The sequence below is a fragment of the Parendozoicomonas callyspongiae genome, from assembly GCF_023502345.1.
In the GTDB taxonomy this organism is placed as follows: Bacteria; Pseudomonadota; Gammaproteobacteria; order Pseudomonadales; family Endozoicomonadaceae; genus Sansalvadorimonas; species Sansalvadorimonas callyspongiae.
Genome location: NZ_JAMFLX010000006.1, coordinates 1 through 115,343, shown reverse-complemented (window position 1 = coordinate 115,343; position 115,343 = coordinate 1). Strand labels below are relative to the sequence as shown.

Sequence of the window (115,343 nt, the reverse complement as noted above, 5' to 3'; positions counted from 1 at the left end):
TCACAGTTTCAGCATTGTCTGCCAGCAGCATGCTGATAGCTCTGGGGGAGTTTTTCACCGGGCTAATGTTCGGCATGGTTTTAACCCTCTGGTTCAGTCTGTTCTCCATGGCTGGTCATACCATTGGCCTGCAGATGGGGTTGGGCATGGCACAGATGAATGACCCTGCAGGAGGAATCAGCGTGACGGTTGTCAGCCAGATTTACCAGCTGGCAGCCATGCTGATGTTTTTTCTTGTTGATGGCCATACCACGGTTATTGCCATTGTTCTGGAGAGTTTCAAAACCATAGAACCTGGGTCATTTTTCCAGGTACTGCAATCGGCTGAACAATTACTTCATTTTACTGGCTGGATATTCTCTGCCGCTCTTTTATTGGCCATGCCTGCCTTGATCGCTCTACTGATCATTAATATTTCTTTTGGATTTATGTCCCGCGCCGCTCCGCAGCTAAACCTTCTCAGCCTTGGCTTTCCGCTTTCTCTTTTATCAGGGCTGTTGATTATCTGTCTCAGCTTTGAACAGTTCTCAGCCCCATTCCGTCGCTTTACCCGTGAAGCTATTTTGCTTCTCAGACAGCTGGCACAAACCTGATGTCCAGAGAACACGACTCGGCCCAGGAGCCAACGGAACCACCCGGCGAACGAAAAATCCGCCAGTCCCGTGCCGAAGGACAGGTGCCCCGTTCCAAAGAACTGGTAATGGCCTGCCAGTTATTACTGTTCTGCCTGATTCTCTTGTTGATCACACCGGCAATTCCCTCCTCTCTGGTTGAACTGTGTCAGCTGACTCTCAGTTTTGATAACACCGAATCAACCGATCCTGGTTACTTGTTCAGCAGGTTGCTGGCATCAGGACTGGCGGTTTCCGGTTTTGCTATCCCGCTTCTGTTCATCGTGACGGTGGCTGCTATTGCTGGCTCCCTGATGACCGGTGGGTTGATTATGAGCTTTAAGGCCGCGCAGCCTAAATGGAACAGACTCAATCCCATTGCCGGAATCAAGCGGCTGTTCTCCATTCAAACACTGGCAGAGCTGGTGAAAGCCATTCTTAAAACCATCGTGTTCGCCAGCATCCTTTACCTGTTTCTGAGCTGGGAACTTCCCGAAATAATGGCAACGGGTCAGCAGGGGCTCAGGCCTGCAACTGAAGTGCTGCAAACACTGGTTGCCAGAGCCATGGTTCTTTTTTCGGTGGGCTTTCTAGTTATTGGGCTGTTGGATGCTCCCTGGCAGATTTACCGGCATAACAAACAGCTGATGATGACCAAGCAGGAGGCGCGTGAAGGGCAGAAAGAAGAGGAAGGCTCACCCGAAACCAAAGAGCGGATCAGAAAAGTTCGGAAAGAACTCAGCAACCGCCGTATGCTTCAGGACGTTCCCAAAGCCGATGTTATTATCACCAATCCGGATCATTTCGCCGTGGCTCTTCGTTATGACTCGTCAGGAGACAGCAGGCACAGTGCTCCTGTGGTAGTTGCCAAGGGAACGGATCTTCTGGCTGAGAAAATTATTGAAATCGCCCGCAAAGCCGGCCGGCCTGTTGTCTGCCAGCCTCCTCTTGCCCGTGCAGTTTATTACCATGTTGAAATTGACAGGCCCATTCCTTCCGAACTCTATACTGCTGTTGCCCGCGTTATGGCCTATGTTTACCTGCTGAATCGTTACCGTGCCGGTCAGCAGAGTGAACCGCCGGAAATGCAGGATATTCCCATCCCCACTCAGTACCAGCATTAATGGCAGATCAAGCAACACAGACACTGCGAACAGCGCTATCAAACTATCTGGCACCACCTTTGCTGCTTTTAGTGGCACTGGCCATGATTATTCTCAGGATTCCACCGTTTTTTCTGGATGTTCTGTTCACCTTTAATATCGCTCTGTCCCTGGTGCTATTACTGCAGGCCATCTATATAAAAAAGCCTTTGGAATTCACAGTTTTTCCAACCCTTCTTCTGATCTCAACACTTCTGCGGCTGGCACTGAATATTGCTTCAACCCGTATTGTTCTGCTGCAGGGTCATAACGGAGGTGCGGCTGCAGGCAAGGTCATCGAATCCTTTGGTGAAGTGGTGATTGCCGGTGATTATATCGTCGGTCTGGTGGTGTTTATCATCCTGATCATTGTGAACTTCGTGGTGATTACCAAAGGCTGTACAAGAATATCTGAAGTTACCGCCCGCTTTACCCTGGATGCCATGCCAGGAAAACAGATGGCTATTGATGCCGACCTCAATGCCGGTCTTGTTAACCAGGATGAAGCCAGGGAGCGACGCAGAGAGGTTGGTCAGGAGGCTGACTTTTACGGGGCAATGGATGGCGCCAGCAAGTTTGTCCGCGGTGATGCTGTTGCCGGCCTGTTAATACTGACAATCAACCTTCTTGGCGGCCTGGGTGTTGGCATTCTGCAGCATGATATGCCCGCTTCTGCAGCGTTCCATACTTATTCTCTGCTAACTATTGGTGATGGACTGGTTGCCCAGATTCCTGCCTTATTACTATCAACAACGGCAGCCATTATCGTGACCCGGGTTTCCGGGATGCATGATATGCAGCACCAGATCCGGGCAGAACTTCTGGCCTACCCCAAAACAATTCTGGTGACAGCAGGCTTGTTGATTGCTATCGGGCTGGTTCCGGGCATGCCGCATCTGGCCTTTGCGGGCATTGGCACCCTGATATTAGGTATGGCTCTTTTCTCAATGTCCCAGGCTAAACAGAAACAGCTGGAACAACCCGCAGAACAGGAACCAGTTCAACCTACGACACTCGCCTGGCATGACCTGCCTGCCGTTGACCCTATTGGACTGGAAATCGGCTATCGCCTTATTCCCCTTGTTGATGAAAGTTCAGGAGGCGAGCTCACACGCCGGATTCGGGAAACCAGAAAAGAACTGTCACAGGAACTGGGATTCCTTCTGCCAGCCGTTCATATTCGGGACAATATGAACCTTGATCCTGAAGCCTATATGGTGACCCTGCAGAGTGTTGACCGGGAAGGTTTCCAGATCCAGATGGGAAAGTCTCTGGCCATCAAAACAGATAACAACCTTCGTGAGATCTCCGGCACAGAAACACTGGAACCAGCATATAGACTGAAAGCCTACTGGATAGACGACAACGAACGAGATCATGCCACACGTCTCGGCTACACAGTGGTTGATCCTGTCACCATCATTACCACGCACCTGGGTCGGATCATGAAGGATCAGGCCAGCGAACTCTTTGGTTACGATGAAACCCGCCAATGGCTCGAACAACTGAGGCCGGAGTCAGCCCGCCTGTGTGATGAACTGGTTCCCGATAAGCTGTCACTGGGGCAGTTGATGAAAGTCTGTCAGCAGTTACTTAAGGACCAGGTTCCTCTTTCTGACAGAAAAACGATTGTCACCCGTCTGCTGGATTTTCAGCCCCAGACCCAGCCTTCATCTATCCAGATGGCAGAGCATGTTCGAATCGCCCTGCGCTATCAGATACTGGCCCCTTTAACGTCCAGGCAAAAACCGGATGATCCTTTCCTGCTCAAGGTTTTTACCCTGTCATCGGAACTGGAGAAAATCCTTCTTCAATCTTCTGAGCAGGCCCGGCAGACCGGCAGCTACAGCGAAGATGCTTTTCCTGTTGAGCCCAACCTTACAGTCAAACTGCAGCAGAATCTTCCGGTCGTGTTAGATCGTTCCAACAACCTCAATATTCCCGCAATACTTCTGGTTACTCCGCAGCTTCGCCCAATGCTGTCTCGCTTCGCTCGACTGTCTGCAGTCCGGGAATTAACAGTTCTGGGGCTGACTGAAATCCCTGATGAATACCGGATCGAAATTATCGGACAGCTGGGATAACTAAAAATTGCTAACAGTTTAAGTCAGTTCAATCAATATCTTGATCAATCACTTCTTGTTAACGAGGAGTTTCAGGTCGATAACCAGCCTTTGGTTGTTCCCGTTTTGGGCTGGAGAGATCGTAATGAAACAAGTGATTAGTCCTATGGTGACGGATCAATATGTTCCCGAAGGTACTGATGTGCCTGAATATAAAGCCGGGAATACCTGGGGAGGACGCTGGATATCCCAGGACAGACAACATAAACCCGCGTCGCAGTTACAACGCGGGTTTATAGTCTTTGTCAGTCTTGAAGAGATTCCGCCGGAGGTACTGGAGAAGGTACCGACGCTTCAGCAGACATAGAAGCTTCAAGGTGCTTAGGAAAGTGATCACAGAGCTTCAGCCAGGGCACTTTTGATGCCAGATAAATATGCTGCTGTTTTCGGGGATCAATGTCAGCATCAAGAAGAGCCAGAGAGAAGGTTGCCCACTCTTTACTCCAGCGGTTGTTATCAATCCACTGAATTTGTGAGCCGCAGTGTTTGCAGAAGGTTCTCTTCACACCCGGAGAGGACTCATAACACGCGAGGTTTTCTTCACCGGTCAGTTTAAAGTTCTCTTTAGGAGTAGCTGCATAGGTTGCATAAGCTGAGGCATGGGATTTCTGACACATTTTACAGTGGCAGTGTGTGACAGATTTGATATCCCCATCAATACCAAACTGCACGGCTTTACACAGACAACTACCATGGTACATCTGCACTTCCTCAGGCAGGCAAAACAATAAGTGGGTTATTGTACTCCTGCTGCAAAGAATTGTGGAACCTAAGTGCCTGTACTTAGAAAAAACCAAGTCAATTATCGGCCAGCTCCACTTGATGGCCTTTTTAATATTACGATCTTAGGCCTTCCACCCTGGAGTCAAACTAAGGATTCTTTGCCCAACAGCATCTATTGTTTCCCGATTGCCACTGCGAATATTAAATACATTATATCCTGCTGCTCGTAGGAGCATGCGCCGGGCAGTAGTTTTGCCATTATCTCTGGCTGGCTCAATTTTCCGTTGCCTTCCAGAACCTGATGATGAACCACTACTATAGCCAGATGTCTCTTCTTCAGATGAAGATCCACCTTCACGGTCACTGGATTCAGAAGACCCAGGTATGTTCAGATGACGACATTGATGGTATTGGGCGCCATCGACTTCAAGTACATAATTCGGTTCAACAAAAAAATCGACGACCAGCCCACTCTTTTCTAACTGGTGTTCTTCATGCAGTTTCAGGTTATACGGTAACTGCGTGAGAGCCGTTCCAACTTTTCGCTGAAAGTCGCTTGTCGTGGGTGGACTATCAGTGGCTTTGCCAAGCTCTCGCCCTTCGACGGAGTCATGGAGAACATGGAGGCGGTACTGGCTGATTCGGTAAAGCATATCTAGCTTGATATCATCTAAAGGGTATGTTCTCCACCCTTGTTTATTACGCACTTTGTCCATAAGAATACCGAGAGATCTGGCAACCTGGTCCGCTCTGTCGGTCTCCCCTCTCTCCCGATAGACGGCATGAAGCATACAGGCAGCCCGGGCTACGTAGAGCATTTGTGAAAATGAAACCTGGTCAACCTTTGGCTCTATGGTGCACAAGTACTTGCTCAGTAACAGGGCCATGTTTCTGCTATGAACACTGAGATCTACCAGACGGGTAAACAGGAATGACAGCTCATTGGGATTAATATTCTCACACCTACGATCACTCTCAAGAATTCTCCTGGCTTTATTGAGAATCCTTTCAATAAACTTATCGTTATAAACCTGATATCGGTGCATGGGCTGCAAAATACTTTCCAGACTGTTCAGAGTCTCAAATGAACCATTTCTTAAGCGCTGTTCAACCTCCTGATAAAAGAGTTGAATATTGGCCAGGGAATACTGGCGATCACATACACGCCCCATAACAGCCAACTGTTCATCACTCAAAACCCGCAAAGAGGTGGATAGTTTTTCTGGACAAGGTACAAGCCACAGGCTTTGAATCTGCTCCGTGGTCAAAGAAGCGGCCAAAGTCTTTTGGGATGGCTGCAACGGCCTTAAGTCCTTTTTGGAAGGTAACGGTGGTAACTCCGCTTCCGAAGAAGAGGGGGATGTCTCTCTGCTATCTCTTTCGGCTGAACACTGGGGTTTCCTAACCCTGCGCTTGCGGGTGTGCCTGGGAGACGAATTGTCAATATCGGAATGATCCGGCGTAGATTCCTTTGAACGCCTGAACTTACCAATGATTGCTTGACGTACCCGATGCTGCAGTTCACTCTTTCTGTCTGCCTGTCGAATCACAGTCAACTGATAAAATGGTGACATTGGAATATCAAAGGGCCGATAGGTATTTCTTTCTCCCTCCTGCTCAAGCTCTTCTTTCTCTAGCTCAAAAATTTGCTTTTTAATTTTTCTTTGACTTTGTACTTCCTTATTCGTTCTTCCAAGTACCACCTGTTGATAAAGGCAAGTCTGATGCCACAGTTTTTTATCACTGTCAGAAAGTTGCTCTTTACACCCTTGTGTGGCCAAAGCCTCAACCCTGTCCATAAGGTTATTAAGAAGTGTACTGTCGATACTCTTGGAATCATGGGAATGACAGGCACAAAAATAATTAAGAAGGGGAATCAGGGCAGAGAGCTGGGCAGACTTAAGCGTTGTTCGAGAATTCAAAATACCATTGACAGCCATAGCCAAGGTGTTGACCTGTGAAAGCTGGATACCAACATATTTGGCTAATGCCGCAAATAGCCAAACCAAACTATCCAAGCCAATTTTTTTTGCTTCTCTCTCACAGGCCATCAGCATGTAGTCCAAAGCTTGAACAGCAAGCTGATCATTATGATAACCGTTGTCATACAGAGGTTTGAGCGCAGTCTCCAGCCACTTCAAGCTTGGCCCCTGTACACCAGAAATACGCAACATCGTAAGACGTTGTAACACCTCCGCGTAAAAAATTTCCGCAGCCTTATCAGAAGGAAAGGGCCAGCTTTTTCCTTTTATAAGTGAAGTGAGATCATTGTCTTCACATCCCTGCAGATAACAATCCAAATCGCTATCTGATAGCTCCCACGGATCTGCAACAGTCTGCGGGTCATCGTGTTGTTCAGCCTGACTTTCGGATTCTTGCCCGGACTCAGGAACTAATAACTTAGCGGGGCTTGGGTCAAGCTTTACCTCGGGAGAAGCTGTCACCACAACAGGCTCACGCTCTTCCAGTGCTTTATGCTCTACCGCACACTTATGCACCTGAGGAGCAACAAGTTGCTCTTTACTTGGCTCACATCTGAAAACCTGCCGCCAGCACCAAAGGCAGGCTTCCTTTACATATTGATGAAAGCAGGTCATCCCTTCCCGAATCCGGGCAATATAGCAGTCAAGAGTTTCCATTACGTGTAATCCATTACGAGTTATTCCTGGTAACAGACAGTGACAGATAGGCTGACACTTTTCCCTGACACGACTGTTAGCAGGACTAACATGCCCACAATCCTCCCTGATCAGCCTTGCTTTAACATCATGATTTTCAAATAAAAAAGCCCCCTGCCCGGTTTGTCGGACAAGGGGCCTGGGGGTTCTGCCTGTTAGATCAGGCTGCGACGAACAAAATCGCCATGGTTATTACCAGAACGGCAATCAGGAAGGGCATAACCCACTTCAGGAAGCGATCATAAGGAATACGGGCAAGGGCCAGACCTGCGACCAGATGGCCAGCAGTAGGAGCAAAGATATTGATCCAGCCGGAAGCGGACTGGTAGGCAGTAATAATCACATCACGGCTAACATGGGCAAAATCACCCAGTGGACCAAACAGTGGCATGGACACAGTGGCCAGACCGGAAGTTGACGGAATAAAGAAAGACAGAACAATATGTACCAGGTAAGTCACAACTGCGAAAATACCGCTGGACTCAACACCAGTCACCATACCTTCACCCCAGTTCAGGATGCTGTCGATAATCATGCCGTTATCCATAACCACATAAATACCACGGGCAACAGCCACTACCAGGGCAACACCAATCAGATCGCGGGCACCGTCCAGGAAGCTCTTGATAAACTCGCCTTCAGGCATACGGTTGATCAGGGCAATAATAATCGCAGCGGTCAGGAACAGGGTGGAAAGTTCATCAAACCACCACCACAAAGTGGGAACAGCTGTGATACCCATATCTTCCAGAGGCATCACACCAAAAATCATGATCACAAACGAAGCAAAGAAGACGCCCATGGTCAGCTTTCTGGCAACCGTGAACTCTTCAACTTTGGCTTCACGGCTGAATTCATCATTGAACTCAATATCAGCCAGTACAGAGCTGCCGGAATCAGCCTTAACCTTGGCCGCATAACGCATAACATAGAAAATGGCGGCACCTTCGAGAATCACAAACATCAGTGCGCGCAGGCCAATGCCATCGCCAATTTGCAAGCCGGCAAAACCGGAAGCGATACCTGTTGCAAACGGGTTAACAGTTGAGCTTAGAACACCAATACCGGAACCCAGCAGGATCACACCCGCAGTCACCATCCGGTCATAACCAGCAGCTGACATTACCGGAAGTATCAAGGCCCAGAAGGCAACAGTTTCTTCCGCCATACCATAGGTTGAACCGCCGATACCAAACAGCACCATCAGAATCGGGATCATTATCTGCTCCCGTCCCTTAAAGCGCTTAACAACGGAAGCCACACCAGCATCAAGGGCACCGGAGTGCATGACTACACCAAGGAAACCACCAATAACCAGCACAAACAGGGCAACATCTGTCGCATTATGGAAACCCTGGATAGGAGCCATAAGAACATCTGTTATCCCCTGGGGTGAGCTTTCCAGCTCAGTAAAGGTACCGGGAATAGGAAGGAGACGTTCACCACCATCATAATCAAGCGATTGAGCCGCAGTGATGACCTCTCCGGTATCTGCCGTGACATAGTCATATCGCCCGGCTGGCAGTATCCAGGTTAATAGGGCCACGAAAGCGATAATGGCGAACAGTATTGTGTATACCGTCGGCATTTTGAATGCCTTTCTCTTAGGCGCGGTGTGCACTGTGGTGGAATCCACAATAACCCCCTTTCAATCTCTTGATAATGTTTTGGTTTATTACTGTTGTTTCGGTGCAGATAGATTTAACAGCACTTGCCTGGAGAAAACTGAAAGGACATAACAATGCCTTCCCGTTCTCAAATACAGGCGATATCAGATTTTTCTTGAATGTAATCAGATTTCTTCGCACGAGATGGTATCAACATGAGTCGATACAAAGATGCTGCAAATCAAAACAGGGGGATTTTCACAAGAAGTTACAATATTTAAATAGCAACATGCCTTGCTAATAAGCACCAATGAGAGAGGATGGGAGGCTTTCTGAACCCATAATTATACCTTCTTGCCCTGACCATTGATTTCTTTCGGATTCAGTTAACTCCTTCCTGTTCAAACCTAATCAGCTGCTTGTTAGCTACCCCTTAGTGTTATACACAAAAAAGGAGAGCTTTCGCTCTCCCTCTTCAGAGAAACTCTGTTTAATCAGGCAGCTTGCTGCTGTACAGGAGCATGCTCACCATTCTTCTCAGCTGCGATACAGGCTGCAGCCGTGAAGAGTACATCAGTGGAGCTGTTCAGACCGGTTTCAGCGGAATCCTGAATAACACCGATGATGAAGCCAACACCAACAACCTGCATGGCGATATCGTTGGAGATACCGAACAGGGAACAGGCCAGAGGGATCAGCAGCAGGGAACCACCGGCAACACCAGATGCACCACAAGCGGAAACGGCAGCAACAACACTCAGCAATACGGCAGTAGCGATGTCAACCTGAATACCCAGAGTGTGAACCGCAGCCAGAGCCATAACGGTGATGGTGATTGCAGCACCAGCCATGTTGATGGTAGCGCCCAGAGGAATGGATACAGAGTAAGTATCTTCGTGCAGGTTCAGGTCTTCACACAGCTTCATGTTGACCGGAATGTTCGCAGCGGAACTACGGGTAAAGAAGGCAGTGATACCACTCTCACGCAGGCAGCGCAGAACCAGAGGGTAAGGGTTCATGCCAGTCTTCACGTACACGATGGTTGGGTTAACAATCAAAGCGATGATGATCATGGAGCCCAGCAGAACACCCAGCAGCTGTGCGTAACCGTACAGGGCACCGAAACCAGTGTTGGCAATAGTGCTGGAAACCAGACCAAAGATACCGAAAGGAGCCAGCTGGATAACAAAGCGTACGATAGAGGACACAGAGTGAGACATATCGTGCAGCATAACCTTGGTGGAATCAGCTGCATGACGCATTACGATACCCAGACCAATAGCCCAGGCCAGAATGCCGATGAAGTTACCAGAGAGAAGGGCTTCAACAGGGTTTTGAACGATCTTGAACAGCAGGGTATTCAGTACTTCACCAATACCACCTGGAGGAGTGGTGCTGGCAGTATTTGTTACCAGAGTCAGAGTCACAGGGAACATGAAGCTCATCAGTACAGCAACCAGAGCCGCACAGAAAGTACCAATCAGATACAGATTGATAATTGGGCGCATGTTGGTGTTGGAATCTTTCTTCTGGTTCGCAATTGCGGAAGTTACCAGAACAAATACCAGGATAGGTGCAACGGCTTTCAGCGCCTTAACGAAAAGACTGCCAAGCAGTCCCATCATTTTTGCAGTTTCAGGCGAAATAGCCGCCAGGGAGCCACCGGCAACGATACCGATGAAGATTTTCAATATCAGGCTACTGTTTACGTAGCGGCTGATCAAAGAGTTGCTCTGACTCATTTTGTCCCCTAGGGAGTAGTTAATTACTGCTCAAATTGCCAGCATCAGGACTGATCTGCAGACACAAGACAACCTGAAACAGGCCCCCCAGTCTATGAATCAGCAATTCCGACAACCTCCGATTACGCGCTTGTTCGAGGCGCAATCTCACTCCAAGCTCTTTACAAAGATCAGGTGGTGTTCCTGCTTACGCCTCCAATTACAGACCCTTGTAGTTTGTAAAATTGGGCAACGCTGTTTCTGGAGGCAGTGAAAATTATGCCTGTGGTGAAAAAATGAGCTTTGATCGAAATCAATAGGCCGACAGGATTTCGCGATCCCCAAAAAGGAAACTTTCAGAACGTCTATTCGATGCCCAGCTTATGAAAATCAATCTGGTTCATAGCGAACACCAACGCATTGTTTTCTGAAGCATGAGTATTGCGCCGAATCGCCTCAAACAACTGAGCCATTGTCGAATTTGGCGTTATCGCATCGCTTATAAATCGCTGCAACAGTATCTCAAGCTGTTGCTCAAGATAGCTGCAAAATGCTGCTGACTTTCCCTGCTCTACCAAAGCATAAACATTCTCAGCTCTACACTTCTGCGTTCTTGATTCTGGCTGCAAAATAGCGGGCAGGTCATTAAAAAATGCTGGGATAAAATCGCAGAGAAAACATTCTTCTTTAACACCCTCGGTAAAACAAAAAAGCATGCGTATAAGTTCGTCGATGATATAAGATTTGGTACTGTCGATATCAGGCAACGTCCGTACTTTGTCACCCTCACTCAAATTAAAGTCCAATACCTCCTCAGTCTGCTTCTGATTGTTCTGTTTGATAATTTGATCAATAATTACGGAGGCCTTCGCAAGTCCAACTGCTTTAACAATATTTTTATAGTATGAGTCAACCGAACCAAACCAATCTCTCCGGTTGTGCAGCAACGCAGTCACAGAGACCCAAAAGGAAAACGCCTGCTGATGTTCAGGGGGAATGCTATTTCTTGTTGGCATATTTTTTGTTATTTGAATGCCAACATAAGGTTTTCCAAAGGATTGAGCCAATTCAGCCGTATTGGCCCCCTCAAGAACTATTGGTATGTTAGATACCTTAACCATTTTTTCAAAAACTGGTTTTGGCAGCCCCCCATAAAACAGTACTGTAACCTTTTGCCTGAGGAGCTGTTGTAGTAATTCTTCACCCGACAATCCTGTTAATAAGGTTTCCTCTGACTCGATAATATTGACATCAAATGAGCTCAACAGTTTTTTAAAAAAAATGCCGGCCACATCGCTGGCAACATAAACTACCGTCGGTTTCTCCCACCCTGAACCAACAATGGCCTTGATATAAGACAGAAAAAAATATTGTTCAGAGTAGCGGTGCAACCCGTAAGCAATACTAAACAAAACAGTGCCCTGTTCAACCAGTAGTAAAAGGTTTTGCCACAACTGGGCTTCAGCGCCCAGAGCCTGATAGGTTTCAGCTATACAGCCAGAGCCGATCAGCTTTGTCTCATTAACTGGTAGATGGTTTTCCTCTGGCAAAATCAGCTTATTACTGGTGATATTTTCTCCATCAATGTAAACGATTTCATTTTTAAAGAGTTGCCAATGATAGGGAGTGAGAACCAAACCGCCCTGCGAGTTAAGTTCAGCTGCAATCTTTTGAGGTGAGTTCTTACCATATATAGACTCCTTGATGGCTAATTGAGCCTTGGGTAACACGCTTACATCTGATTCGTTAATCAAGGAGCATGACAAGCCCTCCAATTTAATTCCGCTCTTACCTTGTAAAGATAATCCCGCCAAAACCTCCAACTTACCCTTGACACGGGGCTTCTCTAGCGGAATTACGATTTCGACAGATTCAAGCGTTCCAGGGCTAAGCGTCTGCCAGACATGTAACAGATTAAGCTGATTGCTCATATCTCCCATATTCAAAGTTGCCGGCAAAAAAAGACGCAGGCTTTTGATTCTGGCAAGTTTGTTGACTGCATCTCGCAGCCTTGTTTCAACAGGGGCATCAACAAGTAAAACCGTGTACCGACAAAACGACTTTTGGCCATCATGATACTTATTCTCTGCTGATTTAGCTGAATAGTCTTGCTGAGCAGTGACCAAACTTGAACCGGTACCTAAACCTGAAGCCTCCATCCTTACCCCTACCTGGTATTTTTGCGCACATTCTCAACTTTCGACTGCATAGGGAGAATGACGTTCCCTTATCCTCACCAACTTTTCATAATGCTCCTAACACTCTGGTTACAAAAACCTGTCTTGAAAAGCGGCGGAATCATAGCTGTTTATGAAATGATGGAGTAATGAACCACTTCACAGGCCGTATGCATTAGTAGTGCACGTACGAATCTGTGCAGGGTGGGTGCCGGGTGACCGGCATTCCTACTGCGACCCGGTTAACAGACTTATAGGCATCCCTTGGGTTCTGTAAACCGTAATAATCCAGTATGGTGGTGACGTAGGCACCGGTGTCCTCCTTGCACAATCTTGAAATTTTGGCCAACAACTATTTGCCTGTTAAGACGGGCGTTATGTCTCGCCCATAATCATTTGTTACCGATACTGTCGGAACGGTTTTCCGAGAGAAATTCACTACCAAAAGGAGTGTCTGAAATTAGTGAGATTAGACAGTAGCCAGAAATATCTGAAATCATGGAATCAACCAGTCAAACAAGCTCGCTGAACAGCCAGCCCCCCGAAAGTCCGTCTTCATTACTTACAGGACTGCGCGAGCCATTATCACCAGGGAGAACAACTCCATTTAAATCAGAGCATCCAAATGTTGATTCTGATAAAAACATTCTTGAGAGAGAGATTGAAAGAAGTGACTCACCTGAAATTACTCTGTCGACATCTCAATCAAATCCAATGCTTGATAAGGATGTGGATAAGGCTCAGGACTATATTGACTCCTTAAGTGGGGGTATGAAGTACCAGTTTCGTCAAAGTGGCCTGGACGCCAACAGACTGGCACCGGTGTGCAAAGCTTTGAGGGGAAACTGTACCCGCGACCAGATCCGCCTTGCCCTTGACCAGATACTGAATGAAGTGGTCGCCTGCCCTGAAGCCAATGATCTAAAACACAATGGTGTTATAAAAAGCGCTCTGGGAGTGATTGCGCTTGTGGGGAATGGCGCTAACCGATGGTTTGGACTGGAAGGTCTCAGCAAGATACTTCCTGGCGCACCGTCTGCAAAACTTCCTCTGGCAAAGGCTATTACAACATTTGCTTATGTATCTGATGGTCTGCAGGGAGCTTATGGCTCTAACAGGGTAAAACTTGAAGGATTTGTGAATCACTGGACAGGTATCTGTTCCGGCGTTGCCGCCTTTGCATCGGCTGCAGTTATTTCAGGAATGGCTTACCGGGGTATCCTGGCTCTGGGAGCAGGTACGGCTGCAGCAGCCTCAATAGCTTTAACCAAACTGATTGGCAGTTTCCCTTTCTACAACATTCTTATGGAAAGATCCTCCCATAGCTGGCAAGGAGGTGACCATATCAAAGAAGCAAGAGTAGAACGTTCTGTATGGCTGCTTTCAGAAACCCTTCGCTGGCTTGGACCCAAAATATCACTGGGTAATAACGATGATATGGTGCGCCAACGGGCATTTGCCTATTCCAAAACCATGCGCCTGACTCCCCATGAAGCGCGATTGAAAAGACTGCTAAGCTGGTTCTGCCTCTATTCTCCGGGCAATAAAGCCAAAAATGTTATTAAAGAGCTGCAGTCATACAAAAATGAAAAGGCGCAAGATGAGAAAGATCTTTCTCTCCGGGTTATTGAAAGTGAAGCAGCCACAAGCCGTAGCAGCTGGGGCTGGCCATGTGTTGTGGCAGGTTTTGGCTTAACCGCGCTATTTACTGGCCTTTCCAGCTGGGGTGAAGCCACCAGCGCGATCAACCCACTGATTAATGCAAGCGTCACTGGTTCATGCCTGACTGGGCTTGGAGTCTATATTGGCTGGCAGCTGATACTCACAGCGCTGATGGCGGGAAGAAGTCTCGGGCAAGCGGCATTGGTCAAAGACAATATGCTTATGTTTAAAGACAAAATTGTGAAGCTGGCAACAAATTTCCGCAATTGCAGCCGCCGACAAATCAAATCTCTTTATGACAACTGTACAATCCGCAAGCTACTTGAAACATCAGGTAAAGCCGGATTTCTTGTTTTGGGGATCATCTCAAGTATCTGTTACACATTCAGCTTTGCCGGTGCCATCACCACCAATGTTCATGATGATTTCTGCCTGGGTAATGACCATGTTCTTCCCGTTGTTCTGGCTGTTCTGGGTTCACTGCCCATGCTGGTTGCAACAATAAAGCTTGGCTCCGAACTGGAGGAAGTCGCCAAAGCATGCATCCTGGCAATCAAAAGAGCAGGTTTATGGTGTGGCCGCTGTATTAAGACAAGATGCTGCAAACACCCAAAAGAGAAAACAATACCCTGGTATAAAGCGGTGCTGAAACTCCAACCAAAGGAAGGAAAAAAATCGTTAACCACTTCATTTTCAACAAGCCCTGTCCATACAGTGCAGGCTCATCAAACTTCTGTTTCAGAATCAGAAGATGAAGGGACAAGCCATGAAACTGAGGTACGCCCTTTACTTAAGGCCTCACCTCAGCAGAACAACCCGGCATTTGATCGAGTCAGTACCATAGCTACACAGTATCAAAAACTGCTGAATACTATGGTTCCGGCGGTTCCTTAGGACGCAAGGATTGCCACTGTTTCCCAGGGTCTTAACACAAGCTGCTGACCGTGGAGTTGATGTTCCTGATAGTTACTAATCAGAATCCTGATCATTGCGAGCACATTCCACCTGCTTACGGGCCAGCAGCTCAACATGGTTGCGAATGTTATCGGCGCAGACATTACTTTCCATCAGGACAACGTCGTAGTCATTCTGATAGATGCTCTCCAACATGCCCCCGAATAGCACGGTTTTCCGAGGGGGAATCAAGGCGGCTGGCAATAATTCCGATGGTTTTACTTTATTTCTAACATGTCAGCACAGGCAACAATTGGGGAACCACTTTTGCGCTGCTCTCTCTAACGGCCATTGTTAATGGTTTCTACAGGCGTAATAAAAATGTGGGGGAAATTCAGCAACCCGATTGCAAGTGGAACGGGCAGGCTTTGGAATAAAACTTTTGGGTCAGCAAACGAAACACCTCAACCAACAGCCTCAGGAACAACGCGGACAACTCCGGCACCTGGTCAAAGGTTTACTCCTTCTGCAACAGCGCCCTCCCCGGCAGCTGGAACACCACTGAGAAACACTACCCCCACAACACCTACAGCAACAGTGAATCCCCCCCGGCGGGGGCAGCGTCGACCGCACCCGGAACCTGGGCATGGTGTACCTGATGCACGAAGAAGAGCAGAGGAGGAGGCTGAACCCATACACCGCTTCTCGATTCCCTCATTTGCAGAAGAAGAAGCAAACTTCCAGCAGCTGGCTGTAGATCTTCGTCAGGAAATTCCAACTATACATATCGCAGACAGGTTCCACCCGGACCAGACCAGACAGATGTTTCTTGAAGATCTTCAAACAGTTATTGAACTTCGTGAGCAGGATCAAGGCACTTATAACCTTCAATATCTCCAAAACTTTCGCCGCTGTATGTACTATGCAGTCAGGTCGGTTCCTCCCGGCGAAACAAAGCCTTTTACTGTTGGTAGAACTGGAATACATAACCCTGGTATTAGTTGTTATTACATTGCAACTCTTCAGGTGGCCGTCCATGAATATGTATATGATTATTTTCTTATACGGCCACTTCGCCCCCCTCTTCCACAAGAGGAGATGATCGCTGACTATGAACAACAAATCAGACAGCTAAACCAGCAAATTGGTGCAGCCAATCAAGCTATTGAAGATCTGGCTCCGCAGATTCGGCAGCAGGAAGCGGAGCGTGCTGAAATTCGCAGACTGGAGAATGAAAGGGATTCTCATGATATATATAGCACCAGGTGGCATGATCTGAATGATCAGGTTCAACCCCTGGTTCAAATAAGACTGGTGACCGATAGTATTGATGCGCAGGTTGAAGAAAGAACAAATGCACGCGATCAGCTTACGGCAAGACTGAACGAACTCACTCAAAGAAGAGACACGGTCAACAGATACCGTGAACGCTGCCGAAATCGCGACAGATATCTTAGAGAGTACTTCCCAGCTCTCAGAGATAGATCAGGGGCACCTTTACATCTCACATTGGAGGAACTGCAACTTGGAGACTTTGTACCAGAACAGTTCCAGCTCAGGGATGACGATATCAGACTCGGCGAAGGTGATTGGTATAATCAGTTTCAGCATAGACTTGATAATGTACACTGGCGAGCCATAAGAAGGGGAGCGGGTTGGCACATCACAGCACTGGTAAGAAATCAGGATAACTCTGTGGACCTTCTTAATGATGCTGCTGTAACAAGAAGGTACACAGATATTGAAGGGCTGCGAACAGATTACAAAAATCGCCGACTCTGGGATCATCACAGTTTGTTCTGGATGCAATAGAAATACAATCAACCATGTGAATCATTCACAATATTTTTTCGGTTTGCGAAAAAGCAGACTAACTATACCTCGGTGTTCTTATATATCTTCTCGATGTATATATCTGTAAATTTTTGCCTTGTATCAATACTGCGAATGAGCAAGGGGACTATTCTTCCGCTCATTCAATTTCGTGATAGATCTTTTCCAGTGTGAGTTTCTTCATCTAACTCACTATCACTTCAGTTTGCATATTTATTACTGTCGAATTAACGCCTGTTAATCCGGCAGCCAATCTGCTGCTTTTGCGGGCGGCAATGTATGACAGGTAAGACCATGCTGTACAAAAAGGAAAACGGCTGGAAACAGCTGAACCAGGAACAACGCCAGGACGTTATTAACTTCTGTGAACCTTACAAGGCATTTCTTGATAAGGCGAAAACAGAACGTGAGTTTGTTCTTGAATCTTTGAAACTGGCTAAAGAACATGGTTTTGTTGATGCCATGTCCAAAGATGTTTTAAACCCAGGTGACAAGGTTTGGTTTAACCTGAGAGATAAAAATCTGGTTCTGGCCATCATTGGCAGTGAAAACATCTCCGAAGGCGCTGATTTTGTTGTTTCCCACGTTGACTCTCCTCGTCTGGATCTCAAGCAGAACCCTCTGTACGAAGATTCTGAGTACGCCCTGCTGAAAACTCACTACTACGGTGGTGTGAAAAAGTACCAGTGGGCTTCCCGTCCTCTGGCTCTGCACGGCGTTGTCTGCCTGAAGAACGGTACCAAGGCAAACGTCACCATCGGTGAAGACGACAGCGATCCTGTGTTCATGATTCCTGACCTGTTGCCTCACCTGGACGCCAAGGTTCAGCGTGAGCGTAAGGCCGGTGAAGTCCTGAAGGGCAGCGAAATGCATGTCCTGGTTGGCTCCATCCCTTGCGATATCAAGGATGACGAAATCAAGGATCTGGTTAAGTATCACGCTCTGCAGAAGCTGAACGAAAAGTACGATATGACCGAGCAGGACTTTGTCTCTGCCGAATTCGAACTGGTTCCAGCTGCCAAGGCCCGTGATATCGGTCTGGATCGCGGCCTGATCGGCTGCTACGGCCACGATGACCGTATCTGCGCCTGGACTTCCCTGCGCGCTATCCTGGATATGGATCACACTCCAGAGCGTACCGCTATCTGCTTCCTGGTTGATAAAGAAGAGGTCGGTTCTACAGGCTCCACTGGCCTGCAGTCCCGCTTTATTGAGCACTTCATGCAGGAACTGGCTGCACGCATTCCATCCAGCAAAGATGACCGTCATGCCGTTCGTCGCTGCTTCTGGAACTCCCGTGCACTGTCTTCCGACGTAAACGCCGGTCTGAACCCACTGTTCAAGCAGGTTCATGATGCCCAAAACGCTTCCAAGCTGGGTTATGGTCTGGTTCTGACCAAGTACACCGGTGCCCGCGGCAAAGGCGGCAGCAGCGATGCTGATGCCGAATTTGTCAGCGAACTGCGTACCCTGTTCGATGCCAACGACATCACCTGGCAGACCGGTATGCTGGGCGAAGTTGACGAAGGTGGCGGCGGTACTGTTGCCATGTTCCTGGCGCACTACGGTATCCGCACCATTGATGCCGGTGCAGCACTGCTGTCCATGCACTCCCCAATGGAAGTGGCTTCCAAGTTCGATATCCACGAAATCTATCGTGCCTACAGGGTATTCTTTGCCTGAGCGGACTTGAAAGAAATAAAGGCCGCAGGCTTAAGCCTGCCGGCCTTTTCTATAAAAATTACGCAGTGTGGCCTAAAAAGCTGTATGAAAAGTCTGACTGACTGCTAGCGCTTGAAGAACTCTATGCTCCTGTTCTCTCCAACGATCCTTTTTCTCTCGTTTCATTCTTTCTGGATCAATAATTCTTGCACGCCAGAAAAGCTCCTTCCATTCACTTTCTTCTCTTCCAAGCAGCCTTAAACAGTGTGCACGTTGGCTCAAGGCAGGAGCAAAAGAGGGATATCTACTACATACAGATTCCGCTACCTGCAGCGCTTCCATACAGAGATTAAGGCCCTTTTGGTTTTTTCCCTCATCATAGAAGCAGAGAGCTGCCTGAAAATATCGAATGGAAAGGGCCAGCTGGATGTTTTTACTATGAATCTGGGAATTTTTATCTTCGCTGCTAATGGAATCCATTTTGTCGTCGAATGCCTGCCATTTTTTTTGCTCCCCTAAGCAGATGAGATAGGTCTCGCTAAATTCAGGTCTAGCTGGATAAGTTGATATGCAAGATTTGGCGAGCGCGTCAAAAGTATCGTACTTCCCCCTCTTCTGGAGCAACCGAACCCGGGTCATATCAATAGAGTGGTTGCCGCAGGGGGTGGTCCAGTCATTGGGACCCAGGCCTTCCCTGTGGCCCATGGCCATGGCCTGCAGCAGCTGTCCGGCGTCCCCGAAATTCCCCATATCCTCTTGCAACCGAGCCCGGGCCATATCAATAGAGTGGTGGCCACAGGGGGTGATCCAGTCAGCGCGGCCCAGGCCTTCCCTGTGGCCCATGGCCATGGCCTGCAGCAGCTGTCCGGCGTCCCCGAAATTCCCCATCTCCTCTTGCAACCGAACCCGGGTGATATCAATAGAGTGGTTGCCACAGGGGGTGGTCCAGTCATCGGGACCCAGGCCTTTCCTGTGGCCCAGCCCTTCCCAGTAGCCCATGGCCATGGCCTGCAGCAGCTGCCTGGCGTCCCCGAAATTCCCCATCTCCTCTTGCAACCGAGCCCGGGCCATATCAATAGAGTGGTGGCCACAGGGTGTGATCCAGTCATCGAGACCCAGGCCTTTCCTGTGGCCCAGCCCTTCCCTGTGGCCCAGCCCTTTCCAGTAGCCCATGGCCATGGCCTGCAGCAGCTGTCCGGCGTCCCCGGAATCTCCCCTCTTCTGGAGCAACCGAACCCGGGTCATATCAATAGAGTGGTGGCCACAGGGTGTGATCCAGTCAGCGCAGTCCAGGCCTTCCCTGTGGCCCATGGCCATGGCCTGCAGCAGCTGCCTGGCGTCCCCGAAATTCCCCATCGCCTCTTGCAACCGAGCCCGGCTCATATCAATAGAGTGGTGGCCACAGGGTGTGATCCAGTCAGCGCAGTCCAGGCCTTCCCTGTGGCCCATGGCCATGGCCTGCAGCAGCTGCCTGGCGTCCTCGAAATTCCCCATCGCCTCTTGCAACCGAACCCGGGTCATATCAATAGTGTGGTGGCCACAGGGGGTGGTCCAGTCATCGCAGTCCAGGCCTTCCCGATGGGTTATAGCCTGCAGCAGCTGCCTGGCGTCCCCGAAATTCCCCATCTCCTCTTGCAGCCGAGCCCGGGTCATATCAATAGTGTGGTGGCCACAGGGGGTGGTCCAGTCATCGGGACCCAGGCCTTCCCTGTGGCCCAAGCCTTGCCTGTGACCCAAGCCTTGCCAGTGGCCCATGGCCATGGCCTGCAGCAGCTGCCTGGCGTCCCCGAAATTCCCCATATCCTCTTGCAACCGAGCCCGGGCAAGATCAATAGAGTGGTGGCCACAGGGGGTGGTCCAGTCATCGGAACCCAGTCCTTCCCAGTGATCCATGGCCATGACCTGCATCAGTTGCCTGGCGTCCCCGAAATTCCCCATCTTCTGGAGCAACCGAGCTCGGGCAAGATCAATAGAGTGGTGGCCACAGGGGGTGGTCCAGTCAGCGCGGCCCAGGCCTTCCCTGTGGCCCAGGCCTTGCCAGTGGTCCATGGCCATGGCCTGCAGCAGCTGCCTGGCGTCCCCGAAATTCCCCATCTCCTCTTGCAACCGAGCCCGGGTGATATCAATAGTGTGGTGGCCACAGGGGGTAGCGCGGCCCAGGCCTTGCCAGTGGCCCAGGCCTTGCCAGTGGTCCATGGCCATGGCCTGCAGCAGTTTTTGTGCTGACAACCAATGACCAGATTCTCCAAAAACTCTGACAAGGGTCATGTCTAGATCGTTAACGCTGGAAAGAGTTTGACCACCAACAGCTCGACTGATCCTACGACTCTTGAGGTCCATCAATATTTGTTCAGCTTCTTTGTAATGTTGGCTTCCACCTTGCTCAAACAGTGAGCGTGCAAGACCAACTACTGCGGCCTCCTCATGCGGGTTACCCCCGAGAATGCTGCGAAATTTTTGTTCTGCTGTCTTTGGGTTTTTTTTTAATACAGCAAAGGCTTTGTTTGTTTTATTTTCATGCCTAAAAAACCTAGCAGGTGCAGGAGGTGGTTCTGCACCTGCCCTGGGAAAAAAGGGTTGTGCGTCTGGGTTTAAAGAAACAGATACTTGCTTTGATATTGCCACCTTTTGTTGCTGTTCTTGTTGCTGTTCTTGTTGCTGTTTGCGCCAAAAAGAATGCGGAGTAAAGGCAGGTGCCAATGGATTCAGTCGACTCTTGTTCATTTTTATTCTTTCCCATTCTAAATGCATTAGGTCTCGAGGTATCTTTGTAGAGCAGCCCTTTATTCATCATGATGATAAATACCTATGTACAAAGGAGTGATATCTTATGCAATAGATAGATATGATACTTCCGGAAGTAATAAGACAGCGGAAAGAACCGGATATTTTCAAAATGTCAATTCCTCTGCCTTAATGGTTAAAATAGTGTCAAGGCGTGACGTGTTAATCGCTTGCGCCACACACAAAACAACCATTATGTAGAGGCTTTGTCAGCATTCCTCCTAAAACCTACGTACCTGCAGCTACCAAAACACTGGTTGATTTTACGCACACAAAAACATAAGACAGTAAAAACACCTAAAAAAACAAGAGATAAACCATTGAAAAGATAGAATTACCATCTTGAGTCACCCCAAAAATGGGAAGGTTCGCAAAACTCAACTTAAAAAACGAAATTCAACAACCATCTCTGAAAGGTGCACAGTTAAGGCATATTCATACTCATCTTATAACCCTGCATCCAAAAAATGTGTGAATATTTACATCGTTCTACAATGATAGATACATTCAAACGCAACAAAAGCATCGAAAATTTACAAAAGAGGTATTACCTGCAATCGAAAAAAAATAAGGAATTTTCCACCCACAAAAAGGCTTACAGCATTCAAAGCTTCTTATAAATCCAGAAAAAAACAAAAACCGCCTAAAAAACAGCCAATATACACTGAAAAACACGATAAACTGCGCAAAAAATGATTGCCCCAAGTCAATGTTTCAAAGTGTAAATCCAAAGATTATACCTCCCTGATAATCGTGATGAATCTGTAAACAATCCGATAGAACTGACTTAGGTTTGCGAACCAAAAGTACAGCATGCCTGTTTGTTGCTGTTTTCGTTTTGTTTATGCAGAGATTAAACCAAAAGTTTATTAACGACATCGGATTCAGCGCTTCGATTCACTTACCAGTGGATTGGATTTAGCAGGGGTCGGTGTGATCAATCTTTCAGACTAATTCAACATTGGTACTTTTATGTGGAATAGACTTAATAAGTCCATGATGTTCTGCCAAATGATGTTTGGCTTATCATTCTATGGCGTAATGATTACCCTGACTCGCTTCTTCCTGGAAGAACTGAACTATAACGAAGCCGACACCATGATGATCGTTGGCGCGTTTTCCTCCATCGGTCCTCTGTTCGCTATTGCCGGCGGTTTCATCTGCGATAAGTTCCTGGGTTCCAAGCGCTCCCTGACTCTGGCTTACATCTGCTTCGCTTCCGGCTACGCTCTGCTGGCCTTCGGTGCTTCCATCACCAGCGTACCCATCTCTCTGTGTGGTATCGCTCTGGCGAGCTACTCCCGTGGTTTGATGTCTCCTTCCTACCCAAGTCTGTACAAGCGTACCTTCAAGACTCAGGAAGATTTCGAGAACTGCTTCCCAATCAACTACTCCGTTAACAACGTTGGCGCACTGCTGGGTCAGTACCTGTACCCAATGTTCGTACTGGTTATCGGCTTCAAGGGTGGCTTCGCTCTGTCCGCAACCATGGCGGGTCTGGCTGCTGCAACCCTGATCATCTTCCACAAGCCTCTGGTTGAGATCTGCGAAGATATCGACAAAGAGCCAGTAAGCTCCAAGAACATGGGCATCTTCCTGGCCCTGTCCGCTGCGATGCTGGGCATGGTGTTCTTCATGTTCTCCAACATGGAAATCGGTAAGTACATCGTATACGCCATCGGCGCTGCTGCAGTTCTGTACTTCATGTCTCTGATGGCCAAGGCCAAGAAGTCTGATGCTCTGAAGATGGGTACCATCCTGATCATGATGGTTCTGACCACTGCATTCTTCGTTTACTACGGTCAGATGATGACTTCCATGACCATGGTAACCATCAACACCATGCGTGGTGACCTGCTGGGCTTCATCCCTCTGGCTCCTGAAGCGTCCATGGCTATGAACCCACTGTGGTGCATCGTGGCTGGTCCAATCATCACTGCAGTCTTCTCCTCCCTGGAAAAGCGTGGCACTCACTTCACCACCGCTACCAAGGTTGCTTTCTCCTTCATCCTGACTGCTGCTGCCTTCGGCGTACTGACCATGGCTGTTAAGGGTGTTGGCGAAGACGTTACCATCAGCCCAGACGTATTCCTGGTAATCCACGCCTTCCTGGCCTTCGGCGAAGTTATCGTAGGCTCCCTGGTTGTGGCATTCATCCTGTCTGTGACTCCTAAGCACATCGAAGGTTTCTCCGTATCCCTGTTCTCCGTTGCCATGGCTCTGTCCGGCATCGTTGGTGCGGTAATCTCCGGCGCAATCGCCATGGAGAAAGGTCAGGAAATCACTCAGCAGTTCGTACAGGACGTGTACGGCGGCTACTTCGGCACCCTGACCATCGCTGCTGTCGTTATGGTTGTTGTTGCCCTGGGCGCATCTAAGATGATCTCCGGCATGATCGCCAAGGCTGACGCTCTGGAAGGCAAGACCTCCGAAGGTATGGCTCCTGCTGCTGCTTAATCTCTTATGAGATAAAGCCTTCAGTCTGAAAAAAGCCCCGGGCAACTCACGTTTCCCGGGGCTTTTTCTTATATCCACTCATTGCCCTGAGCATCTATCTTTGTGCACGATTTGCTAAGCAGGTTCCAATCTCAACTTTCCCTACTGTGTAACCTTGCCTTGATCATTCCTACCAAAACAAGGTTTTTACTCTTTTCTTCCTTTACCCTCTCCAACATCATCTCCGACCGTCATTAAGCCATCTATATTAACGGCACCTTTCACCAGAGAAAGACTGCCATGAGCGCTTATCGTTTCTATATGCCGGCCCTGAACCATATGGGTGCAGGCTGTCTGGATGAAGCTATATCCGATATCCGAATCCTTGGTCTAAAACAAGCTTTGATTGTGACCGACAAAGTTCTGACTGAGGCAGGAGTCGTAAGCAGTGTAACCGGAAAACTGGGAGTCGCCGGTATTGCCTGCACTGTTTATGACAAAACCCAGCCAAACCCGACAGTAAGAAATGTCGAAGACGGCCTGAAGAAACTGACGACAGCAGGCTGTGACTGTGTTATCTCTCTTGGCGGAGGTTCACCCCATGACTGCGCCAAGGGTATCGCGCTTGTGGCCAGCAACGGTGGTTCAATCAAGGATTATGAGGGTGTGGATAAATCAACCAAACCACAATTAACCCTGATCTGCATAAACACTACTGCCGGAACAGCCAGCGAAATCACCCGATTCTGTATCATTACCGATGAACTGCGTCATATAAAAATGGCTATCGTGGATAAAAACACGACACCGACTATGTCAGTCAACGACCCTTCCCTGATGCAGGTTATGCTGAAATCCCTGACCGCAGCAACCGGTATGGATGCACTTGCCTATGCCGTCGAAGCCTATGTATCAACTGCCGCAACACCAGTAACTGACGCCTGTGCATTGCAGGCTATTGAGCTGGTTTCCAGCTGGTTAAGAACAGCTGTGTACGACGGTAACAATATAGAAGCCCGCAACCAGATGGCTTATGGCCAGCTTCTGGCCGGAATGGCCTTTAACAGCGCCAGCCTGGGTTATGTACATGCCATGGCACACCAGCTCGGTGGCTTTTATGACCTTCCCCACGGGGTCTGCAATGCTATTCTTCTCCCCCATGTGGAAAGCTTCAATGCCAAGTGCTGCCCTGAAAAACTGGCCCGTGTCGCCGCTGCTATGGGAGTAGATATATCGGGTATTTCCAAACGGGAAGGGGCGGATCGTGCACTGGAAGAAATCCAGACTCTTGCATGGGATATTGGAATACCGGAAGGACTTGAAACAATGGGAGTCAAGAAGGAAGACTTCGGCAACCTGGCAGACAATGCCCTGAAAGATGCCTGCAGCCTGACCAACCCGATTCAGGCCACCAGAGAAGAGTTGGTTGATATTTTTGAGAGTGCTTTTTAGCTCAATTTCTTACGTGGAAACCCTCATCCGAATATTCAGACAAAGGCTTTCTCTTATGGCTTTCTGGCTGTTCCTTCAGGAATGACTTGATCCGACGGGAAGCCTTAAGCCTTCTTCGTTGTTTCTATGCGTTGCTCATTTTCCTGTCGGTGCTGGGCGTTAACGTCATCACGGGTATTCTGCTCGCGGTGCTGTTTCATCAGACGACTGACAGCTTTCTCCAGTTTCTTCTTTTTATCCCGAATTGTGAGTTCTGCTCCACTCTTTGCTGGTATTGGAAGGCATCTTGCGGATGGACATCATTCCCCGGGAATAAGCGAACAGAACAACCTTCAAGAGCATGGTGGGAAAACATAAACCCTAAACAAACTTACAAAATAATCCCCTCCGGCATCCACAGCACCACACATTTTTCACTGCATTTCGCTAATCTGCGTTTACAAAACCTGACTATACTCGCTTACGTTTCGCTACGACCTTTTGCATCTGAGGGGCCGCCGGTTATGACCATAAAGAAAATAATATTGTCGCTTTGCTTGTACTCCATGACAGCATCTTCTGGTGCTGGAGATCCCAAATCTCAGATGTCGCAGCTTCCTTTTTACTTATTACAGAATCACCTTCCGACCACTTCAAACGAGTACGTTATCAGCGGAGACGCTTTGCCTATAGCCAACAGAACACAAGCTCTGTCTCTTTATACAAAAAGCTGTCCGGTAGAAAAACCAGAAAGCTCTTCTTCTGCACACAATCCATCAGATTCTGCCGATAATCTCCCTCCTGCCACGCCAAAGAAAACCAACGAGAGCAATCCAGCAGAAAAGGCCGCAAAGGGTACCCCCTCTGGAGCAGGAGGAGGGCCTCCGGATGATCAGCAAAAACCAGAAGAACAGACCGAGACTGAATATCAAACCGTATGGAAGGATCAGGATTTAGAGAACACCGTTGTGTTTTCAATCAAAACAGAAAAATTTCGAAGGTGGGATCATTCATTTGCATCTCATACCACACCAGCTGCCAAGGTACATATTGACGGAAAACCCGTAATTTTTTATATCAATTGGGGATACGAACTAGAGAAGCCTGCCCCATTTCTGGTTGCGAAAGGAACGGACTGGGCTGACACTATACCCGAATATGAGCGTAACGGTGTTGTGTTCCATGAGTATCCATCTGAAACTATTAAACTTGCCAATCACCCTACTCATCTTTTCCCGTCCATTAATATAACTTTGGAGCCTGATGCCTTCGGCGCTTCGCCCATTGTTAAAGGTAGCTGGAGCCAAAACACCATCTGGAGCATCAAGGTCACTGATGACAACAACACCGAGCACCTCGCCCTCGAAACGATCACATTCCAGGATCAAGCCTATACAGAATACCGGGATGGGCATGCTATGGATGGGTGGAGGAATACTGAACTCATGATGCATATAAAAAGTTTGCACGATTCAGATGTAAGTGGTTTAACCCTTAGTTTTGACGATCTTCCACTATTCAGAAAATGTGCCTTTTGCGAACGAATAAGAACAAGACGCACAGAATTGGAAAATTTCTGGCAATCTCTGATATCTTTACTTGATCAGCCGAACTGCCCCGAAAACCTGCTGTTTAAAGTCACTATCCAGAAAAACCCAACAGGCCCTGACAAACTGGATATTACGACCAAAACTGAAATCGACACTTTTCCTGTCTACCTGAAGCATGCTATCAGGATGACAAAATTCCTTATTCTTGATAATGATTTCAGCTCACCTGATCGAATAACTCAATCTTGGGAGATTAACGGCGATAAGCTTCTCGAAGGCCAATATCTTTTGGCCAACCGTACCTATACCTGCCTGCCCATGCTGAAAGAGCTCCAGAAAAGCGATTGGATCAAAAAGTTTGGTTATAAAATGGGAGTTGCTGTTATCAATAAGGTTGGTGAAAGTGCAGTCTTATATTTTGAATCAAGCGTTTTAGATCAAGTCCCTCAGTGGGCGGTCAGTTCATATCTTGTTTTCCAACATATTGTAACAGGCCAGCTTGTGCTTTTTGACCCAGCCGTCAATGCTACTTTGCTTACAACTCGGCCTTCGGTCATAACTTTTTCTGAAGCATGGGAGCAGATTTATTCAACACTCAAAACAGAACATGAAGAACACACTAAAATATACTCATATCCGGGGTGTTTTATGCCTAAAATATCCATGCTCTACATTAATAACTACATTTATCCACAAGATGAAGGAATCGAACACTCACTTGAAGAGGCAACCGACCATCTATTCAATGCCATGTATGGCAAAAATATGAATCCTAAGCAAACCGGGGAGGCATGCGAAAATTCTCCCCCTCCTACAAAATAATCCCCCCTCCGGCATCCACAGCACCACACATTTTTCACTGCATTTCGCTAATCAGCGTTTACAAAACCTGACTACACTCGCTTACGTTTCGCTACGATCTTTTGCATTTGAGGGGCCGCCGATTATGACCATAAAGAAAATAATATTGTCGCTTTGCTTGTACTCCATGACAGCATCTTCTGGTGCTGGAGATCCTAAATCTCAGATGTCGCAGCTTCCTTTTTACTTATTACAGAATCACCTTCCGACCACTTCAAACGAGTACGTTATCAGCGGAGACGCTTTGCCTATAGCCAACAGAACACAAGCTCTGTCTCTTTATACAAAAAGCTGTCCGGTAGAAAAACCAGAAAGCTCTTCTTCTGCACACAATCCATCAGATTCTGCCGATAATCTCCCTCCTGCCACGCCAAAGAAAACCAACGAGAGCAATCCAGCAGAAAAGGCCGCAAAGGGTACCCCCTCTGGAGCAGGAGGAGGGCCTCCGGATGATCAGCAAAAACCAGAAGAACAGACCGAGACTGAATATCAAACCGTATGGAAGGATCAGGATTTAGAGAACACCGTTGTGTTTTCAATCAAAACAGACAAATTCCGAAAGTGGGATAAATCACATATTTCCCATATCACACCAGCTGCCGAAGTATGCATAAACGGAAAACCCGTTATGTTTTACATCAGGTGGGGATTCGCACGAGATCAACCGGCCCCATTTCTGGTTGCCAAAGGAACAGATTGGGCTGCCCCCGATGGTCATAGATACATTGTGATCGGCATGGATTCACAACCTTACTTCAAAATTGTTGATTATCCTGTTTATTCTTTCCCAACCATAAATATGACCTTAATACCTGATGCCGCCAGTGCTTCACCTGTTGTTGCAGGCAGCTGGAGCCAAAACACCATGTGGAGCGTCAAAGTCACTGATGGTAACAACACCGGGCTCCTCGCACTCGACCATATCGCATTTCAGGATCAAGCCTATACATGGTTATGGGATGGGCATGCCATGGATGGATGGGCAGTGACCGAGCTTAGAGAGCATGTGAAAAGTAATCACAATCCAGAAACAAGTGGCTTTTTCCTTACGTTTGACCAACTTCCAGTATTCAAAGACTGTGCTGTTTGTGAACGCATAAGAGCAAGAAACAGTGCACTTGAAACTTTCTGGGCCTCTCTGAACACTTTACTTGATCAACCGGGCTGCCCCGAAGATCTGCTATTCAAAGTCACCATCCAGAAAAACCTTATGGACTCTGACCAACTGGGGATTATGACTGAAACTGTCATCAGCTCTCATGCTGCCATCCTGAACGATATGATCAGCAAGACAAACTTCTCTATTTGTTATAATGAACCCCACTCATATGGTCAAATAACTGCAACCATAGAGATTGAAGGCGATAAACTTCTCAAGGGCGAATATTCTTTGCAAGAGAACTGTATCACTACCTGCCTGCCCTTACTGGAAAAACTTCAGATAAACAGCACCTTAAAAGGGTTGGGCTATAAAGCTGGAATCTCTGTCATTGCTCAACCTGGTGAAGATGCAGTCATTTATTTTGAACCAAGCGATATAACTAAAATTCCTTCTTTGGTGGCTAATTCGTATCTTGTTTTTCAACATTTTGGAACAGGCCAACTTTTGCTTTTTGATCCAACTGTCAATGCTACTTTGCGTACAACTCAACCTTCGGTCATGCCTTTTTCCAAAGCATGGGAACAGATTTACTCAACACTCAAAACAGTACATGAAAAGCACAATGGTGCCTACTCATTCTCAGTTGGGTCTCAGCCTCAAATATCCGCGTTATACATTAATAACTACATTTTTCAAAAAAATGAAGAAACAAAATACACTCTGGAAAAGGCTGCCGACCATCTCTTCAATTCCATGTATGGCAGAAACATGAATCCCAGATAAAATGAGGGACACACGCTTAATTGCCCCTCCTTACAAAATAAAACCCCTCCTGCATTCACAGGAAGGGTCTCGGGTTTGGAGGAGATAGTTTCAAGATCAGGCGGTTTTATACACCTTTCCCTAAAAAACTGTCTGCTCAGAGATGTCAGTCGTCAGGGTCTCCAGGGACTTAACAACCATCTCACGACGCATCAGTTTCTCTTCTTCCTGGCTCATCTTGGGGTTACCCAGAGGATGAGGAATCGCAACAGCAGGAACGATACGGTTCGCGCCAACAGTTACGGAGATGGGCACTACAGTCACAATGTGAACTACAGGCATTACTTTTTCGATTTCTTTAACGAGCGTTGCACCGCAACGCGTGCAAGTGCCTCAGGTGGAGGTCAGAATAGCTGCGGATACACCGGCATCCAGCAGTTTCTGAGCAATCTCAGCACCGAACTTCTTGGAGTTAGATACGGAAGTACCGTTACCAACAGTGGTGTAGAACATGTTATGCAGAGAACCGATAACACCTTCTTTTTCCAGGTCACGCAGAACGTCAACTGGCAGAACCACGTCAGAGTTCTCGTTACACTTAACGGGGTCGTAACCACCGTGTGCAGTTTCGTGAGAAGCTTCAGTCAGGTCATCGATACCTTCGATAGAGTACTCACCGTACTTCTGAGCGGAGGAGGATTCGATGTGATCTGGGTTACCCTTAGGTACAACACCACCGGAGGTTACCAGAGCAATCTTGGCATCCTTCAGAGAAGCCAGAGCCTTGAAAGGAGCAACACGGTCGAATACAGGCATGGGGTATTCGGTAGTGAACTCTTCACCGCCCAGCTTAGCGATCAGCATGTCAACAGCACGTGCTGCGCCACGCTTCTCGGCAAACATGTTGATACGCAGGTTGCGTGGCATGTAGCCTTCTTCAGCAGGCATGCCCAGCTTGCCGTCCTTCTCGATGAAGGAAGCGATCAGCTTAGCCATGTTAGGAATGGCTTTACGCATGTCAGCAGCGCTGTTCTTGGTTTCAACCATGTAAGCAGTCTGCTTGTACAGATCGTAACCTGGGTTTTCTGGGTACATACCAGTGATGCAAGGCAGGCCCAGCTCAGCAGCCAACTTACCAACGCGACCACAGGCAACACCGTAACGACCAGCGTTGAAAGCAGGACCAGCAACGATCAGATCAGGCTTAACCTGGTCAATGATCTCTTTAATGCCCATTACTGCTACTTCTTCGTTTTCGTTGAAGTAGGAGTCACCACAGATGATGGTGTGGGAAATTTCAGCTTTGCCAGCCAGTGCAGCGTTCAGAGCGCCACCAGGACCAACAGGACCTTCCACCAGTTCAATCGGGTGGTTAGCCGCTTCTTCACCGCCCTTCTGACCGAAGAACTGGTTGATGTAATGCAGAATACGCATGTTCGTATCTCCTAACTCCTTGGGAACGGCTTAGCCTTGACGTGCAGTCAGGTTGTGGAAACCAAGCTCGTTGGTAGCACCAGTGATAGCCTGGATCTCGATGCTGATAGAACCGTCGGCACGCAGGGAGCCTTCAGTACCACCGGCGATCATGTCAACGTAGGTATCGTGACCGATCAGACGCTCCATTGCTGGCAGCTCAACGATCATGTTCGCGTTACCGTTGGAGACAACAGCATCACCCTTAGGAGTGGAGTCAGCCAGAGACTGGGACTCACCCTGGTTACCCGCGTATTCGTCGGTTACCAGAACAGTCTTGATGCCAGCGCCTTCCAGCTTGTTGCAGTTCATTACCAGGTCAGCGTCTGGGTTACCGAAGCCTTCTTCGGAAACGATCGCTGCATCCCAGCCCTGCTGAACAGCCAGCTTGGCTACCCAGTTGGAGGAACGTTCTTTGTCAGCCAGAGTTACGTTTTCGTTGGTTACGATAACGCCCATGAAGTTGTACTTAGTACCGTGGTGCTTGTACAGTTCATGGATGATTGGGCTGTTCTGGTGAACCAGAGATGGGTTCTTGTCACAGGCGGATACGCAGTTACCGGAGAAGATTGCGCCGTCCATGACTTCTGTTGGGTACAGCAGAGTAGGAACGATGGCCTTCACGTCAACACCATACAGGTAGGTGTCGTGCAGCAGGCCCTGGGACTGCAGCATGTAAACGTAACCAACCTTGGGCAGGTCAGGGTACTGAGCAGCTTGCTCCAGGATAGGCAGAGTTTCGTAGGTGTTAACCTCGTCAGCTTCTGCGTCCTTGGCCAGCTTACCAACTTCACGTGCAGTTTCCAGACCAACGGTACGCAGGATCTGCTCGTGGTCGTACTGGTTGCAAGTGTCGTCTACTTCACAGGTGATAACCAGGTTCAGGGTCTTGGAGAACGGAGTGTACTCCGCGCCAGTACCAGACATGTCGATGATGCCTTCCTGGAAGCCAACTACCTTACCGGTAGTCATAACAGTCATACCCTTCAGGACGTGAGTGCGGCCTTCACCTACGATGTCGTTTTCACCAGCGTTACGGCCTGGGAAGATGTGACCCTTACCAGAAACCTTAACACGAGGCTCAACAACGTCTTTAACCGGCATGATGCGGGTCTTTTCGCCTGGCAGGGCGATGTCCAGCTTCACTTCGGTGATACGATGATCGATTTCGCGGATAAAATTGATTAAGGTGCCCTTGTCGATTTCGACACGGTGTCCACTGAGAGTGCTTTCGTTGCCGAAGGCAAGCTCCTCGACGTGGATATTTCCAACTTCGAGTTTCACGGATTTTACTCCAGATCGTGTAATAAGCTGCGGACTCCTTTGCAACCCAACCAGAGCGAGAAATCCACAGCGAGTTATAAAAAAGCAGGACGCTTTTTTATGGCAAAGACTCTTTGCCAGCTCCTGAATTCACTGTAGGAGCCAGCAAAAGAGAAGAGACAATTAGATGAAGCCTGCTTCCTTAAGCGCTTCAGCTGCCTTGTCTTTGTCGGCAGCGGCAATCATTACGATCGGGCCGGTGCAACCCATGCCGGTCTTGGCGAAGATGCCAGCTTTCCAGCAGGCTTCTTTAGCGTCTTCGATATCCAGGATATCTACACCACCAATTTCAGCGTCGGTCACAGTTTCAGCTGGAGCTGTTACTGCTTCCTTGGGCTTACTGTCAGTCTTAGGTGCCAGACCAGCAAGAATTTCATCCAGACCAGCCTTCTTCGCAGCTGCCAGCTCTTCTTTAAAGCGGGCAATCACGTCACCGCGGGCACAGTCCGCGATCAGCTGCAGGGCACCAGCAACAACAGGTGCACCAGAGGCGCGGGAAATAATGCCAACCAGACGTTCCTGACCTTCACCCAGACCTGGGCCGTAGCCCTGACCGAGGGCTTCATAGCTGCCACCGGTGGTGTAGGAGGAGAAGACTTTCATCATCAGGTTACCGGTCAGAGAGTCGGTAACCAGAACATCGGGAACACCCTGCAGCAGGTCATTACCACGCATCAGTGCGCCACCATCTGCACGGGCAGATTCGGTGAAGCGAACCTTGTAGCCACCTTCGATCAGCTGGCGCAGAGAGCGCTCAACCTGGGCAGCATTGTCAACGTTCAGAACGCCAACAGTTGGTTCTTCGATGCCAGTGGCACGAGCCATGGCGATACCGGAGATAGCGTTCTTCACCATGGCAGCAGGACGCAGAGTGTCTGCAGTACCAGTGGTGGTCGCGATAATCATCTCGCGGCCCTTGGCAGGAGTAATCACCTTACCAACGGTGCTCACACCCAGAGGGAAGCCGTAGTGCATGGCAACACAGCCATCCAGCTCACCGGAGTCGAGCATCTGTTCCATCAGCAGATGGCCGTCGTGCATGTCCTTAACGGTATGCAGTTCGAAGGGTGCTTCTTCCTGATTTTCATAAGACATGTCGCCGATCAGTACAGGCTCCAGCTTACCGGAACGTGCTGCCAGCTGAGCTGCGTAGATCAGCTCGTCAGTGCCGTGCTCGCTACCGATCAGAGTCAGACCTATGCGGACGGGGCGCTTGAAGCTACCACCGAGCAAGCCATCGGACATATCGGTAAAGGCTTCCGCCAGTGCCTGATTTAAAGGCGAAGAGTTCAATTCAGACATCGTGTCTGCCCCCGTCTTATTCTTCAGATTCGGTCAGACGGGCTGCAACGTCTTGCATGGCCTTAGCCACCAGACGACGCGCTTCGTCTTTATCGAAGCCAGCACTCTCACCATGACCACCCTGAACACCTGGGTTCTTCTCAACAACAGTAGAGATACCGTCGAACAGGTTGGTCATACGACCCAGGAACAGGGAACCCTTACCAACAACCATGAAGCTGTTGATTTCGCCGTTCATGATCGCGTCACGACCATGACCCAGGTAAGGAACACCGGATGGGATGTGCCCCTGAGTCAGAGCGAAGCCCTGCATACCGTGCTTCTTAACGAAGTCCATCAGCTGAGCACGCTCCAGCTGGCCTTCTTTAACGGCCAGAGCAGCGATCATCTTGTAGTTCGCTTCAGGCACGTCACCGGCACCGGCAGGCTTGGTGATTTCCGGGTTCTGCATTTCTACGGAGTAGCGGCAGATCTCAGGGATAGTGCGACCAACAGCCTTCAGAGGCTCGGATACCAGAGCAGAGGTAACAGCCTGAGGAGAGGAACCAGCACCAACATTTAGACGACCGATGATGTCAGTGTTAACAATTGGGCTAACACCGTCGTTTTCGGAGATCAGGAATGCGAAACCAGCCAGGGAGTCTTCCAGGACAGGCATGTCCTTGGCCAGGTGCTCACGGGAGTTCATGCCCAGCTTGGCAACAGCGCCACCGGCCACAACCAGAACGTTCTTGAACGCGCCGCCTTTAACCAGGGCTGCAGCGTGAATCAGGGAGTGAGCAGGAGCTGCACAGAAACCACGCAGGTCGGAACCTGTCGCGGATACACAGCCGATCATCTCACCGATCGCCTTAGCGAAGTTACCACCACCACGCTGGTTGATGTCACCACAGGCTTCTTCGGAACATTCGATGATGTAGTCAACCTCAGACAGGTCAACACCCTGAGCTTCCAGGCACAGAGCAGCGTGAACGCCGGTGGCCTTTACAGTCAGGTTTTCGAGCATGATGTGCGCAGACAGGTTCTCATCTTCGTCGTGAGCCTGCTTAACGATACCAACCAGCTCGCCGTTCATGTTCAGAGGCTCAGCTTTGTGCTCTTCCAGCATGGCGTGCATGTTGGCTGCAGCCATACCCTTGGAAGCGTCCAGAGTGTAGCGCTTCAGCAGAGGGTGAGCAGCCAGAGCAGGGTTAGCCTGTTCAATGAACTCAGGAGTCAGTGCAACCAGATCGAAGGCATCAGCCGCTTTCAGCAGAGCGTAGAACTCAACCTGAGGCATGATGTCGCCGTAACGACCGGTACGCTCGGCAGCAGCAGCATCCTTGTACCAAGGCTGAGCGATTTCACCCAGTTGTTCAGGAGTGATGTTACCAATGTAGCACTGGTTGGGTGGGTAATTTACCAGCTCATCAAAAGAACGCAGACCTTTTTTAAGAGCATCGAAATACTCTTGGTCATTACGCGCCTTGGCGGTAGTTGGTGTAGAACCGAAAGGAATAAAATCGGGGGTATGTGCAAGTGTATAACTTGCTGCTTTCACTACTGCAAAACTCACGTCATCGACTCCGTGATTTAATGCTGTTCAAAGATTGTTTTGGGACAATACCCTGACTTGAAATCCCAAGAATTCTTGTTCCCAGGATACTGTCTAAAAACAACCAGCCTTGAAGAATCAACAATCAATATCAGTAATGATGGGATGGAGCCCGTCACCGAGCTCCAAAGAATCAGGCTGCGGTAATTGAGGTAAAAGCAGAATAGACCACTTTCAAATCAGCCGCCGCAGGACTGACTCCTAATCACATTCGATTAAGCTCGGAACTGAGCCATCTCTTCAGCGATTTCCTCAACAGGAAGTACCATTTCCATCATGCCTACTTGTTCTTCGTAGACAGCGGAATCAACTACTTCTTTAACTGCTTCTTCGGTGATGTGGTAGACGGAGAGTCCCAACTGGACTCCGGCTAACGGACCGGCAAAAGTCGGATCACCTGCAGTTACAGTTTCAGCAGCCAGGCCGGAAGCTTCGGCCTCAGCGCCACCGAGAACAACCACTACGTTCTCGTTACCGTGAGTTTCTGCAAGTTCTTTGATCCGCTTCTGGTTTTCCAGGTCCATTGCGCCTGCAGAAGTTCAAACGAAGCATTCTGTAACGGAGAAGACAACGTCAGCACCAGCGGTCTTAACACATTCTTCAATGGCAGGACCAGGTACGCCGTCGCGATCGCCCAGAATGACAACTTTCTTGTCTTTCAACATGGCTATGGCTCTTAGCGAGTCAATATCTGACAGCTAAATCAATAACTGCCCCCTAGAAATTTTCTGATTCTTCCGGAATCAATAATCACCGAATCCTTCCAGTGATAATCTGACCCACCCAAAAGTGGGTCAAAATTCATTACACTGCTTTTTAAAAGCGGAAGTTAATTAATTAACTTCTAAGACGTGCCTTAATTAATTCAAATACCGCAAATTAATTAATTTGATTAGCAGTAAGTCTTAACAGTGTTTTCGATTTCTTCGATGCTCAGCTCTTCACCGGACAGGTGTTCTTTCTTCTCACCCTTTTCGAAGAAAACGATGGAAGGCAGACCCATAACGCCCTGCCCCATGGCCAGACGACGGTTACCTTTGATGTTCAGTTTAGCGAACTTCATTTTGCCATCGTATTTTTCAGCCAGAGCAACAACGTCAGGCATCAGTTCCAGGCAGCGACCACAGGTCTCACCCCAGAAATCAATCATTACAACGCCATCGAAGTTTTTAACTTCTTCGTCGAAGTTGTCTTTAGTAATCTCGAGCATGACTCACTCCAAATGTGAGCTGGCGATTAAGCCAGCTGTTGCAATTCTTCAGCAGTCGGACGAACGACGCGCTTAACTTCCTGACCCTTGCTAAAACGAACAACAGTCGGGATGTCTTCAACATTGTAGCGGCCGGAGATATTCTGACTCTTATAAGTGTCAACAGTCACCAGAGGCAGTTCTTTCTCTTTGCAGAAAGCTTCCAGCTCAGGCATCAGAGCGATACCGTCCTTGTCCAGTGGGTTCCAGAACATAACGGCGACGTCGCCTTCTGCTTCCAGAACTCGCTCCTGCCAGTTCTCTTCTTCCTGCATGTAACGCTCGGCGGCAACGGCTGCGATAGCACCGTCAGCGGCGGCGGTAACAACCTGACGCAGGAATTTGTCGTTAACGTCACCAGCGCCGAATACGCCAGGAACGTTAGTAGCCATCTGGTCGTCTACCTTGATGTAGCCGCCCTTAGCCAGTTCTACAGTGCCTTCCAGGAAGTCTGTGTTAGGCACGGTACCTACGAACATGAACACGCCATCACATTCGATTTCGCTGATTTCACCAGTCTTCAGGTTCTTGACCTTAACACCGTTAACCAGCTCTTCGCCGCAGATTTCTTCAACTGTGGAGTTCCACACGAAGTCGATCTTGTCGTTGGCGAATGCCTGCTCTTGAGCAGTACGGTCTGCATCCAAAACGCCTTCGTCGTGCAGCACAATCATCTTGATGCTGTTAACGAACTTGGTCAGGAATACAGATTCTTCTACTGCAGTGTTACCGGAACCAACAACGACGATATCCAGCTCTTCAAAGAAGTCTGCATCGCAGGTTGCGCAGTAGGAAACACCCTTACTGGTGAATTCGCGCTCGCCCTTGATACCAAGAATACGAGGCTGAGCACCAGTTGCAACGATTACGGTGCGGGCTCGCAGGACTTCACCTTCTTTGGTGGTAACCTGCTTGATAAAACCGTTATCTTCTACCTTGATACCGCTTACAGTGCCGCGCTGGAACTCAACACCAAAACGCTCACAATGCTTGCGGAAGGCGCCCATGATGTCGGGGCCGGTAGCCTGGTCGATACCAGGATAGTTTTCCAGTTCGTTGGTTTTTGCAGCCTGGCCGCCAGTTTTTGCACTAGCTTCCAGAATCACGGTGCTCATTTTACCGCGTGCACAATAAACGCCCGCAGACATACCACCAGCGCCACCACCAACAATAACAACGTCAAGAATGTCTGACATGAATGCTCCGTCCATTCTGTTTCGTGCAGGCAATAACTTGATTACCAGAACACATTCATGAGAATCAAATTCATTCTCTCTGAAATTGCTGGTTGATTCTGTTGCTGCCTAAGTTGGTGCCAATCATGAACCTATCAGAGGTAACAAATATTGATTTGAAGCAAACTCTCTTTGCCTAACTTTAACGATTGTTGTTTTTACGTATAACAAGGATGTTAGTTACAGCGATTTTTTGTAGGCAGACGAAGTCAAAAGAAGACAAAACCTTAAAATATTTAAATATGAGGATAAATTATGTACCAGTGTCAAACTTCAAACAATCAAGGGAAACCCCACTCATCATCACTGATTTACAGCCAGGTATCGCATCCGATTCCTCTTCCCCCCCCTCCCTACCCCGGGACACCTGCAACCAACCCAGCATATATGAACCCACAGCCCATAGCACCTCGGCCTCCCCAGCCGTATCACCGTCCCCTATGGCAGACTCAGCCCCCCCCACCGCAACAGCTTTTTACTCCCATATATGACAGAGGTACTCAAACCTTCCACAGCACAAATGAACAGTTGCATCACCAGCTCCTTTATCATAATCACTGGAGCTTTTTAACAGGGCCAGTAATTGAAGCGTACAAGGCATTACAAGCTAGCCCGTCCTTACAATACCTCTCCAAGGCGGTGCCAGGAACTGATACCTCAGACAACACTTCAGTCACAGTTATGAAAGGTGGGCTCAGTTACTCTCAAGCTTTAATAGATCAGCAAAAAACGATAGAGCGGCTCAAGCAATGTCTGCGAAACATTTCCTCATCAATCCCTCAAGGAACCAATCTGGATGACACATTTTGGAAGCTGCAAACTCACTGTACGAATTACAGCCGACTAGTTAATCAGCTTCGGGTGGCAAAAAATCAATTAACAGCAGAACATAGAGACCATTTCACAACTCTTACAATACCCAGCCTATTAGACCCAAGCACTTCCGAGAAACAGGATATTACCATCTGGGACAAAGGTGCATATCAAAATATAGGTGATCTTATGAAGAGTCATAACAATACACGTCAAAGTCTCATTGACATATTTGGACTGAATAAGGATGCAAAGCTGGATGATATATGCAAAAAAGCTGAAGAATTAAGCAAGCAAAACGGTGAACATCATGCTTCAATCAAGGAACTTCGCCAGCAAAACGGTGAATATCATGCTTCAATCGAGGAACTCAGTAAGCAAAACAGTGGATATCATGCTTCAATCAAGGAACTCAGCCAGCAAAACGGTGAATGTCATGCTTCAATCGAGGAACTCCGCCAGCAAAACAGTGAATATCAAATATCAATTGAGGAGCTCAAGAACAAGCAAACATCGGCTGACCAATACATGCTCGAAAATCTGCAACTGCAAGCAAAGGTGAGCGAACTAGAGGAAAATTTGAAAGAAATGAAGGAGAAGCTACAGCAAAACGCACCCTCACCAGTGATGATTGAAACAAGCATGAGGCAAGAACAACCATCATCCCTTTCGGCGAGGTCGCCAGTAGCGACACTCTTCCCACCTACCTCTGCAATGAGCTGTGACCAACCACAAACAAAATCAAGTACAATGGTAAGCTGCCCAACCGGGCAAATAAACCCCAAGGGGCCACGAAAAAAACGAAGAAAACGAAGAAAACTCATTAAAGGCGGAATGGACATGGCCACACAAGCTAAAAATTTGCAGAAGAAACAGAGAAATATACAAAGGTTGAAGAGGCTTGAAAAAGTACAATCTTAATTCAGATCATTTGTTTTTTCGGCGCAATTAATGAGCCGATAGGGGTCCCAGATTCTCAGGGTCTTATCACCAGAAGAAGAGACCACCAGCCCGCCAGGATCGCTGACCAGGCAACCAATCTTTTGATTGTGCCCGGTCAGAGTGGCAACACACTCCCTACCTGGAGCATTGGTTAAGTCCCATAATTTCAGGGTATGATCAGAAGAAGCAGAGACCACTCGTCCATCGGAAGCGATGGCAACGCACTCAACCGATTCTTCATGGCCTGTCAGGGTGGCGGTACACTCGTTACCTGAAGCTTTCTTCATGTTCCAGACTTTCAGGGTCTTGTCATCAGAGCCTGAAATCACCAACCCATCGGGGCAGACAGCCACACAGTTAATCGAGCCTTCATGCCCTTTAAAGATCGCGATACACTCGTTACCCTGGGGCTTCTGCAAATCCCAGACTTTCAGGGTCTTGTCATCAGAGCCTGAAATCACTAATCCATTGAGGCAGACAGCCACGCAGTTAATCCTGTCTTCATGCCCTGTCAGGGTGGTGGTACACTCGTTACCCGGGGGCTTCTGCAGATTCCAGACCTTCAGGGTGCGATCAGTAGAGCCAGAAATGACATATCCTTCAGGGGTAGTCACCAGGCAAGTAATCGTTCCTGCGTGCCCTGTCAGAGTAGCGATACACCTTTCACTGAGAGATCTATTCATATCCCATACTTTCAGGTCCCTAACCCAGGAAGCAGTAATCACCAGTCCGTTGGCGGCAGATGCCATGCACTCGACCATGTCGAGGCTTTCCGTCAGGGAGACGACAGGCTGTTTACCCAGATTATCCTGATCCTGATTCAGGTCACAAATTTTCAGGATTGCTTCACAACGGTAAGCAATTACCTGCCTGTCAGAGGTGATTGCCATGCACCTGATAGTAATATCTTGTTCCAGGGTGGCAATATTTTCAGCCTTACCGGCCCGATTGCTCAAATGGCGGAGCAAGGCAGCCTGCCTTAATACCCCACCCATAACCCACGCCTGCTCCAGCTCATCAAAGTTCTTACTCAACCACAGTCTGAAAGGAGAATTGGGCTGGCACTGCCGGGAAAAACCTAACGGCATACTGTTAAGGTACAAGGACTGGATATTCGGATTAGTGTGATAATATTTTTCCAAAAAAAAATTGGTCAGGATCTGATGTCGACTGAGGCCCAGCGGATCCTGCGTAACATTATTCTGATAGAAAATACTGGAAACATGCGCAAGTGTCAGCATATCTCTGGCGGTAAGTTTTTTTTGCATCTCTTTCCAGCAGACATAATCGAGCTTCCTGTAAAACTCCTCACCGGTTATCAATCCGGCGTCCGCTTCTGGCTCCACCACTCTGACAACTTTTTGATCTGTATATAAGCAAGAGATGTCTTGAGATGCTTGCCCGCCAGGAGGTTTATTGATGGATTCCATAGCAACTGTTTCCCCGTTTTTTGTTGATATTCTTTCGACATAAGAAACAGCCTCACATTCCCTTTTCAGTAGCCTGTCTAACCATTTGGTTATGAGAAAAGTTTGTTATTGCGCCATTTTAGATCAACGCCACACCACTGTTTTCAGCGGCTACGCCTTCCCTTCTTTCTCTACCAGAACGTTCAGAGCAAAAATTTGGGAAACGGCATTATATGATGATTAAACAGAAAGATTTCAGAATAGGGGAGATAGATTGTGGTTGCCTCCGCCCCAGAGACAACCACGGAAAACAGATATTTTACGCCATTGTAGACGGCAGTGTACCAACACCCTGAATAGAGCTCAGGCCGGACAGCAGCAGCTGACCGTCGATAACCTGGAAGTCAGCCAGAATCTGGTCATTGTACTGGCGGGCATAAGTTCTGGCATTCACCATGATCGTGTAACGATCCAGTGCATTTTCAATGATTTCCAGCGACTGCATATCCAGTCCAGTATTATCGGTATCAACAACTACTGAGCGGTAGGGGCTTTCGCCCGGCTTAACACTGCCAGCCAGAGGATGAGTCACCAGCCTTGCACCGGCATGCACATGGTTACGTGCTGTTTTCAGCACATCCTCATAGCTTTCGCAGAAATCCTGCTTAAAGCGGGACAGTTTTTCAGCAACCTTGGGGTTGTTGGTAATAATCAGTAATTCACTCATGCGGCTTCCGCCTCCTGTCCGGGAACCTTCAGCACCACGCGGTCTGAATCGTTCCGTTTGACCCAACCATCCCGTTCCATTCGATTGAGGACAGGAATCATATATTTCCGGCTTAATCCGGTACGGTCTTTAGCCTCACCCAGAGCGACGACTTCACCGATAGACATACCCTTCAAGATGGCGCTGACCAGACGGTCATAAACCTCTTTGTAGTAGTAAATCTGGTCTTCCATGGGAACCACAAAACCGAGATGCACCAGGTTACGCAGCTCTTTCTGTCCACCGGGAACCTTGGTTTTGGATGCTTCCAGACCGCTCTCTGCTGCTTCGCGAATCATCTTCAGCAGCACGCGGCCCTTTTCACCCAGATCATCTTCCGATGAACCACCACCAAGAACCCAGGCACCGCCGGACATATGAATCAGGTTTTCACCCTTCAGGCCCTTGAGGATTTCATCCATTACTGCCTGTTCGATATTCAGCTTACTGGCGAGTTCCGGACCACTCAGCGCAGTACCCTCATTTTTCAGGGTTTCCTGCACACGCTCATTGGCTTCTTTATGGAAGGTATGACTCACCAGCCAGCCATTCATATCCACACAGCTGCTGGCATCCTCCATAAAAGAAAGGGCTTCGCAGCCATGCAGGGCATCACGGTGGATATAACCATGGAAATCCAGACTCAGCTGTAGACGGTCCTGTTCTTCCGGCTGCTCCGGCAGAGCTTCCAGAATTTCGTACAGATCTGCACGACGGCGTGCTTCTACTGCACCACTCCAGACCACTCGACCGCTGAACAGCAGATCACTACCACCATTTCGAATAATAACGAAAGGCTGGTTCCAGAATGCCGTGACTTTATTACTCAGCACCAGTCGCGCCAGACGGGTACCACGAATATGGTGCAGACGGGCCAGACTGTGGGCACTGCCCAGAGCCACTTCAACCTCACGGTTATTACGCCCTTCGGTAAAGCCTTCTGCCAGACGCACAATCATATGATCGGTCACCATAGCATCAGCCGGATTGGCAACCAGACAATGGCCACGCTCCAGCTCTTTCTTGGTAATACCTTTGAGACCAACTGCGACACGGGATACAGCATCGACATTGTCTGCATTTTTATGACCGGACTGCAGTGCCTTGACCTGAACCGGCTTACCGGCAGGCATAATAGTCATCTTGTCGCCAATGCTGATCGGCCCTTCGGTCAGACTGCCTGTCATAACCGTACCGATACCGTTCACGGTAAATACCCGGTCAAGGTAGACACGTGCACTCTGACTGCTGCTCTGAAGATCGCTTCCCTGGGCTTCCATCCGACGCAGATGGCGCAGAACCATCTCTTTCAGCTGGGGAATATTGTCGCCATTCAGGGCTGATACACAGATAGATTCTGGAATCTGGTCGGTGATTTCCAGGCACTTTTCCAGCACCTCCTCTTCCACCATTTCCAGCGTGTCAGCATCCACTGCATCGGACTTGTTGATAACAACCAGGATATCCTTGATGCCCATGGCATGAATCACCCGCAGGTGATCATTGGTCATCGGCATCCAGCCTTCATCAGCGGCAACTACCAGCAGCACCATATCCAGACTCCAGACGCCGGATACCATGTTGCGGATATATCGTTCGTGGCCGGGAACGTCGATCACACCAACGGTTTCACCTTCAGCTCCTTCAAAATGAGCAAAACCCAGGTCGAGGGTCATGCCCAGAGCCTGCTCTTTTGGACGGGCAGTCATAATACCCGTCAGAGCCTTGATCAGTGCCGTTTTGCCATGGTCAACGTGGCCGGCTGTTCCTATAACAGCTCTCATTTAACGTATTCCTGGGATTCTTTAGCAAAGAAGTAATTGCGTAACTGGCCGGCTACAACATCGCGATCTTCAGGCAAAATTGTGGCGAGATTAATACGAACCTTGTCGTTGCGGATCACCGCCACCACTGGTACCGGCATCTCACGCAGCTCATCAAGAATCTGGTTGGCAGCTTTATTGAGATTTATCTCCAGAGACCAGGAAGGGTAGTACTCATCAGGGAGCGTACCGCCACCAATAATCAACTGATCTTCAACCAGGGAAACATAATTACCCTGCTCAGGGCTGCCACCGAGTTCAGCAGCTTCTCGCTCTGCCCACTGACGGTTGGCTTCCAGGTTCAGCTGGGAGCGCTCTGCAATGCCACGACCACAGTCTTCACTATTCAACTTGCGAACCAGCAGTTCTTCCAGCAGGGAGTAAACAACCCGGCCCGGACGGAAAGCCCGCATCATCGGGTTCTTTTCCAGTTTCTTCACCAGATCTTTGCGGCCACAGATAATACCGGCCTGAGGGCCACCAATAATCTTGTCGCCCGAGAAGCAGACCAGATGAGCGCCCTGACGCAGGTAACGGTCAGCGGGAATTTCTTCTTTGGAGATAGTTTCAGTCACAAGGCCGGAACCCTGATCAACTGCCAGCAGAACATGCTCAGGCAGGCGACGGGCAACTTCTTTCATATCGGCCGTCTCGGTAAACCCGCGTACTGCAAAGTTAGACTTATGTACCATCAATACAAGTGCAGTGTCTTCTGTCACAGCATCTATATAGTCATCAGCCGTGGTGATATTGCTGGTGCCCACTTCAACCATTTTAGCACCGGCCATTCGCATGATATCGGGGATACGGAAACCACCACCAATCTGGATCTGCTCTCCGCGGGAAACAATAACTTCCTTGCCTGCCGCCAGCTCGTTCAGTAACAGCCAGACTGATGCAGCATTGTTATTCACAACCACCGCATCTTCGGAACCGGTCAGAGCATTAACCAGATGATTGACCAGGCCCTTGCGCTCACCACGCTTACCTTTGGCAAGACTGATTTCCAGGTTGCTGTAGCCGGTATTGACCTCAGACACAGCATCCCACAGTTCAGGACTGATAGGAGAGCGACCAAGGTTGGTGTGAATCACAGTCCCGGTGGCATTGATAACACGGGTCTGGCGGGTGCGGATCAGGGATCGACAGGAGGAGAGGATATCATTCTGCAGCTGCTGCATATCCTCATCACTGGTGATAAAGCGACGCTGCTTTCTATAGCCGTCGATCACCCGGCGGATAGCGTCGGTGACAATAGGACGACTTAGCCGACTGATAGCCTGCTCGAGAAAAGGGGATTCCAGTATTTGCCCGACCTGGGGCAGACGAGGGCGGCTTTGCTGCTTTACCTGGCTTGCTTGGCTTGCCTGACTTGCTGCCATAATTTCCTCTGAGAGGTCTGGGCCCCGACACAGGATAACGGCAAGTGCCGGTGCACATACAGCAAAGGCCGAGTCCTGTTATTTATTCAAACAACCGGAATCGGCCTGAGCATTAAATTTGGCGGAAGAGGCAGGAATCGAACCTACCAGAGCCTATGCGGCTCACATCGGTTTTGAAGACCGGGGGGACCACCAGATCCCATCTGCTTCCAAAGTGATGTGCCGTATGATACTGACTTATTTCTTACGAAACATTGGCAATTTCACAGATTGACCACAGGCACAGCGAAGTTTACTCTATTCTGTTTTTTGCCTCGTCAGTCAAATCTGTGGGTCATTTCTGGTTCAGGCAGCTTCCCAAACGCATGATATAAAACATAATCATTTGATAACTTCCAGGCCCTTTTCCATCCACTGGGAGCCTGTTGCATCGCATTTGCGTAATTAACTGCAACTCGTCTTTCCATCAGCTCTGCATCTCCATTTCTGAGAGCAAATCATTCTCGCAAGCCGTGAATTGACATCAGTGACAGAACTGTTTCTTATTCTGACCGATAGAACAAAACTAAGAGCTCTTATCTCTCTGCAATTGCCGCTGGCGTGTTTTCACAGCTCTTCTTTGAGCAATAGTCTCTGCAACCCCCTTTCCCATATGGTGTTCTCCCCTGCCCTTTGATAACTGTATCTGCTTTTCCCGCTGGGCAAAGCGGGCCTTTTGCTCTGGGGTTAAGCTGTCATAACAGTTTGGGCAACTGACACCCGGCTGGTATTTTTTACTTTCCTTGTCTTCTTCGGTTATGGGAAGCCGACAGGCATGGCACTGATCATAGCTGCCCTTTTCCAGCTTATGATTAACAGTCACCCGGTCATCGAAAACAAAACACTCCCCCTGCCATAAAGACTCGGATTCCGGTACCTGCTCCAGATATTTCAGAATGCCGCCTTTAAGGTGGTAAACCTGATCAAACCCCTGTTCCTTCAGAAACGCTGTTGACTTTTCGCAGCGAATCCCGCCGGTACAGAACATGGCGACTTTCTTGTGCGCTTTTCTGTTCAGCTCTTTTTTCACATAACCTGGAAACTGGCGAAAGCTTTCTGTGTGTGGGTTAATTGCCCCATTAAAGGTACCCACCTGAATCTCATATTCATTGCGGGTGTCTATGAACAGCACATCAGGATCACTTATTAATTGATTCCACTGGTCAGGCTCAACGTAAGTTCCCACTGACTTACGGGGATCAATTCCTTCAACCCCCATAGTCACAATTTCCTTTTTCAACTTGACCTTAGTGCGCTTGAAGGGAAGCTTGCTGACGTAGGACTCTTTCGTTTCAAGTGGGTTGAGACGTGAATCTTCCACAAGCCACTCGAGGAGAAGATCAATACTCTCCCTTGATCCTGCCACAGTGCCATTAACACCTTCACTGGCCAGCAAAAGGGTTCCATAGACCTGAAACCTGTTCATGGTATCAAGCAGCGGTTCGCGTAAATCCTGATAGTTCTCCAGGGCTACAAATTTGTAGAGGGCACAGACCACAATAGGAAAGTCAGTACTTCCTCTTGATTTTCTGGTAGTTAGCATTGTTATTTTCCCCTGCAGACCGGATCGTAAATCCGGAGCAGTTCAAAGCTCAATTATCAAAAGCAGGGCACGATAATAGCAAAAAATGGTAGTTGTCCTGATATTCACTATTTCCTGCACTTTGCCGAATGTTCACTGTATCAAGACTCGATAATCATAATTCTCTAGGAGTGTTGTGGTTTCATCATAGGGTTGAGCCTATGATGAAACCACAACAGAACCTAAGCCTGAAATAAACTCGAAGATTAACAATTGTGAATAACTCTCGTCCCTGGCTGCCAACTGCTGCCCTTTTATTGGCAATGGTTATTTGGGGTAGCTCTTTTGTCGTTCTCAAATACGCCCTGCAAAGTGCCACCCCGATGGTCATTGTTTTTGGCCGTCTGCTCACAGCATCCATTCTATTCCTGCTGATGTGGCCACTGATTAAACCGGCTGCCATTCATCGTCAGGACTGGAAAGCACTGTTATTAATGGCTTTGTTTGAACCCTGTATTTACTTTCTTTTTGAAGCCAAAGCCTTGCAGCTGACCACGGCTTCTCAGGCAGGCATGATTACCGCCATGCTTCCTGTCATGGTAGGAGTAGTTGCTTACTTCACTCTGGGGGAGAGAGTCTCAAAACAGAGTTGGGCTGGCTTTCTGATTGCCTTTCTGGGAGTTGTCTGGCTGAGCCTGCAGGCGGAGCAGGACAGCTCTGCTCCCAATCCCCTGTTAGGCAACTTTTATGAACTGATGGCCATGCTTTGTGCGGCGTTCTACACCATTGTGATCAAAAAGCTCTCGAATCGTTACAAGCCTCTTTTCCTAACAGCCGTACAGTCTTTTGTGGGAGCAGTGTTCTTTCTGCCACTGGCAGCATGGGAAGGATTTCCCGCAAGTCTGCCACTGGAGGCCGGGGCTTCAATTGTCTATCTGGGTGCCGTTGTAACTCTGGCTGCATACGGGCTGTTCAATTTTGGTATCAGCCAGGTTCCGGTATCTACGGCTTCAGCCTATGTCAACCTGATTCCTGTCTTTACCGTGCTGCTGGCAGTGGTTTGGCTTGGAGAAAGTCTGGCTGCAGGTCAAATTACGGCCATTGCATTGATTGCCTTTGGTGTCTTTTTTGAGAAACTGTTGCCTTCAAAATTAAAAGCCGGTTGCAACACCGCCAGAGTGTAAATCACTACTTATTTATCAAGCTGGCTGCAGGAGCACCCCAGGGACTTCAGGATGTTTACTCGATTCATTCCAAAAAAAAACTGGAGTACTGCTGGATTCAAGCACTTTTCAATGAAGAAAGAAAGGCTCGAATTTTCTCAACCTGGTTCACTGTAATATCCGGTATTGCCAGAAAACGCACTTCCACCAGTTTGTTCTGGCTATCTAGATAGCGCAGAGTATCGAGCACCCTTTGATTTGGCTTGCCAACCAGCCACTGGTGCAGATCATCATCCATAGCTTTCAGATCAATCATGGCACCATCCATATCCGGCAGGATTTTTTCCCAGACCGATACAGGCAGGTATCCATTGGAATCAATTAAACAGCTCAGGTGCTGAAGTTCTTTCCTGTTCCGGCTCACAACATATCTCCAGAGAAGTTATGGAGATATTGTGCGCTTTTTGAGGGTTTTGTTTGTGATTAAGAGCAATTTGCGTAAATTGTGCCGCCGTTATTTTAAGCAGTAACTATTCATATAACTCATGCTGGTAAACAGTGTGCGGCCCCATTATGGGCTCCTTCTTTTTCTTACGCTCTGTTCTTAATTGCTCAGCATGGGTTCTCTCATACTCCTCTTGAAGAAGCTGCTGTTCGCGCAGCCTCATCTCATACTCCTTTTGAAGAAGCTGCTGCTCACGTAATTTCTTTTCATGATCGTCTTGCAGATGTTGGCTGCTTTCTTCCTTTCCAGCCTGATACATGGTGACTTTAACTTTGAGTTGCAGATCATGCCATTCAAAAGAACGGGCTTTCACCTTGGCCTGCTGTAATTCATTGTTAAAGTTAAATTGCTGGTTATTTCCTTTCTCTGCCAACTTTTGCATCTGCTTTCCAATAGCCTGAATCTGATGATCAAAGTTTAGCGGTGTCTTGGCATATTCAGCTTTCTGCTTCTCTAATACAGTCTTCACAGTATTTTTAAATTTTTTCAGCTTCTCTGCAGAAACATCCTGATCAGGAGGGGCAATACAAACGAACCGACCATTCGTTCCTTCCGTGCAGATAGAAATCTGAACCCCCATCTTTCTGGCAAATTCAGCATTGTTCAGGCACTTGATGAACTTACCCATATCATTCGTGACCCACTGCAAATTCAGCACCCGCTCAAGCTGTGCCTCAAGTGCTTTCTGCTCACCAAGAAGTGAGCCGCTGTTTGGCTCAACAGGAGTGGCTGTACGGGGAATATCAGTTCTCCGACTTGGATAAGGGTTTGAAGGAGAATGACGACGGCCAGGCACCGTATGTACGGAAGGGCTTGATCTGGTCACGCTGGGTGCAGGTGTAGCACCTCCAGCACTTAATGAGGAACCGGGAGTCGGAGGTAGTGTCTGTGGTGCGTCCATAGTACTTAATCTCTTCAAATTTACGGATGTTATGATTCTTAGGCTCTCAAAAGCGATGAAAGTTCCGAAAAACTGCCCAGGGGCTATGCTTCCTCTCTTCATTTGGAGGCGGTAAAGTGAATAGATATAAAAAAACACTACTAACAATTCTGACAGGACTACTGATGCAGACCTCTGCCGGGGCATTTTCGAAGGATATCGAGGAAAAAAACGCACAGCCCGGGGAATATCTGGCGAATAGATTTACGGGGCGTCATCAGCTGAACCACACTCTGATTCTCCTTGATATTGACGATACTGTTCTCACCTCTCCAGCCGGGCAGTGGCTGGGAAGCTCTGTTATGTTCTTTGGTCTTATGGATGAGGCCCTGCAGAAGCATCCTGACTGGAGCAGGAGGCAGGCGGCTGATTATCTTGACCCTCTGTTGCTTCATATTTATACCAAGGTCCCCATGATTCTGGTTGACCCATCTCTTCCCAAAGCCATCAATGATCTGAAAAAACGGGGGGCTACAGTTATAGGTATGACGTCAAGAGGACTGATAACCAAGGATGTGACTCTCTGGCAGCTGGAACAGTGCGGAATTTCATTTTCAGACACTGGTTCCAGAAAAAATACCAAGCTTCCAGATGGACGTGTAAGTCTGATTGAAAATGGTGTTGTATTTGTCAGCCACGGCAACCGCAAGGGGGAAGTGCTTAACAGCCTGCTTAATGATAAAGCTGAACCTTTCAGGGATATTCAACATATCACCATGATTGATGATCAGAAGCGACACCTTATTGATATCGGGGAGACACTCACCGAACAGTTTTACATCCCGGTGTTGTGTACTTTCCCTGATTCTCAACCTAAATATAATCACACTCTGGCTGTTCAGCAGTTAAGAAACATTGTGAAGCAGGAGAAAGATAGTGACTCGATTATCAAAGAAATGATGAACTCAGACCCTTTCACCATGGCTTTGATGAAATCCGGGTAGGTTTGCTATCAGCGTCCTTTTCCCAATGAGAGGATGAAAAGAAAGGGGATGCATGAAGAAAACCTTCCACTTCATACACCCATCGTCGCTTAAACTATTTTGAAGAAATGAATCCGCTCAAAGTTCACTACTCATCATGACAGGGGCTTTCAATCACGGCCTTATAACGTGGACCAGCCACCTCCCAACAAAACTCCTCAACACCTGGAGCCTGCAGAGTTCCTCTCTGTTTGTCTTCTGAGCACCGTAGAATCATTGCCACAGCATCATCTTCGCAACTGTAGAGATAGTTTTGGTCAAACATAAATGGATATGACTGCTCATTAGGAAGAACCGGAACAGCGCCACAGGCAACACCTTCCAGCACTGATATCCCCTGGAACTCATGGCGCGAAGTCGACAGCAGAATATCTGACTGCAGCAGCCAGTCCAGATACTCCTGACGGGATTCTGCAAATCCGAACTTACGTAAGCGATGCCCAAACTCATTTTGAATTGTGGTGAATTCGGCAGGTGATTTCCTGAAAGACTGCCCAAGAATACAAAGCTGATAATCCAGCTCTGATGCTTCCAGTTTTTGCAAAATATTCAGCAGCCGATCAGGGCCTTTATCGTACTCCCAGCGTGCTGCCCAGCTGATCAGAAAAGGCGAATCATGCTCCCCATTCTGCTTCAATGGCTCAGAATTAGGAATATCCTCAGCAAGAGGAACGGGAATAACAGAACTTCTGGCAGAAAGTGTATCCACAATCCCGGCAGGGACATGGTCAGGCAGTTTTTTCAGAAGAGCAGAAGCTCCTTCGAAAAAGGTCTTGCGATTGTACTCCGTGTTGAAAACCAGACTGTCTCCACACAGAGCGGTATAGATGGTCTGTAACTGAGGTTCAACAGGGCTGAAAGTCTGGTGGCCTGAGCGGGGGTAGGCAAACTGGTTTTCGTGAAAATAAACGATGGTCGGCACGGCTCCCAAAGAAGGAACCATTCCCCGCAGGGAAGAAAGATCAACCATTGAGGTCGCAATAATCCTGTCCCAGGGCTGCTGCAGAATTTCACGATGTCCCATAGCCCAGGTCAGACTGTTACCACGCAAACGCCAGTTAAAGTATCTGTCTGGCAGGGTCAGTACTGTCCAGTCATGCTCTGGAAATTGTTCAGTCAGCCCTTTACGCCAGTAGCGGTGGGAAACGGCATCATAGGCCGAGAGGAGCAGGATCTTCATTCAGAGATTTGGGTAAAAAGGCAGGAATATAATGCATTTTCTATTTCAAAACGCAGGTCTGGCTCAAATGAACCAGACCTTCTTGAGAATACCCTCAATTAAACCATTTCAATTGAAGCCTGAAGTTTACCCTCAATTTTATTCTCAAAGGCTTTCAGGCGTTTATAGATAGACATCAGCTCAACAATCACTGCCCAGGAGTTAACCAGGAATTGGAAGGACTCTTCCACCTTGCCAAAGGCTCGAATCACCTGTTGCATAACACCCAGAGTAATTGCACCGGCAACAATGGTCGGCCCCATGGCGATATAAGGGATAATGACGCTGAACTGCAGGTAAGACCACTTGGCAATATCAAAGTAGAGGTAATGAAGGTAGAGCGTAAAGTAGTTCTTACGCACATGGCCAAAGAGTTCCTTAACAGTAGGAGGAGATGCTCTGTCATCATGATCTTCACCCAGCACCAGCTCTTTACGGTAGGCCGCTTCTACCCGTTGGTTATTAAACTCCAGACCGGGAAGTTTAATACCGACAATTGCCAGTAGAACCGTTCCACAGGCTGCCGAGATCAGGGCAATAAATACCAGGGCCTGATCAACCGGCCCAATCCAGGGCAATTCTTTTACATGATCACTCAGCCCCCAGAGAATCGGCAGGAAAGCGACAAGAGTCATAACCGATCGCATCAAAGCCACACCCAGGCTTTCCATAATCCGGGCAAAGCGCATGGTATCTTCCTGCACCCGCTGCGCAGCTCCTTCAATATGACGCAGCCTGCCCCAGTTGGACATGTAATAGTCGTTCATGGCCGTACGCCACCGGAAGACATAGTGCTTAACAAAGAATTCCAGCAGTACCGCCACAATAATGTAGATACCGGCAATCTCAACAAAAGTCAGGCACTGATCAAGAAAGGTATCGAAATCATGCAGGCCGGGGGAACCCAAAGCTTCCTGGATCGTATTGTAAAAGGTGCCAAACCATTCATTGATTTTTACGTCCAGCTGCACCTTGTACCAGGTAACCCCCAAAATAATGGCTGAACCAAACAATGACCAAAGAAACCATTTTTTATTCAGGAAGAACGATTTGAACATAAATTATTGTTTCCACTTTTCCCACAAGGGTTAATCTGGCAAGCATTGCCCGCAAAGTACGGGGCTTCAGTACATTAATAGATCACTCCCACGCCTTGAAGTTACCAGACTGAGTCAATTATCTGAATTTTTTCTTATCAGACAGAGTCGGAGTAGCTTTATCCAGCTTCATGAGATGAACATACCCGAAATAATGCTGCTAAAGCCTGTCAGATTTCTCGCTAAACCCTATTGACCATACAAAGTATCCATTGATAATTGTTTCATTGTGAATTCTCAGGGAGAAATATATGAACGCCGTCGTCAGGACGATCCTGAGGATTAATATGCAGATTCTGAAGCTGCGCTGGACTTTTCTGGCGATGCTGGTTTTCGTGCATTTTGCATTTTCCTGGTACCTGTTGCTAGAGGCTGGCGAAACGGAAATTATTACTCCGTTCAAGTTTTATTATTTTTACCTGGTGACAGCCTCGACTGTTGGTTATGGCGATTTTTCGCCTTCGTCACCTGCAGGACAGGCAGCTGTGAGCCTGTTTGTTATTCCCGGTGGCGTTATTCTGTTCGCCGCCCTGATTGGTAAAATGACCACGGTTATTGTCGATGGTTGGAGAAGAAATATGAAAGGACAGCTGAACTTCAACGGTCGCCTGGAAGATCATATTGTGATTATGGGCTGGCACAGGGAAAGCACTGCCCGCATGATTGATCTGATCTTTGGGGATACGCGCCGGGAAAACCGCGATATTGTGCTGGTCTCCAACCACAAAATGGAAAACCCTGACCCTGATCGACTGCACTTTGTTCAAGCAGAGAGCCTGGCTTCAGAAGATGTCTGGGAACGCGCCGCCATTGCCGATGCCAGCCGGATCATAATTGCCGGAATCAGCGATGAGAGCACTTTGACTACAGCTCTGAGTCTTTCTGCTGCCAGGCGCACCAACGCCCATATTGTCTGCCATTTTGAGCAGGCTGATAAAGCGGCTCTGCTGAAAGCCCACGCGCCTCAGGTTGAATGCCATATCAGCACAACAACAGAGATGCTGGTTCGTTCGGCTCAAGACCCTGGCTCATCCCGTGTACAGGCCCAGTTGCTGAATACTCTGACCGGCCCAACCCAGTTCAGCCTTCAGGTTCCCAGTCATTTTTCTGGCTGCACCTTTGGCCAACTGATAAGAACGCTGAAAGAGCATCACGATATTCTGGTACTGGGTCTGGCAGAAAGTATTCATGGTGATGATCTGGTGCTAAACCCTCCAGCCGAACATCCAGTGCATTCTGGCCATCTGATTTACTATATGGCGCATCAACGTCTGCGTGCTTCGGAAATTAACTGGAGCAAGCTGCTGGAATCCGCCTGATAAATTCCGCACAAGTTCCAACAAAAGCACGCATATATTCTTACCTGCTCTCACAGTACAATGTGCGAATCTGTCATATCAGATTCGCACATACAACCATGAGATAACGACAAACCCTCATGGAAACCAGAACACTGAGCGAGAACCGGGAATGCACGTCTTTTATATCACCCCTACCAGTTATGGGGCAGGCCTGACATCTGTTGCTCTTGGGCTGGTTCGTGCCCTGGAAAGGGTTGGTCTTAAGGTTCGTTTCTGCAAACCTATCGCTCAGCAGCACCATTCCCACACAGGGGAAGAAAGCTCCACCCTGTTTGCCAGTAAAACCCTGCACCAGAAACCTCCCCGCCCCATCAGCTTTGATCTTGTTGAAGATAAGCTGGGACAGAACCGCCGGGAAGAGATATTGGAAGAAGTGGTCAGCCTGTTTCACCAGGCGGCCGGGCGCGATGCCGATGCCATTGTTGTTGAAGGTCTAACACCTACAAGACACTCGCCGTGGATTACCCGATTCAACAGTGAAATGGCCCGCACACTCAGTGCCGATATAATTATTGTGACTGGTGCCGATGACAGCACGCCGCGGGAACTTGCTGATCATCTCCGAATCAGTGCAGATAATTACGGTAGCGTAAGAAACCCGCAGATTCTCGGTTATATCCTTAACAAAATGCCTGAGAATATTGCAGAGCGGTTTGGAACTAACCCTCTGGAGCTGAAAAGCCTGCCGCGTATGCCTGCCAAAAGCTTTCCTCCTCTTGGCCATATTCCCTGGAATAATGAGCTTTCTTCACCTCGTACCAAGGATATCTGCGACCATCTTTTTGCCAAGGTGTTGAACGAAGGAATGATGGAAACACGGCGGGTTATCAAACGTATTCTCTGTGCCAGAACTTCCGCAAATATAACCCAGCACCTCGTGGCTGGAGCATTGATTATCTGCCCCGGAGACCGGGAAGATATTGTGCTGGCTACCTGTATGGCTGCCAGTAACGGTATTCCTCTTGCCGGGCTGTTGCTGACCAATGGAGAAAAGCCACCCGAAGGGATTATGCGTCTGTGCCAGACGGCTATTGCCACTTCAGAACTCCCGGTCCTGTTAACCGATCTTAATTCATACGATACAGCGACAAGACTGGATCGTATGAATCCGGAAGTGCCTGCAGATGATGTCGAGCGCATGGAAAGCGTTATGAACACCGTGGCTGAACATATCAATATTGATAAGCTGCGTGAGCATTGCGGTCAGCCCCATCAGGAACACCTCACCCCACCAGCCTTCCGTTACAACCTGGTTGAACGATCCAGAGCGGCCAGCAAACGTATTGTGCTGCCAGAAGGTGACGAGCCACGGACTATTCAGGCTGCCGCTCTCTGCCATGAAAAAGGTATTGCTCAATGTGTACTGCTTGGAAAACCCGAGCTTATCCGGGAAGTTGCCCGTGGGCTCGATATTGAGCTGCCAGCTGATCTGACCATTCTTGATCCGGATGAAATCCGCAGGCAATACATCGCACCTATGGTTGAGCTGCGCAAACATAAAGGTCTCAATGAAGCCATGGCTGAAGCACAGCTTGAAGATACGGTTGTGCTGGGCACCATGATGCTGGCCAAGGGAGATGTTGACGGTCTGGTATCCGGCGCAGTTCATACTACCGCCAATACCATCCGTCCAGCCTTCCAGCTTGTGAAAACCAAACCTGATGCAGGCCTGGTTTCCTCTGTATTCTTTATGCTTCTTCCAGATCAGGTGGTGGTTTACGGTGACTGCGCCGTAAACCCTGACCCTGATGCCGATCAACTGGCTAGTATTGCCATCCAGAGTGCTCAGTCCGCCAAAGCATTTGGTATCGAGCCGAAGGTGGCAATGATCAGTTACAGTACGGGAAAGTCAGGTCATGGCACTGATGTTGAGAAAGTACGGGAAGCGACTCGTATTGCCAAAGAAAGAGCACCTGAACTGATTATTGATGGCCCTCTTCAGTATGATGCAGCGGCAATTGCCTCTGTTGCCAAAAGCAAGGCTCCCGACAGCCCGGTAGCCGGTCAGGCAACAGTGTTCGTCTTCCCTGATCTGAACACAGGCAATACCACTTATAAAGCGGTTCAGAGAAGCGCCAATGTTATCAGTATTGGCCCTATGCTTCAGGGCCTGAACAAACCTGTCAATGACCTGTCCCGGGGCGCACTGGTTGATGATATTGTCTATACAATTGCTTTAACTGCTATACAGGCCACTCAATAAATGGTACGACCTTCTTCAAAAAAAGTTGAGATAGGCATACACTGACTGATACATTCGGTTTTCCAGAAGCAGTTGAGGGACTGTTTCTGATTCTAACCGGGGCTTACCCATAACAATTTAGAGCTGTCTCAAGAGCCATTTTGTTAATGCAGCACGACTGTAGTCTTTTCAGACAGCTTCTTAGAAAAACAGGGTTGTTTATGCTGGCTTTTCTTCCTCCTGTCGTACGGGGCATTCTTGCTACACTGTTTTTGATTCTCAATACAGTTTTCTTCTGTATACCTCTCTTTTTGACAGCCTTAATCAAGGCATGTATTCCCATTGAGATTATTCGCCTTGCCTGTAATCAGGTTCTCAATCTTGTTGTGACCCTGTGGATATATATCAATACCGGCCTGATAACCCTGTTTACCCCAATGAAAGTTGTGGTCACTGGGGATACCGATTTGCGTAAAGACAGATCCTATCTTATTACCAGCAACCACCAGACCTGGGCCGATATTGTGATTGTCCAGCAGGTTCTTAATGGGAAAGCACCATCAATTAAGTTCTTTCTCAAGAAGGAGCTGATCTGGGTTCCCATTCTGGGACTGTGCTGGTGGGCCCTGGATTTTCCATTTATGAAACGCTATAGCCGGGAATTCCTTGAGAAGCACCCGGAAAAGAAAGGGGAAGACCTGGAAACAACCCGCAAAGCCTGTGAGAAGTTCCAGGGTTTGCCGGTCTCTGTCTACAACTACGTTGAGGGAACACGTTTCACAGAAGCCAAACACAAACACCAGCAGTCACCATTTAAACACCTTTTGAAGCCTAAAGCTGGCGGTATCGGCTTTGTGCTTGGCGCAATGGGTAATAACCTGCAGGACTTTTTGAATATTACCCTTAGCTACAAGGGCAAAACTCCAGACTTCTGGGATTTTCTTTGTGGACGCTGCCCTGAGGTGAAGGTTCATATTGAGAAAAGCAGCATCCCTGACAAGTATCTGGGCAGGGATTACCTGAGAGATGACGACTACCGCAAGGATATTCAGAGCTGGGTTAACAAACTCTGGGAAGAGAAAGATCGGCGGCTGGAAGAAATGGAGTCTTAAACCTATTACTACCCGTTCATGAATATTTGCTGCCGGAAAACCGGCAGCAAATATTATCAGATATCCAAACGCAAACCTGCTGTAAACCCTCGCACCGTTTCTTTGTTTTTCATATTCATATCCAGGTCATAAACTCTGTAGCCTGCCTGAATACTGAAGCCTGTCAGCACATCAAAACGCACACCTGCTTCCATATCCTGAAAACGGCTGTCACTGCTTCGACCCAAATCAACCCGAGCATAGCCGTACGTGGGAAGTGCTTTGAAGAACTCTGCCTCAGCATTGACCATCGGCACAGTATCGCTGAACGACTGCCCCTTAAGCTCACCGTTATTAAACCTTCTTAAACCAGCGCCAAGATCTACACTGACCATGTCATTATCGAGCAACTCGTAATACCCATAGGCATCATAAGACTTGAAGTTCAGTTTCTTATCATCGACTTTGCCAAAACGTACAGCAGCGTTAGGAAGAAGAGGAATAAAGTGCTCAAACTGGGCGTAACCAGTCTGGAAAGCACCAAAGTCTGAAGTAGCCCAGTAGTTATATCCTGCCGTAGCGCCCAGAACACCTGCCTGAGTCAATGAAGAGACAGCAGAAAGAATGGCAGCAGCAGTTAATATCTTTTTCATGGAAGCGGAGTGTCACCAGCAAAAAGGCAAAACTATAGTTTTGATCAGCAGGTAAGTATGTGCGTTTTTTAACAACATCCTTCCCCTAGAAATTGAGAGTTACAGTTAACGAACTCAGCCCCTGACAACTACATTGCCCCGAATTTCTTCACCAATTGTGGTGCTCGGTCCATGGCCAGCTACCACCACCGCCTCTTCATCCAGCGTGTACAGGCGGGTTCGAATGGACTTTTCAATAGTCGCATGGTCACCGCCCCATAAATCCGTACGCCCTACAGAACGGCGGAACAGAGTATCCCCGGCAATCAAAAGTTTCTGATCTTCAAACCAGAAACTCATGGAACCAGGGCTGTGGCCCGGCGTGTGCATGGCCACACCATTGCAGCAACATAGCTGCTCATCATCTTTCAGCCAGAAGTCTGGATCGGGAACCGGAGTATATGGCACGCCGAACATACGACACTGCATCTCCAGACTGTCCCACAGGAACTTATCATCCGGGTGCAGATAGATCGGCGCGCCGGTTTTCTCTTTCAGCTCCCCACTGGCCAGAAAATGATCCAGATGGGCATGGGTATGGATCAACGCCACAATTTCCAGACCACGAGCCTGAACATATTCCAGAATCTTGTCCGCGTCACCACCTGGATCAATCACCATACCTTTTTTGGTAATGGGGTCACCGATAATTGTACAGTTACAGCCCAGTGGTCCTACCGGAAATGTGTCTCGAATCATGGTCATTTGTTCCATATTTAAACCCCTGGACGCCAGCCATTGGTAATTGGGTAGCGACGGTCCTTACCAAAGCCCCGGGATGTAATACGAACCCCAACCGGTGCCTGACGGCGCTTGTACTCGTTAATATCCACCAGCCTCAGGATGCGATAGACCTCATCACGATCAAAGCCCTTGGCGATAATGGCTTCGGCACTCTGGTCCTGCTCGATATACAACTCCAGAATGGCATCCAGAATATCGTATGGAGGCAGGCTGTCCTCATCAACCTGATCCGGTGCCAGTTCTGCTGAAGGCGGACGATCAATAACCCGCTGAGGGATAACCGGTGAAACTGTATTGCGATACTCTGACAGACGGAAAACAAGTGTTTTAGGAACATCCTTCAGAACATCAAAGCCACCAGCCATGTCCCCATAAAGAGTGGCATAGCCAACAGCCATCTCACTCTTGTTGCCGGTGGTCAGCACCAGATAGCCTTTCTTGTTGGAAATGGCCATCAGCATCACACCACGACAGCGGGACTGCAGGTTCTCTTCCGTTGTATCACGGCTGGTTCCAGCAAACTCCTCTGACAGAGTCCCCATAAAGGCATCGTACATATCCTTGATAGGCAGCTCTTTATAAGAAACACCAAGCGTTTTGGCTTCTGCAGCGGCGTCTTCCTTACTGATCTCGGCGGTATACTGGAATGGCATCATGATCGCTTCTACGCGATCAGGGCCCAGGGCATCTGCCGCCACAGCCAGGGTCAGTGCGGAATCAATACCACCTGATAACCCAAGAACCACGCCCTTAAAGCCGTTCTTGTTCACATAATCACGAACACCCATGACCAGGCTGTCGTAAACCCGTGCTTCAACTTCTTTAAGAGGTGCAGTTTCCCCTTTCAGGAACTGACCGGACTCACGATCAAACTCAGCCAGAACCAGGCATTCTTCGTGTGTCGGTGCAGAAACAACAACTTCACCATCACCATTCATGACAAACGAGCCGCCATCAAAGACCAGCTCATCCTGACCACCTACCTGATTTACGTAGACAATAGGCAATCCGGTTTCACTGCAACGCTCACGCAGAACAGCATGGCGTTCATCCAGCTTGTCACAGTGGAAGGGGGAAGCATTAAGATTGAAAATAAGCTGGGCACCGGATTCTTTCAGAGCCGCTGCCGGATCTTCAAACCAGATATCTTCACAGACTGTCAGACCGGCAAATACGCCGTTGCAGTCATAGGTCACTGCCTCGGAGCCCGGCTTGAAGTACCGCTTCTCATCAAACACCCGGTAGTTGGGAAGATGCCACTTGGCGTACTCGGCAATGATGGCTCCATCACGAATAACAACAGCCTGGTTTTCTAGCTCTTCGTTATTTCGGACAGGTACGCCAACAACCATATCTATACCGGATACCTGAAACAGAATATCCAGACCTTTGTTGATACGCAGGTCGAGGCTGGGGCGCAGCAGCAGATCCTCCGGCGGGTACCCGCAGAGGGAGAGTTCAGGAAATACCACAACATCCGCCTGATGATTATCGGATGCCTGCCGGGCTGCATCAGCAATCTTGCGGGCATTACCTTCAATATCACCCACCAGCAGATTTAATTGCGCTATGACGACGCGCAGTGTTGCGGCCATGTACACCTCAGAAGAACAGCATTCAAATGGCGGGTATTCTATTAAATCCCCACCGCTATTGCCCAGTGTTGATAAAGAAAAGTATGGAAAAAGATTATCTAGGGCCTGTTTGTTATGAACAAAGCACAGTCTGGGCCTATGACTTATCATTGAAAAGATAATCAGGCGCAAAGGAACGCCCCTTGTTACCGGCAGCAGCACCAGACTCTTTCAGCTCCTTGCAGGCTCCCGAAAAGAACCTGCGGCTTTATCGTTTATACAATATCTACCGAGTCTGCCTTGGACTCGCTTTATCCTATGTTGCCCTGATCCCGGCTGAATCTTCCCTATTCAGTAATGCTGGTCTTGGAAGCACTCTGCTTTTTTGCCTGATCTATACAGGTTTGCCCTTCTGGGACCTGCTAATTACCCACAAGCAGCCTGGGCTGACTCATGTCCTGATCGTCACCTGCCTGGATATCATACTGCTCAGCGTCCTGCTGATAATGGGAGAGGTGAGTGATAACAGCCTGACCAACCTCCTGTTTATCCCGATTGCCCTCGGCAATGCCCTGATTCAGGGAAGGCTGGGGATTCTTCTGGCAGCGGTTGCGACACTCTGTCTTTTATCAATCCACTACCGTCAGGAGTTTTCCAGCGAAATTTATGACCAGCTGGATGCAGGCCTCAAAGGTTTCCTGTTTTTCTGCTGGGCGCTGATGATACAGAGTTATAATTTCAGACTTCGAAATACGGAAGTTCAGGCTCTGCTAAATCAGTCTCAGGCTGTCGATCTACAACAACTCAGTCAGAGTATTATTCAGCATATGCGAACCGGCATTCTGGTTTTAAAAGAACCCGATAATGTCATCATGATGAATCAGGCCGGTGCTGAAATACTCGCCAGCTCTTTAACCCAAGGGAAGTTGCACCAGATATCATCCACTTTGCTGGAGGTTTACCGCAGATGGCAGTTCAATCCGGCACTGAAAGTCGAGAGTTTCCAGGCAGAGGGACATAATCAGAATATTCAGCCCGAATTCACCCACCTTCATTTTCAATCCAGCTCCTATGTATTGATTTTTCTTGAAGACAAGGCCTCCCTCAACCAACAGGCACAGAAGCTGAAACTGGCCTCGCTGGGCCAACTAACAGCCAGTATTGCCCATGAGGTTCGAAACCCTCTTGGAGCTATCAGTCATTCGGCCCAGTTATTGGCAGAAACAAATGCTTTACCTGAAAGTGATGGCCAGTTAGTACAGATCATTAATAAGCACTGCCACCGTATCAACGATATTATCGAAACAGTTCTGCAGATTTCTCGCAGAGAATACTGGCACCCGGAAGTTATCGACCTTAATGGCTGGCTAAAGCAATTCATCGGCGAAGAACACTTTAATGGTTTTCCAGAGCCATCCATCATTTTTGATTCTGAACAGGAAAATCTACATACCTGCTTTGATCGCCGGCACCTATGTCAGGCAATGACCAACCTGTGCATCAATGGATTGAGATACAGCCAGCAGAACACAGGTTCAGCCACCCTCAGAATATCATCAGGATCAACCGAGTCGGGCCACCCCTGTTTGGAAATAACTGATCAGGGGCCTGGTATCCCTGAAGATCAACGGAATGAAATCTTTAACCCGTTTTACACCACTGAAATCCAGGGAACGGGGTTAGGGCTTTTTTTGAGTAAAGAGCTCTGTGAAATCAATGGAGCTAATCTGGAATTATTGGAACCTCAGAATGAACAAGGCTGTACATTCAGAATTTCCTTTGCCCTCCCCGATCGAAATTCAGCAGGGATATAATCGATGGACTGCCCACGCATACTAATAATTGATGATGAACCTGATATCAGGGAACTTCTGGAAATCACCCTCGGCCGGATGAATATGGATACATTTTCCGCCGGTTCAATTTTCGATGCTGAAGCTGCTCTTCAGAATCCACACTTTGACCTCTGCCTGACTGATATGAAACTTCCTGATGGCAGTGGTATTGATCTGGTTCGCTTTATTCAAAAACACTGCCCTCAGACCCCTGTGGCGGTTATTACCGCTTATGGAAGCATGGATACAGCTATATCAGCTCTAAAGGCAGGGGCATTCGACTTTGTTTCAAAGCCTATTGATCTACCTACACTCCGTGATCTGGTTCACCAAGCATTGAAGCTTTCCCAAAAACCCAAAACACAGAATTCCTTTTCATCTAAATCTGAGCTTTTGGGAGCAGATTCTTCAATAGTTAAACTAAAAAAACAGATACATAAAATAGCTCGCAACCAGGCTCCCATCTTTATTTCGGGTGAGTCAGGAACGGGAAAAGAAGTGGTTGCAAGAATGATTCATGAACAGGGTTCCCGTCACGATCAATCATTTATTCCGGTGAACTGCGGCGCGATACCTGCTGAATTGATGGAAAGCGAGTTTTTTGGGCACTGCAAGGGAAGCTTTACCGGAGCGGTAAGAGATAAAATTGGACTGTTTCAGGCCGCCAGCGGTGGAACTCTATTTCTTGATGAAATTGCAGATCTGCCACTTCATATGCAGGTGAAATTGCTTCGGGCTATACAGGAGAAGAAAGTACGGCCTGTTGGCAGCCAACAGGAAGTACCTGTTGATGTCCGTATACTGAGTGCCACTCATAAGGATCTGGTTAAGGAAATTCAGCGGGAACGTTTCCGGCAGGATCTCTACTACCGTGTCAATGTCATCGAGTTAAAAATCCCTCCTCTTCGTAACAGAGGGGAAGATGTACTTAGGCTGGCAGAACATATCCTCAACCGGCTTACTGTGGATTATGGCTGTGCACCCGCTGATATGCCGATGCTATCACAGTGTGCCTGTGAAGCGTTGAGAAGCTACTGCTACCCAGGCAATGTCAGAGAACTTGAAAATATTCTTGAGAGAGCATTTACCCTGTGTGAGAACAAAAAAATCTATGCCTCTGATCTCCATCTGCCTACTACTCAAGTACAAGAAGATACTGGTGAAATATCACCGCCACCCAAATTAAGGGACACACCGCCTAAGGTTAAGCCGGAGCTTTCTACTCCCAGCCCAGAATCAATTAATAATCTGGAAGATTATCTGAAAGGAATGGAGAAGCAGGTTCTTTTGCAGGTTCTGGAAAAAAAACGGTGGAACAGAACAGCAGCGGCAAAACAGCTGGGTATCAGTTTTCGGGCATTGCGTTATAAGCTGAAAAAGCTTGGTCTGGATGGGTCTGACGCTAATGCTTAACCGGAGGTGAAATCGTAATCCATATCCGGTTTAGGTTTTTGCAGGAAATACCCCTGCACAAAATCTGAACCGGTACGCCATACCTTGGTCATCACATTCGGGCTTTCTATATTGGGTACGATAGTTTTTTTTCCCTGACCTTGAAGCTGCGAGATCATATCCTGGAAATCTTTCTCTTTCTCAGGCTGATCCTTCTGCAGCTCATCGGTGAGTTTACCCGACAGTTTCACGTACTCAGTGGAAACACTCTGGGCAATACGCATAGGATTTAATGTTGTACCGAACTGGCACAAGCTGGTCTGGCAACCGATTTTTTTGAATCCTTTAATCAGTTGATGAGCCCGCTCTTTGTACCGGACCATATTTTCTTCCGAGAACTGAAAAGCCAGCTTCTCAGGTTGAACCTTGGTTTTCTTAATAACAAGGAAAAGCCAGGGCAGGAACTTTTTATCCTGAATAGTGGCAGCACTCAAATGTAAAAACAGATGGATTTTCTTTTCACGATTTTTGGGATCAAACAGTTTTTTAATGGTTTGAAGAATTACCCACTTATCAATTTTTTCAGCCAGCTCTGTTTTATCAATTGCACCAATAAAACGGCCTGCAGGAACTTCTTTACCGCCAGGATCCATCACTCGCAGTAAAACATCATAGAGTTCCTCTGTTTCACCACTCAGACTGGCCACGGGCTGAAATAAGAGCCTAAATCCATTATTATCAAGGGCATGTTGTACCAAGGCGTGAGCATCCCCTTCCCTGGCCTGCCTTTCGAGATCCGCCTGAGGACAGTAGACATCAAACTTGTTAAAACCCAGTTCAGTGGCATTTCCCAATAACTCTTCAACTCGTGCCATAACGTCATCCGTACTGGCAATAGAGTACTTCAGAGGTACAACAGCCATTGAAATACCAACCTGAAAACTACGATCAGCAGTATCAACAAACAGCTGATCAAGCCCTTGGGTTATTTTGGTTGCTATATCTTCCGCAGAAATATCTGGTGAATTATCCAGAATATGGAAGTATTTATCCTCAACAACTTCACAGACAGCACCACTGTTTAGATGCCTCATGAACTCTCTTTGCAGGGCATCCTGTATGACGACCTCATTGTCTTTACCATACTTGTAGCTGAGGGCAACCCAATCCATTACCTCTACAACAAAGAACACTTTGTTCTCGCGATTCTCGGCTGTAGAAGTCAGACATTTGCTCACTTCAGTTAGAACAGATGGAGTAGCAGACTTATTGCTATCAGGCTCTTCTATAACTTCTGGTTCTTCAACTGAATCAGATGAAGCCGTCTCTGAAGCAGTTTGTCCTAAACTGGTTTCGTTGTTACTGACTCGATCCGCTTCACGTCCCATCACCAGTTCCAGATGCTCATATTGCCCATCAACAACAACATCCCTGATACCGAATTTCATCAAATTTACAATTTGATCTGGAGAATATTCTGGAATAATGGCCAGACAGGGAACGTCAGCTTCTTTGGCCTGACAGAGCTTTACAGCCTGCTCAACAGAGATACTGCCAGAGTCGCTTTGCCAGATTATTACCTGATCAACTGGCTGGCTTTCAAGTAACTGCGTGGCTTCTTCATGGGATGAGGAGCTGAGCACATCACAGGTCATACCCGCATTTGCCAGATATTCTGACAGCGGCTTTACCTGTTCAAGCGACTTGTTCAGAACAAGTACTTTTTTGATGTGTTTACCAGACATGTCTACAGCTTCTGATAGGCAATAAAAAAGGCTCTATCCAGAGTTTAGAGCCTGATAAACAGTTTCTGATGGCAGGTAGTCAGCGGAATCTACCAACAGTCTCCCGCTTCAGCACGGGCCCCGGTCGAGCCTTTGACGCCCCGGCTGTCCATATAAATGCATGTGCAGTCTGCATCACTGGACTGGGACTTACTGGCAACAGGCTGGGCGATGATAGTGTAGGATCCGGTGGCGTCAGTATCGCTGGACACATCGCCACAGTCAGAAATACCGCTGCCACTGTGGCCTGTGAATGAGGCCAGCGTGTAATACCCTTCTGATGAGGTGGTTCCCCCCAGTGAAGCCATATTATCGGAATAGCGGTGCAGGATGGCGTAATTTCGTTCTTGAGCCATAGCTATTCTCTGTATCGCGATATGGGCATCCGAACGGTTAGCCTTAACCACATGTTGTCGGTATGAGGGATAGGCGAACCCAATCAGAATGCTGAGTATCACCATTGAGATAAGTAATTCGATAAGGCTGAATGCCCCAATACGAGGTACTGCTCGTTGTATTGCCATGTAACACCCCTACTTCCTTGAACTGCTTCTAAAAAGGTGTAATAAAACCAACGACGGGCAAAAGTTTCTGATTAGTGAGTTTCTGCCTGCTTTATGAGGGAGTATGGCCCATGAATCAGGATCCGTGAGACGGAGTAACCATCCTCACTGAAAAGTGACACTCTCATTCCAGGCAGTAAAGAAATAAAATTAGAAAGTTTGTGATGCGTCTCCAAGCGTGATCTAGCGGCGACGGGATAACTCTTTTCCTGCCCTTTAATAATGAGATTGCCTGTTTTTTCTTCGAATGCCAGTAATTTGCCAGTCACCAGCTTTGATTCACCGGCAACACTCAATGATGTCAAAATTGATAACATCAGACCCGCTATCCATTTCCCAGCTCGCAAAATCATAGTCACTCTCCCCTTAGCTCTCTCCAGGATTGTCTCCCAAGGCTGCTGCTCCCGACATTCTCATCAATTTTGTCAATCCCTCCTTCGGACCCACTGATATATTTACACTCCACTCCCGGAGCACAATCCATAATGGATGGCGTTTGCACAATTTCATCAATAAGAATCCCTCCGGGAGCCTGGCAGTTTCCAGATGGGCAGTATACTGATGGGTCAACCATGCCCCAGGCACCATAGTCCACATCGCTGCCATCAAACTCACCATCCTGATTCAAGTCGAAGGGAGGTTCGTTCAAAAAAGAACCATCGGCAGCATTCAGCTCCATTAGCCAGCTTCGCCCCCCCCTGTCGCAGCTTGAAAGTGAAGGCTGCAGGGTTGTAAAAATAATCCGGCCATTACGCAAAATTGAATCACTGACCTGTTTTTCACCCCTGTTATCACTTAGATAAACCATGTCAAAACGCCACCCTCTATGAGGGACAGCCCCACCATTACAATTTCTCCAGCAAATGGAATTACTCGACGTTAATCGGAAAGTGAAACCACTGTCACTGGTATTTCTCAGTCCATCACCATTGGTATCCTGTGGGTACAGTTTCACTTCTTGGAGAATGGTTTGCTGTAACAGTTCTGAGCTGGTAATTGATGCATTGAAACTGCTGTTATCCCTCGTATCATCCCAGATACCATAGAAACTTTGTGTTGCCTGCCCTTCGTTTCCATTATCAGTAATTTCGATATATTTCCCGGTGCCAAAATAAATCATGTAACCCGACTCTTCAGGATGGCGCCCTACAGCCGGAGCAACAGTAATCGGGCGGGTACTTCCAGCTGCAAACAATGGAATAGGACTTCCTCCAGAGCTGTAACCTACTCCCCAGTTGGAAGGATCTGAGGAGCTGACATCAAATTTCCACAAATTGCCTTTCAGATCACCGGCATAAACCAGATCAACATCACCATCACTATCGGTGTCCACTGCTGTCGGGCTGGAAAGACCGTTAGGGTCGCCTGCAGTTCCCATTTGCGTATCCAGCTTCCCTCCTACTGCCAGAGGCTGCCCGGTTTCTGCATCAAGGATAAACAGAACGGCTTTGCCGTCATCACTGTTATATCCATTAGAGATGATAACGCCCCACTTACCGGTCGAGAGCTTGACTATCAGGGGTTGACCGAAGAAATACCCCATATCGGCATCATCATCAGAACCAAACTCCCACATAAACAGGTTGCTTGCCTTTGACTCTGAGAAACTGGCTGGATCAGTAACATCCAGAGCATAGACCGCTCTCCCCCCCGTTCTTAAGCTGCCTGCCAGCATGGTTTTCCAGGAGCAGCTCGGATTACCAACACAGGCATCACCGATACTGATTTGTCCATCCACAAAGAAATCATGGGCATATCCGGAATCTGCCAGCTTATAAATGCTCTTGGCCATTTCGAAAGGAACATAAGCAAGCTTTTCCACACCTGTCTCAGCATCAAAACCGTGGAGCATGCCGTCGTTACCACCGATGTAGACCATCTCCGCCCTTGATAACCAGTTAGAGCGAAATGTTAGATACTCTGGATCAAGATAAGAGGCTGTTGGCGGCCCAACATAAACAGGGTCTGAGTGAGCCAGGTCCCCAAACTTGGAACTTCTGGAGCGAAAACCATATTGCCGGGTTTCAGCGTACTCACAGGCTTTGACATTACCAACTGAAGAGTCGCCAAACTCATCATCAGAACAATTAACCGAACCCGCTACTTCTTTGGAATTGTAATTACCACTAATACCGTAACGAACAGTTGTTGTTCCCGTCACTGTACAAACATCTCCTTCTGAGGCACAACTTTTCCAGTCAGTTAGAACAGCGTCGGATTCGTTGGCAGCATCGCCGCGAAGGTAGTCAACAAGAGCTTCGACATAATCATCAACATCCCCCTGGATTGCCAGTAGACTTCTCCCGTCTTTTAGTCGGTCAACATAGGAAGATGAAAGAGTGTTACTACCAGCATGCCGAAAGGGAACACCAACCAGATTATTACTAGCATTCTTATCACTGGTAATGATAACCCGGTTATTAGCAGCCCTTACGTCCAATAGAGAAGCGGCCTGCCAGGATGGTGGGTTCAAAATCGACCCATCAGGACCAAGGGGGTGTGCAATAAGATCACCTGTCCAGCCCGCACTGTTGAAACGGGCCTGATAGACATGACTATTTCCTCGCAGACTTCCGGTGTTTGTTGCTACAGATGAAGCAGAGCTTATTCTCTCATTAGCTCCCGCCAGCGCATTTTTTAAACCATCAACAAGTTCCTGTGGTGTTCTGGCAGAACTGAACAAACCTTTACTATTAAAGGCTGCATGCCACAAGTCGTTAATTTTATTTGGACTACCCCAGTAATACGGATTTCCCCAGTCATCACTCTCTTTGAGTTGAACACCACTGACATCAGGCCAACCGTCGTTGTCGGTATCATTTAATGAACCATCTACACCAAATGCCACCGGAAATGTGACCAGATGCTGATGAACAGCAGGATCTACGGGAGATATAGGAACCTTGTCATCAAGATCTGGACGCAGGTCATTTGAATAATAATAGTGAGCAACATCAGCAACAGTCTGTGAATAAGGGTCGCCATCTTCATTACCAATAGAAGAGTTATATAAGCTACCAGTCCAATAGCCATCAGTGAACAAAATAGAAAAATTTTGCTGACACTCTTCAATAATTGGAGCATCACTACCTGTTTTTTTCAGATAAGAACCAACTGTATTCAACCCTTTTGCCAACGGAGTACTACCTAAACCTCTATTACGAAGAAACAGGTCTGCCAGTAAACTATCATTATGAGCCGGTATGTCACTGTTATTTTCTGGCGCATTCATCAGCATTGATGTATTGTTAATAACCCCATAGGAATAGCGGTAATTTGGAAATGATTGCACCAGCTGACTGATTGCTCCACTCATAACAAACGAACGCCGACGTGAATATTGATACCAGTTAGCATAGTTCTGTTGTATCTCTGCAACCTTTGAAGAATCAGTGATATCAGGAAGACGATTCTCTCGTCTTACAACATTCCGCCCCAGATCATCATCAAAAACTTCATAAGAGACTTCTGTTCGGGTAACAGCTGAGGAGTTAATCTGATACAGGGTGTGGCTGTCCCAGATATCGATCATGCCATTCCCTGATGTATCAAAGCTATCTGCATTTCGTACCGGACCACCAGAAACATCCGTGAACCCTTTGTCATCCACTGCTACCGCATAAAATGATCCAGTCAAATCAAGTATTGAATTATAACCTGCACCTCCTGATAAACCATGAGCCCTCGCAGCGGTGAATGATGCGTTGGGGTCACTAGCCCGCCACGGCTGGTAATTCATACTGGGGTCATAATACATGACATTCATATCACTTGAAAATAGCCGCCAATCCCCCCACTCATCATAAAAATATTTGGTATCCCTTATACTGAAATCACTACTGAGTGCTGTAGCCCAGTAAGCATTGTCGTGAGAATAGATATAGAAATACCTCTGCCAGGAGCCGTTTGGATAAATATAACCATTTGTTCGAAGGTTCCCACAGCTTTGGCTAGGCTCATTCGTTTTAAAGATTTTGAAAGATGATATTGAGTTATCAAATCCATTTGTCAGCCGAACTTGATCTGTAGAAAAATCTGTCGTTGTATCTGTGTAGCTTCCTCCCCTATAAACTCTTACGCCATAACCTGGCTTTAGCCTTACGGACGACCATACATCATGTCGGTATGTTGGAGCACCGCCAGTCCATGCGTCTGATTCTATGAAACAGTTTTTTGTACCTGTATAGTTTTCGTTATCATAAAAACAGACCTTGTAATCACCACCGGGATCACTGGTAATTTCATTCGATGTAAAGGAAGGAGCAAACACATATTGGTAGGCACAGGAATCATAATGCCTGAGATTTAATAGATCCACGTCCATCGAGCCGGAATCATCCAGCATCATCACAATATTGGGCACAGATGCATTTAGAAGAAAAAGTGGCGTATTAACAAAATCCAGTGCCTTTGCATAAACACCAAAACAAAAAGTAAATAATATTGATAAGTGTTTTGAGAGTTTCATTTCCTTTTCCTCCCACCTGATTATCTTTTTATTGATCAATTCGTGTGACGGACAGCATAAATACTTTGAAGAACAGCCAGCGACCGGTTTTTTTTATAATCTTCATTATTTCCATCATTAAGATAGCGTTCATAAGCTGGATCTGATCCCCTTGCAGTGATTCTGTAATAAGTCAAGCCAGAAGGGTTGCCATTACCCACTGCCAGGCTGTCTGCGATAAACCGCCAGTACTGAACCACCACTTTTACAGGGTATTCTGACCCATAACTTGGTTTATCATTCCAATAATCAGAACTGTGATAATCAACGAAGCCAGATTCAACAAAGATATTGTTAGCAGTCAGTGACGTCGTGGCAGCATCTTGGGTAGTGGAACTCTCCAGAATTTCCTCAGCCAAGCGTAAACCTGTTTCAGCTGACTGAAAAGCGTGGTTCTGATCACGAAAACCTTTGCTGAGATACATATCCAGCATTGAATGCTGAATGCCATCGGTTCCAAGCAATGTCAGCAACAATAGTAATACCATTGCTACTATCAGGGCTGCCCCACGCTGCTTTCTTTTTCTTTGAATATATTTCATTTTAAGGCCCCGGCGCTCCCGTTATTGTTAACCCCAAAGCTCTATTTCTAAGTGCGACTGTTGTTGTATACTGACGCCGTACGTGCTTATCCTCTGTATTTTCGGGAGAATAATTGTTACCAAAATAATGAAAATCTGAGCCAACAGGCACGGCGTTATCGGCTTCTGTTTCCACCAACAGGAATATTCGGATACTGATGACTTTTGACCAGTCACTGACTTCACTGGCCTCCACGTAACGGTTAGCAGAAAGCTCCGAGTTCGTGCTCTCTCCATAAAGAAACTGCAGATTTAAAACTCCAGGTAACACTTCCACAGCATTTTTGAAGCTGCCGTCAGCGTTAATATCTTTCCGATAGAGGGATGGTCGATCACGCGTTGAGGGAATATCCAGATAATACATGCGCCCCTGCAACATCACCGCCTGGGACTGACTCATACTTGTCAGCTGAAGCGATTGGTCATTAGTATTGGCCGGGTCAAGTATGACCGTGCCTGAAGACTTGAAACTGTCCGCCTTCACAAGAATGTTTCGGGCACAGTCACTCACTACCAACAAACGCTCCTGATCGGTATCTCCTGCTTCAGGGAAACCAGTCATGGTAGATGGATCAACATTCAGCTGTGTTTGTGTAGCACTGGTAATTTCCATCACATAGGGTTCGGCAACCCAGAGTTCTAGAACATCATTCCCCCGAAGGATATCGACACCGGTTCCTTTATCGGCAGCCGCATGGGGCTCCCAGCTTGTGGTATCAAACCCCCCTTCCGAAATGCTGTAAATGCCAAGGGATGCCTTAAAGTCCGTACCTGCATAACTCCATCCCCGGATGCCCAGCTGTGGCTGCATCCAGCTGCCACTGAGATTGACAGCCTGAACCATGGACTGGGCATCACTGGAGACACAACCTTTATACCCTGACATACGGATATCTTCGGAAAGAATTTCCAGAGCCAGCCGCCCCCGCTCTTCAATACGGGACAGGCTGTCTCGGGTTAAAAAGCTCGACCGGCTGTTCAGCAAAACACTCAAAGCGCCATACAGAAGCAATGTGCCGATCAGGCTTGATATCATCATTTCTATCAGCAGTGAGCCGCGCTGTAATCTAAGCATCCCTTCGCCCTCCCTATGGCTCAAAGGCCATCACAAGATGACCATCAGATTCAGAGGGGTTTGAAGTCAGAGTGATGTTGCCATCACGATCCGGGTCCATATCCCAGACGATATGAATCACATAGGTATCTCCTGTGCCATCACAGGAACCGGGTATTACGCTGTCAGGATCTCCATAATAATCAGCAGGGTCCTGACTTGGTGAGCTATCCAGGCAGACATATCCTTCAGCATAAGGAAGAGTTCGGGCAACAGACTGGCTCCACTCCCAAAGATCATGGTCAGCCAGTTCCTGTGGAGTGCAACCGGCAGTTATAAGGCAGTCACTGTTCTCAACTCCGGCAGAACCTCCAGATATATTGAACTGGTATTGTCCCGCATAACCTGCTTCCGTATTCGCCCGCACACGATCTGCCAACCCCTGCGCCAGTGCCAGTGCCTGGCCATATTCCCTGCTGGTTTGATGAGTTTTGAGCGCCATAGCCTGCATCCCTGCTACTCCCAGCAGACCAACTGATAAAACAAACAGGGTGATCAGGTTTTCAATAAGATTAAAACCCTTGAGATGTTTTCGAGAAGCACCACTTACCCTGCTCATGCTGCACACTCCTGTTTGGCCGTTGCGCTGTCTTCCATTCGTGTTCGCCCACGCATGATGACCACCTTCCCTCCAAAGATGACACCGTCATCATTGCGCACACAGAACAGAGCGGATGGATTGGTGGGGTAACTGTTACCCCGGGACATAAAGCGGATATACTTCAGAACACTGCCGCCCGTACTGCCCCCCATAATGACCTCAACATTCTGACCAATTTCATCAAAGGTTTTCAGAAGCACATCACCATCATCTTCATCGATTGACGTCGGGGTTTTTCCCCTGTCTACAAACAACAACCACCCTCTGCTCCATACTGCAGACTCTTCATCACTGTCAGCTATTCCTGAACTGTGGCAGCTCAGTGAATTCAGCACTTTGGGGCAGAGAACAACATCTGTTTTACGAACGATGGCTTCGGCGCGGGCAAAGGAAACCAGACTGCGAAAGTTGCGGAGATTGGATTCAGCTTTATAACGGGCAACGGTATCCGTCAGCATGGGAACGCCCGCCGTAAGAATTATGCTGAATAAAGCCAGAGTGAAGAGCAGCTCCAACAGGGTAAATCCGCTGAAGTTGACTGGCGGTCTCTGTGGTGGTGCTGTCTGCCTGACTGGCATTAGGATTCCTCCCTGATACCCAAGCTCCGTTTTAATTCAGACTAGACAGTGATTTTTGATAGCAGATTTACCGGGCCAAGGAGCCGATAACCGGCTCCAATCAGCAGATAAGCGGGTGACCCGGATTATTGAGAAGAGGATACGGAGAGAATTTTTACTTCGAAGATCAACGTTTTTCCAGCAAGAGGGTGGTTAAAGTCAACAGAAACCATGAGATCATCAAAGCTCTGGATCATCCCGGGCAATTCTCCCCCGGCAGGATCAGCAAAGGAGATAAGCAAACCTTCCTCCAGAGTCATATCAAGCGAAAAGCTATCTCTGGCCACTTGCTGAATGTTGCTGGGATTATGCTGGCCAAAAGCATTTTCCGGATGAACTTCAAAGCTTTTATGTTCTCCAACCTGTAGCCCCAAAAGACAGCTCTCAAAGCCTGGTGGAAGGTTGCCATCGCCAACTGTCAGAGTAGCGGGCTTACCATCAAAGTTACTGTCAACCGCATCTCCATTTGCCAGTTTCAGGGCAAAATGAAGAGAAACCTGACTGCCTGCCTCAATCTTTAAGGTACTGCTCGGGACACATTCTTCAACTGTCATCGTTATTATCCTTGGTCAGGTTTACTTCTTGTTCGCCTCTGGATGAATCAGCATATCCAGAATCATCAGCCCGGCTCCAACCGTGATGGCTATATCAGCTAGATTGAAAGCCGGGAAGTACCACGAGGTCTTGTAATGAAACAGCAGGAAATCAACAACATGACCGAGGGCTACACGGTCAATAACATTCCCTACAGCCCCTCCAAGAATCAGGGCAAAGGCTGCAGCCTGCATTTTCTGTTGCTCACTCAGTCGGCTCATCCAACCCAACAGCATAATGCTGACAGCAGCAGCTACTCCGATAAAGAACCACTTTTGCCAGCCACCGGCATCACTGAGGAAGCTAAAGGCAGCCCCCTTATTAAAAGCAAGGGTCAGGCTGAAGAAGTCCGGAATAACAACAAACTGCTCATACAGTGAGAAATTTCCAAGAAACCAGTGTTTGCTCAGCTGGTCAGCGACAATAATCAGCAGGCTCACGCCCAACCCTGACCAGAAAAGAGGCTTGCTACGTATCATACTTGCCCAGAATCCATTGAGTTCCGGGCTATTTTAACCTTGGGATCCAATAATCTCCCATGTTTAAACCACAAAAATATCGCAATCCTTGTGCCATATTAAATAAAAGTCTTATGAGACCCTCACCATGGATGGACCGAGTACACCGACTGAAGGTTCCTCTCCCAACATTCGACTGCCTGGAAGAAGGTTTTCCAATTCTCCCAGGCATCGCCCTTTCAGTGCCCGCAGTGGTTCCAGAACGGTTCAGGAAGCACCACCAGCAAACTATTTCAGGCACCCTGTGGTTCTGAGGCTGGAACTGAACCGCCGGCTGGGAGACCGGTTGATCAACAAGCTTAAAAGCGCAGCTCTTTCAGGCCCTCAAACGCTATTTAACAGAGAGCTTGGCCAACCCGACAGCCGGGAAGCACTTAATAATGCTTCGACACTTCTTGACCTTATCTCTGATGAAGATACTAACCAAGAAATCACCGCCAAGCTTCAGCGATTCCTTACAGGCCCCGACATTTCTTCTGATAAGGCTTTGGAGCTCAAGCGCCTTATCAATTTCATCTCCAACATATCTCCTGATGATGAACTTTCGCCCTGGGGGCAGGAGTTCCTGCAAACCTTAACAGATGAATTTGACGGCCGTGCTGTCTCAATTTTTCTGCAAACCCGGTTTGGTCAATTTGTTCTCGAACAGCTCAAAAACTCCATGCCTATTGACGTCGAAGATGAGAAAAAATTGCATCTTGGGCTCAAACTGATTCAGACCCGGCTGGAATCGCGCCCTGATTCAGCCCCAGATGCATCTCTGGTAGAGTATGCCAGCCTATACTTGGGAGACGATGTTGATCTAGACAAACCTGAACACACAGAACCTGTTATTAAACTGACACTTCAAAATATCCTGGCCAGCAGAATTGAGGCAGAGGAGAACGACTTCAGGCTTCAGGAAAACCTGGAAAACATTCTGGATGGCATTAAAGAAACCTACCCGGACGAAGAGCAGATTGAATGGCTTTACTATTACCTGAAAGTTGACCCCGAACTCAGGAATTTTCTCGACCCAGAGCTTCTCCTCACTCCCGACCCACAGAAACTGGGGAACTACCTGCTCGGCGATCATGAAGAAGTTTCGCAGCTTAAGAAGCTTGTGAGAAAAAATGCTCTGGAAAATCACAAAAAGGAAGACGCCGAGCTGATAAAAGCCCTTGATGGGGCCACGTCCGGCAATCCAGCATCATCTCCAAGCCCGGCAAAACTGTACTGGATGCTGGAAACCATTGAAAAAAATCCAGAGTACAAAAAGCTGATCGACTTTTCCCAGCTCATGTCTGAAGACTCCGGCAAACTTATGCACTACCTGTGTAGCGGTCGGAAAGAAATATCCCAGCTCAGGAAGCACCTGGCCAAGCGACTGCAAAAATGCGGGAAAGATATTGATGAGTTGGACACGATCATCACTTCGATATCAGATACCCCAGAATCGGCTCTGGACGTTAAACATCTTGCTGAAGTCAGTAAGGCTATCGGAAAAGCTCAATCTCACTGCGGGGCTGACCCTCAGGTACAAACACTTGGCCTTTTAAGAGATCACCTTGATTACCAGATTTTAGAGCACACAAAAGAAAAGTTCATTCAGGAAATGCGGCAACAGCTTAAGTATCTCGAGGAGAGTGGCAGCAGCAGGGTGATTACAATCACCACCGGCATTGGCGCTGCGGCGGCCGTTGCCGGCGTAAAAGGAATAGCTGCCGGTGCCAAATTCACTTATGAGTTCAAGGTTGTCAAAGGTGATGATGGCCGTACCCGGGAATTTCACATCGGCACACCTTCAATTTCTGCCAAAATCGGTGATGGCAAGGTTGTCTCCGTGACTGCTTCCGGAGCCTATTCAGGGGCAAAAGGCCGGGTATTCAGAAGTACGGAAGAATTTATTCGCTTCCACAGTAATGACTTTGTTCCCGTACTGATGAGCAGTATGCAGAAAATTCCCGGAAACACCAAAGGATCCATCGACAGCCGCAGGGCAGAAAGGCTGCATAGCCACATCACCGCTGACAGACAACTACTCTCCCAGCGTCTGGCTGAATTAGGTGTTATCCATCCGGGAGACCAGGTGCGTGTCAAACAGTCCAAGCCTGTAAACTATGCTGATTTTACCCAGCACAGTATCAGCGGAACTTTAACAGTCAGCGCACTCGCCGGAGTTCTGGAAGGCAATATAAAACTGCAGAACAGATGCACCAACTTTCGTACTCGCACAAATCTCCGCCAGATGTTACAGCACAATCCGGATAAAGCCTTTCCACCTCATATAGAGTACCTTTCATTCTGGGCAAAAGCTGATGTGGCTGATGTGGCTTACTACAGACACCTTCAGGAAAGGCTCACCAGCTCTCCTGGAGACAACCCCTATCTTGATACACCGCAATTTGCTGCCAAAGTCATTGGACAGTTCAAAGAAGAAGATTGCGTCGTCAGCAAACGACAATCTGGCGATGAATGCATTCAGTGGTTGAATATGAAAGCACGAGACCTGTCTTCACATATTTTCGGTGAAACATCTGCAAGTTCATCACCCAGTCAACAAAAGAGAGCCAGAAAGAAAAGACTTGAGATCAGGGAACAGGTCAAAAGTTCCATGATGGATCAGTTTATGGAAAGGGATATGTACTACTTCACGGTCAACGCGATGGAGGGGCATATCGGTGAAAAGTCACCACAGAAATATTTCCATCAGGCCAAGCACAGTATGCAGGCACCCTACAAAGCCCATGATCGTGGAGAGTTTATTGCTGCCCATACTTACACTTTTCACTTTTTGAAAAAGCTTTACGAGAGCACATTCCTGCCAGGCGAAACACCAGTTTCCGACGATGCCATTTTCTTCCAGGTATTACAAAACTATCTGGAACCCTCTTTGGATAATCCACAGCTTCACTTAAGTAATGTCAAGCACGTTCGCAAAAGTCTGACAGCGTCCAGCGTGGCCAAAAGCACCGAAAAATCAGTATCCGGTGATTTAACTCTCTCAGTCCCGGTTCAGATCCCGGGGTCTCATACTCCTCAAGCCAGCTTGAGTTTAAAAGGCGATTTTTCATTCATAATTATTGGACAGAATGTAAACCCCGACAATGACGGTCTGTATTTTAACGTTGGAGTTACATTAAACGCTGGGGCTTCACCAACATTAATCGTTAAAGCCCTGGGAACAGCACTGGAAAAACTAAAAGGTCAGCGTATCGAGGACACCACAATCCCGGAAATATCTCTTGCAGAACTGGCTCCCGACCTTTCCGGGTTAAGTGCTCAAGCAGGAGCAAGGCTGGAATTCAACTTTGTGAAAAGGCGTAAAGACTGGTGTCTTCAATATACTCGTCTCCTGGGCAAAGAAAGCGTTGGCCTGGCACTTCCCGCCGTAGGGATTCCAATAGGCCCTTTAGTAGAAACCAATATTGAAGCTGGAGCCTCAGTAGACACCACCAAAAACTGGTATGAGCGGCCGGGTAACAACACCATTACCTATCTTCAAGCCAAATACAATGGCTGGCAGGCTGGCAACATGATCAAGATGCCTTCTTATCATGTTGATCCTTCTGATGAAGAATACATGGATAAGATGAAACAGAGTAATCCGTTTTATTCCTATTGCCTGACTCACCGTAAGGCTATATCGGAAATGCTGGTCAATCTGGCCGACCCTGAAAAGCGAGCTAACGCTGAGCTGATTGAAATGTTCAGCGAGATTGACACCTTGGCCTCAACAGGCTTTCGCGAACACTTTTCCGAACAACTCAAACAGTATGCGCGCAGCCCTGACCCTAACTCGAAAAACTTCAAAATCATGGTGCAGCAGTTTGAACAGTTACTTCGGGTTTACCATAACCGCTATCTGGAAACAGCTCGTAAACGTTACCGGCCAAATATCAAGAAAGGTCGCGTTATTTAAAGGCAAAAAAAACACCGGCATTTAGCCGGTGTTTTTTTATCAGACGGCCAGGTTATGCGTAGTAACGCACTTCACCTTCACCTTCTACATTAGTCACGCAGCGACCGCACAGATCTGCGTGCTTGTCGTTGGAGCCAACATCCTCACGATGATGCCAGCAGCGCTCACACTTCTCGCAGGCAGACTTGGCAACAGTCACTTTCAGACCGGCAACTTCTGTCTCAACAGCTTCAGCAGGTGCATCAGCCAGAGAGTTCAGGTCAGCACGGGAAGTGATCATCACGAAACGCAGTTCGTCACCCAGCTTCTCCAGCTCAACCTTCAGTTCATCGGAAACGTACAGAGCTACGTCTGCCTGCAGACTGCCACCGATAACGTTGCCATTACGGGCATCTTCCATCGCCTTGTTAACAGCAGTCTTAACGGCCATAACCTTGTCCCAGTACTCACGTGACAGGTCAGCTTCACCCAGAGCCTGCAGACCGGTGTACCATTCTTCAGTGTGAACAGTGTCACCACGCTGACCCGGCAGAACCTGCCAGATTTCATCCGCAGTAAAGCTCAGGATTGGCGCAATCCAGCGTACAAACGCTTCCATGATATGGAACATGGCAGTCTGGCAGCTGCGGCGGGCCAGGCTGTCGGTCTGAGTGGTGTACTGGCGATCCTTGATGATATCCAGGTAGAAGCTACCCAGATCCAGGGAACAGAAGTGATGAACCTTCTGGTACACGTTCAGGAAGTTGTAGCTGTTGTAGTTAGCCAGAATCTCTTCCTGCAGTTGCAGGGCACGGTCAACCGCCCAGCGATCCAGAGGCAGCATATTGTCCCAGGCCACAACGTCAGTATCAGGATTGAAACCACTCAGGTTGGACAGCAGGAAGCGGGAGGTGTTACGAATACGACGGTAGCTGTCTGCTGCACGCTTAAGGATATCGTCAGAAACGGTCATCTCAGTGGTGTAGTCAGTGGCAGAAACCCACAGACGCAGAATATCGGCACCCAGGTTGTTCACTACCTTCTGAGGCGCAACAACGTTACCCAGAGACTTGGACATTTTGCGGCCGGTGGCATCAACAGTGAAGCCGTGGGTCAGCAGCGCCTTGTAGGGAGGTACGCCATTCATGGCAATGCCGGTCTTCAGGGAAGACTGGAACCAGCCACGGTGCTGGTCAGAACCTTCCAGGTACAGATCAGCAGGTGCCTGCAGCTCTTCACGACGTTCGCAAACTGAGCGGTGGGTTACACCGGAGTCGAACCATACGTCCAGAGTGTCAGTGGTCTTAACATAGTTACCGGCATCTTCAGCGGGCAGAATATCTTCCACATTCAGATCAAACCAGGCATCCATACCTTCCTTTTCAACCAGTAGAGCAACCTTTTCGAACAACTCGGCAGTCTGTGGGTGCAGCTCTTCAGTATCCTTGTGGATAAACAGAGTGATTGGCACACCCCAGGTACGCTGACGGGATACACACCAGTCAGGACTCTGACCCAGCATGGATTCCATACGGTTGCGGCCCCAGTCTGGAGTAAACTCCACATTGTTCAGGGAAGCCATGGCGGTATCCAGAAGGCCTTCCTTGTGCATGCTGACAAACCACTGAGGAGTGGCACGGAAGATCAGTGGAGTTTTGGTACGCCAGCAGTGTGGGTAGCTGTGGGTCATTTTGGCCTGGGCCAATACACGACCATTCTCTTCCAGTACCGCAACAACCTTGGGATCCACCTTGTAAACGTGCTCACCGGCAAACAGCTCAACCTGTGGACGGAAAGTACCGTGGTCATCCAGGTAGTTCAGGGTTTCAATGCCGTACTTCTTGCCAACATTGAAATCGTCCACACCGTGGTCAGGAGCGGTGTGAACACAACCGGTACCGGCATCCAGAGTGACGTGATCACCCAGGATAACGGGCAGCTGCTTGGCATAGAAAGGATGGTTCACCTTCAGGTTTTCCAGCTTGGCACCCTTGGTGCGGCCAATAATGCGGTAGCTCTTTTCACCAGAAGCTTCCACACCATAGCGCTCCATGGCACCTTCCAGCAGACCTTCTGCCAGAACCAGACGGGCAGGCGCGCCATTGATCTCACACTGCACCAGCGCGTAATCAATACCTTCACCTACAGTAACGGCTTGAGAAGATGGCAGAGTCCAGGGAGTGGTGGTCCAGATAACAACAGCAACTTCACCTTCGCCCTGCTCTTCCATATCGAAAGCAGCCAGCAGCGCAGCTTCATCAGCAGCAGAGTAACGAACGTCAATCTGGGTGGAAGTCTTGTCCTGGTATTCCACTTCGGCTTCAGCCAGAGCCGAAGCACCAACCACACTCCAGTAAACTGGCTTATAGCCTTTTACAAGGTGGCCGTTCTCAGCGATCTTGCCGAGGGAGCGGATAATGTCTGCTTCGGTTTCGAAGTTCATGGTCAGGTAAGGCTTAAACCAGTCACCCTGAATACCGAGACGGATAAAGTCCTTGCGCTGGCCATCAACCTGTTTAATCGCGTAATCACGGCACTTCTGACGGAAGGTTTTGTAATCAACCTTGGTGCCAGCCTTGCCGATTTTGGTTTCTACCTTGTGTTCAATAGGCAGACCGTGGCAGTCCCAGCCAGGAATGTAGGGAGCATCAAAGCCACTCATCGTCTTGGACTTGACGATAATATCTTTCAGAATCTTGTTGACCGCATGACCAATGTGAATATCGCCGTTTGCGTAGGGAGGGCCATCGTGCAGAATAAACTTGTCACGACCGGCACGAGCCTCACGAATTTTCCCGTAGAGATCCATCTCCTGCCAGCGCTTGAGCATGTCAGGTTCACGTTTTGCCAGGTTGCCGCGCATTGGGAACGCAGTGTCCGGCAGATTCAGCGTATGCTTATAATCGCTCATCAGTCGTTTACCAAAATACTATTTTTCTCAGTCCTGTGCTGCTGATTCAGCACAGGGCTGTTTCAGCTCAAGGCCGTTCAAATGTTCCAGACAGTCGTCCGGAACTACTTCACATTGGTCGCGGCCGGAGCGGTCCCGGCCAGCATAGCCCGTGCCCGGGCTATATCATTTCCGATGGCCCGTTTCAGGTCATCGAGTTGAGAGAATCGTTGTTCTTCACGAATCTTCTCAACAAATTCCACTTGAATACGGCGGCCATATAGATGCCCATCGTAGTCAAGGATATGGACTTCCAGTCGTTCACTGGCGCCAAATACCGTTGGGCGTGTGCCGATATTAGCAACCCCGTTATAAACCGCTTCAAGCCCATGCACCTTTACGGCATAAACCCCCTGCACCGGGGAGTGTCGTCGCCCTATACGCAGGTTGGCAGTCGGGAAACCCAGCTGTCGGCCAAGTTTCTGGCCATGCAGCACACGTCCGGAAATACTAAAAGGGTGCCCCAGTAGCCGTCTGGCTTCTTCGAAATGGCCATAACCCAGCAGCTTGCGAATGCGGGTGCTGCTGACCCTTTCACCATCCACCAGGACAGTGCGGGTATGAGCCACGGTAAAATCGAGTTCTTTTCCGGCTTCTTCCAGGCTGGCAAAGGAGCCACTGCGGTCACAGCCAAAGCGGAAATCATCCCCCACTACTAAATGGCGGATTCCGAGTCCATCAACAAGAATCTGCTGAATAAACTCTTTGGCGGTCAGGCTTCTGAATGCATGGTTGAAAGCCAGGCACAAGACCTGGTCAATACCTGCTCTTTCCAAGGCTTCCAGTTTATCTCTGAAAGTCTGGATACGGGCAGGCAGATTCTCTCGGGAGAAAAACTCTCTTGGTAACGGCTCAAACACCATAACGCAGCTTGGCAGTCCAGGCTCACTGGCCCGTTCACGTACCTGGGTGAGAATATCTTGGTGACCGAGGTGTACGCCGTCGAAATTACCAATCGTGGCAACACACCCTTTATGTTCATCCCTGATGGCACCGGGCCCTCGAATCAACTGCATCCAGAATCACTCGCAGAACGAAACGGAGGATTATACAAATGAATACCCTAAAAAGTATCGCATTAAGAAGCCTTGTGCTCGGAAAACCGTTTCAATCAGTTTTGCAGGCAGAACCGGTTTTCCCAAATAATAAGCAGAGATTACTTCAGTCCATACAACAAAATACAGTCAGAACTGCCGCAAATACGGCAATCCGACAGAAAAAGTTGTTAATGCTTAAGATGACGGGGGCGCAAACCAACAATTCCAAGAGTCAAAACGTAAGCTCCACCACCAGCTGCTACCAGAACAGTAAGTGACTGAATACGCTGCATCAGCGTCCAGTCCAACCATAACTGAGGGTCGGCACAGAGATAAACCAGTAAGCCCCCCATAACACCATTGGCCAGCAATAGCCGACAGCCATAAAACCCCCAACCCGGTTGCAGCTTAAATACACCTGCGCGAATCAGCCCAAGCAACAACATTCCAGCATTCATAAGAGCAGACAGCGCTGTCGCGAGGGCTAGACCGGCATGCTGTAATGGCCAGATCATAATCAGGTTAAAGACCATATTGGCCACCATAGCCTTGATCGCAATCTTCACAGGAGTCTTAGTATCCTGGCGGGCAAAGAAACCGGGTGCCAGCACCTTAATCAACATAAAGAACAGCAGACCGGAGGCATAAGCTCGCAAACTCATGGCCGCCATTAAAACATCCCGATCTTCCATTCGCCCATGGAAGAACAAAGTGGCAATCAAAGGTTCTGCCAGCAGGAACAGGGCCACAGCGGCCGGAACTCCAATTAGCAGAACCAGTCGTACCGCCCAATCCAGGGTTGCAGAGAACGCTTTGGGATCATTTCCCGCATGCTGACGGGACAAACTTGGCAGTATCACAGTAGCAATCGCGATACCGAACATCCCCAACGGCAGTTCCATTAAACGATCGGAGTAATAAAGCCAGGAGATACTTCCGGTTTGCAGGAAAGAAGCCAGAACAGTATCAAGAAGCAGGTTTATCTGTGCTACAGAGACACCAAACATGGCCGGAGCCATCAGCTTGAGAATGCGCTGAACACCTTCATCCTTCCAACCCCAGACGGGCTTAGGTAAAAGCTGGATCTGTTTCAGGAATGGAATCTGCAGCAACAACTGAGAAACACCGGCAATAACAACGCCCCAGGCCAGAGCCATAACCGGCTTCTCAAAATATGGGGTCAGCAGAATGGTCGATCCAATCAGGCTGATATTAAGTAAAACAGGAGTAAATGCCGGAACAGCAAATTTACTGTAGCTGTTCAGAATCGAGCCGGAAAACGCTGTTAAGGAAATTAAAAGAAGATATGGGAATGTTACCCGCAGCATATCTCCAGCCAAAGCCAGTTTGGCTGTTTCCCCTCTAAAACCAGGAGCAAATACCAGAATAAGCAGCGGTGCCGCAACCATGGCTAAAGCTGTTACCAGCGTAAGAGTTAAACCGAGAGTACCAGCAACTTTATTAACCAGTTCCTGCACCGCCTCTTTCGGTCGCTTGGTGCGATATTCGGAAAGAACCGGCACAAAGGCCTGGGAGAACGCGCCTTCAGCAAATAATCGACGCAGGAAGTTGGGAATCTTGAAGGCAACAAAAAATGCATCCGCCTCGGCCTGAGAACCAAAGTAGACGGCTATCACAACGTCGCGGACCAGCCCCAGAATACGGGAAAGCATGGTCATAACCCCGACCACTAGGGACGAACGCAACAGGCCTCCGCCTGCTTTTTTATCGGAAGCAGTCTGTTTTTCAGACGTCATAATGTCCAGCTGTCAGTCCAGGGAAAATTTTGATGGTCAGCAAAGTCTACCTGCAAGAGCAACCCTGAAACCAGTCAGATTAACTACTGATGAAGTAAAATAAACAACGATTTAGCTTTGAACGATAATTTCTCTGACGCTGGGTGCCAATACTTCAACGCAACCCAGCACCCTGTATTAGGCTCTTTGGAAACTAACTTTCACGGATGAAAGCACATGTTAAGAACTAATAGAGCATTACCCACTCATTACCCCCAATATAAAGAGCTAAAGGCGAGGAATCGCCCCCAACATACTCAGCAAACTGCCTCAGGCTCTCGCCCTCCAGCCAAACCGCTATCGGAAAGGGCCATTACTGTATTAACAGAGCTTGAAAAAGTTGGCACCGAAGCACAGCCCACCTGGGACGTTGTAATGGGAATGGCCGACTTACTGGGCGAGTACGGGATGGAAACCAGTGGCACCATGAGCCATGTGTTTGGTTATCTGAAGAACGAGATACGACGAACCCATCTGGAAACTCTGGACGATTTAATCGCTGCAGGCCATTTCCCAGAGGCTCTTCAATTTATTGATGCCGCTATTGCTCTTGATTTGGAAGGGGAGCAAGAGCTTTTACAGGTACAGGGTCGTATCCTGGAAACCATGGCGACTCTCGTCGAACAGCGTTCGAAAATCAAGATCTTCGAAAAGGACCTCCCCAAGGAAGCAATGGTCAATTATTTACTATGGCTATCCGATAAAAATCACCCAACAGCTCAAGAGTTTTATGACGAGCTAAACACCTGGGGAAGCATTACATTACCCGAGGAACTGGATCGAAAACACAGGGAAAAGTCTCCCCCAAAACAAAATACTCCTCACGTTACCCATCAATCTTCCAGAGCAGGCCTTCCCAGCCTTGAAGAACTACACGAACGAGGAACAACAGATATTAGAGGTTCAATCAACAGGTTGGATGTGTCCAAGTCTTTACGCCCCAGAGACACTGTGTTGCAGTCCATTAGAGAAGCCCAGGTGGCACAGCCTGTGGCTGCCGTACGCCACGAAAATGTTCAGACAATTAACGAACTCCCTGGCTTGATCCTCCCCGGAAGCAGACCCTTGGTCATTTTTGATATTGATGAGACCTTGGTAGCTCGAGATGTCGTTGGAGGGGAAGTGAAAAAAACTGCTGTAAATCCAGACACGATTCAAATTATTAATCAAATCAAAAGCCAAAACCCTCATGGCAAAGTCATAGTCATGACGAAAGGGGATTCGGAAAGCACCCGTGAAAAACTCGCTGCAGGAAAAATCCCCGAAGAACTTTTCCATGATATCGAAATAGTACAAGGACAAGATAATAATAAGGGGGACAGGCTCGCCCAATACCTCGAACGAAAGGGTTTCAATCCAGATCAGGTTTATTTCGTCGATGATATGGAGGGCTTTTGTGAACAAGTCGAAGACTGTTATCGTGATCGCGGGATAGCCTGCCAGACCTTTGTTTTTACCGGAGCTCTTCCCATGGCTTTCCGATGTAATGCTCAGGCAATGGGAACATCTATTGCCAGCCTGGTCGGCCAACATAACGCTTTACATCAGGCTGCTAACGAGCGGATTGGAAAAAGATTCACATAAACACACGTCTGGTCTGGAGGGTGAAACCCGGCACCCTCCCTCAGCCTCACCTAACCCTGTAAGCACAAACCTCATTTTTATAAGATTTTTCCTTTTTAAAAGTCCCTTCATTCCCCTTGACCAACTTGAGCCCGGATGCCAGAATCCGCGCACCCGTCCTAAAAACTCCCGAAAGTGTCATCGGGAAGCAAAATATTGCAGGTTTGGATCAATAGTCATTTGAGTTCATCATTCAAGGTGCGGCTGCCGAGAATTGACGCTGGAATTGACAATAGTTGGCTAAACCGGCATATTTGCCCGTTTTTAATACAATCCGATTTTTCGAGGAGCAATACGGTGGCTAACTCTCCTTCCGCCAAGAAGCGTGCCCGTCAGGCAGAAGTACGTCGTCAGAAGAACGCAGGTCAGCGCTCTCTGGTTCGCACCATGATCAAGAAAGTAATCGCTGCTATCGCCAGCAACGATGTTGAAGCTGCCAAGGCTGCTTACACTGCTGCAGTTCCTGTGATTGATCGCATGGCCGACAAAGGCATCATTCACAAGAACAAGGCTGCTCGTCATAAGAGCCGCCTGAACACCAAGGTTAAGGCCATGGCTGCCTAATCCTGGTAAAGGATTTTGAAAAAAGAGGCTTTATAGCCTCTTTTTTTGTGCTCGATATGACCGAATAAACCTTTATACCTTGGTCTAATCATCCGGAACCCCACCCCAAGTTTCCTGTCTTAAAGACAAATAGCCCTTTTTCAGGGAGGAAACCCGATGAAATCTACTCACTCATGGCTCTCAGGCTTTGTAACAGCTCTTCTAGTAGCTGTTTCTGTGACAACTTCAGCCGCTCAGATCCAAAACGAAGAGCCGAGAGGGACAATCATCTCTCCCCAGAAGGCTAAAAGCCTGACTCCCTATGCCTTTGCCAGCCAGCTTGCTCACACGTACAAGCTCAATGGAAAGAGCGAGAAAAGCATCGCCACCAGAAACAAGATGCTTGGCTATGAAATGACACCGGTTGACTCCAAGGATCTTCCTGAACCCATTAAGTACCTGTTTATTCAAGATGAGACGCAAAGATTCTGGTCCTATTCCGGCCTACAGGCCCGAGCCTTTTATCATCACAACAAGAAAAATATTGTCCTGGCCTTTGCCGGAACCGATTTTCATCCTTTGATGTATCGCAGCTATGCGACTGCCGGAACTGCAAACCTGATCGCCTACGGCTACTCAACCCCCATGCTGACCCAGGCTTCCGCACTCTGCAGAGCATTCAAAGAAATTCCGGAAGTTGAGAATATCATCGTAACAGGCAACTCACTTGGGGGTGCAGTAGCGCACTACGCAGGACTGGCCTGTGGTGCAAAAACCATTGCCTTCAACAGCCTGGCTCTACCTGAAAACCTCAGACAACAAGCCATCTTGGATTACATCAACTATCACAGTATCGAAGACTCCTTCTCAATAGATCCCTCATACAGGAGCGAACTCTCCAATGCAGGAACTCCCAAACAACTGGAGTTGATCGAAGTTGAAGGTGAGGCTCTCAACAACACCAAAGGCATGTGGATAATCCAGGGACAGCACCCCAAGAACACCCCTATTCAAATCGTCCCCTCTCACGACAAGAAACTTGGAAGTGTTGGCCGCCACTGGGCCCCCGCAGTTATCAAGTCTCTTGAAACTCATTCCAGGTAAAAAGATCTGAATACAAAAAATGGCCGCAAGGTTCCCACCTGCCGGCCATTTTTATTTATGATGGCAAAATCAGAGAACAACCATATTGTCCCTATGCACTAACTCAGGCTCACCAGCAAAACCCAGAACTGCAGGCATTTGATGGCTGGGCATCCCCAGAACCTTGCCCACCTGCTCAGATGAATAATTCACCAGACCACGAGCCACCTCGGCTCCATCCGGGCTGACACAAGCCACCATCTCACCACGCTGAAATACACCTTCAACGCCACGCACACCAACCGGCAAAAGGCTGGAACCGGCTTCTTTCAGAGCCCGAACAGCCCCGGCATCCAACACCAAACGACCTTTCATGCGAAGATGACCGGCAAGCCAGCGCTTACGGGCCAAGGTACGCTCTTCATCTGGCAGCAGGAGAGTTCCCAGTGATTCACCATCTTTCAGGCGCTCGATCACCTGTTCAATACGCCCACCTGCAATTACAGTACTTGCGCCAGAACGAGCCGCCAGCCGCGATGCCCTTAGCTTGGTAAACATACCACCACGCCCAAGCGCGCCCTTCCCTTCTCCTGCCATGGCATCCAGAGAGGAATCACTGGCGCGCTTCTCGTCCACCAGCACAGCATCGGGATTGGTACGCGGGTCAGCTGTAAACAGACCATCCTGATCTGTCAGCAGCACCAGAACATCTGCCTCAACCAGATTGGCAGCCAGTGCTCCTAATGTATCATTATCACCAAAACGAATTTCATCGGTGACCACACAGTCATTTTCATTAATAACCGGAATCACACCCAGACTCAGCATGGTGGAAAGCGCACTGCGGGCATTCAGATAGCGTTGCCGATTGGAAAGATCAGCATGGGTTAACAGCACCTGGGCAGTTTCAATGCCATGCTCGGCAAAAGCACTCTGCCAGGTCTGGGACAGCCCCATCTGACCAACAGCAGCGGCAACCTGAAGCTCATGCATGGCCGACGGTCGTGCCTGCCAGCCCAAACGACTCATACCTGCCGCAATGGCACCGGAAGAAACCAGCACCAGCTCAACGCCCTGGTTACGCAGCTCAGCCATCTGGGCCACCCAGCTGCGGATACCGGACTCATCCAGCCCTTTACCGTCAGCGGTCAGCAGCGCACTGCCAATTTTAATGACCCAGCGACGGCCGTTTTTTAACACGCTTCGCCCTGATACAGATGTATCAACCATGCTTTCTTTTCCTTATCCCGATCAAGGGGCGTAGAAGATCTCTACCTCGTGATCGTCATCATCTTCATCTTCCTCTTCCAGAGCTGCCAGCTTTTCAGCCTGACGCTTGGCACGACGCTGCTCGGCCAGCTCCTGAATACGAACACGTGCCTCTTCTTCCATACGCTCACGCTGCTCAGCTTCTGCTGCAGCGAAATCGTCATCCGTATTTTCCTGAAGATTACGCTCTTCGATAAAGGTCATAATGTTTTGACACAGCTGCTGAGTGCCATCAGAACTCAGAGCCGAAATACGGTAAACAGGATCTTCCCAGCCCAGCTCGGAAACAATACGCTCACAAAGTGCATCCCGTTCTTCTTCCGGCACCATATCCAGCTTATTCAAAACCAACCAGCGCTCGCGCTCATAAAGTGCAGAACTAAACTCTTCCAGCTCACTGATAATGGCCTTGGCAGACTCAACCGGATCAGTTTCGTCAACCGGCATCACATCAACCACATGCAGCAGGATACGGCAGCGGGCCAGGTGTTTCAGGAAGCGGATGCCAAGACCGGCACCTTCCGCAGCGCCTTCAATCAATCCGGGAATATCAGCCACTACAAAGCTGCGGTGCTTCTGCACACTGACCACGCCCAGATTAGGAACCAGGGTGGTAAATGGATAATCCGCCACCTTTGGCTTGGCGTGGGAAACAGCACGAATAAAGGTGGACTTACCAGCATTCGGCATACCCAGCAGACCCACATCAGCGATAACCTTCAGCTCCAGCGTCAAGTTCCGCATTTCACCAGGCTTACCCGGGGTGCATTCACGGGGAGCACGGTTGGTACTGGATTTGAAACAGGTATTACCAATACCGTTATGACCGCCTTTGGCTACCAGAATTTTCTGGCCCACTTCGGTCAGGTCACCAATCACTTCCTGTGTGTCTTCATCCACAATTGTGGTACCCACAGGAACACGAAGAATCGTATCTTCACCCTTGGCACCGCTGCAGTTGCCACCCCGGCCCTGCTCACCATTTTTGGCCTTGTAACGGCGGGTATAGCGGTAATCAACCAGGGTGTTCAGGTCATTATCCGCCACCATGTAGATGCTGCCACCTACACCACCATTACCGCCGTCCGGGCCACCTTTGGGAATATATTTCTCCCGACGGAAGCTTACACAACCATTACCGCCCTTGCCGGCTTCGACATAGATATGGGCTTCATCAACAAATTTCATTCTCAACCTCCGTACCGGCAAAACTGCTACCGGTACTGACTCTGCGGGCACCCGTTATCTTATGGCTGATTCCGGCACAAAACAAAAAAGCCCTGCAACAAGAGGGCTTTGAGTGAGCGGCATTTTATGGAACAAACACCCGGGAAACAAGTCAGTCATCCGAACACCGTTGTCAGCTTTCCTGTACCACCCGGCAAAGCGACAGGAACTTTCCCCTGTACAAAAAACCTAAAACCTGTAGGACACACAATTTATCAGGACAAGGATAAACCAGATATGAAATACGCTACCACACTATTCCGTTCATTTTTTCTGGCAGCTCTACCACTGCTGTTATTTTCTGCCGACACAGCGGCAGGTGCTCAACCAGCAGCCAATACTGGCTACGCCCTGCTGGAGCTGCTGGCCCGGGAACTGATAACTTCACCACATGTCATAACACAGCAGTTAGTCGACCGCGAACTGTATCCATCCTCCTATACCTGCGACGAACCGGAAAACCATGAGCAACGGCTCTATGCGGAGAACCTGCAGCGGCAGTTTAACTATCCCTCAAATCAGGATTTCACCACAGCGGACATATCGGAAATAAGCTGTATAGCCGCGCAGCTATACCGCCCGAGCAGCCATTGGTTCTTCACAAAAATACAAAATAGAAAGACCGGTTCCGGAAACCCTGAACACGATTTTGTTGAGTATGCTGCACAGGCCCTGTATGCCTCCATGATCCATAATGATCCGTACCAGTTCATCCCGCTTTTGATACAGATATTAAAAACTTACAAGCTGACCAACACCAGCATCATCATCTGGACAGATGGCCATGTACTTCTCCGACTTAAGCCAACACCATCGACTAACGACCAGCTCCCTTCACCAGAGATATGCTCCATCACTAACCGGCAGCGGCCGCAAACAGATGAGCAGCTGATCTATATCCATAACGATCAGTGGGCATCTTCGAATTTGAACGTTTTTATTGAACGACAAATGCCGAAAAACAATGGTAATTACCCGACACATCCAGCACTGGACTGCCAAATCATCCCTCTGGAGAAGAGAGGCAAATTTTTTCAAACCTTTTCCGAAAGCGCTCCTTTTCTGCAGTTTTTAATTGACACACCCAGTTCACCTGAAGGGATTTATCCAGAACTGGCAATGAGAATCTACCGCAGCCTTGCCCAATTCAATCTGAACACCATCGCCCCCAACAGAGCGCCATATCTTTTTGCCACACACACGGAATTAGCACGTTCAGAAATCTATAAAAACATTGACCGAATGATCAACTGGGAAGAGTTGTGCGTCTTTTGTGATTCCCTGCTGAACCAAGACCGCCCAAAAAACCATAAACAACAAATGCCATCCTCGAAGAATGAAAATGCAGAGAGCATTTCCATAGAAGAAGGCAACGACCTTGTTGACATGCCCGATTTTTTGCTGACAGCGCCTTATCCACTGAAAAACACTCCAAACTGGTTTTCAAAAGCTGTTGGTCTGGCGATCCACACTCCGGATCTGTTAGAGCCTCTTATTTCATCCATGAGCGGGGCAGGCAAATTCAGCACTGACAACCGGTTCCAACTCTACAAAATTATCTTCAACAAGGTAAAAGAACATAATGGCATCCAGAGACTGGAGGATTACCGATCATTTATGGACTGGCTGGCTCGAATGGATCCCGAACAGGAACACCCTGCGCTACTGGACAGACTCAAACAGGATGTTCTGGCAGCAACAACCCCTTGCGACAGGGCCTCTCTGCTTGAAACCCACAACCTTCAGGATCAGGATATTCCTCTTTCCTCATTCGACTGCCTGAGCCAACGCCCTGCAGATTGGTTCAGCCGCACACACCCCAAACCTATTAGAACCTATCTGGATCACACCTCAAGACTGAAAATCCACACTCTACGGCCCTTCCTGCGTTTTGCACCGAGCGAGTTCAGTCGATCCGTACTCAGGGACTGGCTAACCCTGGATCAATACCGGGATATCCGGGAGGAGCTTTACGGGCAAACTTTTCATCCGCTGCAAACAAGCTTTTTCCAGATTCTGCCGTGGAATACCCCGATTCAGGTTATAGCCGAGATTGCTCCTCTACCCACTCCGGTTACAGAGCTAATTCCCGGAACAGAGGAGCAGGAGCAGGAGCAGGAGCAGGAAAAAAATACAACACTTCCCGAACATTACCTGCCATTGTTCCATGGGCAGAATAAACCCAAAGTACTGGGACGAACCCTTATCGCCGACCACCCGACCTGGGAAGGGCGTTATTACCTGAAATTGAGAAAACTAAGCGAAACCCGATCATCACTCACCCAACAAGCTACCACCCTGAGGGCCCTGAATAACCTTGGTCAGATAGAGAGCAAAATTCCGGAGGTACTGGGAGTATTCGCCATACCCAATCTACCAGACTTCCTCCACAAAAGTGGCTTTCCCGAAGACGAGATAAACCGGTATTTTGACCAGCTCCTTAAGCATAACGGCGCTATAGAACATCTTATGGTGGAACAGGGCTGGACTCGCGGCAAGATAGAAAATCAATGGTTGAAGATATTATTCGGAATACGCTACGGTACCCACAGTATTGCTGAATTGGACGAAACCATACGCCAGGTGATACTGAACGCCTTCAAATCAACAGACGCTTTACTGACAAGAATTCCGCCCCCCCTGGAATATGAGCGTTATGTCTATGACGGAGAGACTGAAGAGAGCATTGTCGAAGGGCTGAGATTATTTGCCCGGGATTATGGCAGGCTCTGGAAAAATAATGTTATGGGCCCGGATGCCCTGTCCGCCTACCACGACGCAAGTGCAGCCAGAAGAGCCTATCTCTTCGCTCCGACATTGCGCGCTCACCACAGCGTCGGAACCGTTGATCGATGGGCCGACACCTCAACCAACTACCCCAACATCGGCCCTGCCCCAGTGGGTATGCGCGATGCCGGAGACACAATGCTTCTGCGTGAAAAAAGGTTACCGACTGAGCACCCCTACATCAAATACGGGCGACCGCACACCCTCACAGAACTGAATGATGTCCGTATTGAAGCACTGGCCAAGACCGCCTGGGGTACCATCCTTCTGTTTGGCCGCAGCTTCAAGGAAATACTGGACCATAACAATCCAGAACGGGTTACCTGGACCAAAATGATTATAACGGAACTGCTGGCCGACCTCTTTACCGAGAGCTTCTCCCTGCCCCGCAGTCAGTGGCTCAGAATCATGAATGAATTTGATCTGGTCGGACAGGTCGCCAGAGAGATGAACTACTGGATGGCCTTCCCTTCAAGCTATGTCGAAGACACCCGAAATGGCTACATCCCCGCCAGTGTCTACCCTAACTGGCGGGCTAACCGTCATATCCCTCCCTATGACCACCCGAATTACCTGACCGATGAAGGGTTTATGCAGGGAGGAGATTCGCCTCATCTTGGCGGACGCAATGGTAGAAATTCCTTATTATCCCTGGATGCACTATTGATGCGAATGATTACCACCGGGATGGTAACGACTGACCGGTAACTGGCTGCTAACTGGTATAAACGGCCATGCATAAAAAAAAAGCTCCGCAAGCGGAGCTTTTTTTCTCTCGCAGAACCAGCCCGAAAAGCCAGCTCGTGAGATCCAAGGCCTGTTAAGCCGCTTCTACACGAATGTACTTGCGGTTTTTAGGACCCTTGGTTTCAAATACAACCTTGCCGTCAGCCTTGGCGAACAGGGTGTGATCCTTGCCCATGCCAACGTTCTCACCAGCGTGGAACTTGGTACCACGTTGACGAACCAGAATGTTGCCAGCCAGTACAACCTGACCGCCGAAACGCTTCACGCCAAGACGTTTACTTTCCGAGTCGCGGCCGTTACGAGTACTACCGCCTGCTTTTTTGTGTGCCATGAGTCAATACCCTCTGAATGCGATTAAGCGCTGATGCCAGTAATCTTGAGCTCAGTGAACCACTGACGGTGGCCCATCTGCTTACGGTGATGCTTCCGGCGACGGAACTTAACGATAGTCACCTTCTTGCCACGACCGTGAGCTACGATTTCAGCATTGACCTTGGCACCTTCAACAACGGGGGCACCGATCTTAACGTCTTCACCGTTAGCAACCAGCATTACCTGGTCCAGCTCGATGGTTTCGCCAGTGGCAACGTCCAGTTTTTCAACCTTCAGTGTATCGCCTTCAGCGACACGGTACTGCTTGCCACCAGTTTTGATAACTGCGTACATGGAATTCTCCGAAAATCCTCAGCCTTTTTGTCAAAGGCATCCGCCCGGATGGCGGAATTTTCTGTTAACCGACTGTACTCCACATAGATAACGCCTCATGGTCCGGCATCAAATCAGCTTCGTTCGCTTCCACCAAAAGAAATCCTCCAGAGGTCGCATCCAAAACCCAGACTATCCGGCCATAACAAAATGGCAGCTATCGGGACTTCCAGAACGGGGGGCTTATTTTAGAGAATCAAGTCCACTGAAACAAGTTGATTTGTCTGTTGTTTAGTGAAAAACGGCACATCCCTATAAAAAATTTCTGTTACCACCAAAAACACCTTAGCTACCAACAATATAGATCGGGCAATCCCTTGACACCCCCGTATCCACCTCATACGATCTGAGCAGTTTTCCATTTCACTATAAGTACCCGCCCTTGATGACCCAGAACGACGCAATCCGCCGTATCTACGCCACGGTTCATGACGAATTCCAGGCCGTCAACGCCTGCATCATGGAACAGTTACACTCGGACGTCGCCCTGGTGGAACAGATCGGCCATTACATTATTGATGCCGGCGGCAAACGTCTGCGGCCACTGCTTGTACTTTTGAGTGCCGGTGCCTGCGGTTACAAAGGCGATCGCCAGATCCCTCTGGCGACAATCATTGAATTTCTTCACACAGCCACACTGCTTCATGACGATGTGGTCGATGAATCAGAACTTCGTCGTGGCCGGGCAACAGCCAACGATCGCTGGGGCAACGCACCGAGCGTTCTGGTGGGAGACTTCCTTTACTCCCGCGCCTTCCAGATGATGGTGCGCATTGGTGTAATGGATGTTATGACCACACTGGCCAACGCAACCAATGTGATTGCTGAAGGCGAAGTCATGCAGCTGATGAATATCCACGAACCGGATATCAGCGAAGCGCAGTATATGGACGTGATTCGCTGCAAAACCGCCATGCTGTTTGAAGCCTCAACCCATACAGCAGCCCTGCTTGCAGATGCACCAGAAGAACAGATCAAGGCCCTGCAGGATTATGGCAATCATCTGGGACTTGCTTTCCAGCTGGTTGATGATCTGCTGGATTACACTGGCGATAGTGAAACCATGGGCAAAAATGTTGGCGACGACCTGGCCGAAGGAAAACCCACACTCCCCCTGATTCAAACCATTGCCTCCGGCACTCATGAACAGACCGAGCTGGTTCGTAAAGCCATTCGCAATGGCGGTCTTGAGCAGCTTGATGATGTTATGAATGCAGTTCGCGCTTCCGGCGCACTGGATTACACTGCAAGCCGCGCCAGAGAAGAAGCCGAAAAAGCTGTTGCAGCAGCAAGCACTCTTCCTGATTCTGACTATCGACAGGCACTTATCGAACTGGCAAAGCTTTCCGTCAGCCGTACCGCTTGATACCTCTCAAAAGAAATGCAGTTTTGATTAGGTTCTGTTGGCATAAGTTTATGCAATTCAGTGGCTCAGAAAGCCGCTAATCGCAAGAAAGGCTTGTGAAGGTGTAGTGGTTTTACATCAAGCAAGCCTGACGAAGCGAGCTATTGTGCCCTTTGGGTATGGCGGCTTTCTGGGCCACCCGAAGGGCGTCAGCGAGGCTTTCCAGCTCGTCGTTGCAGCCGTTCGAAAGACAACCAGTATTCCTTCACGACTGCGTCTAGATCTGAAAAGCCTCGCTGGCGCTGAATGCATAAACTTATGCCAACAGAACCTAAACTGCATTTCTCTCTCACGACTGTTTTGTTCTATATAACTATTGTTCGATCCTGAAGTTCATCAAAAAAACAGTACATCCCGAAGCAGCCTCCAACATCATACGACAGCGCTACATCATTCTGTCACGATCGGCAATTCGTGAAATACTGACCAGAACCTGACTACCAACTGTCGGCAGGGTCGCTATAATGTCGCGCCTCGCGTTACTCAGAACTGTCAGACACGGGTTGCCACCTTTTGATTATCTTTACCGTCACTAACACTGTTACCGATCAGATTTACGTTGGCTCTACGCGCAACGACCTGGACGTACAATGGGAAAAAATGGTTGCTGCCGCCGAGCAGAACCTTGACTACCCCCTGTACCGCGATATCCGCAGGCACGGCGTGCAAGCGTTTCAACGTGAAATCTATGACATGGCAGAAACCAGGGAAGAGCTGGCGGAACTTGAGAATGATGCACTTGACATGCTCGGCGGCATCAGCCTGCGTGGCCACAAAACAAGTACTGTGGTTATCAAAAAGAAAAAGCCTGTTCGTCGCAAAAAGTCTGACGCCGAAAAAGAGCTACTGGCTTTTCTCGATGATTACGCCACAGATGCATCTGATGATGAAGCCGATGAAACAAACAAGGCTGAAAACTCCAAAGGCTTGACACCAAAGCAGCCTTCAGAAGACGACACAGGAAAAGGCCGCATCATCAAAGCGGAACCAGCTCCGGTTCAGAAACCCGCACCAGCGAGTAAACCCACCCCACCTTCTGCTCAAAAAATTGATGCCGTTGCAGCGGCAAAAGCCATACTGGCAGCGGCTGCAAAAGAGGAAGATGAAAAAAGGGCAGCCACAACCAGATCAGCAACTCCGCGCCGAGCATCCCGCACCAGCAGCAACGTCAAACTGGAACTGACCATTGATGACACAATCAATGCCCAGCTGGCTGCCATTACCGCAGCCGTAGACGGCGTGCTGGCTGGCGACTCTGCTGCTACAGAAAGCCTTCAAACACTTTCTGCCTCTCCCAAGCAGGAAGAACCAGCCACTCTGGAAACACAAGCCACAGCAGTCACCTCAACAGAAGACGATAATGAGGCACCTGCGGAAGCTGATAGCAAACCAACCCTGAATGAAGTCACCCGAATCATCAGCGGCAAGGAAAAACGCATTATGGAAGCTATTCAGCATCACAGGGAATTACGAGCAAAACGCACAAGCGACGTACTGAACGCCGAAAAAGAGCAAGTCCAGAAGCTGCTCAGTGAGCTCAACAAACGCATTGCTTCAATGGATGCTCCCAATATTCGAATGTACCACTGATCATAACCAGCTCTTCCAAAGCTGGTCGAGAACCTCCCGACCAGCCTTGGATCATAAGGCAGCCATCTCGCAGCAGCAACGGCTTTGCCTGCCCCCCTTAATCCTGATCTGCCCAACGGCTTGAAAGATCGACATTAACCACACTATGCTGCGAACGTGCCACAGTGGTTTCCTGATTAAAACTCAACAACTGAAACGCCGCCACTGTATCCATGACCGATGATCGCGTGCTTGCTTGTGGAAAAGTAATCAAAGGTGCGAACGCATCGGTTATGCTGTCAAAAAACGAGTTCCCAATAGGAGAAAATAACCATGCCTCTACCAAAGTCCTATAGGCTGTTTGATTATCAAGCAATTCTTTTGATTTTATCAGCGAACGCAAAAAGACAGGATTCAGTTTTTGGTTCACTGCAAGCAGGCCAATATCAATCGTGCTTTCAACGCGTAATGTTGCCAGCCCGGCAGGTAATTTCTGTGTCAGCCAGTCAGATATAGGCGCGTATCTCATGCACAGTGTTTCCTTAACCTTTGCAGGACACCGCCGAACAATAAAACTGGAATACTCACGGGGGGAGGTTTTTGGAACCGCCACAAAATGCATATCATCGCTATTTCCAGAATAATGCTCCATACGCTGGAATGTGCAGTTGCCCGGAATATCCAGATCCATATAAATCATGCCAGTGGATGTTCGGCTTTTGATAGCAAGACTTTGATTTTTACATATTTCATCAATGACCTCAGAACCTGCTGCCATCAAGTAAAAGCGAAGCAAGTCGGCAGCCACAAGAACTGATTTTTTCCTTTCCTCCCCAGATAAAAGCACCTGATCGAGCAATTGCTTTAAATTTATCTCGTCTCCTTCAATCGATAGCGGTTGATCCAGATGATTGATATCCAGCACCTTGATGCGATGAGGAATTGCTTTTCCCAGACGACTGTTCAACCTGCAGTTCAGGCTTGCCATTTTTTGTTGTTCTGAGTCGCTTAAATAAGGGGAGTAGTACCAGAGAATCACTTCACGATCAGGATTGGCCTGGGCCATTTCTACCGGAACGTTTAAGTAATGATCCGGGATCAGACTACCAACCCAGATAAAATTGGCAGGGGCATCCTTAGCCATCGGCGCGGTAGAAATCACAGATTCCCCGCAGCCAATATTATCCAAAAACAGACTGGGCAGGATTCGGCAGTAAAAATTTTGCAGGTGTTCAAAATAGCTAAGCTTATTCCTCCAGCTTTCATCAAGCAGAAAATACTTGATCTCATTATCAATACACTGAACAGAATACTTTCTGATAAAGCAAAGACAGTCAAGAAACGCCTTGTTACCTATTTCACCTCTTCGAAATTTTTTTATATTTTGCAACAACTCTTCTTTCAATGCTGCAGGGCTTGATCGCTTTGCGGACAATGCTTCTGCACTCGTGACTTGCACTGAATCTATATTTTTCTGACTCACAGACTGAAGCTGACAGCACGATACTGGAGTAACACTGACCAGTGGCGTTGTCCCGGCCACAACAGCGGATGTACTTTCCAGGTTCTTTTCGCCTGAAAATGGTTTTTGTAAAGCAGGGGGCAATGATGGAGGCGATATTGGTTGCGCACGCGTTGAGATATTCATAACAGTCCGACCTTCAAGTCATATGCAGATTTGAAAAACTGATAACCGGGAAGTTCAATAAAGTGTTAGCTGAAATATCATTCTTGTTCAGGGCAGCGACCTGACTACCGGCATCGGGAAGAGCGCAGCCATCTGGTAGCAGCGAATGCCTGGTTTGCATTCCTTAATCCTGATCAGCCCAGTGGCTTGAAAGATTCACATTGACTTTGCTATGAAATCCACGCGTCACAGTGGTTTCATTTTTTAAACTCAACAATTGAAATGCTGCCACTGTATCCATGACCGTTGAACGTCTACCTGCCTCTGGAAAAGTAATCAAAGGCTCAAATGCATCAGTTATGCTGTCAAAAAAACAGTGTCCCACAGGAGAGAAAATCCATATTTTTACAAGGCACTTGTAGCATGAATGGTCATCAATCAACTCTTTCGATTGTTTCAGTGAACGCAGAAAGACAGGGTTTTGTTTTTGGTTCACTGCAAGCAGGTTGATATCAACCGTGCTGTCAATGCGTAATGCTGCCAGCCCTGCGGGTAGCTTCTGTGTCAACCAGTCAGAAATGGGAGCACTGCTCATATGCAGTTTTTCCCTGACCCTTTCAGAATCAGTCCGAACAATATAGCTGGAAAGCTCACAAGGATTCTCCTTTGAGTCTTCCCATAACACCATGTCATAGACATCACCGGAATAACACTCCATACGCTGGAACATGCAGTTGCCTGGAATATCCAGATCCATATAAATCATGCCAGTGGATGTTCGGTTTTTGATATCAAGATTTTGATTTTTACATATTTCATCAATAACCTCAGAACCCGCTGCCATCAAGTAAAAGCGTATCAAATCGGCCGCTACCAATACTGATTTTTTTCTTTCCTCTCCAGATAAAAGCACCTGATCGAGCAATTGCTTTAAATTTATCTCGTCTCCTTCAATCGATAGCGGTTGATCCAGATGATTGATATCCAGCACCTTGATGCGATGAGGAATTGCTTTTTCCAGATTGCTGTTCAACCTGCAGTTCAGGCTTGCCATTTTTTGCTGTTCTGAGTCGCTCAAATAAAGGGAGTAGTACCAGAGAATCACCTCACGGTCAGGGTTGGTCTGAGCCATTTTCACCGGAACATCCAGGTAATGATCCGGGATCAGACTGCCGACCCAGATAAAATTAACAGGGGCATCTTTGGCTAACGGCGCGGTAGACATCAAAGACTCCCCACACCCGATATTCTCCATAAACAACCTGGGCAGGATGCGGCTATAAAAACCTTGCAGGTGTTCGAAATAACTGACCTTTACACTTTGACTCTCCGTGAGCAGAAAATCTTTAATTAGATCATCAAGATATGACAAGCCCTTGCGGATGAGGCGAAGACGATCAACAAACGCCTTGTCATCGATCTCACCTGCACGGAGTTGATCTATGTTATGCAACAACTGCCCCCAAGATGATCCAGTATCGGGCCGCTTTGCGGGCAATGATTTCGCATCCGTAACTTTCATTGAATCTATATTTTTCTGATCCAAAGGTTGAGGTGGACTGCACAGCATTGGTGTAGCACTAATCTGCGGCTTTGGATCAGCCAGAACAATAGGCGTACCTGTCGAAGTTTCTTCGGCTGGAAGCGGTATTTTTAGCGGTGGGGGGGGTGATAACAATGGGGATGATCTATCCATAACAGTCCAGCCTTCGGGTCAATGCACATTAGAAAAACTAATGACCTGAAGGTTCAACGGAGGGTTAGCTGAAGTATCATCCTTGTTCAGGGTAATGGCCCGGCGGGTAAAAAGCCCACCCTGAGCAATCAACAAACCGCCCCGCAACCATGACAACCGGTCTGGAGATTGAGTCAGAATATATGATTACGCATGTCCGGTTACTTATCAGTCATAAAACTCCTGCGCCACCCAAGAGTTAGCGGAGGCCGGGACAACATTATCCATTGCTGCCAGCAACTGGTTAATTTCCCGGAAAACCCGGTCCCTCAACCAGCGATGTGACCGGTTGGCATTCCAATATTCTGGCCACACCAACCGGCAATCAACCTCGGGAGCAACATCAGGCACTTGTCGTGCGACGAGCCTGTGGTCATACCCTCCCCTGACACAGGTATGGAAACAAAGAAAATCACTATTGGCGAGAATTTCCTGGGCAGCCGAAAAACTGGGGCTTGATAGTGCAGGCTTGATACCTAGCCGCCGATAATAAGCCTGAATATTGGGAGCCAGGGAACAACCCGACGTATGGATCAAATGAGGGTATTCCGTTAACTCCTCCACCATAAACGAGCGGTTTGCTAATGGATGCTCACGACTCATAAGACATGAAAGATGATAATGCAGAACTTCATGACTTCTCAGCCCTGCCGGAGGCATCCCCGAATAACCAACAGCCAAATCAATTTCACCACCATGCAACCGCTCAATCGCAGACTCACATAACAACTCCACTTCAAACGTGAAATTTGGCACCTCTTTATGAAGATCACAGAGCAGCTTTGGAAACACCTGCTCAACAGCTGAATAATTACCGGCTATACAAAAGTGTCTGCTCGTCGTTTGAGGGTCGAAGTTCGCGTTTTCGAAAATCGTAGACGCTTCAACAACCAACCGATTAACCTGAGGGTGAATCGTTCTGGCCATCTCTGACAGCTGCGTGTGATTTCCGCGCCTGACCAGTATTGGATCACACAAATTCTCACGAAGTTGGGCCAGGTTACGGCTCATGGTGGGCTGCGTGACACATAATAACTTTGCCGCTTCTGATACATTTCGCGTATCAAGCAGAGCTTTTAAACTTGGTAAAAGATTCAAGTTCAGCCGATTCAGACTAACACTGTCGTCACTGGCCTGTAATCGGGCGGCATTTGAGTCCCTGTTCGCTATTTTCATCAAAAGTTCCATCAGCGTACATCAATAAAACCTATAGTCGCATTCACCAGACAAATACCCCATCCGCAATATCCGCAGAGTATTTAAACAGGGCATACCGAAATTGATTTAATAAATATGACGTACCCGGCTTCAACTGAATAATCCGGATGCAGTGGTGTAACGCCCCTTTTCGTACATCATCGAACAGACACACACATCTGGAGTTTTTACCATGAAAAAGCTGGTACTCGCTGCCGCTATCGCTGCTGTTGCAGGTAACGCAATGGCCTTTGAAGCTTACAATGCCGACGGCACCACCGTTTCCATTTCCGGTGAAGTTCGCACTCTCATCTCCAACACCGAAAACGATAACAAAGGTGCCAAGTTTGATATGGGCGGCTCCAAGCTGGCCGTTTCCATCTCTCACAAGCTGAGCGATGATCTGACTGCTGAAGGCTTTATGCGTTTTGCCGCTGACCTGAACGACGGCAGCGCCAAGCTGGGCGTTGACAAGGGCTACCTGGCTCTGGGCAGCGCGCAGTACGGTAAAGTTTCCATTGGTGTTGTTGGCACCGCATATGACGACCTGATGGGCGGCTATGACGCTTCCGTTAACTTCGGCGGCGCAGCTAAGCTGGGCGCTGACACCAACGGTGCAGGCGGCCTCCAGAACGGTATCAACTACACCTGGTCCAACGACAGCATGACTGTGGTTGCTGACTACGGCCTGGAAGACAAAGAAACCACAACCACTATCGACAGTTTCACAGGCAAACTCGACAAGACTTACGGTCTGGGTGCTTCCTGGACTTCTGACTTCGGCCTGACTCTGACTGGTGCTTACGGCGCTGCCAAGCTGGACAACGAGACGACTGAAGCGACCGCAAAAGCATACGGCTTTGAAGCGGACTACAGCTTCGGTGCCTTCTCTGTTGGCGCTATCATCAACAAGTCCGAAGAAAAAGCTGGCGACACCAAGATCGAGAAGCGCGGCTTCGGCACTGGCGCTGCTTACAGTTTCCTGGATAACGGCACTGCATACGCTGGTTATAACGTAGTCAAGACCAAGGGCGCTGACGACAAGACCAAGACCTACAACGCTGGTGTTCAATACATGGTTCACCCACAGGTTAAGGTTTTTGCTGATATCGCTCAGACAAAAGCTGCCGAGAAGACCAACGAGTACGCTCTGGGCGCTCGCGTTTACTTCTAATTTGAAGGTTTAAACGCTTTGTCAAAAAAGAGGGAAAGCCGTCAGGCCTTCCCTCTTTTTTTGTAGGTGATCAGTCAACCCAGCCATCAGCGTCACGCATCCCCCCATTCGTCATATCAACGTGACCTGCACCAAGCCTATTCATTACCCTCCGTTTAGCGATGTGACGCCCCTTTCTTCACATCCTCGAACAGACACACATCTGGAGTTAAATCATGAAAAAGCTGGTACTCGCTGCCGCTATCGCTGCTGTTGCATCCAACGCAATGGCACTGGAAGTTTACAATGCCGACGGTGCTACCGTTAATGTATTTGGTGAAATCCGCACTCGCCTGCAGAGCATCGAAGATGACAACACTGGCAGCAAGTTCGACATGGGCGGCTCTAAGCTGGGTGTTGAAGCCAAGTACGCCATGAACGACGACCTGACCGCTGGTGGCTACCTGCGTTACGGCTTCGACCTGAACGATGGCGACAACAATGTTAAGGTCAGCAAGGGCTACGTTTACCTGTCCAGCAACAAGATGGGTACCGTGACCGTTGGTAAGCAGGGTTCCGTATACGATTCCTTCATCGGTGGATACGACGCTTCCACCCTGTACGGTGGCGCAGCCAAAATGGCTTCCAATGCTGCTGGCACTGATTCCATTGAGAGCGGTATCACTTACAAGTGGAGCAACGACAGCTTTACTGTAATGGCTCAGCATTCTCTGGCAGCTGAAGACGCTAACACCTTCAAACCTGCAGAGACTCAGCCGGTAAAGGCAGCAATGGCGTCTGAGCAGCTGAACAAGACTTTCGCTCTGGGTGGTTCCTGGTCTTCTGACTTCGGCCTGACCCTGGGTGGTGCTTACACTCTGGCAGACCACGACAAGCTGACTGGCTTTGCTACCAGCAAGAACGTAGAAATCAAAACTGTTGGTTTCGAAGCTGGATACAGCATCAACGCTGTGACTCTGGGTGCAACCATGACTCAGATCGATACCGAATCTGACAAAGACAAAGAGCTGCTGACCGAAAGCAACTCCTTTGGTCTGGGTGTTGCTTATGCGTTTGAAAACGGTGTTAACGCTTTCGCTGGCTACGACATTGTTGAAACTGAAGATTCCTCCAAGGGCATCGACAAGAAAGCTAACGAAGACGAGACCAAGTCCTTCAACATTGGTGTTGACTATCGTCCACACCCACAGGTTAAGACCTTCGTTGAATATGCTCGCGCCAAGACCAGCTACGAAGAAACTGGCAAGAAGTCCAAGACTCAGGACAAGTGGGGCGTTGGTGTTCGCGTATACTTCTAATCCTTGAGAAGCTTGCTAACACTCAAAGGGAAAAGCTTCGGCTTTTCCCTTTTTCTATTTATGCCTTCCTGAAAACCAGAATATAAAGTTCCTGCTTCATCAGCAGGCTTTCAAATCTCAAACCACTTCCTTCTGCCACATTTATAGCTTCATCTTTACTTGCCGGAAGCAAATGTGGCACCTGCTCAGGCCCATTTTCATGCAGTGTTTTCACAAACTCATACCCCAGTGGGTGTGTGACCAGCAATCTCCCTCCCGGCTTGAGGAGTGAGGCAATATGTCTGACCACCCTGTTCTGGTTATAAAAATTACCAAAGCAGGCATTACACCAGGCTGCATCAAACCGTTCTGTGCCAGGATTGTAATCTGCAATATCGCCCTGCCAGAACTTAATCGGCTTCTGGGGAAACCGGGCACGGGCGTTATGTATTTGAGCCGAAGACAAATCAACGCCTGTAATCCTGCAGCCAGGATAGAGAGACAGCATGAAGTCGAACAGCACACCTGCACCACAGCCTGCATCAAGAAAATGAGGACTCTCCGGGTATGCCTCTGGAGATAGATCAGGGAATGCTGCCTGAACGATTTTTTTCAGCCTTGGAAGAAGATCAGGAGGAACAGCTTCATCAGAGATATACCAGTCAGCATGATTGTCGAAGATTTTTGCCTGCTGACGGTTAAAAGCGGTTCTGTTGTGTAATTGAGTGGCCTTTTCACCATCCAAAGACTGCCTTTGCACCTGGAACAGCTTTTCTTTATGAGATTCCAGCACCATTAACCCCCCAAGCTTCCTGAATGAGCCTGGAAGAGCATAGACGCTTTTCAATTGAGCCGAGGTGGATAAAGGTATCTGAAGGGAAACAGTGCCAGCACAGCTGGCCGACACTGCTTTGAATTGTTCAGGATATTACTGAATTAGTACCAATCCCGGTAAGAGGATTTTGGCTGCTGATTTTTACGGTACAGATCGATGAACTTCTGATCTTCTTCCAGAATATGGTCAATCCACCACTTTTTCAGGAAAGGCATCAGCTCCCAGGCATCATGTTCGGTTTTAATCTTGAGAGCAATTTCATTGGTCTTCTCCATCAGCTGCCGGTGCTGTGCCATATGAGCATCCAGATCGGGATAGTTCATTTTTTTCAGCAGGGCTTCTTCGGTATCAAAGTGGATTTTGACGTACTCATTCAGAATTCTTACGGCGGGCTTTGCAACCTTGATCCCATCTCCCTCCTGAATGGAATAGAAAAAGGAGTTGATGGTACTGATCAGGCCACGGTGTTGCTCATCAATAATATTGACACCCAGGTTGTATTCATCTTTCCAGACAATATATAGCGGTTGTTCCATTGAGATTTCCCACGGCCGGCGACTCTGCACAGACCTTCTTGCATTGATGTTTGATGGCTGGCTTAACTGCGCATGGTAACAAATTCTTCAGCGGCCGTCGGATGAATACCAACCGTGCTGTCAAAAATCTTTTTGGTTGCCCCGGCCTTCAGAGCCACGGCCAGCCCCTGCAGAATCTCACCGGCATCGGCTCCAACCATATGACACCCCAGAACCTTATCGGTTTCTTCATCAACCACCAGTTTCATAAAGGTTTTTTCCTCGCGGCCGCTCAGAGTGTGCTTCATATGACGGAAGCGGGATTTGAAAACTTTAATATTGCTGTAATTCTCCCGCGCCTGTTCTTCGGTCAAACCCACCGTACCAATATTGGGCTGGCTGAATACTGCTGTGGCAATATTTGTGTAGTCCATTTCAACCGGTTCTTTGTCACCATAGAGATGGTTAACCAGCGCCATGGCTTCAGACAGCGCAACAGGCGTCAGCTGCATGCGATCAATCACATCGCCCAAGGCGTAGATGCTTGGCACTGAACTCTGGAAGTTATCGTTCACCTTGATGGCACCGTTGGCAGCCATATCCACGCCAACATCTTCCAGTCCGATTTTGCCAGTGCTCGGAACACGCCCTGTCGCGTACAGAACGGTATCGCACACTTCGGTGGAATCATCACCCCAGGTTACGGTCAGAGTACCATCAGCGTTCTTCTCAACCTTTGTAACACTGCTGTTAAAGCGAAGGTCAACACCCTTGGCAGTCATCTCATCCCGAAGTGTTTCACGCACATCCAGATCAAAGCCACGGAGGAACAAATCTTTACGGTAGGAGAGAACAGTCTCAGCACCCAGGCCATGGAAGATGCCGGCAAACTCAACGGCGATATAACCGCCACCGACAACGATCACTTTCCTGGGGAACTCTTCCAGATAGAAAGCATCATCTGAAGTAATCACATGCTCACGACCTGGGAACTCAGGAACAAATGGCTTGGCGCCTGGAGCAACCAGAATACGCTCTGCAGAGAACTGCTTACCTTCAACTTCAACGGTATGCTTATCAACAACCCTGGCATAGCCATTGATCAGCTCAACCCCGGCATTACTCAGAACATTGCCGTAAATACCATTCAGGCGCTCAATCTCTTTGGTCTTGTTATCCCGCAGAGTTGGCCAGTCAAATTTGGCCCCTTCTACCGTCCAGCCATAACCACGGGCATCTTCAAAATCTTCTGCATAGTGGGCACCATAGACAAACAGTTTTTTGGGCACACAGCCGATATTGACACATGTTCCGCCCAGGAAACGGCCTTCTGCCACAGCCACCCTGGCTCCGGTTGCAGAAGCCATCCGGCTGGCACGAACACCACCGGAACCCGCACCAATCACAAACAGGTCATAATCAAACTGACTCATTGCATCCCCACTTCATTAGATAAATAGGTTCTGATCAGCAAAACGCTTCACAATTCGGGTTAATGGATAGCTCTGAAACCACCGCATCATTTGGCATGGTGACAGCATTCACTATCCAGCGGGCAATGGCTTCCGGTGAACTGGCTCTGTCAGGCATCGAGCCCATCACATCCACCGCCATATCCGTAGCCACAAAACCGGGGCATACAGCGATAGCTCTAACGCCATCATCCCATCCTGCCAGTCTCACACCCTGATGGTGAGCCATGGCCGCAAACTTACTCATTCCGTAACCGGTTGTTCCTTCCGATTTCACACGCCGGGCAGACAGGCTGAGAACATTAACAATTCGCCCCTGTCCATCCTGGCGTAATAGAGGCAGTGCCGCCCTGGTTAATTTCCAGGGTCCCTTGGCATTGACCTGCCACATCAGATCCAGATCATCTTCATTTTCAGATTCAGGACTGACCTTTTTATATACGCCGGCATTGTTAACCAGGATTCCAATCCGGCCAAAATGTTTCTTGATCTCTTCAAGCCATTTCTCGGCGCTGCCGGGAACGAGAGCATCATAAGAACTCAATAACACTCTATCACTGGGGGTGAATCCTGATTTTTCAAGCTTTTCAATATCACGAGCCCCCAAAGCCAGGCAGCAACCAGCCTCCTGAAAGCAGCGGGCAACCTGCAGGCCAATTCCCCGGTTTGCACCACTGACCATAACCACACGATCCTTTAGCTGTTCCTGGCATGCCGCCATCATTGCTCTCCAGCCCAGACTGATACCCCCCTTTTACTTTATCAATATATGGAATTTCAAGCTTCAAGATAAATACCAAGAGCAGCTGACAGGCTGGTTAGTTAACTTTTAACAAATAGTCACTACTGTTCAGTTTTCTGATAAATATCAAGGATAGAGTCCATGCTCCAACAGACGGCCACCAATAACACAACGCCTGTACCAACTGTGACAGCCCCAAAAGCTGAAGACGAAAGAACAACGGCAGCAGTCACTATCCAAAAGTACTGGCGTGGATTTAAGGTGAAGAGGGATTTTACAAATCCATCAACTAAAGACCATCATGTCCCAATGGGGCATTTATCTGTAGGTAATGATCCCATACCCTATCTTGAAAAATTTGTTACCATTAAAAAACATCCCGCTATTGTCACAACAGGTGGAGCCCAGTGTTTAAGTAATGCGATCAGACTGACTCAACGAGCTGACTGCAGCCTGGGAGTTATACCAAAAATATTTATCATTGACTTCAGCCAGAAAATTATTGAATTCTGGAAATTATTATCAGAAGTTTTCATGAAATCTGAAAATATAGAGCAACTACTGGCAAAGCTACCACGCCTGATCAATTACAACACTGAAACTACTAAATTTGAAATAGTGATTCCATACCCAAAAAACTGCTCAAAGGAAGACGGTATATCAAGATGGATTGTTGAATTTTGGCCATACGAACATCAAAAACGATTTTCGAAAGAATCATTTCCGGAAATTAACCCTGAAAACCTTCACCCAAGAGAATCCTATGAATTTTTCAAACAATTACTCGATTCAGATGAGAAAAGGTTTGAATGGGTTAAGCGCCTTGTCACCAATCAAATATATCTTATTCAAAGTTGCTGGCATCAATCACCAACAAGCTTTTCCTTTGTAAAAAGGGTTTGTGAATATCACGATTACGACGTTTATGTTTATGCTTCAAATATTGAAGATACCAATAAACAGCCAGCTCAAACTTTATGGGAAAACATCAGAGCATTATCACCTGTAGCCGTAGTAAAAGCTCATACTAAGTACCAAAATCAAGATAAAAAAACAGGGTATCCTGTTTCAACTGAATACATCCTGAATACTGAATATCAAACTCACTTTCAAATCAATCAGGAGGGGGAAATGACTGCTCAAAACCATGGAAGTGATGAGAAAATTTCCATAGTAGATCTCCATACATTACATCCTCGCCCTCAAAGCAGCTTCAGTTAAAACACATTATGACCAGATCAAGCGCCTGAACCAACATTTCAAGAAAGCACAGGAAAAAATAACAGGGTTGTTAGCCAGATATTTTTGGGGAATCAGAATTCATAAAAATTACTAGAGGGACAACACTATGAACTCGCTTGAACCAGTAACTGAGACATCCATCTCAACAGCGAACTGTTCACAGAATGAAGATAAAAAATCGAAGGCAGCAGTCACTATCCAAAAGTACTGGCGTGGATTTAAAGTCTGGAAAGATTTTAAGAAAACATCAATCAAAAAAACCTTTCCAGACACAGGATCTAATGCCATAGGAAATGATCCCATCTGCTTCCTTGAGAAACTCGTCACCATTAAAAAACACCCTGCCATTGTGGCGACAGGCGGAGCCCAGTGTTTAAGCAATGCAATAAGATTGACGCAACGTCCTGATGGAAGTCTGGGGCCAATTCCAAAACTGTTTATCTTTGACTATGCCAAACCAATGATCGATTTCTGGCATCTTCTGTCAAGAGCATTTCATGAATCTCAGAATATCGAACAGTTCCTTGAAAAAATGCCGCGTCATACTGATGTGGATCTTGAAACAAACGCCCTTACTTTGAAATTATATTACCCACCAAATTTATCATGTATGGAGAAGAAAGCAAAATGGCTGGCAAGATACTACTCATACGAATCACAACAGTTGAATTTTGAAATATATTGCCCGGGGCTCAGACTTGATGATTTTCATCCATTTCAGCACTATGAGTTTTTCCGTGATCTTTTTCAAAATAATCCAGAAAGATTTGAATGGATTAAAAAGCTGGTCAATAACCAGCTGTGTCTTATCCATCATTGCTGGATTAAATCTCCCGAGAATTTCCAATTTATTAAAAACGTGTGCAAATATCACGATTATGATATCTATGTTTATACCTCAAACATTGAAGATGCATGCCCTGGCAACCACCAGGCACTATGGAAGAATATAACGTCTTTATCTCCTGTATCTGTGGTTAAAACAAATACAAGATTTACTGGTGTGAATGATCAAGGCTTAAAAAATGGGTACCCTGTTTCGACTGAATATTTATTTCCGGCGTCGGAATCCCCGATACCAGATATATCCAGCCTTCCCGGAACACCCGCATCCAGAACGATTGGTTTTTTTCCACTACAGTAAACTTTCTCTTCACACCTCTGTTTACATAACCATACAAAATCTCAAAAAACTGCCGGGTTTTGCCTGGCAATCTTCCGGTATACTTCCCCCAGTGTTTATAGATCTGTCATATATAGAGTAGAGAGCTGCGTTGAATCCGGAGATTAACCACGATATTCCCTTTGAGGAACGTGAGTACACCACCAACTATCATTTCAAGTTGGAATATCTGCATCCTCGCTACTGGCCACTATGGTCACTGATCGGCCTGCTATTCATTATCGGGCGACTGCCCTTTACCTGGGTATTGACCCTCGGGCGCAATATCGGCTACATCCTGATGAAAATTGGCGGCAGCCGAGTCAAGGTAACCCGGAGGAATCTTGAGCTTTGTTTTCCAGAAAAATCAGCTGAAGAGCGGGAGAAACTTCTCAGGAAAAACTTTGAAGCTATTGGTATTGCTTTACTTGAACCCGGTGTAGCCTGGTTCTCATCCCGTAAACGCATTGAACGGATCAGCCACTTTATCGGCTGGTCACGAATTCTTAAAACTCAAGACAGCGGCCAGGGTGTGCTTGTCAATGCTCTTCATATGACCTGCGTTGAAATGGCCTGCCGTATTGCCGCTGAACGCTTCTCTTTTAATATCCTTTACCGGGTGCATGACAACCCTGTTTACGAATATGTTAGCGGCGTGCGTCGTAACAGCTATCGGAACAAGGCTCGTTTCATTCCCCGTAAACAGGTGAAAGATCTGCTGTTTTTCCTGAAGAAGGGTGAAATTGGAATTATTTTACCTGACCAGGATATGGGAAGGAAAAGAAGCTATTTCCTGCCATTCTTTGGCATTGACGCAGCCACAATACCAAGCACCTCTGACTTTGCCCGGCTTTCCAATGCCAAGGTTGTGTTTGGTACTTACTGTATCGACAAGGATGACAAATATTTGGTCGAGTTTTCCGAACCTCTGGAAAACTTCCCTTCTGACGACAATAAAGATGACTCTCTACGTCTGAACCAACTGACAGAAGACTTTGTCCGGAAATATCCAGATCAATATCTTTGGCAACATCGTCGATTTAAGACACGCCCGGAAGGTGAACCGTCACTTTACGGAAAAAAGGAAAGAAAGAAGAAAAAGCGCTGAAAAACTTGCTCTCAGAGCCTGACTTGATAGTTGGCAGGTCAGGCCTGGCAGCCACGTGCGCTTAACAGCGCAGCACGAAAATCCGGAATGTACTCTGAGTGAACCCCACCTAACCGGGCTCCACTGCATTTTTTCTGATGCTCCAGCTGCATAAACAGAGCATCATCCTTAAAATTACTGATGCTTCCCAGGTGACCAGCGCCAGCAGCCAGATGCTCGACAACACGCATCAGATCCTGCTCAGGTTCTTTATCCCAGGCTTCCAGCAACATGTTCAGCAACTGTTTACGACGTTCACTCATAATCACTCTCACAAAGACACTCACCAAGACACAGATAAACACCACGGCTGTGCATCTGTGTTCAACGAGTATCCTTCAGTCCGCAGCAAGAATCCCTGACAATAATCAAATTTTCCCTTAACTTAACTTTACTCAACTGGACTTTTGCTCTGGCGCAATTAACCTGCAATTTTCAAACACCGATTTGTTCTCTGACTGAAATTATGACGACAGCTCTGTTCGATTCTGTTTCTTCCATCGACTGGTCCAACTGGAAGGCGAAGGATATTGCCACCCTGATGTTTATCATCAAGGATGGAAAAATTCTGCTGATACGAAAAAAACGCGGACTGGGTGCAGGCAAAATTAATGGACCTGGCGGAAAACTTGATCCAGGTGAAACTCCCGAGCAGTGTGCCGTACGAGAAGTTCAGGAAGAGCTGCTTGTTACGCCTGAAAACATTTCCTACCACGGAATCAGCCTGTTCCAGTTTACCGATGGTTATTCTATCCATGTTTATATTTTCAGTGCGACTGACTTCAAAGGCACTCCGACTGAAACCGACGAAGCTATTCCTTTATGGTTTGAGCTGGACAGAATCCCTTACCAGGAGATGTGGGAAGATGATGGTATCTGGCTTCCGCTGGTATTGAAGGGGCAACGTTTTCACGGGAAATATATCTTTGACGGTGACTCTATGGTTGACCATGAACTGGTTAATCTTGGCCCCCTAAAAAAATAATTTTTACCATTGCTCCTTGGAATCAAAAAATACGCCCCTATATAGAATGTGAAGGCGGTTGCTTCAAAGGAAGAGCCGCTGGAAACGGGCCTGTCTACGAGGAAGGCCACTCGAACAACATATTGCTCTTTAGAGGATATGATTATGCGTACTTTCGATTTTGATTTTTCCCCTCTTTACCGTTCTGCTATCGGCTTTGACCGTATGGCCAGCATGCTGGAAAATATTAACCAGTCATCCAATCAGAACGGCTATCCTCCCTACAATATTGAACTGTTAGGCGAGAACAACTACCGAATCACCATGGCTATTGCTGGCTTTACTGAAGATGAGCTGGAGATTGAGAGCCGTGAAAACGTTCTGACCATAAAAGGCAAAAAGCCAGAAGTGAAGACAGAGCGCGAATACCTCTATCAGGGCATTGCTGAGCGCAATTTCGAGCGCCGCTTCCAGCTGGCTGACCACGTAAAGGTCAATGGTGCCAATATGGAAAACGGTCTGCTTCATATCGAGCTGGAACGCGAAATTCCTGAAGCCAAGAAGCCCCGCAAGATTGCCATTAACGGCAGCAAGCTGCTTGAAAACGAATCAGCTTAATCTCTGATTAGGGGAAGGGCTTCAGCCTTTCCCCTGCGATTATCACGCCCCTTATTCTTAACCTCTTTAAAACCTCCACCACACATTTGCTCACTTATTAACCAATAAAACAGTTAATATCCGCTTTGGCTATTGTGATTATCCCTGACAGGCTCATGGAGCTTCACCTGATAAAATCGGCTGTTTTTGCATACAAGGTTTCTCTCAATGCCTTCCATTGAAGCATTACAAGCTGAAATCAAACAGCTGAAAGCTGAGAACAAAACTCTTCAGGCTGATAACCCCAAGCGTATGAAAGCGCAGATCAAGCGTCTGCAGGATGATAACCGCAGCAAGAGCACTGAACTGAACCAGGCGAAAAGCCGTCTGAAGAAAGCTCAGGAACAGCAGGCTGCCCAGGAAAAAATGCTGCAGGAAATGAATCATCATTTTCAGTCTCTGCAGGTTCTGGAAAAGCCACACTGGGAATCTGAAGATAAGTCCTGGGCTATTTACCTGGAAATCGATCAGGAAACCCGTGAAAACGAGCGCCCTGATTTCAACCTGCGTGTTGTTGACCGTAAGACTGGCGGCGCCAAAATACCTCACGTCGAAGAAGACGACAATAAGAAGCCTTATATCGCCTGGCCACGCATGCGCGCAGTCCCTAAAGATGTGAAGAATGCGATTGAAGAGATGGTAGAGATCTAAGATCTCTACCTATGAGACAGCATGCTTAGAGCGGAACTTATTTCAAAAGCTTCCGCTCTTTTTCTATCAGATAATCCGCAACTTTAAACATATTCTCAACGCTGCCTGCTTCGCTGGCAGACACAATATACTTGCCACTAATGATCAGAGCTGGAACTCCGGTAATACGGGCTCCACGGATCATCTTATCAGCCTGACGCATCTTGTTTTTTACACCGAAGGATTTAAAGGCCTTATTAAAGGCATCCGGTGAAATGCCATGCTCAGATGCAAACTTGGCCATATCTTCCTGAGAAGTTAAACGACGCCCCTGTTTTTGCACACTGACAAACACATCATCATGTACTGACTGTGGAACATTCAAGGCATCGAGAGCAAAGTACAACTGACCATGGCTCTTCCATACTTTGCTGAACAAGGCTGGAACCTTACGGAATGAGGTGTATTCCGGCAGCTTGTTTTTCCAGGGAATCAGGTAAGTTTCCAACGTCATACAGTGCGGGCAGCCATACCAGAATGCCTCTGCAACTTCGATTTTACCTTTGGACTGAGTTTGAACTGGTGCATCAAGCTTGATGTAGTGCTTGCCTTCCTGAAAGGGTTCTGCAGCTAATGCAAGCATTGGCAGAAGTGCTGCCAGAGTCAAAAAAGTTCTTATCGCTTTTATCACAGCGTAAGCTCCACCTTATGTTGAAAAAGCCTGCTGTCATTGTGTCAGAAACGGTTCATGACTCCTACCACAAATTAGCTAATTGCTGGTGTGGCAATTAACTTCTTTTTTGATGATGTAACTTATTTTCCCAGTGAAACACCTACGGTTAACATCACTGCGGAAACTCCCAGCATAATAACATCTACACCAAAATATCGGTTTTCGTATCCAATTGTTGGGATTACCGCTGGAGCAGTCCCAAAGTTATTTAGAGGGATACTGTTTTGATGCTTTCCTTTATATCCATGCAGCAGTCCCAGGGTGACTTTAGCTCGCATTCCTTCCTGGATATTTGATAGAGGGTATTGTCTGCCCCAGTACAGATACTCACACCTTTGGTTGAATGAATTTCGGAATGTTGTAGCGCCTAAAAGATCTGATGACTTTGCCGGATAAAACCATTCCAGTGATATCAGTTCTTGTTTGTCGTTGTGATATTTATTGGTGTGGAAGTGTTTTGTGTATAGGCTGGTTTGGAGGTAGAGGGTTTTGTCTGGTTCTGCTTTAGCTACTCCACTCAATATTAATAAAGCAGCGTTAAGTACTATTAGAAGGCGGGAAACTGTCACTTTTTCTTCCGTGCCGATGTTTCTTTGAACATGAAAAGAAGAAGATAGTCGATAGAAAGGTATGGAGTTGCCTGTGACCTACTTTGCTCGGGCTTTCCACGGCAACTGCTCCTGCGTTGCTCTAGCTCCTGCATCCATGCAGTCGTGCCCTCGCCCCTTCGGGGCCAGCCTTTGGCTGTCCACCAGTTTGCCTGGAGCAAACTGGGTCAGCTTTGCTGACCTGCGAAGCAGGTGAACCACAAGGATGTGGTGAACAAAAACGCTCCAGGCGTTTTTGTCACATGTGTAGCTGCGCTACGTTTCCATGTTCGAGCTACTAAATCATTACCAATATCAAACGAAAAAACCCGATCAGCTATGCTGATCGGGTTTTTGCATTTGAAACCTGGCGATGACCTACTCTCACATGGGGAAACCCCACACTACCATCGGCGATACTTCGTTTCACTGCTGAGTTCGGGATGGGATCAGGTGGTTCCAAAGCTCTTTGGTCGCCAGGCAAAACTGGTGATGAAGAGGTTTTTGGTCTCTTCATCTATAGAATCTGTCGTTAGTTGCTGACACTTAGTGTGTGCGACCTCCATGGAAGGAGGAAGTGCAGTAAAATGTCTGGAACATTTTCTGCGCGATTGTTCGCGTTATCTGATGTTGACCTCCAAGGATGGAGGAAATCCTCAAAAATGTCTGTCGCTACAGGGATGTAGCTTATTAGGGCAATGCAGGAGCAATTGCCGGGAACATTTTTAGGACCAAATC

General features: G+C 48.1%; 87 protein-coding genes, 1 tRNA gene and 1 rRNA gene (1 of these 89 running past the window's edge). 33 read left to right on the top strand and 56 right to left on the bottom strand.

What is annotated here, in order from left to right; translation table 11 throughout:
- The 3 genes in view from fliR to flhA are tightly spaced (each overlapping or abutting the next) and all read left to right on the top strand, a layout consistent with a single transcriptional unit that may run on beyond the window.
- A protein-coding gene (gene fliR / locus M3P05_RS06215; RefSeq protein WP_249698573.1) for a flagellar biosynthetic protein FliR crosses the window boundary here: on the top strand, positions 1–593 show its 3' portion. It extends 193 nt beyond the left edge of the window; 593 of the gene's 786 nt are visible here — the last part of the coding sequence; its start codon lies off the left edge, out of view; its stop codon occupies positions 591–593.
- The gene (flhB, locus tag M3P05_RS06210) at positions 593–1,735 is read left to right on the top strand and encodes a flagellar biosynthesis protein FlhB (protein WP_249698571.1); all 1,143 of its coding nucleotides are present in this window, start codon (positions 593–595) and stop codon (positions 1,733–1,735) included. The genes fliR and flhB overlap by 1 nt, the downstream gene beginning before the upstream one ends.
- Positions 1,735–3,837 (top strand): flagellar biosynthesis protein FlhA, encoded by a 2,103-nt coding sequence (flhA, locus tag M3P05_RS06205; RefSeq protein ID WP_249698570.1) that lies wholly within the window; start codon positions 1,735–1,737, stop codon positions 3,835–3,837. The genes flhB and flhA overlap by 1 nt, the downstream gene beginning before the upstream one ends.
- Before the next feature lie 284 nt (positions 3,838–4,121).
- Here flhA and M3P05_RS06200 read toward each other — a convergent pair whose 3' ends face one another.
- The 5 genes from M3P05_RS06200 to M3P05_RS06180 all read right to left on the bottom strand — a co-directional run bounded on the left by M3P05_RS06200 (position 4,122) and on the right by M3P05_RS06180 (position 12,764).
- Entirely contained in the window at positions 4,122–4,577 is a 456-nt protein-coding gene (locus M3P05_RS06200) for a GFA family protein (RefSeq protein ID WP_249698569.1), read from the bottom strand.
- A gap of 144 nt (positions 4,578–4,721) precedes the next feature.
- Positions 4,722–7,238, bottom strand: a complete 2,517-nt coding sequence (locus tag M3P05_RS06195; protein WP_249698568.1) for a hypothetical protein — start codon at positions 7,236–7,238, stop codon at positions 4,722–4,724.
- Positions 7,239–7,437: 199 nt separating this feature from the next.
- Positions 7,438–8,913: a YfcC family protein gene (locus M3P05_RS06190; protein ID WP_249698567.1), complete on the bottom strand. Its 1,476-nt coding sequence runs from the start codon at positions 8,911–8,913 to the stop codon at positions 7,438–7,440.
- 465 nt (positions 8,914–9,378) lie between these two features.
- On the bottom strand, positions 9,379–10,626 hold the full coding sequence (sstT, locus tag M3P05_RS06185) for a serine/threonine transporter SstT (RefSeq protein WP_249698566.1): 1,248 nt from the start codon (positions 10,624–10,626) through the stop codon (positions 9,379–9,381).
- A gap of 344 nt (positions 10,627–10,970) precedes the next feature.
- Positions 10,971–12,764 carry a hypothetical protein gene (locus tag M3P05_RS06180; protein WP_249698565.1) on the bottom strand — a complete coding sequence of 598 codons (1,794 nt, stop codon included), beginning with the start codon at positions 12,762–12,764 and terminating at the stop codon, positions 10,971–10,973.
- A gap of 516 nt (positions 12,765–13,280) precedes the next feature.
- On the opposite strand from M3P05_RS06180, the gene M3P05_RS06175 reads away from it, so the two are divergent.
- Complete coding sequence (locus tag M3P05_RS06175; RefSeq protein WP_249698564.1) at positions 13,281–15,338, top strand: hypothetical protein; 2,058 nt, start codon at positions 13,281–13,283, stop codon at positions 15,336–15,338.
- 75 nt (positions 15,339–15,413) lie between these two features.
- Here M3P05_RS06175 and M3P05_RS06170 read toward each other — a convergent pair whose 3' ends face one another.
- Positions 15,414–15,554, bottom strand: a complete 141-nt coding sequence (locus M3P05_RS06170; RefSeq protein ID WP_249698563.1) for a hypothetical protein — start codon at positions 15,552–15,554, stop codon at positions 15,414–15,416.
- Positions 15,555–15,719: 165 nt separating this feature from the next.
- Between M3P05_RS06170 and M3P05_RS06165 the strand changes: the two genes are divergently transcribed.
- Both M3P05_RS06165 and M3P05_RS06160 read left to right on the top strand, forming a co-directional pair.
- Positions 15,720–17,150: a hypothetical protein gene (locus tag M3P05_RS06165; RefSeq protein ID WP_249698561.1), complete on the top strand. Its 1,431-nt coding sequence runs from the start codon at positions 15,720–15,722 to the stop codon at positions 17,148–17,150.
- 300 nt (positions 17,151–17,450) lie between these two features.
- The gene (locus tag M3P05_RS06160) at positions 17,451–18,854 is read left to right on the top strand and encodes an aminopeptidase (RefSeq protein ID WP_249698560.1); all 1,404 of its coding nucleotides are present in this window, start codon (positions 17,451–17,453) and stop codon (positions 18,852–18,854) included.
- A 72-nt stretch (positions 18,855–18,926) separates the two neighbouring features.
- On the opposite strand, the gene M3P05_RS06155 is transcribed toward M3P05_RS06160, so the two are convergent.
- Positions 18,927–21,173, bottom strand: a complete 2,247-nt coding sequence (locus tag M3P05_RS06155; protein WP_249698557.1) for a hypothetical protein — start codon at positions 21,171–21,173, stop codon at positions 18,927–18,929.
- A gap of 1,416 nt (positions 21,174–22,589) precedes the next feature.
- Here M3P05_RS06155 and M3P05_RS06150 point away from each other — a divergent pair.
- From M3P05_RS06150 to M3P05_RS06135, 4 genes are all read left to right on the top strand, one after another.
- Positions 22,590–24,074, top strand: a complete 1,485-nt coding sequence (locus M3P05_RS06150; RefSeq protein ID WP_249698556.1) for a peptide MFS transporter — start codon at positions 22,590–22,592, stop codon at positions 24,072–24,074.
- Positions 24,075–24,353: 279 nt separating this feature from the next.
- Positions 24,354–25,505, top strand: a complete 1,152-nt coding sequence (locus M3P05_RS06145; protein WP_249698553.1) for an iron-containing alcohol dehydrogenase — start codon at positions 24,354–24,356, stop codon at positions 25,503–25,505.
- 86 nt (positions 25,506–25,591) lie between these two features.
- Positions 25,592–27,856 (top strand): hypothetical protein, encoded by a 2,265-nt coding sequence (locus M3P05_RS06140; RefSeq protein ID WP_249698552.1) that lies wholly within the window; start codon positions 25,592–25,594, stop codon positions 27,854–27,856.
- 166 nt (positions 27,857–28,022) lie between these two features.
- Entirely contained in the window at positions 28,023–29,780 is a 1,758-nt protein-coding gene (locus M3P05_RS06135) for a hypothetical protein (protein WP_249698550.1), read from the top strand.
- Positions 29,781–29,900: 120 nt separating this feature from the next.
- On the opposite strand, the gene grdB is transcribed toward M3P05_RS06135, so the two are convergent.
- The 7 genes from grdB to M3P05_RS06100 all read right to left on the bottom strand — a co-directional run bounded on the left by grdB (position 29,901) and on the right by M3P05_RS06100 (position 37,896).
- Positions 29,901–31,193 carry a glycine reductase complex selenoprotein B gene (gene grdB / locus M3P05_RS06130; protein ID WP_249698549.1) on the bottom strand — a complete coding sequence of 431 codons (1,293 nt, stop codon included), beginning with the start codon at positions 31,191–31,193 and terminating at the stop codon, positions 29,901–29,903.
- 30 nt (positions 31,194–31,223) lie between these two features.
- A complete protein-coding gene (locus M3P05_RS06125; protein WP_249698548.1) occupies positions 31,224–32,516 on the bottom strand; it encodes a glycine/sarcosine/betaine reductase component B subunit in 1,293 nt (430 codons plus the stop codon).
- Between the two features lie 162 nt (positions 32,517–32,678).
- Positions 32,679–33,857 carry a glycine/sarcosine/betaine reductase complex component C subunit alpha gene (grdD, locus tag M3P05_RS06120; protein WP_249698547.1) on the bottom strand — a complete coding sequence of 393 codons (1,179 nt, stop codon included), beginning with the start codon at positions 33,855–33,857 and terminating at the stop codon, positions 32,679–32,681.
- A gap of 16 nt (positions 33,858–33,873) precedes the next feature.
- The gene (gene grdC, locus M3P05_RS06115; protein WP_249698546.1) at positions 33,874–35,412 is read right to left on the bottom strand and encodes a glycine/sarcosine/betaine reductase complex component C subunit beta; all 1,539 of its coding nucleotides are present in this window, start codon (positions 35,410–35,412) and stop codon (positions 33,874–33,876) included.
- 254 nt (positions 35,413–35,666) lie between these two features.
- Positions 35,667–36,116, bottom strand: coding sequence for a glycine/sarcosine/betaine reductase complex selenoprotein A (gene grdA, locus M3P05_RS06110; RefSeq protein ID WP_249698545.1), 450 nt, complete (start codon positions 36,114–36,116; stop codon positions 35,667–35,669).
- Between the two features lie 227 nt (positions 36,117–36,343).
- On the bottom strand, positions 36,344–36,661 hold the full coding sequence (gene trxA / locus M3P05_RS06105; protein WP_249698544.1) for a thioredoxin TrxA: 318 nt from the start codon (positions 36,659–36,661) through the stop codon (positions 36,344–36,346).
- Positions 36,662–36,687: 26 nt separating this feature from the next.
- Positions 36,688–37,896, bottom strand: coding sequence for an FAD-dependent oxidoreductase (locus tag M3P05_RS06100; RefSeq protein ID WP_249698543.1), 1,209 nt, complete (start codon positions 37,894–37,896; stop codon positions 36,688–36,690).
- A 567-nt stretch (positions 37,897–38,463) separates the two neighbouring features.
- Between M3P05_RS06100 and M3P05_RS06095 the strand changes: the two genes are divergently transcribed.
- Positions 38,464–39,669 (top strand): coiled-coil domain-containing protein, encoded by a 1,206-nt coding sequence (locus M3P05_RS06095; protein WP_249698542.1) that lies wholly within the window; start codon positions 38,464–38,466, stop codon positions 39,667–39,669.
- Here M3P05_RS06095 and M3P05_RS06090 read toward each other — a convergent pair.
- The 6 genes from M3P05_RS06090 to trhO form a co-directional block, all read right to left on the bottom strand.
- Positions 39,666–41,120 (bottom strand): WD40 repeat domain-containing protein, encoded by a 1,455-nt coding sequence (locus M3P05_RS06090; RefSeq protein ID WP_249698541.1) that lies wholly within the window; start codon positions 41,118–41,120, stop codon positions 39,666–39,668. The two genes, M3P05_RS06095 and M3P05_RS06090, sit on opposite strands and share 4 nt — an antisense overlap.
- A gap of 298 nt (positions 41,121–41,418) precedes the next feature.
- Entirely contained in the window at positions 41,419–41,826 is a 408-nt protein-coding gene (locus M3P05_RS06085; RefSeq protein WP_249698539.1) for a GrdX family protein, read from the bottom strand.
- On the bottom strand, positions 41,823–43,649 hold the full coding sequence (gene selB, locus M3P05_RS06080) for a selenocysteine-specific translation elongation factor (RefSeq protein ID WP_249698538.1): 1,827 nt from the start codon (positions 43,647–43,649) through the stop codon (positions 41,823–41,825). Before selB ends, M3P05_RS06085 begins: the two co-directional genes overlap by 4 nt.
- Positions 43,646–45,070 (bottom strand): L-seryl-tRNA(Sec) selenium transferase, encoded by a 1,425-nt coding sequence (gene selA, locus M3P05_RS06075; RefSeq protein ID WP_249698537.1) that lies wholly within the window; start codon positions 45,068–45,070, stop codon positions 43,646–43,648. Before selA ends, selB begins: the two co-directional genes overlap by 4 nt.
- A gap of 119 nt (positions 45,071–45,189) precedes the next feature.
- Positions 45,190–45,281: transfer RNA gene (locus tag M3P05_RS06070), tRNA-Sec, on the bottom strand.
- 354 nt (positions 45,282–45,635) lie between these two features.
- Positions 45,636–46,652, bottom strand: a complete 1,017-nt coding sequence (trhO, locus tag M3P05_RS06065; protein WP_249698536.1) for an oxygen-dependent tRNA uridine(34) hydroxylase TrhO — start codon at positions 46,650–46,652, stop codon at positions 45,636–45,638.
- 254 nt (positions 46,653–46,906) lie between these two features.
- Here trhO and M3P05_RS06060 point away from each other — a divergent pair, with 254 nt between their 5' ends.
- Positions 46,907–47,815 (top strand): DMT family transporter, encoded by a 909-nt coding sequence (locus M3P05_RS06060; RefSeq protein WP_249698535.1) that lies wholly within the window; start codon positions 46,907–46,909, stop codon positions 47,813–47,815.
- A 97-nt stretch (positions 47,816–47,912) separates the two neighbouring features.
- Here the strand turns inward: M3P05_RS06060 and M3P05_RS06055 are convergent, their stop codons facing one another.
- Together M3P05_RS06055 and M3P05_RS06050 are read right to left on the bottom strand one after the other, a co-directional pair.
- Entirely contained in the window at positions 47,913–48,218 is a 306-nt protein-coding gene (locus M3P05_RS06055; protein WP_249698534.1) for a hypothetical protein, read from the bottom strand.
- Positions 48,219–48,324: 106 nt separating this feature from the next.
- Positions 48,325–49,200 (bottom strand): hypothetical protein, encoded by an 876-nt coding sequence (locus tag M3P05_RS06050; RefSeq protein ID WP_249698533.1) that lies wholly within the window; start codon positions 49,198–49,200, stop codon positions 48,325–48,327.
- 116 nt (positions 49,201–49,316) lie between these two features.
- Between M3P05_RS06050 and M3P05_RS06045 the strand changes: the two genes are divergently transcribed.
- Positions 49,317–50,183, top strand: coding sequence for a DUF2608 domain-containing protein (locus M3P05_RS06045; protein WP_249698532.1), 867 nt, complete (start codon positions 49,317–49,319; stop codon positions 50,181–50,183).
- A 127-nt stretch (positions 50,184–50,310) separates the two neighbouring features.
- Here M3P05_RS06045 and M3P05_RS06040 read toward each other — a convergent pair whose 3' ends face one another.
- The gene (locus tag M3P05_RS06040; RefSeq protein ID WP_249698531.1) at positions 50,311–51,402 is read right to left on the bottom strand and encodes a tRNA-queuosine alpha-mannosyltransferase domain-containing protein; all 1,092 of its coding nucleotides are present in this window, start codon (positions 51,400–51,402) and stop codon (positions 50,311–50,313) included.
- 98 nt (positions 51,403–51,500) lie between these two features.
- On the bottom strand, positions 51,501–52,499 hold the full coding sequence (gene sbmA, locus M3P05_RS06035; protein ID WP_249698530.1) for a peptide antibiotic transporter SbmA: 999 nt from the start codon (positions 52,497–52,499) through the stop codon (positions 51,501–51,503).
- Positions 52,500–52,789: 290 nt separating this feature from the next.
- Between sbmA and M3P05_RS06030 the strand changes: the two genes are divergently transcribed.
- From M3P05_RS06030 to M3P05_RS06020, 3 genes are all read left to right on the top strand, one after another.
- On the top strand, positions 52,790–53,857 hold the full coding sequence (locus M3P05_RS06030; RefSeq protein WP_249698528.1) for a potassium channel family protein: 1,068 nt from the start codon (positions 52,790–52,792) through the stop codon (positions 53,855–53,857).
- 151 nt (positions 53,858–54,008) lie between these two features.
- Positions 54,009–56,102, top strand: a complete 2,094-nt coding sequence (gene pta, locus M3P05_RS06025; RefSeq protein WP_249698527.1) for a phosphate acetyltransferase — start codon at positions 54,009–54,011, stop codon at positions 56,100–56,102.
- A gap of 146 nt (positions 56,103–56,248) precedes the next feature.
- Positions 56,249–57,193 carry an acyltransferase gene (locus M3P05_RS06020; RefSeq protein ID WP_249698526.1) on the top strand — a complete coding sequence of 315 codons (945 nt, stop codon included), beginning with the start codon at positions 56,249–56,251 and terminating at the stop codon, positions 57,191–57,193.
- Between the two features lie 56 nt (positions 57,194–57,249).
- Here the strand turns inward: M3P05_RS06020 and M3P05_RS06015 are convergent, their stop codons facing one another.
- The 3 genes from M3P05_RS06015 to M3P05_RS06005 all read right to left on the bottom strand — a co-directional run bounded on the left by M3P05_RS06015 (position 57,250) and on the right by M3P05_RS06005 (position 60,203).
- The gene (locus M3P05_RS06015) at positions 57,250–57,825 is read right to left on the bottom strand and encodes a porin family protein (protein WP_249698525.1); all 576 of its coding nucleotides are present in this window, start codon (positions 57,823–57,825) and stop codon (positions 57,250–57,252) included.
- Between the two features lie 114 nt (positions 57,826–57,939).
- Positions 57,940–58,578 (bottom strand): MBL fold metallo-hydrolase, encoded by a 639-nt coding sequence (locus M3P05_RS06010; RefSeq protein WP_249698524.1) that lies wholly within the window; start codon positions 58,576–58,578, stop codon positions 57,940–57,942.
- Between the two features lie 2 nt (positions 58,579–58,580).
- The gene (locus tag M3P05_RS06005; RefSeq protein WP_249698523.1) at positions 58,581–60,203 is read right to left on the bottom strand and encodes an NAD+ synthase; all 1,623 of its coding nucleotides are present in this window, start codon (positions 60,201–60,203) and stop codon (positions 58,581–58,583) included.
- A gap of 182 nt (positions 60,204–60,385) precedes the next feature.
- On the opposite strand from M3P05_RS06005, the gene M3P05_RS06000 reads away from it, so the two are divergent.
- On the top strand, positions 60,386–61,996 hold the full coding sequence (locus M3P05_RS06000; protein ID WP_249698522.1) for a sensor histidine kinase: 1,611 nt from the start codon (positions 60,386–60,388) through the stop codon (positions 61,994–61,996).
- A 3-nt stretch (positions 61,997–61,999) separates the two neighbouring features.
- Positions 62,000–63,430: a sigma-54-dependent transcriptional regulator gene (locus M3P05_RS05995; protein WP_249698521.1), complete on the top strand. Its 1,431-nt coding sequence runs from the start codon at positions 62,000–62,002 to the stop codon at positions 63,428–63,430.
- Here M3P05_RS05995 and M3P05_RS05990 read toward each other — a convergent pair.
- From M3P05_RS05990 to lspA, 10 genes are all read right to left on the bottom strand, one after another.
- On the bottom strand, positions 63,427–65,154 hold the full coding sequence (locus tag M3P05_RS05990) for an EAL domain-containing protein (RefSeq protein WP_249698520.1): 1,728 nt from the start codon (positions 65,152–65,154) through the stop codon (positions 63,427–63,429). The genes M3P05_RS05995 and M3P05_RS05990 overlap by 4 nt on opposite strands.
- An 89-nt stretch (positions 65,155–65,243) precedes the next feature.
- A complete protein-coding gene (locus M3P05_RS05985) occupies positions 65,244–65,717 on the bottom strand; it encodes a type IV pilin protein (RefSeq protein ID WP_249698519.1) in 474 nt (157 codons plus the stop codon).
- A 71-nt stretch (positions 65,718–65,788) separates the two neighbouring features.
- Positions 65,789–66,109 (bottom strand): hypothetical protein, encoded by a 321-nt coding sequence (locus M3P05_RS05980; RefSeq protein WP_249698518.1) that lies wholly within the window; start codon positions 66,107–66,109, stop codon positions 65,789–65,791.
- Between the two features lie 2 nt (positions 66,110–66,111).
- On the bottom strand, positions 66,112–70,224 hold the full coding sequence (locus tag M3P05_RS05975; RefSeq protein ID WP_249698517.1) for a pilus assembly protein: 4,113 nt from the start codon (positions 70,222–70,224) through the stop codon (positions 66,112–66,114).
- A gap of 35 nt (positions 70,225–70,259) precedes the next feature.
- Positions 70,260–70,805: a pilus assembly PilX family protein gene (locus tag M3P05_RS05970; protein ID WP_249698516.1), complete on the bottom strand. Its 546-nt coding sequence runs from the start codon at positions 70,803–70,805 to the stop codon at positions 70,260–70,262.
- A 1-nt stretch (position 70,806) separates the two neighbouring features.
- Positions 70,807–71,919: a PilW family protein gene (locus tag M3P05_RS05965; protein ID WP_249698514.1), complete on the bottom strand. Its 1,113-nt coding sequence runs from the start codon at positions 71,917–71,919 to the stop codon at positions 70,807–70,809.
- Between the two features lie 13 nt (positions 71,920–71,932).
- The gene (gene pilV / locus M3P05_RS05960) at positions 71,933–72,517 is read right to left on the bottom strand and encodes a type IV pilus modification protein PilV (protein ID WP_249698513.1); all 585 of its coding nucleotides are present in this window, start codon (positions 72,515–72,517) and stop codon (positions 71,933–71,935) included.
- Positions 72,514–73,137: a GspH/FimT family pseudopilin gene (locus tag M3P05_RS05955; RefSeq protein WP_249698512.1), complete on the bottom strand. Its 624-nt coding sequence runs from the start codon at positions 73,135–73,137 to the stop codon at positions 72,514–72,516. The genes pilV and M3P05_RS05955 overlap by 4 nt, the downstream gene beginning before the upstream one ends.
- A 125-nt stretch (positions 73,138–73,262) precedes the next feature.
- Positions 73,263–73,730 carry an FKBP-type peptidyl-prolyl cis-trans isomerase gene (locus M3P05_RS05950; RefSeq protein ID WP_249698510.1) on the bottom strand — a complete coding sequence of 156 codons (468 nt, stop codon included), beginning with the start codon at positions 73,728–73,730 and terminating at the stop codon, positions 73,263–73,265.
- A 21-nt stretch (positions 73,731–73,751) separates the two neighbouring features.
- Positions 73,752–74,249 carry a signal peptidase II gene (lspA, locus tag M3P05_RS05945; RefSeq protein ID WP_249698509.1) on the bottom strand — a complete coding sequence of 166 codons (498 nt, stop codon included), beginning with the start codon at positions 74,247–74,249 and terminating at the stop codon, positions 73,752–73,754.
- Positions 74,250–74,376: 127 nt separating this feature from the next.
- Between lspA and M3P05_RS05940 the strand changes: the two genes are divergently transcribed.
- Positions 74,377–78,189, top strand: a complete 3,813-nt coding sequence (locus tag M3P05_RS05940) for a hypothetical protein (protein ID WP_249698508.1) — start codon at positions 74,377–74,379, stop codon at positions 78,187–78,189.
- Between the two features lie 52 nt (positions 78,190–78,241).
- Here the strand turns inward: M3P05_RS05940 and ileS are convergent, their stop codons facing one another.
- The 3 genes from ileS to murJ form a co-directional block, all read right to left on the bottom strand.
- On the bottom strand, positions 78,242–81,079 hold the full coding sequence (gene ileS / locus M3P05_RS05935; RefSeq protein WP_249698507.1) for an isoleucine--tRNA ligase: 2,838 nt from the start codon (positions 81,077–81,079) through the stop codon (positions 78,242–78,244).
- A gap of 104 nt (positions 81,080–81,183) precedes the next feature.
- Positions 81,184–82,134, bottom strand: a complete 951-nt coding sequence (gene ribF / locus M3P05_RS05930) for a bifunctional riboflavin kinase/FAD synthetase (protein WP_249698506.1) — start codon at positions 82,132–82,134, stop codon at positions 81,184–81,186.
- 209 nt (positions 82,135–82,343) lie between these two features.
- On the bottom strand, positions 82,344–83,912 hold the full coding sequence (gene murJ, locus M3P05_RS05925; protein WP_249698505.1) for a murein biosynthesis integral membrane protein MurJ: 1,569 nt from the start codon (positions 83,910–83,912) through the stop codon (positions 82,344–82,346).
- A 474-nt stretch (positions 83,913–84,386) separates the two neighbouring features.
- On the opposite strand from murJ, the gene M3P05_RS21085 reads away from it, so the two are divergent.
- The 3 genes from M3P05_RS21085 to M3P05_RS05910 all read left to right on the top strand — a co-directional run bounded on the left by M3P05_RS21085 (position 84,387) and on the right by M3P05_RS05910 (position 87,221).
- Positions 84,387–85,535 (top strand): DUF2608 domain-containing protein, encoded by a 1,149-nt coding sequence (locus tag M3P05_RS21085; protein WP_249698504.1) that lies wholly within the window; start codon positions 84,387–84,389, stop codon positions 85,533–85,535.
- Positions 85,536–85,871: 336 nt separating this feature from the next.
- Positions 85,872–86,138 (top strand): 30S ribosomal protein S20, encoded by a 267-nt coding sequence (gene rpsT / locus M3P05_RS05915; protein WP_249698503.1) that lies wholly within the window; start codon positions 85,872–85,874, stop codon positions 86,136–86,138.
- Between the two features lie 156 nt (positions 86,139–86,294).
- Positions 86,295–87,221: an alpha/beta hydrolase family protein gene (locus tag M3P05_RS05910; protein WP_249698502.1), complete on the top strand. Its 927-nt coding sequence runs from the start codon at positions 86,295–86,297 to the stop codon at positions 87,219–87,221.
- Between the two features lie 69 nt (positions 87,222–87,290).
- Here M3P05_RS05910 and proB read toward each other — a convergent pair whose 3' ends face one another.
- Together proB and cgtA are read right to left on the bottom strand one after the other, a co-directional pair.
- Positions 87,291–88,430: a glutamate 5-kinase gene (gene proB / locus M3P05_RS05905; protein WP_249698500.1), complete on the bottom strand. Its 1,140-nt coding sequence runs from the start codon at positions 88,428–88,430 to the stop codon at positions 87,291–87,293.
- Between the two features lie 21 nt (positions 88,431–88,451).
- Entirely contained in the window at positions 88,452–89,657 is a 1,206-nt protein-coding gene (gene cgtA, locus M3P05_RS05900; RefSeq protein ID WP_249698499.1) for an Obg family GTPase CgtA, read from the bottom strand.
- A gap of 126 nt (positions 89,658–89,783) precedes the next feature.
- Between cgtA and M3P05_RS05895 the strand changes: the two genes are divergently transcribed.
- Complete coding sequence (locus tag M3P05_RS05895; protein ID WP_249698497.1) at positions 89,784–93,191, top strand: hypothetical protein; 3,408 nt, start codon at positions 89,784–89,786, stop codon at positions 93,189–93,191.
- Positions 93,192–93,303: 112 nt separating this feature from the next.
- Here M3P05_RS05895 and rpmA read toward each other — a convergent pair whose 3' ends face one another.
- Together rpmA and rplU are read right to left on the bottom strand one after the other, a co-directional pair.
- A complete protein-coding gene (gene rpmA / locus M3P05_RS05890; RefSeq protein WP_249698496.1) occupies positions 93,304–93,561 on the bottom strand; it encodes a 50S ribosomal protein L27 in 258 nt (85 codons plus the stop codon).
- A gap of 23 nt (positions 93,562–93,584) precedes the next feature.
- Positions 93,585–93,896 (bottom strand): 50S ribosomal protein L21, encoded by a 312-nt coding sequence (gene rplU, locus M3P05_RS05885; RefSeq protein WP_249698494.1) that lies wholly within the window; start codon positions 93,894–93,896, stop codon positions 93,585–93,587.
- Between the two features lie 424 nt (positions 93,897–94,320).
- Here rplU and ispB point away from each other — a divergent pair, with 424 nt between their 5' ends.
- Both ispB and M3P05_RS05875 read left to right on the top strand, forming a co-directional pair.
- Complete coding sequence (gene ispB, locus M3P05_RS05880; RefSeq protein WP_249698493.1) at positions 94,321–95,301, top strand: octaprenyl diphosphate synthase; 981 nt, start codon at positions 94,321–94,323, stop codon at positions 95,299–95,301.
- Between the two features lie 552 nt (positions 95,302–95,853).
- A complete protein-coding gene (locus M3P05_RS05875) occupies positions 95,854–96,930 on the top strand; it encodes a GIY-YIG nuclease family protein (protein WP_249698492.1) in 1,077 nt (358 codons plus the stop codon).
- Between the two features lie 97 nt (positions 96,931–97,027).
- Here M3P05_RS05875 and M3P05_RS05870 read toward each other — a convergent pair whose 3' ends face one another.
- From M3P05_RS05870 to M3P05_RS05855, 4 genes are all read right to left on the bottom strand, one after another.
- The gene (locus M3P05_RS05870; RefSeq protein WP_249698491.1) at positions 97,028–98,557 is read right to left on the bottom strand and encodes a hypothetical protein; all 1,530 of its coding nucleotides are present in this window, start codon (positions 98,555–98,557) and stop codon (positions 97,028–97,030) included.
- Positions 98,558–98,570: 13 nt separating this feature from the next.
- Entirely contained in the window at positions 98,571–98,717 is a 147-nt protein-coding gene (locus tag M3P05_RS05865; RefSeq protein WP_249698490.1) for a hypothetical protein, read from the bottom strand.
- Between the two features lie 3 nt (positions 98,718–98,720).
- Positions 98,721–100,232: a hypothetical protein gene (locus tag M3P05_RS05860; protein WP_249698489.1), complete on the bottom strand. Its 1,512-nt coding sequence runs from the start codon at positions 100,230–100,232 to the stop codon at positions 98,721–98,723.
- A 207-nt stretch (positions 100,233–100,439) separates the two neighbouring features.
- A complete protein-coding gene (locus tag M3P05_RS05855; RefSeq protein WP_249698488.1) occupies positions 100,440–101,447 on the bottom strand; it encodes a LysR family transcriptional regulator in 1,008 nt (335 codons plus the stop codon).
- A 214-nt stretch (positions 101,448–101,661) separates the two neighbouring features.
- On the opposite strand from M3P05_RS05855, the gene M3P05_RS05850 reads away from it, so the two are divergent.
- Positions 101,662–102,642 carry a porin gene (locus M3P05_RS05850; protein WP_249698487.1) on the top strand — a complete coding sequence of 327 codons (981 nt, stop codon included), beginning with the start codon at positions 101,662–101,664 and terminating at the stop codon, positions 102,640–102,642.
- A 215-nt stretch (positions 102,643–102,857) separates the two neighbouring features.
- Complete coding sequence (locus M3P05_RS05845; protein WP_249698486.1) at positions 102,858–103,940, top strand: porin; 1,083 nt, start codon at positions 102,858–102,860, stop codon at positions 103,938–103,940.
- A 58-nt stretch (positions 103,941–103,998) separates the two neighbouring features.
- Here the strand turns inward: M3P05_RS05845 and M3P05_RS05840 are convergent, their stop codons facing one another.
- The 4 genes from M3P05_RS05840 to M3P05_RS05825 all read right to left on the bottom strand — a co-directional run bounded on the left by M3P05_RS05840 (position 103,999) and on the right by M3P05_RS05825 (position 107,462).
- Positions 103,999–104,715: a class I SAM-dependent methyltransferase gene (locus M3P05_RS05840; protein ID WP_249698485.1), complete on the bottom strand. Its 717-nt coding sequence runs from the start codon at positions 104,713–104,715 to the stop codon at positions 103,999–104,001.
- A gap of 140 nt (positions 104,716–104,855) precedes the next feature.
- On the bottom strand, positions 104,856–105,290 hold the full coding sequence (locus M3P05_RS05835) for a bacteriohemerythrin (protein ID WP_249698484.1): 435 nt from the start codon (positions 105,288–105,290) through the stop codon (positions 104,856–104,858).
- 62 nt (positions 105,291–105,352) lie between these two features.
- Entirely contained in the window at positions 105,353–106,702 is a 1,350-nt protein-coding gene (gene gorA, locus M3P05_RS05830) for a glutathione-disulfide reductase (protein WP_249698483.1), read from the bottom strand.
- Positions 106,703–106,736: 34 nt separating this feature from the next.
- Positions 106,737–107,462, bottom strand: a complete 726-nt coding sequence (locus M3P05_RS05825; RefSeq protein ID WP_249698482.1) for an SDR family NAD(P)-dependent oxidoreductase — start codon at positions 107,460–107,462, stop codon at positions 106,737–106,739.
- Positions 107,463–107,624: 162 nt separating this feature from the next.
- On the opposite strand from M3P05_RS05825, the gene M3P05_RS05820 reads away from it, so the two are divergent.
- The 3 genes from M3P05_RS05820 to lpxL all read left to right on the top strand — a co-directional run bounded on the left by M3P05_RS05820 (position 107,625) and on the right by lpxL (position 110,995).
- Positions 107,625–108,704, top strand: coding sequence for an IQ calmodulin-binding motif-containing protein (locus M3P05_RS05820; protein ID WP_249698479.1), 1,080 nt, complete (start codon positions 107,625–107,627; stop codon positions 108,702–108,704).
- 127 nt (positions 108,705–108,831) lie between these two features.
- Positions 108,832–109,869, top strand: a complete 1,038-nt coding sequence (locus tag M3P05_RS05815) for an IQ calmodulin-binding motif-containing protein (RefSeq protein WP_249698478.1) — start codon at positions 108,832–108,834, stop codon at positions 109,867–109,869.
- Between the two features lie 130 nt (positions 109,870–109,999).
- A complete protein-coding gene (gene lpxL, locus M3P05_RS05810) occupies positions 110,000–110,995 on the top strand; it encodes an LpxL/LpxP family Kdo(2)-lipid IV(A) lauroyl/palmitoleoyl acyltransferase (protein WP_249698476.1) in 996 nt (331 codons plus the stop codon).
- 38 nt (positions 110,996–111,033) lie between these two features.
- Here the strand turns inward: lpxL and M3P05_RS05805 are convergent, their stop codons facing one another.
- The gene (locus tag M3P05_RS05805; RefSeq protein WP_249698474.1) at positions 111,034–111,297 is read right to left on the bottom strand and encodes a DUF1040 family protein; all 264 of its coding nucleotides are present in this window, start codon (positions 111,295–111,297) and stop codon (positions 111,034–111,036) included.
- Positions 111,298–111,500: 203 nt separating this feature from the next.
- Between M3P05_RS05805 and M3P05_RS05800 the strand changes: the two genes are divergently transcribed.
- The 3 genes from M3P05_RS05800 to M3P05_RS05790 all read left to right on the top strand — a co-directional run bounded on the left by M3P05_RS05800 (position 111,501) and on the right by M3P05_RS05790 (position 113,306).
- Entirely contained in the window at positions 111,501–112,019 is a 519-nt protein-coding gene (locus M3P05_RS05800) for an 8-oxo-dGTP diphosphatase (RefSeq protein ID WP_249698473.1), read from the top strand.
- Between the two features lie 144 nt (positions 112,020–112,163).
- Positions 112,164–112,616, top strand: coding sequence for an Hsp20 family protein (locus tag M3P05_RS05795; RefSeq protein ID WP_249698471.1), 453 nt, complete (start codon positions 112,164–112,166; stop codon positions 112,614–112,616).
- Between the two features lie 207 nt (positions 112,617–112,823).
- A complete protein-coding gene (locus tag M3P05_RS05790; RefSeq protein ID WP_249698469.1) occupies positions 112,824–113,306 on the top strand; it encodes a hypothetical protein in 483 nt (160 codons plus the stop codon).
- Positions 113,307–113,343: 37 nt separating this feature from the next.
- Here M3P05_RS05790 and M3P05_RS05785 read toward each other — a convergent pair whose 3' ends face one another.
- From M3P05_RS05785 to rrf, 3 genes are all read right to left on the bottom strand, one after another.
- Positions 113,344–113,976 carry a thiol:disulfide interchange protein DsbA/DsbL gene (locus M3P05_RS05785; protein ID WP_249698468.1) on the bottom strand — a complete coding sequence of 211 codons (633 nt, stop codon included), beginning with the start codon at positions 113,974–113,976 and terminating at the stop codon, positions 113,344–113,346.
- Positions 113,977–114,098: 122 nt separating this feature from the next.
- Positions 114,099–114,587, bottom strand: a complete 489-nt coding sequence (locus M3P05_RS05780) for a sn-glycerol-3-phosphate transporter (protein WP_249698466.1) — start codon at positions 114,585–114,587, stop codon at positions 114,099–114,101.
- 383 nt (positions 114,588–114,970) lie between these two features.
- Positions 114,971–115,086, bottom strand: a 5S ribosomal RNA gene (gene rrf / locus M3P05_RS05775).
- Positions 115,087–115,343: the final 257 nt, after the last annotated feature.

What these genes read in the sequence shown, in the direction of transcription:
- M3P05_RS06170 (WP_249698563.1), bottom strand. Translation starts at nt 15,554, where the DNA reads ATGTTGGAGAGCATCTATCAGAATGACTACGACGTTGTCCTGATGGAA.
- M3P05_RS05995 (WP_249698521.1), top strand. Translation starts at nt 62,000, where the DNA reads ATGGACTGCCCACGCATACTAATAATTGATGATGAACCTGATATCAGG.
- pilV (WP_249698513.1), bottom strand. Translation starts at nt 72,517, where the DNA reads ATGAGCAGGGTAAGTGGTGCTTCTCGAAAACATCTCAAGGGTTTTAAT.
- murJ (WP_249698505.1), bottom strand. Translation starts at nt 83,912, where the DNA reads ATGACGTCTGAAAAACAGACTGCTTCCGATAAAAAAGCAGGCGGAGGC.
- flhA (WP_249698570.1), top strand. Translation starts at nt 1,735, where the DNA reads ATGGCAGATCAAGCAACACAGACACTGCGAACAGCGCTATCAAACTAT.
- M3P05_RS06030 (WP_249698528.1), top strand. Translation starts at nt 52,790, where the DNA reads ATGAACGCCGTCGTCAGGACGATCCTGAGGATTAATATGCAGATTCTG.
- ileS (WP_249698507.1), bottom strand. Translation starts at nt 81,079, where the DNA reads ATGAGCGATTATAAGCATACGCTGAATCTGCCGGACACTGCGTTCCCA.
- M3P05_RS06200 (WP_249698569.1), bottom strand. Translation starts at nt 4,577, where the DNA reads ATGTACCATGGTAGTTGTCTGTGTAAAGCCGTGCAGTTTGGTATTGAT.
- M3P05_RS05805 (WP_249698474.1), bottom strand. Translation starts at nt 111,297, where the DNA reads ATGAGTGAACGTCGTAAACAGTTGCTGAACATGTTGCTGGAAGCCTGG.
- M3P05_RS06005 (WP_249698523.1), bottom strand. Translation starts at nt 60,203, where the DNA reads ATGGCCGCAACACTGCGCGTCGTCATAGCGCAATTAAATCTGCTGGTG.
- M3P05_RS05860 (WP_249698489.1), bottom strand. Translation starts at nt 100,232, where the DNA reads ATGGATAGATCATCCCCATTGTTATCACCCCCCCCACCGCTAAAAATA.
- M3P05_RS05790 (WP_249698469.1), top strand. Translation starts at nt 112,824, where the DNA reads ATGCCTTCCATTGAAGCATTACAAGCTGAAATCAAACAGCTGAAAGCT.
- M3P05_RS06135 (WP_249698550.1), top strand. Translation starts at nt 28,023, where the DNA reads ATGACAGCATCTTCTGGTGCTGGAGATCCTAAATCTCAGATGTCGCAG.
- M3P05_RS05845 (WP_249698486.1), top strand. Translation starts at nt 102,858, where the DNA reads ATGAAAAAGCTGGTACTCGCTGCCGCTATCGCTGCTGTTGCATCCAAC.
- M3P05_RS05820 (WP_249698479.1), top strand. Translation starts at nt 107,625, where the DNA reads ATGCTCCAACAGACGGCCACCAATAACACAACGCCTGTACCAACTGTG.
- trhO (WP_249698536.1), bottom strand. Translation starts at nt 46,652, where the DNA reads ATGCTAACTACCAGAAAATCAAGAGGAAGTACTGACTTTCCTATTGTG.
- cgtA (WP_249698499.1), bottom strand. Translation starts at nt 89,657, where the DNA reads ATGAAATTTGTTGATGAAGCCCATATCTATGTCGAAGCCGGCAAGGGC.
- selA (WP_249698537.1), bottom strand. Translation starts at nt 45,070, where the DNA reads ATGGCAGCAAGTCAGGCAAGCCAAGCAAGCCAGGTAAAGCAGCAAAGC.
- pta (WP_249698527.1), top strand. Translation starts at nt 54,009, where the DNA reads ATGCACGTCTTTTATATCACCCCTACCAGTTATGGGGCAGGCCTGACA.
- ribF (WP_249698506.1), bottom strand. Translation starts at nt 82,134, where the DNA reads ATGCAGTTGATTCGAGGGCCCGGTGCCATCAGGGATGAACATAAAGGG.
- M3P05_RS05815 (WP_249698478.1), top strand. Translation starts at nt 108,832, where the DNA reads ATGAACTCGCTTGAACCAGTAACTGAGACATCCATCTCAACAGCGAAC.
- M3P05_RS06145 (WP_249698553.1), top strand. Translation starts at nt 24,354, where the DNA reads ATGAGCGCTTATCGTTTCTATATGCCGGCCCTGAACCATATGGGTGCA.
- M3P05_RS05950 (WP_249698510.1), bottom strand. Translation starts at nt 73,730, where the DNA reads ATGACAGTTGAAGAATGTGTCCCGAGCAGTACCTTAAAGATTGAGGCA.
- M3P05_RS06160 (WP_249698560.1), top strand. Translation starts at nt 17,451, where the DNA reads ATGACAGGTAAGACCATGCTGTACAAAAAGGAAAACGGCTGGAAACAG.
- M3P05_RS05940 (WP_249698508.1), top strand. Translation starts at nt 74,377, where the DNA reads ATGGATGGACCGAGTACACCGACTGAAGGTTCCTCTCCCAACATTCGA.
- M3P05_RS06010 (WP_249698524.1), bottom strand. Translation starts at nt 58,578, where the DNA reads ATGGAACAAATGACCATGATTCGAGACACATTTCCGGTAGGACCACTG.
- M3P05_RS06180 (WP_249698565.1), bottom strand. Translation starts at nt 12,764, where the DNA reads ATGGAGGCTTCAGGTTTAGGTACCGGTTCAAGTTTGGTCACTGCTCAG.
- M3P05_RS05965 (WP_249698514.1), bottom strand. Translation starts at nt 71,919, where the DNA reads ATGCTTAGATTACAGCGCGGCTCACTGCTGATAGAAATGATGATATCA.
- M3P05_RS05970 (WP_249698516.1), bottom strand. Translation starts at nt 70,805, where the DNA reads ATGAAATATATTCAAAGAAAAAGAAAGCAGCGTGGGGCAGCCCTGATA.
- M3P05_RS05865 (WP_249698490.1), bottom strand. Translation starts at nt 98,717, where the DNA reads ATGCAAACCAGGCATTCGCTGCTACCAGATGGCTGCGCTCTTCCCGAT.
- grdD (WP_249698547.1), bottom strand. Translation starts at nt 33,857, where the DNA reads ATGTCTGAATTGAACTCTTCGCCTTTAAATCAGGCACTGGCGGAAGCC.
- M3P05_RS05825 (WP_249698482.1), bottom strand. Translation starts at nt 107,462, where the DNA reads ATGGCGGCATGCCAGGAACAGCTAAAGGATCGTGTGGTTATGGTCAGT.
- M3P05_RS05795 (WP_249698471.1), top strand. Translation starts at nt 112,164, where the DNA reads ATGCGTACTTTCGATTTTGATTTTTCCCCTCTTTACCGTTCTGCTATC.
- rpmA (WP_249698496.1), bottom strand. Translation starts at nt 93,561, where the DNA reads ATGGCACACAAAAAAGCAGGCGGTAGTACTCGTAACGGCCGCGACTCG.
- trxA (WP_249698544.1), bottom strand. Translation starts at nt 36,661, where the DNA reads ATGCTCGAGATTACTAAAGACAACTTCGACGAAGAAGTTAAAAACTTC.
- ispB (WP_249698493.1), top strand. Translation starts at nt 94,321, where the DNA reads ATGACCCAGAACGACGCAATCCGCCGTATCTACGCCACGGTTCATGAC.
- M3P05_RS06050 (WP_249698533.1), bottom strand. Translation starts at nt 49,200, where the DNA reads ATGGACGCACCACAGACACTACCTCCGACTCCCGGTTCCTCATTAAGT.
- selB (WP_249698538.1), bottom strand. Translation starts at nt 43,649, where the DNA reads ATGAGAGCTGTTATAGGAACAGCCGGCCACGTTGACCATGGCAAAACG.
- M3P05_RS05910 (WP_249698502.1), top strand. Translation starts at nt 86,295, where the DNA reads ATGAAATCTACTCACTCATGGCTCTCAGGCTTTGTAACAGCTCTTCTA.
- M3P05_RS06020 (WP_249698526.1), top strand. Translation starts at nt 56,249, where the DNA reads ATGCAGCACGACTGTAGTCTTTTCAGACAGCTTCTTAGAAAAACAGGG.
- flhB (WP_249698571.1), top strand. Translation starts at nt 593, where the DNA reads ATGTCCAGAGAACACGACTCGGCCCAGGAGCCAACGGAACCACCCGGC.
- M3P05_RS05980 (WP_249698518.1), bottom strand. Translation starts at nt 66,109, where the DNA reads ATGATTTTGCGAGCTGGGAAATGGATAGCGGGTCTGATGTTATCAATT.
- sbmA (WP_249698530.1), bottom strand. Translation starts at nt 52,499, where the DNA reads ATGTTCAAATCGTTCTTCCTGAATAAAAAATGGTTTCTTTGGTCATTG.
- M3P05_RS05855 (WP_249698488.1), bottom strand. Translation starts at nt 101,447, where the DNA reads ATGAAAATAGCGAACAGGGACTCAAATGCCGCCCGATTACAGGCCAGT.
- rplU (WP_249698494.1), bottom strand. Translation starts at nt 93,896, where the DNA reads ATGTACGCAGTTATCAAAACTGGTGGCAAGCAGTACCGTGTCGCTGAA.
- M3P05_RS06040 (WP_249698531.1), bottom strand. Translation starts at nt 51,402, where the DNA reads ATGAAGATCCTGCTCCTCTCGGCCTATGATGCCGTTTCCCACCGCTAC.
- M3P05_RS06100 (WP_249698543.1), bottom strand. Translation starts at nt 37,896, where the DNA reads ATGTCAGACATTCTTGACGTTGTTATTGTTGGTGGTGGCGCTGGTGGT.
- M3P05_RS06175 (WP_249698564.1), top strand. Translation starts at nt 13,281, where the DNA reads ATGGAATCAACCAGTCAAACAAGCTCGCTGAACAGCCAGCCCCCCGAA.
- gorA (WP_249698483.1), bottom strand. Translation starts at nt 106,702, where the DNA reads ATGAGTCAGTTTGATTATGACCTGTTTGTGATTGGTGCGGGTTCCGGT.
- M3P05_RS05800 (WP_249698473.1), top strand. Translation starts at nt 111,501, where the DNA reads ATGACGACAGCTCTGTTCGATTCTGTTTCTTCCATCGACTGGTCCAAC.
- M3P05_RS05850 (WP_249698487.1), top strand. Translation starts at nt 101,662, where the DNA reads ATGAAAAAGCTGGTACTCGCTGCCGCTATCGCTGCTGTTGCAGGTAAC.
- M3P05_RS05955 (WP_249698512.1), bottom strand. Translation starts at nt 73,137, where the DNA reads ATGCCAGTCAGGCAGACAGCACCACCACAGAGACCGCCAGTCAACTTC.
- M3P05_RS06165 (WP_249698561.1), top strand. Translation starts at nt 15,720, where the DNA reads ATGTGGGGGAAATTCAGCAACCCGATTGCAAGTGGAACGGGCAGGCTT.
- M3P05_RS06150 (WP_249698556.1), top strand. Translation starts at nt 22,590, where the DNA reads ATGTGGAATAGACTTAATAAGTCCATGATGTTCTGCCAAATGATGTTT.
- M3P05_RS05840 (WP_249698485.1), bottom strand. Translation starts at nt 104,715, where the DNA reads ATGGTGCTGGAATCTCATAAAGAAAAGCTGTTCCAGGTGCAAAGGCAG.
- proB (WP_249698500.1), bottom strand. Translation starts at nt 88,430, where the DNA reads ATGGTTGATACATCTGTATCAGGGCGAAGCGTGTTAAAAAACGGCCGT.
- M3P05_RS05985 (WP_249698519.1), bottom strand. Translation starts at nt 65,717, where the DNA reads ATGGCAATACAACGAGCAGTACCTCGTATTGGGGCATTCAGCCTTATC.
- M3P05_RS05975 (WP_249698517.1), bottom strand. Translation starts at nt 70,224, where the DNA reads ATGAAACTCTCAAAACACTTATCAATATTATTTACTTTTTGTTTTGGT.
- M3P05_RS06085 (WP_249698539.1), bottom strand. Translation starts at nt 41,826, where the DNA reads ATGAGTGAATTACTGATTATTACCAACAACCCCAAGGTTGCTGAAAAA.
- lspA (WP_249698509.1), bottom strand. Translation starts at nt 74,249, where the DNA reads ATGATACGTAGCAAGCCTCTTTTCTGGTCAGGGTTGGGCGTGAGCCTG.
- M3P05_RS05870 (WP_249698491.1), bottom strand. Translation starts at nt 98,557, where the DNA reads ATGAATATCTCAACGCGTGCGCAACCAATATCGCCTCCATCATTGCCC.
- sstT (WP_249698566.1), bottom strand. Translation starts at nt 10,626, where the DNA reads ATGAGTCAGAGCAACTCTTTGATCAGCCGCTACGTAAACAGTAGCCTG.
- M3P05_RS05835 (WP_249698484.1), bottom strand. Translation starts at nt 105,290, where the DNA reads ATGGAACAACCGCTATATATTGTCTGGAAAGATGAATACAACCTGGGT.
- M3P05_RS06090 (WP_249698541.1), bottom strand. Translation starts at nt 41,120, where the DNA reads ATGGAATCCATCAATAAACCTCCTGGCGGGCAAGCATCTCAAGACATC.
- M3P05_RS05895 (WP_249698497.1), top strand. Translation starts at nt 89,784, where the DNA reads ATGGAACAAACACCCGGGAAACAAGTCAGTCATCCGAACACCGTTGTC.
- M3P05_RS06195 (WP_249698568.1), bottom strand. Translation starts at nt 7,238, where the DNA reads ATGGAAACTCTTGACTGCTATATTGCCCGGATTCGGGAAGGGATGACC.
- M3P05_RS05990 (WP_249698520.1), bottom strand. Translation starts at nt 65,154, where the DNA reads ATGTCTGGTAAACACATCAAAAAAGTACTTGTTCTGAACAAGTCGCTT.
- M3P05_RS06015 (WP_249698525.1), bottom strand. Translation starts at nt 57,825, where the DNA reads ATGAAAAAGATATTAACTGCTGCTGCCATTCTTTCTGCTGTCTCTTCA.
- M3P05_RS06155 (WP_249698557.1), bottom strand. Translation starts at nt 21,173, where the DNA reads ATGGACCTCAAGAGTCGTAGGATCAGTCGAGCTGTTGGTGGTCAAACT.